A 113,271-nucleotide genomic window follows, 5' to 3' on the forward strand; every position below is an offset into this window, starting at 1 on the left:
GCCAGCACGTCTTTGATGTCCGGACGCTTTGGCTTGCTCAGGAACTGCGCCATCTGCTGCGTCCACGTCGCTTGTTTCTGGTTCGTGCTGCGCGCTTCGTAATAGTTCTGAACAGTGGCATCGTATGCCGGCAATAAGCTGCTGTATTTGGCTTCGTCGTAGTCATTTTCATGCAAAATCGCTTCCACTGGCAAACGCGGCTTTACTTCATTGGCTTCATTCGGCACACCGAGCGTCAGCCCGTAAACAGGAAAAACGCCTTCAGGCAAGCCGACCAAGTCGCTGATCGCTTCCATATTGTTGCGCACGCCGCCGATATAGCAGATGCCGTAGCCTTTCGATTCCGCTGCAAGCGCCAGATTTTGTGCCAACAGCCCGACGTCCGTCACGGCGACAATCAGGTTTTCCGCTTGGTCGAAGACAATCGATCCGCCCTGCAGTTCCGCAGCATGCTTCAAGCGGTTGTAATCAGCGCACATCAACAGCACTGCTCCAGCGCCTTCCATTTGCTTCGCATTTTTGGACAATTCGCCGAGCTTCTTGCGCTTGTGCCGGTCCGTCACCCAAACAATCGAATACGCTTGCACAAAATGAGAAGTTGCCGCATGCTGGGCAGCCTCGATCAATTCGCTTAGCTCCTCCCGGCTCAATTGCTTTTCTTTGTAATCACGCACTGACGCGTGGGATTTCATCAATTCAATAACCATCCTGCATTGCCCCTTTCCAGTCTTTCCTCTATCCTATCAAAAACTTTCAGCAGATACCCTCGCGACGATTTTTGGTACAATAAAAGAAGAGGGGTGAAACGATTGAAACAGCTTAAAACCGCTTTTTCCGTTCTTTTTTTATTGGTCCTTGGCGGTTTTTCATTTATATGGATTCAAAGGGAAATGGAGTTTCGCGAAGAATTAAAGCAACGCCCGATGCCTTCGGGCTTGCATCCCATAATCGAAGAAAAGCGCGACGAACTCATTCGCCTGGCTTCAGCAGCCGGCATCGACATCATCATCACCGATGGGTTCCGCTCGCGCGATGAACAAGACCGTCTGCATGCCCAGGGGCGGAGTGCTCCGGGCAATGTTGTGACACAAGTGCAAGGCGGCGGTTCGTATCATAATTACGGGCTTGCCATTGATTTTGCTTTGCGGGACGGCAACGGCGGCGTCGTTTGGGACATTGAGCGCGATGCGAATGGCAACGGCCGAAGCGACTGGTTCGAAGTGGCCGCAATCGGCAAGGAGCTCGGGTTTTCATGGGGAGGCGATTGGCGGCGATTCAAAGATTACCCGCATCTCGAAATGACGTTCGGCTTGTCAATCAATGAACTGCAAGACGGCTACCGACCAGAAGACGTCACCAACTAGTTCCCTTGTAACGCTCTCCCGGCTGCTTCGTCTTATACAGTAAAGGGGCGATGCCGAATGCGAAAAACACAGTTTCTTTTAATGATCGGCTTTATGTTATTGGCAGGATGCGGTGCGCAGGGAAACTCGGGCGCAAAGGTCGAGGACTCTAAGACAACGCCTGTTGCCGAAACCACGGAGGGCGAGTTCATCTATCGCCTTACCGCGGAGAGCGATACGTTCGAAGCGGGCGGTCCAATCAGCATGTATGCAGAATTGGAGTATACGGGAGAGCAGGAAAGCATCGACATTTATCACGCCGCTTCACCATTCTATTTTCTCCTGCACGAAAAAACACGAAATTTCGAAATCCCTTATCCCATGAACGAACCGCTAATCATGACGACACTCTTTAAAGGAGAGCCGCTTCGTGAAGACTACCGCGGAAGTGGCGGCTACTCGGAAGAAGACCCGAAGGAGTATCGGGAGTTTATCAAAAAAGTGATGGACGGCCAGTTTCCTGAAGGATTCTACGAAGTGGATGGGTCGGCCAATTTTTTTACCGGGAATCCAGAAGCGGACAAGACTGATTACGATATCCACGCCGCCATCAGTTTCAAAATTGTTGAATAGAATGAGAAACCCGACCGATTCCAAGGGAATCGGTCGGGTTTTTTTGGATGCAGCTGCATTGCTTTTGGGAAATTCTTAATTACTTATAGAATCTGCCACTTTACCTGCGACAAACCGGAATCACTTGCAGCAAATGGCTCGTAACATGCAACACAACTTGATTTATTTGCAGCAGCTGCATTTCCCGTCTGCAGCACCTACAATTCCTGGCGCAAGGCTTGAATCACATCGATTTGCGTCGCTTTGCGCGCCGGACGCCAGCCTGAAACCATAGCGACCCCGATGCTGATGGCGGCTGAAATAGCGACCAGCTGCCACGGAATAACGGAAATTAAGATGTTGAAATCCCCCGTCTCTTCTTCGCCAAGCGAGCTCATGACGATCATCGGCACTAGCCAGTTCGCTAGCATGCTAATGCCATAGGCAATGATGATTGCCAGGACGGTGCCAATGATGCCGATTGCGGCACTTTCCATAAGGAATAGGCGCTGAATCAATTTCGGTTGTGCGCCAATCGCTTTCATGACGCCAATTTCACGCGTGCGCTCTGTCACAGCCATCGTCATCGTATTGAAAATCCCGATCGAAGCGATCAAAATTGCAATTGTGCCGACAAAAATCAAACCTGCTTTCAATAGCGTGAAGAACATGTTCATCGAACCCAACTCTTCCGTAACGGAATAGACATAATAGCCGTCTCTTTTCAGCTTTTCAGTAATGCCTTCTACATACTGCAATTCGTCCGCATAAACGAGCACTTCACGCGGGGGCTCTTCGGTTCCCAAGCCTTCCGCAATGGTTTTGCTCCATGATTCATCTGCATAAATCGAGCTGTCCATCATCCAGTCTTTTGCCGGCTCTTCCGTAACTCCCGCTACCGTGAATTCCCAGACAACAGGCTCTCCTTCTCCTTCATACGGCTTCAGCTCAATTTCAAAAGTCTGGCCGATTAAGCTGCCGGCAAAACCAGCCAACTCTTCCCCTTCCGCAGCGTTGGCCTGTTCTTCCTGGATCAATAGTGAGCTTGCAAAATGATACCCTACAAGCACTTCCCCTTCCGTTGAAGGCATCGCGCCTTCCGATAAAGCGAGCCCTGCCTTTTCTTCGTTTCCAAATTGGACAAATACCAAATCAGCATATGCGCTGCGCTCACCCAAGCGGGCCTCCCCTTCAGCCTGCGGCCGGCTCCGTTCAGCTACTGCTTTGACGTGTGGAATTTCGCGCATCGCTTCAGCTTCTTGGGCCGTTATCGCGCTGTCCGACTCTTCTTTGCCGGGCACTTCAATTTTGGTCACTGTACGGTTTTGCAAGATATCATCCGACAAGGTTTTGTGAAGGCCGAATCCGACCGAAGCCAGGACAATCAGAAAAGCACAGCCCATTGTTGCCGCTAGTATGGTCATTGTTAACCGCAATTTATTGCGTTTCATGTGCTGCCCGATAAACCCGAGCTGATCTTTAAATTGCACGGCGCTGTCCCCCTTTCACCAATTTGCCATCATGCAGCTGATACTGGCGATGGGCAATTCCTGCCACTTCATCATCATGGGTGATGATCACGAATGTTACTCCTAGGTCGCGGTTAAGCGTACGGATCAAGTCCAGTATTTCCTGTTCTGTTTCAGAGTCGAGGCTTCCGGTAGGTTCATCCGCCAGAATAACCGGCGGATTGGTGATCAACGCGCGCGCAATGCTGACGCGCTGCTGCTGGCCGCCTGACAGCTCATTCGGGTAATGCCCGGCGACTTCTGACAAACCGACTTCCGCCACCAATTTTTCCACCGCCGCTCTCCGCTCCGGCGCTTTCATGCCTTTTATCTTCAACGGCAGTTCAATGTTCTCAAAGGCATTCAGCCCCGGCATCAATTGAAAGCTTTGAAAGACGAAGCCGAAATTCTTCAGCCGGAAATCTGCCATTTCTGTTTCTTTCAGCGAAGTGATTTCTTGCCCCCCGACTTCAACCGCTCCTGATTCAGGCGCCATGAAACCAGCTAGAATGTTCAACAGCGTCGACTTGCCGGAACCGCTTTTCCCCAAAATAGCGGCAATCTCCCCTTTTTTGACGTGAAGCGTAATCCCTTCCAGTACAGGAATTTTGCGTTCATCCCCTTTTTTGCCAATAGCAAAAGAATGGGATAGCATGTTAATTTCAATCATTTTTATGCCCCTTTCTACTTCCTGCCTTTAGTATAAGAGGAAAATCTTAACAAACAGTACTGCCTTTTCTGAAGAATTCCTTAAGAATAGAGTAAGAGCCACGGAATAAGGGTAATGGAGTACTAAGTATTTAGTCATATAAAACCTTATATATAGCGGAATCGCCGCAGCATATGCATATATTTCGCAAAGGGGGCCAAGCATATGGAACACATTGCTGTTGTGATTCCAGCATATAAACCAGGCAGCAATTGCCTCGACTTGATTCAGGACATCCTTGCTGCCGGTTTTCCGCACGTCATCGTCGTCGATGACGGCAGCGGTCCCGCATATGCCGGTTTTTTCGATTCCCTTCTTTACATTCCGCAAACCACTGTACTGCGGCATGCCGCAAACCAAGGGAAAGGGCGCGCCCTTAAAACCGCATTCCATTACATACTCAATGAACAATTGCCGTTCGACGCCATTATCACTGCTGATGCGGACGGCCAGCATCTAGTTTCGGATATGATTAAACTGAGCCGGGAAATGGCCGAAGAACCGAACCATGTCGTTCTTGGCGCAAGGGATTTCGACCATAAGGAAGTGCCTTTCCGGAGCCGTTTCGGCAATCGTTTCACCCGCCTGCTGTTCAGGCTGTCCACCGGAACCGTGCTGGCCGATACCCAGACCGGACTTCGGGGCATACCGGTCAAATACTTGCCCCGGCTGCTAGGCGTTCTCGGCGAGCGCTTTGAATACGAGATGAACGTCTTGGCCGCATTGAAGAAAAACTACATTCCGATTTCAGAAGTCAGCATCCAAACCGTCTACCTTGATGCCAATAAATCGTCGCATTTTAATCCACTCAGGGATTCATTCCATATTTATAAAGTGTTCCTGCTTTATGGCATTTCCGGTGCCGCTTCGTTCGTGCTGGATATCGGGCTTTACTGGATTTTCATCCAGCTGCTGCGCGACGAAGCTCCCGAGCTGTTCATCATTTTCGCGACCATCGCAGCACGTGTGCTGTCGTCGCTGTTCAATTATTACATCAACCGCAACAAAGTGTTCAAACAAGGCAGCCGCCAGTCATTTTACCGCTATTACATGCTGGCCGGTTTTATCATGCTTGTATCTGCCGCTTCTGTCCATCTACTCTATGCTGAATGGCTTGGCCGCGGAGAAATCATTCTGAAAGTGATGGTTGACACCGTGTTATTCGTTTTCGGATTTGTCGCCCAGCGTGCCTGGGTATTCCGCAAAGACTAAAAAAGACCGCTGCCCATAAGGGAACAGCGGTCTTTTGCTTATGCGAGCTCTAACAAGCGCTTGAGCTCTTCCTTATTTTCTTCAAATCCAATAAAATGGCGGTCCAGCCTGCGCTTTCCGAACAGGTCTTTTTTATAGAAAGCGAACAACGGTACGATGCGGCTGCCCGAAATCTCTTTCATGTCCTTCTCCAATTCCGGCTCCGCTCCGACATCCTTGTGTTCGTAGGAAATGCCATTGGACGCGAGATAGGACTTTGCATCCTGGCAGTCGCTGCAGGTTTGGCGCGTATACAGTACCATTTCCATTGCTTTGCCCATTTTCTATCCCCTCCATCAAATTCTGTTTAGGCGACCGCCGGTTTGAAGCCTTTAAGCCTCAAGGCATTGATCAATACCGAAACTGAACTGAAACTCATTGCAGCGCCGGCAATCATCGGGCTCAGCAGCGGGCCTCCGAACAGATAGAGGATTCCCATTGCCACTGGAATGCCAAGAATATTATAAGCGAAAGCCCAAAACAGATTTTGTTTTACGTTTTTGATCGTGGATTTGCTCAGATCCACCGCAGTCAAGACATCCATCAAATCACTTCTCATCAGCACGATATCCGCTGATTCCATTGCTACATCGGTACCGGAGCCGATCGCAATGCCAACATCCGCCTGTGCCAATGCCGGAGCATCGTTTATGCCGTCTCCGACCATCGCCACAATCTTGCCTTCCGCTTGAAGCTTTTTCACTTCATCCGCTTTATCCTCAGGCAGAACTTCACTGAGGACACGGTCCACTCCAACCTGTTTAGCAATTGCTTCAGCGGTAAGCTTATTATCTCCCGTAAGCATAGCGACTTCGATGCCCATCTTTTGCAGCTTGCGGATTGCCAATGTGCTCGATTCCTTAATCGTGTCCGCTACTGCAATCACGCCAGCTAGCTTCCCTTCTGAAGCGATGAACATCAACGATTTGCCTTCACCAGCCAAATTGTCGGCTGCCTCTGATAGGGCGCTGAGCGAAATGTTTTGCATGCCCATCAATTTCCGGTTGCCGATCGATACTTTACGCCCATCTATCTCGACTTCTAGGCCGTGGCCTGGAATCGCCTTGAATGACTCGCCTTTGGCAAGGACGAGCTCTTTTTCAACTGCTGCTTCAACAATTGCTTCCCCAATAGGATGTTCAGAACCTTTTTCAGCGGACGCCGCAAGCGCCAGCAATTGTTCTTCCGTTAATGTGCTGTCAGCCAACACGATATCAGTTACTTTCAATTTTCCTTCTGTGATGGTTCCTGTCTTGTCAAATACGATTGTTTGTACTTTATGGGTGGTTTCCAGCGCTTCACCGCTTTTGATCAACACGCCATGCTCTGCACCTTTCCCGGTGCCGACCATAATGGCTGTCGGCGTCGCGAGGCCAAGTGCGCATGGGCAGGCGATGACCAATACGGAAATCGTGATAGTCAGTGCAAAAACAGCCGTCTGTCCGCCGAAATACCAGACCAGACCTGAAATCAATGCCAAAACGATGACGACTGGCACAAAGTAAGCCGAGATGATGTCCGCCAATCGGGCAATCGGCGCTTTCGATCCCTGTGCATCTTCCACCAATTTAATAATCCGTGCGAGTACCGTATCTTTCCCGACTTTCGTCGCACGGTAGCGGATTGCACCATTCTTGTTAATACTCGCTCCGACGATGGCATCTCCCGGGGCTTTGTCGCTTGGCAAGCTTTCACCGGAAATCATCGATTCGTCGACGGAAGTGTGGCCTTCTGTAACGATTCCGTCCACCGGCATTCTTTCACCCGGCTTAACGAGGACGATGTCTCCCACTTCCACTTCATCGACAGAGATTTCGCGCTCTTCGCCGTCTCTGAAGACGACAGCGGATTTTGGCGCCATGCCCATCAATTTTTTGATAGCCTCTGACGTTTTGCCTTTTGACAAGGCTTCAAAATATTTCCCTAAGGTAATCAGTGTCAGAATGACTGCAGCTGATTCGTAGTACAGGTTATCGGCAGCGTGCTCGTCGCTTGCAAACATGAATGCCGTAACAACCAGGCTATAAATAAATGCTGCACTCGTTCCCAACGCGATAAGCGAGTCCATATTCGGATGTCCTTTAAATAACGTGCGGAATCCGACTGTGAAGAATTTCGCTCCTAGTATCATCACCGGAATGGTCAAAAGCAGCTGGATCATCGCAAAGTTCGTATGGTTGATCTCTGGATCGATGATTGCCGGCAACGGCATTCCGAACATATGCCCCATTGAGATGAGCAGCAGCGGTACGGTCAAAGCCGCGGACATCCAGAATCTTCTCCACATCTCTTTTATGTGCTGCTGCTTTTTTTCCCGGTCTTCATCAGCGGAATCGATTGCCGCTTCATCATCATGCGCTTCGTAGCCGGCGTCGCTGACCGCCGCTTTTATATCCGAGATGGCCAGGACTGATGGATCATAGCGGATCACCATTTTTTCGGTGGCCATATTGACGTTCGATTCGGCCACTCCCGGCAGTTTGCGTGTCGCTCTTTCAACGGCTTGCACACAGGAAGCACAGGTCATGCCTTCAATCACAAAACTTTTCACTACGCTGTCGGTGCTGGCTTTATACCCGGCTTTTTCGACAGCATCCCGGATATCCTGCACAGAAACAGCGGCTTCGTCATACACGACTTTCACTTTTTCAGTTGCTAAATTGACGTTCGATTCGTCTACTCCCGGCAATTTATTAACCGCTCTTTCAACGGCTTTTGCGCACGCCGCACAGGTCATGCCTTCTACATTCAATGTTTTTTCCATCACGCTCTCAACTCCTTACATTTTAATGGCAATTTATATTGTAGTCTTTTTTGCATTTGCATTGGCCAGGAATACAATTACACGGAACCGTATCTACGGCTTCGCCTTTTTTCGCGTCCAACGCTGACTGCAGCAGCCGGATATCTTCATGGCTGAGCAGTGCTTTTGAAATCATGTCGGCGATTGTCTTGCCGGCTGCACGGCTGCAAATTTGGCCGAATAACCGGTCTGTAGCGCTTTTCACACTGCCTTCTTCGCTGATGCCGGCTGAATAAATGAATTTATTGCCTTGCGATACTGCCAGCAGCATTCCTTTTTTTACAAGGCGTCCGATAAACGTTTTCGTCGTTGCCGGTTTCCAGTCTTTCTTTTCCTGGAGCACTTCAATGATTTCTTTGCTGGTTGCTTGCTCGAGTGTCCAGACGACGCGCATGATTTCCCATTCAGCGTCTGTAATTTCCACTTTCTCTTCTATCATCATGAAAATCCTCCTTCGTTTACATTTGTAATCGATTTATTTTAGTTTACATTTGTAATCATTTATTGTCAAGCACTTTTTCTAAAAAAAAAACTGCGTTTCCATTCTGGGATTTCAGAACGGACACGCAGTTTTTCATTTCAGCAAATCAAGCTGTGGATTCTCCCGTGGAGCGGCCGATCGGTACCATTGATAGCAAAGGATGATGATTAAAGCCAAGTCTATGGCATTTCCGCCATAGTACATCAATAGCGCACCCGCCTCACCATCCGCTTTTCCGACACCATCCGGCGGTGTAGCGTATATCAGTTTTGCCAGGATTTTATGCGCGGCCAACGCGAGAATCAAGACTGCCGAACGCAAGATGAAGCCAGAGCGGTGCGGGGCTACATCGACATAAATGATGGACATTGTGAACAGATAACCTGCTAAAAAAACGTGGAGATGGATGAATGCATACAGCCATTCCGACCCATGCATCGCTTCGAAAAGGCCCGTCAAGTAAAGCACGTATAATCCGCCGATGTTCAAGAAGGCCGCGGTCACCGGATGGCTGACAAGCTGTAACCGCCGGCTTTTCAATAACCGGGACAGCCTTCTAGCTGCAGGGATGCTCAGTGTCCTTAATAACAATGATATCGGCTTTGCGTAAAGCAGCAGCAGCGGTGCCAACATTCCAAGCAATAAATGTGCCGCCATATGCGCCCTGAAATTCGAATGTGCCAGTTCAGCAAGCGGCCCTAACAGCACGGCTGCAATCGCCGCTAGCCCAGCATCCCAAAAGACATACCGGTGAAGCGGCCATTTCTTATATTTTCTGCCTGTCATAAAAGCAGCTAACGGATACAAAACGAAAAGTGCGGCAAGCATCACAAATGCCGCCGCTTCAAACCCTCCGAAAATCGGCTCGGCATGGTCATGTACTGCCATTCTATCACCCTTCTTTCGCCGCGGATTTTTTCGACTGCTTCAAAAGGGCAATACCGATAACACTTAAAACCGCTCCAAAAAGATTCCACGCCAGATCATACGGCAGCAACTCAACACCATACCGAATTTGGTGTGTTTGTAAGACTTTGTGATCGATGATGCCGTCGAACAGCTGAAAGCCCCCTAATCCTAGGAAAACCGCAGCCACCCATCTTTTCATCCATACAGCGCTGCGCCTTCTGAGATCCGCAAACAGGAACAACCCGCCAATTGCCGCAAACCAGGCAAACGAATTCAACAATCCGTCGGCAAATATCCCAACGCGCGGAGTCGATAAATCGTAGAAATGATGCCATTGCAGCAATTGGTGGAAAATCACTTCATCCACGAACGCCATCCCTCCGATGCCGAACAGGAGCCCTGACAATAGATTACGAGAAGCGTATTCCGTGCGAAACTCTCCAGAATTATGCGCCTCTACTCGTTCCGACTGGACCTCCATCAAATCTCCTTCTTTCCTTTAGGATTTCTAAAAAATACCCTTCCGGAAAATCTTCAAACTCTTTCACTGGCCATGCGCCCAGGCAATGCGCGGGTCAATTTGGCGCGACATCCGCACCATGACCGGCTCGAACCCAAGACGCGGCCAGAAATAAGCAGCCAGGTGATTGGCCGTGCGCCAGTCGGCAAAAATATACTCGAAGCCGTCTTTCTGCAATTCCGCAAAGCAATGGTCGGCCATCGTCCTGCCCACTCCCCGCCCCCGCAGATTTGGGTTGGTCGATGCTGCTGGCAGCTCGATGCATTTTTCAGGAATGACCAGATTGTATGGATCGCCGTCTTTGTAATAAACATGGAATCCCGCTACCTGCTCTCCCTGTTCAGCAATCCAGACATAGGAATTCTCTTCTTCCGACAGTTCCTCATAACCCTTTTTCACTTCTTCCATCGTTTCTTTCGTGATGGGGTTCCAGGATGGCGCAGCCGTTTGGTGGATGCTGTTCCACAAAGCCATCTTCTTATACAACTGCACATCCTCCGGGGTGCCTCGACGGATCTTCAGCGGCGGTTGGGGCGCAATTTCTTTCGGTTCGTATTTATCCAGCGGCAGCAGCGCGTATTTTTGTTCAAAATAAAACGACTGATCGAGCCATTCATTCAGTAATTTTTGTTCCGCAAGCGGCACCATCAATGCATGATGGAAATAGCCATTTTTCACCCATTCCGCACCGGCATCAGCGTAAAGAAGCCTTACCAGCCGGGGATGCTCATTTTCACTGACTGCAATCGATTCGTAGCCCATCCACACGTAGCGCCCACGTTCAGCGCTTTCCTTGAACTCGTAAAGCAAATAACCGATAACATCGATGCCACGGACTGCGACAATGCCGCCGACATAAGGACGTTCCAGCATTTTGCGGATCACGCTTTCCGCTTCATCGATTTCTTCAAAACGCGCAGGCAGATAAGGGAAAGCCTTGCGTTCGCGTTCCTGCCTTTTCGCCAGCAGCACAGCCATTTGGCGAATATGTTTTTCTTCCATTCCCATAAACTGAATCATTGCCCTCACTCCTTGGTTTGAAGTTTCACATCAAGCATATGGTAATTTCCATTTATCACTTTATCGCCGAGTCTGACCGGCACCGCTTCGACAAAAATCGGTCCGTCGATGACCACCGTGTGAAATTCGCCTTCTTCGCCGCAAGGATCAATGCCGATCGCTTCCAGTTCACCGATCAGCTCTTCCGTGAATTCCCGGCCAAGAAATGCCCCATCCATCCGCGTCGTATCCACTACGGTAATGACTGCCTTAAAACCCGCTCTCACCAATTCCAGCAGCAAATCTTTGCGGGGCTCCTGCCACAGCGGATGGCTCGCTTCCATATTTGCTTCCGCGCTCACTTTCAGCACCCATTGCAAATGATCTTCCAAATCGATATCGCCATAGACGCCCATATCGATTCCTTGGGCCTTAAAGCTTTTTAGCTGGCGAATAAATTCTTCTTCGTATCCCGCCCAATCCGCTTTGCCGATGACAAGCGGCAATCCCATCCGTTCGGCCTGTGCTTCCATGACTTCCAACGGCAGGCCATGCGACCGCGACCGCACCCCGTCCGGTTCAAACATCGTAAACAGCGCCAGCGGCACATTGCCGGCCACCACTGCCCGGTAATACGCTAAAGCTGAATCTTTCCCGCCGCTCCACGACATCATAAATGTTTTTTGCATAATGCACCTCTTTTGTTCTGATTGTTCTTTCCGCTACCTACTTCGACGCCCGCCGAATAAAACCCTGCGCGGGAAACTCTGTTTTGAGACTGTTAAGAAGCTACTTATTGCCTTTTCACTGCGCTTCAACTCACTTTCATGTCTCAAAGCTAGCGCAGCGATGCAGAGACATGGACAGGAGCATGTGTTTTAGCGGAGCTATTTGCGAAATATCGGTATCCAAATCACCTTAACAAATGAAAAAGGCTATCGAGAATATCTCGACAGCCCTTTTCCTATATTCAGTTTCCAACCATGTTCTCCGGACGGACCCATTCATCGAATTGGTCAGCCGTCAAATGGCCGCTTTTCACTGCGGATTCTTTTAAAGTCGATCCATCGTTATGCGCTTGCTTCGCGATTGCAGCAGCTTTTTCATAGCCGATATGCGGATTCAATGCCGTTACCAGCATCAACGAGTTGCTTACGTGGTTCTGGATGACATCCAGGTTCGCCTCGATGCCAACTGCGCAATGATCGTTGAAGCTGATCAAGCTGTCTGTCAACAAGCGCACAGACTGCAGGAAGTTATAAGCGATAACCGGTTTGAAAACATTCAATTCAAAATTCCCTTGGCTTGCAGAGAATCCGATTGCCGCATCGTTGCCCATTACTTGCGCCGCTACCATCGTCAGTGCTTCGCTTTGTGTCGGGTTGACTTTCCCAGGCATGATCGAGCTTCCTGGCTCGTTGGCCGGGATTGTGATTTCGCCGATGCCGCTGCGAGGTCCGCTGGCAAGCCAACGGATATCGTTTGCGATTTTCATTGAGTCAGCCGCAAGCGCTTTAATGGCGCCGTGCGTATAAACCATTTCATCGTGGCTCGTCAATGCATGGAATTTGTTTTCTGCTGAAACGAATTTCGTGCCGACAGATTCGCTGATGAAGTCAGCGACCGATGGACCGAATGTCGGATCCGCGTTGATGCCCGTTCCTACAGCCGTTCCGCCAATGGCAAGCTCACGCATATGTTCTACGCTTTCACGCACCATACGTTCGCTCTTTTCAAGCATATGTCTCCAGCCGCTGATTTCCTGGCCCAATGTCAATGGCGTAGCATCTTGCAGATGCGTACGGCCGATTTTGATGACATCATTGAATTTCTGCGCTTTCTCATCAAGCGTCGCCTTCAATTTTTGGATTGCCGGGATCAGGTTTTCCGTTACCGCTAAGACACCCGCCACGTGCATTGCTGTCGGGTATGTATCATTCGAACTCTGTGACATGTTCACATCATCGTTGGGATGGAGTTTTTCCTCTGACGATTGTTCCTCCAGGATTTCGTTTCCACGGCGCGCCAATACTTCGTTCATGTTCATATTGGACTGCGTACCGCTTCCTGTCTGCCATACGACAAGCGGGAAATGGTCGTCCCATTTGCCTGCAATCACTTCATCCGCCGCTGCGCTGACCGCTTGCATCTTCGCTTCAGAAAGTTTGCCCAATTTATGGTTCGCTTTAGCAGCCGCTTTTTTCAGTTCCGCAAAGGCCATAACGACTTCATGCGGCATACGCTCTGTGCCGATTGCAAAGTTTTGGACGCTGCGCTGAGTCTGAGCTCCCCACATTTTGTCCGCTTCTACTTGAATTTCACCAATCGTGTCCTTCTCTGTACGATATTGCATTCCATTCACTCCAATTCAAAGTCGTTTATAAAGCTTCTCTTCTATATATAAACACAAGATGGCAGGAAAAAGTGATTTTCCGCAGTGAAATAAGCTATTTTAGCCCTTGGAAATAACTTTCGATAATCTCTTCATCTGAATGCGGCACAAACTCCCCGCGTATCTTCTGAGCCCCATTGATGCAGCCGCTCGACAAGAGGATAATGTCATCTGGGCCGCTCGCGCGCAATGCGGCCACTACCGCTTCACGGCGGGTAGGAACTGGCACAACTTGCTGTTTGTAAGGGACAGTGAATCCTTTAAGCACTTCATTGACGACGTCGTCCGGGTTGTTGAAGTCGGGATGGTCGACCGTGACGATAATGACGTCCGCCTTTCCTTCGGCCGCTTTTGCCATTTTCGGCATTTTCCCAAAATCACGGATGCCGATGCCTGCGATAAGCGTGATCAAACGCTTATGCGGCAACTTCTTCACTTCGCGCATGACCAAGTCCAGCGCGACTGGTGTATGCGCATAATCCAAAATGATTTTTCGGCCTTCCGGGCCTGCAATCATCTGGAATCTGCCTTCCACTTGCGGCATTCTTGGCAGCACTGAAATGATTTGTTCCATTGGAGCGCCGGACAATAGAGCTGCTCCGATAGCAGCCGTCAAATTGGCCGCATTGTATTCACCGAATAGCGGCACCTGCACATCAAAGACCTTTCCTTTGTAAATAAGGTCGAAGCGCATTCCCATTCCTGCGCCTTCAAGCCTCGTCCAGATCAGATCCGCACCTGAATCTTCAAAATGGCTGTAGGTCAGGCCAGGATAATTAACCACCGCTAAAATATCCTGCGCCATTCCTTTATCATCCAAATTGATGACGGCATTTTTCGCCTGGCTGAACAACAACAATTTGCTTTTCAGGTAATGTTCGAATGTTTTGTGGTATTCCAGGTGCTCTTCGGAAATATTGGTATGGATGGCTACATCGAAATTGATGCCTTCCACACGCTTTTGGTCCAGTGCAATCGACGAAACTTCCATTGAAACCGCTTGGTCGCCGTGAGAAGCCAATTGTGAAAAAATCTGATGGATATCCGAAGAAATCGGTGTTGTGGGGGTGCTTTTTTTATACGGGAATTTTCCATCGGAATTAAAGACGCCTGTCGTGCCGATGAACCCGCAAGCTATCCCGAGCAAATTAAATAGGTTATAAACATATGTGGCTGTTGTGGTTTTCCCATTAGTTCCAGTAACTCCGACTTTGATCAACCGGTCTTGAGATCTGCCGTGAAAAAGGATTGAAGCGTGTGCAAGCGCATGGCGCACATCTGCTACTGCGACAAACGAAACGTCTGGATAAAGCGGAACGTATTTTGACAACGCCGCCAAATCGGAGCCGATGATCGCCGATGCCCCTTTTTCCAATGCCTCTGGGATGTAAAGATGGCCGTCTGTATTTTCTCCAGTTACGCAAAAGAACGCCGCGCGTTCTGCCGCGTCTGCGGAATTATATACAATCGAACTGATCTCCTGCTTTTCAGGACCAAACTGATCAATGATTGAAAACTCCGGAATATGGTCGAATTGTATATTCATTGGACACCTCTTAGTATAGAATTAATGCGTTTTTTGAAATTCCCTCCAATATAGTCATGACATTATTCTATCATTTCCCTTCCCTACCGCAAACCGTTTCTTCCCTACTTCTATAATTATTTGTGATTCCATAGTCTTAATCAATTTCATTCAGACAAACTTACAAAAATACCCATTAGAAAACCAGCAAAAAAGCATTATCGCTTATTGCCGGCTTTGCATTAAAGAACAGGTTTTGCAAATTGAATTTCATAATAGCCTTTGGTGACCAGAAAGCCGATTCCTGCATAGCCTTCTTCGAGCAATAACTTCTGAGTCTCCAAGTCATCGATTTTGGCAGCCGTATGGTCCGTGTATTTAGGAGCAGGGTTTTCCAGGTCCTTAACCAGGATGTAACGCTGCATTCCATCATATTTCTCTTTAAAGGCGCCAATGTGCATATGCTGGGAAAACTTATCCTTGAGGCTCGGAATATTCATCGGGGCCACAGTGCAGCAAACATATCGGAACTGCTCTTCCATCTTCGGCAGTTCTTCCATGATCACTTCCGCCAATTTCTGTTGGAGCCTATTGCCGCGGTATTCGGGCAGCACCACCGAAATTTCCTGATAGATGACATGCGGCAATTCTTCCGCCGGCAGCCCGAGGTCATAGCCTAGATGCTCCTCATCGATTTCCGGAATGAGCAGCGCCCTGAAGCCGATCAATTGCCCTTCGGCGAATGCACCGACCAGCAACCCGCGTTCGTTCAATATGAAGAGGAATTCTTCTGTCGTCAGTGGCTGCAGCACCGCTTTATCCGGCAGCGAGTCAATGACCTTCTTTTGGACTTGTTCGATAATCGGCAAGTCCTCCAAATACAGCCGCTTCATATACATTGGCTGCTTTTCATGCAATTGCTGGTTTATGATAGTCCCTTCATATAGATGCGTCATGGCCATTCTCCTAATCGTCTAATTTATACCTTAAGAATAGCACGTCCCCGAAAAATCATCTTGCCTTTTTTCAAGCGGTTGGCTCCTTAATCTACTGTTTTCAGAAAACCCGCTATTTCTTTTTTGCCAGATAACAAGATCACCTTATTGCCATCGCGAGCTTCCAGGAAATTGCGCATTCTGCTGCGCATTTTCACTTTTCGCGCTGCATAGGTCGTCACGATAAACTTGAGAAATTCCCATTCCATCTTTTCCGGGCAGCCTTCCCCCATGTCAGGCCGGGTTTTCCCGATATTCGACAGCCAGCGCTTTAAGACACGGTACAGGCATACCCGAAGCGGCAACTCCAAATAAATGAAAGTATCAGCCTGAGCCATGCGAATATCGAAAGTTGAAGAATAATTGCCTTCAATGATCCAGCGCTCCCTTTTGACGATATTGTGCTGCACTAACCGAAACTCTTCCTTTTCCGCTTCTACCCAGCCCGGCTTCCAATGATAGGCATCGAGATGGTGGACAGGCAGTTCCAGTATTTCTCCAAGCTTTGCGGCAAAAGTTGACTTCCCAACTCCCGCAGATACACCAGCAACAATTATTTTTTTCATCTTTCAAGGCCTCCTTTTCGCGCTTTACCGCATATTCCGTGCGGTTTTCCGTACAGAATGTAAAGAGTAAATTATACAATTTCATCATTTGGCTTGCAATATGTAAAAACCCATGTTATTCTTAGGAAGAATTATTTTTGTTCGGATAACTTTTTATAAAGTGTCAGATGTCCATCTGCAAGATTTGAGCAAGGATAGTAATACAATGTATGCTCACGCATACGAGGAGGAAACACACATGGAACAAGGTAAAGTAAAATGGTTTAACTCAGAAAAAGGATTTGGCTTCATCGAACGCGAAGGCGGCGACGATGTATTCGTACATTTCTCAGCTATCCAAAGCGAAGGATTTAAATCTCTTGACGAAGGTCAAGAAGTAACTTTCGACATCGAGCAAGGCCAACGCGGTCTTCAAGCTACTAACGTACAAAAAGCTTAATTCTAAGCTACCTATTTCAGGCCCTTCTTCGGAAGAGCCTGTTTTTTGGTTCATCAAAAAAGCGCAGCCTAAGGGCTGCGCTTTTTTATTGCGTTGGATTCATTTGAAAATACCATTGGAACCCTAAAAAAATCAGAATAATCGCAAGCAATGTTCCACCAACGATAAAAATCGCTATTTTTTTCCCTTCCATGCCTTCACCCCATTTTAAATTAGATAACCGGTGTCATTTTTGTTCAATCAATGACCGTTCAACAAGTTTCCTCGCTTCATCTGCTCCTTCGCTGTGATTGGATAACACAGCAAGGATAGCTCCAGTTTCAGTATAATAGGCTGACTGGAAGCTGACGCCCGGATCCCCTCCAGTGACAAAGTATTTTCGCTTGCCGTCACGCGAAATCCAGACGCCGTAGCCATAATCATTGTAACGGCTCGATGCATGCGGCTTAAGCATCGTAGCAAGCATCTCCTCGGACACCAGCGACCCGTCCATTAAACGCTCCCAGAACAAAATCATGTCCCCCGCTGTTACGAAAGCGCCGCCATCCGGTCCGCCTTTAACTGGAACCGCATAATGGTTCGTCCGCCAGGAGTCGGCTTCACCAATGTAGCCATAAGCCGTTTCAGCAGGCAGTTGGTCAAGGCTGAAATACCCGGAGCCTGCCATGCCCGCCGGCCCAAAAATCCGTTGTTCTACAACCTCTGTAAACGGCTGCCCTGTCATTTTCTCAACTACCAGTCCTAGAGCGATAAAGCCGGCGTTATTATACTGGAATTGTTCGCCCGGTTGAAAAAGCATCTCTTTTTTATGGAAAAGGGGTATGAAATCCGAAGCAGATTTCATCAAATACATCGGATGTGTTTCCCAAAGCCCTTCAAAGCTGCCGTTTTGCTCTTCATCGAAATAATCCGGAATTCCAGATGTATGTGTCAGCAATTGATGCAGTGTCACATCGAAATGAGGAAATGCTTCCGGCAGCAATGACGACAGGCGGTCTTCAAAAGTAAGCTTCCCTTCTTCAACCAATTGGCATATCGCCACAGCCGTGAAGATTTTGCAGCCAGATGCGATGGCAAAACGGGTGCCCAGCGAATTCGGCCTTTCATTTGCGCGATCTGCAAAGCCTTTAGCAATCGTCCAAAGCTGATTTTTTTTCAGCAGAACAACACCCGAAAACCGTATGTTCTCAAGCTCTTCTTCAACAGGCTTGGACGGGCGCGTCTCCAAAAAATGCCCTTCTCCGTCAATTTCAATCTGGCGCCCATCCACCAGCTCAATTGCCAATGGATGAACCTCGCTTTTTTGCTTTGAAAAATACCATACACGCTTTGGAGCCACCAGCAGGATGAAAGCATCGCCTTGCCCGAGAAAATTCAATGCTTTCGCTTCAATCCCTTTATTGCCGCGCACCGGAATGTCCATATCCTCCAACTGCTCCCCGACCCTTTCAACGAACGGCGTCGTGATGCTCACTTCACTGATGTTGAGCAAGGAGTCTATCGTGAAGTCGCCCATCCGGTCAACGTTCCGACGGCCGATAAATTCAACGACATTGCCCCCGGGATCCTGGAAGTAGAAGGCGTCGGCATTAAAGTTGGCGTAGAAAACTTCGTCCATGCCTTCCTGCCGGTTCAGCGCAACCCTCGAAGCAGCCCAGCTTTTGGCTAACGTGAACTGGTTGCCGGGAATATTGAATGCAAAGTGGTAGACAGCTTTCCGCTCCGATTCTTTAAAGATCAAGGTGGAGCTGCCAATCGCCAATGTGAAGCTGCCATTGTCTTCTTCGACAATCCGGAATCCCATCTGGTATTCGTAAAATCCCTTCATTTCTTCTAATCGGTCTGTAAATAAGGTCACTTTCTTGAACATGAAATCACCTCTTGCTATTAGCATACCGAATGTTTATCCATTTTTCCTCTTTTTACATTAAACTATTCTGGCCATCCCGTTGTCGGACTCGCGCTAATCCCATCTTTCGGACAATAAAAAAAGGAGCATCATGCCCCTTTTAATGCTCCAGTATATTGCAGTTCTGACAAGTCTCGGCCGTCAGCCGCCCCAGCCAAAATCGCTTCCGCTCCAGCCAATGTTTCTTGCAGCGAAACCGATGCCGCTTTTTTCCCGCTGAACTCTTCTGCTACAAACAAAGGCTGGGTGAAATACGCTTCAAGCCGCTCGCCTCTGTGATAGATTTCCCTTTCGCTTTGTGGAATCCGCTCTATTCCATGGGCTGCCGCGATTGAACGCAATTCACGGTAACGGCGTAAAGTTTTTTGTACACGCTGACGAAGCTGCAGATGCCGTTCACTCACCTCTGCTTCTTCGAGAATTGAGGAAGCTGACTGCAGCGGACTTAAAGCAGGGTATTGATGCCGCGCCGCCAAATCCGCATCTAATTGCCACAGCGTTTCCAGCGGACCGAACGGAAAATCATCGTCAACCACTTCGCCGGAAAGATCTACCAATAGCGTCGTTACGGCTTGCCCTTGCAAGCCGTCCTGCAGCTCGAATAATTGTCCTGCATCGATGCGCCCTTTATCGGTGACGAGCACTGCATTGTCTCCGTATCGCTTTAAAAGATCCAAGGTTTCTGTGACCGAGCTGCTTGCATGGTCTGCCAGCTCCACGATGCCTTCAAGTTCCGGATGGAGGCTTTCAGGCATCCAATACACAGTTTTAAGCTCTGATCCTTTGAAGCGATGCAGCAATTCTGCGATGATGACGAGCTGCCCCATTCCGGGTCTTGCCACAATCCCCGTTGTACCGCCTTTGACTAGCGGTGCGAAAAAATCAAATGCTTTAATCTGCGTTTCAATCATTTTCATCTTCTCCCCTCGAATGATCAATTCATCAACTGTGCAATTCGCCAATTTTGCAAGGCCTACCAGCGTTTTGACTTCCGCTTTCCCCAAATCGATTTTACCGGTGCAAAGGTTTGATACAGTCGCAGATCGAATCCCGGCCTCTTTTGCAGCCGTTGTTAAATTGGGGACCCGTTTTCTCAATAAAGCACAATTCAATCTGATTTCCTCCATATTATCCCTCCTTCTATTACTTTTAATAGTAATTTAAATTACTTTAAAGCGCAAGTTTTATTTTAATAAAGCTAATTCTTCTTTTTCTGATGATGCAGCATTGCCATCAATACCTTGCCTCTTTTTATTTTTTTGCATAAAAAGAAACCCTTCCATATACGGAAGAGTTTCAAAGCCATTCGTATTCAAGCCGGACCATGTCCACGCATGGGATGCCGTTCTCGACAATCGGCTCCGGGTAATTTCTTAGAAAAAATCCGCGGTCTATGGACACCATCCGGAATCCGCATTTTTGGTATAGCACCAGCTGGCCAAGGCTTGAATTGCCAGTGCCGATCACAGCTTTGCGAAACCCCAGGCGTTTGGATTCTGCTAAAGCATGGAAGATCAATTTTTTTCCAAGCCCTTTGCCGCGAGCATTTTCAGCCACCGCAATGTTTTTGATCTCGATCACGGTGTCTTCCAACGGGAAGAGGACGAGCGCTCCGGTAACGCCTTCGCTATTTTCCAAGACGTAGACCCGGCTTTCAGCGCAATACGAACGGACCAATTTTTCTGAAGGATCCGCTTCAAGCAATAACTCCATTGGCAGCGGCTCTTCTTTTCCGAGCAGCCGGATGTCCATTATTTCGGTTCTTTGAACCCTTGTTCGAGCAGGTAGTCTTCTGCATCGCTAAACGTGCCGAAGGTTTCCTCGAGGTTCTTGCCCGTGTAAAGATTCCAGAACGGCTCTTCGTAGACCAGGTCCAATTTTTCATTTTCCCGGTTTGTCCATGCCTTGTCGTAAGGCGGCTCCGGTTCAAGCGACAGGTAATCGATTGAGTCAGCGACAATGCTGTGCAGCTCTTTTTCCGAGAAATCGCGGATGTTGACGAAACCTTTATTGTCCGCTTTGTATTGCGGCAAGTTGCCGACATAAACAAAGCCGTTGCCGGTTGGATGGAGATGGTAGACGACGATTTTCTTGTCGTACAGGCTATCTTCGTAATGGAAGTTCACGCGTTTCATCGACACGTCTTTGCGTGTCAGGTCTGGAAACGATTCAATGATTTTCAGTTTTTCTTCAAATGTAAGCACGTTGGAACCCCCGTTTCATTTAGTCAATATATTTTTAGTATACCACGGCATGGCCCATTCCCCCATTAAACAGAAAAATGCCGCCCGAAGGCAGCATCTCTCTTATTTTGTACGATTTTTCATGTTGAATGGCCACCAAACGCCGCGGTCGAATGAAACCGAAATTGCCGGTATCAGAAGCGGCAATACGATCAAGCCATATAAAAGCAGCCCGGTGATGACGATTGTCGCGATCTGGACAAGGCTGAGGACGCCTGAAGGCATCATAGCGCCGAAAGTCCCGGCGAGGATAATGGCTGCCGTGATGATGACCGTCCCCATCTTCGCCATGGAGATTTGCATGGCCTCCCGGACGCTGATGCCATTTTCCGACTCTTCACGGAAACGGTCCAGCAGGAAGATGGAATAGTCGACGCCAAGAGCTACCAGCATGACAAAACCGAAGAACGGGACAGCCCAACTGATGCCGTCATAGCCAAGGGCATTGACGAAGATCAGTTCAGCAATCGCGATTGACGTGTAATACGTCAAAAGCAATGAACCGATCATGTAAAGCGGCATGATCAGCGAACGGAACATCAACGCCAATACGACGAACAAGCTGACCAGCATGATGAGCACAGTCTTGCTGAAGTCACTCGACGATACATCCTGCAAGTCGCTGTTGATGCTAGCGATGCCACCGTATGCGATGTCTGCTTGTTCCAGTGGCGTATCGACAATACTGCGCTCCACAGCAGCTTTGATTGCAGCCGTTGTTTCAATGGCTTCCGGTGAATAAGGGTCATCCGCTAAGATAACTTCCATTTTAACGCCATTGCCATCCGCAAAGGTATAGCGTTCCAAGACTTGCTCAAAATCAGCATTATCCAAGGTGCCTTCCGGGATAAATAGCCCTGTAGCGCGGACAGATTCACTTTCACTCATATCCGCCATCATCGCCACAGCTTCTGTTAAGCCATCCTGGATTTGCAGCAAGCCTGCATTCGAAGCACCGACTCCATCTGCCAGCTGCGTCAAGCCGGAGCCGAGTTCGCCCGTTTGGCCTGCTGCATCTGACAGCCCTTGCTGGACTTGCACCAGCCCGGCGCTGATTTGCGTCAATGCCCCGACAGTCTGTGGAATATTGCTTGTCTGTTGCAGACCTTGTGAAACTTGGCCCAGCTGAGCGTTCACTTGCCCAAGCCCTGCTGCAGCTTCACCTAATCCGCTAGCGTCTCCCGCTTGCGCACTGATGCCGGACAAATTGGTTTCGATATCAGCCAGACCCGACTCCACCTCGCCCAAGCCGTCCCGCGCTTCTTCCAGGCCTTCCGCCAAGGAGCCGATTTGCTGATCGGCGTATAGGTCTTCAATAACCTCTCCGGTCGGGCGCGTGATTGCCCGGACCGCCTCAACGCCTTCAATTTTTTCTATTTCTGAACTCAGCGACTCGAAATATGGCACAATCGCTTCTTCAGCCAAAATTTCATCCGACTCGATAATCACTTCAACCGGCAGGGAATCCCCTTTTCCGAAGCCATTTTCTATGGCGCGCAAGCCTTTGACCGATTCGTATTCTGAACCGATTTCATCGACTGTATTGAAAGACAATGCATTGTCGTATGTGAATAATAACGGTACCGTAATGGCTGCTACAACAAGCATCGACAGCAATGGGCGGTTGATTGACAATTTGCCCATCCAGATCCATAATTTACTGTCTTTATGCGAAGCCGATTTTTTTGCCGGCCAGAATAATTTATGCTTGAGCAAAGCCATGAAGAATGGCACGACTGTGAACAGTACAATGAGCAGGACGAAAATCCCAACTGCTACTGCAACAGCAGATTTGAAAATCGGAAATTCCGCAAAACCGATGGCAAAGAACCCGATAAATACAGCTGCTCCGCTGATCAACAATGTACGGCCGGCAGTTTTGTAAGTATTGACAATTGATGTTTCCACGCTATGCCCCGCTGATAATTCTTCTTTATAGCGGCTCAAAAGAAGGATGCAATAATCCGTCCCGATTCCGAAAAGAATCGCCACGAGGAAAATCTGTGTGTAATTCGACACCGGAAACCCGAACCAGTCAATGAAGAACGCCACAATCGATTGGCTCAGCAGATAAGAGATGCCGACTGCCACGAGCGGTATAAACGGGGTGACGATAGACCGAAAAACCGCAAGCAATAAGCCGAAGATCAACACAACCGTGATGATTTCCGTGCGCTTCAAGCCTTCCTGCGCACTGATGTTCACGTCATTATTAATAATGGCTTCACCGGTAACATAAGCGGTCATGCCTTTCGGAACAATCAACTCGCGGATATCTGCAGCAACTGCATTAACTTCTTCATCCGTGCCGTCGACCGTTACCGGCATCAAAACTGTCTTACCGTCTTCCGATACCAATTGCCCTTCGAGTTCCGGGCTTTCAACCGGATTCAGCACACCTGTCACAGGATCGCCAAGCGCTTCGATATTCACAACCATACCCGATAGTGTTTCACGCATCAGGTCATCCAATTCGCCTTCAAGCGGCATGACCAGCGAAATTGTCTGAGCTGAAGCCCCTGCTTCCGCTAAAATGGTCGCTGCCTGCTGGGAAGAGGCTTGTTCTGAAAGCTGGAACGATCCCGCTTGTTCCGCCTGTTCCGTTAAATTCGGCGCCAACAGGAACAAAGCCACCGTTAAGACGATCAGACCGATCATGATTGGCCATTTCAATTTCAATATTGTATGCATCCTTTACACTCCATCCGTTTTGATAATATCTTTCAGCTTGCGGAACGTCGCCAGGAACTGGTCGATTTCTTCATCATCGATTTGTTGGCCGAATAGTTTTTCAATGTAATTCGTCAGCACGGTATCCGATGCCGACAGCACCTCTTCGCCTTTCGGGGTAAGTTCGAGCACCTTTTCCCTGCGGTTCGGCGTTTCAACAATCTGGATCAGCCCTTTTTCCAACAGCTTTTTGATGCGGCTTGAAATGGCGCTTTTATGTACTGCCTGGAGGACCGCCAACCTGCCTGACGTGATCCGCTGCTCCCTGTTGATCAGTTTGAGCATTTGCATTTGTTCAGGTGAATATTCTTTCCATAACGGATCGTCAATCGACTTTATGACACGTTCGGTGCCATAAACCATTACTTCCGTGAATAAATCCACCGCTTCTTTAATTCTAGTGTCCATAATAGTTTACCCCCTCAACTAAATAACAGTTTAGGGGGTAAACTATTTTACGTCAAGACAAAAGATCGAGAGGGACAAAAAAATTCACAGCCGACGAACTTCAGTTTTCTTTCGTCCTGATGAATAGAAAAAAGCCGCCGAAAGCTTATCGGCGGCTTGAAGAAAAACGATTCTCCCTCTTATGTTATGGACATAGGTCCATCTTGAGACCTTCGCGTTACACTTCTTTCGTAGCTGTATGCCTAATGTCTCTGCGGCGTGCGTAAATGTTCTTGGCAATGGTTTTCAGAACGGCGTAAACCGGAATCGCCAGAATGATCCCCCACAAGCCAGCAATATTCCCTGCAGCCAAAATTACTGTAATGACTGTCAACGGGTGAACGTCAAGCGCACTGCCCATCACTTTCGGCGTGATCAGGTTGCTTTCGACCTGCTGCGCGATAAGCATGATGATCATCACATAAACTGCCATGATCGGTTCTTGCACCAGTGCAATGATAATCGCCGGAATGACCGCGATGTATGGCCCAAGGAACGGGATGACGTTTGTTGCCATGCCGATGAGCGCGAGGAGCAGCGCGTATTCCAAACCGATGATCAAGTAGCCGATCAACAGCATGATGCCGACCAGGAAACTGACAAACAACTGGCCTTGGATATAGGCTTGCAGCGTTGCATCGATATCGCTCAAGGTTTTGCGAATCCATGTTTTGCGTTCGCCTTTGAAAAATCCGGCCATAAACGGCGCGAATTTATCGTGGTCGAGCAATAAGTAAATCAAGAAGAACGGGACCAGCACAAGCGTGAATACGCCGGAGATGAAACTTCCCAGGAATGCCAGCAGCCAAGATCCTATATTGCCTGCCCATTCCCCGATTTTCCCTTGCATGCCATTGATCTGTTCTTCGATTGAATCCGGCAGGCGATCGCGCTGGTTAAACCAGTACATGCCGTATTCTTCAACATCTGCAGCAATGCCAGGTGCGTTGTCGACCAGTGAATTCACCTGTTTGGAAACCATCGGGCCTACCATGGCGTAAAGCAGATAAAACACCAGGATGATCAACAGAAGAATGACGAGAACCCCAGACCAGCGGGGAAATTTCTTCTTCTCCAATAAGTGGAGAAGCGGACGGCTCAGATAAAACAGCACCCCTCCCAATAGCAAGGGCACAAAAATAGTTTGTGCAATGATGAATAATGGATCAAATAAGTCTTGGACCTCTATGAATAATCGAATAATGACTAAAGCAAGGATAATTCCAATTCCTACTTGAAACCAGAGTTTACTAGTCAAAAAAAGCTCACTCCCTTTCTTACATTTGAGTATACCCAATATATCACGAAATGCGTCCTTTTTAGCGAGCGAACTTTTATTGCTCATGAACGTCAAGAATAGTTGGCTCCAAAATCGCCATAACGGAGGAGGTATTCGATGGAACAATTATGGCTGACACTCAAATTTCTGCTGCTGGGTTTATTCCAAGGGCTGACGGAACCTATCCCGATTTCCTCCAGCGGGCATTTACTCATTGCACAATATTTTTTAGGTGTAGAAATCGAAGGAAGCACGTCAACATTCGCGTTGCTTGTCAACAGCGCCTCGCTTATAGCTGTGTTGATCATTTACAGCACTGATATCCGTCGGTTAGTCACCCACGGCTTCATGTATTTCACGGTCAAGAATGAAGAAAACAAAAGAGATTTTATGTTCCTGCTCTACCTGATTATTGCGACCATTCCAGCAGCCATCATCGGATTACTGTTCCAGGATGCCATCGATGAATTGCTGTCATCCGTCGCGACGGTCGGAACAACTTTGGTCATCACCGGAGTAGGGCTCTGGCTGATCCGCAATATGCGGGGGAAGCGGAAAGATGGAAGCTTGTCTGTAAAAGACGCTTTGATTATTGGGGGTGCGCAGGCTGTTGCGCTCATCCCCGGCATCAGCCGCAGCGGTGCGACCATCGTTGCGGCCATGGCCCGCGGCATCAACCAGGAAACCGCATTGCGCTTCTCGTTTTTGCTGTTCATCCCGATCAGCCTTGGCGGCGCTGTCCTAAGCATCAGCGACATTGTCAACGATCCAAATCTCAGCCAAATGGCTGTACCATACATAATGGCGTTTTTAGGATCGCTTGTCGCTTCCTATTTTTCTTTAAAGTGGTTCATGAATATTATGGCCAAAGGGCAATTGAAGTATTTTGCACTTTATTGCTTTATCGTAGGGCCGCTTGTCATCTTGGCATGGCTCGTATTGAACTGATGAAAAAAGCACGGCCATCTGGAATGATGGCCGTGCTTTTTTATCGATTAAAGAAGTTGGCTGTAAAATACGGCTGCTTGTCTGAGTTGAATGCTGCTCCGACTCCAAGATAGCCGAAATCCCGTTTGACGATGTTTTCCCGGTGTCCCAGCGAATTCATCAGTCCTTCATGCGCAAAGATACTGCTATACTGCCCATATGCTAAATTTTCGCCTGCAACAAAGAATGTGATTCCGTCATCGCCCATGCGATCGAATGGCGACTTGCCTTCCAAATTCGTGTGGCTGAAGTATTTATTGTCGGCCATGTCTTCGCTATGTTTGCGTGCAGTTTCTTTCGCCGCCTCATCCCATTTCAAGAGCGGCAGCTCTCGCTGGATGCGCGCCGAGTTTGTCAACTCAAATAACAGATATTCATATCCTTCACGCACTTCATCGTTCGGCTCCGCATAAATCTGTGGACGGTTTTCTTCAAGTCCGCCGTCGATCACTTGGATAGCCGTCACTGTATTCTCTTCATGAATATCGTAGAATACAGTGATATAGATGGAGTCGATTTTAAAAACGTCGTATTCTTCCCGTGTATCCAGAATGTACTGGACGTTCCCTTTTTGCAGGCTTTTAAGCGGAATGCCAAGTGCCGATCGAACTTCAGCTCTTTTCGACTGCATCGTTATCCCCCTCGTAGAGGAAATGAGCGCCTGATTGGTGAACATGCCGTTCACTTTGCCTTCCTGGTCATATGAAAGCAATACATAGTTTTGATAATCCTGGTGGTAGCTATGCCAATCAGTGCCATATTCATTGCGCATCAACCGAAGCGGCAGGCCCACTTTCACTTGCGCCTCTTCTTTCGTCATGCCAAGCGTAACGTTGTGGACAGCAAATAGCGATTGTGTTTCATCAAGAGCCGGTTTAGAAACCGCTATGGGCATTTCCGCGGAACTGCTTGCGACAAATGACTGCAGCTGGCCGCCTAGTTGTAGCGTGAATTGTTTAGCCTGAGTTAACGCGTTTTCAATCGCCGGACCCTCTTTGACCTGATCCACCGCCCGGTCAATCGGCGCCAAAAAACCAAGGTCTACATATTCACTTGCTTTGTCTTCCCATATGGGCCGCGCCATAAAAACAAGCACTAGCAGAATCAGCAGCCAAAATAATTTCCGCAAGCATATCCCCCCTTTTTCTTCAGTTTAAATGGAAACGCGATTTCCAGAAAGCATTAAGCTTTTTCGATACAGAAAAACCCTTTTACGTTATCGGCAAAAGGATTTTCCAAGGGCTGCAGCAGCAAGTCATTAATCTGTGATAGTGGTTTTTTTAGGTGAGCTGAACAACAACGTGAAGACCAAGCCGGCCGTGAAAGTGGCGGCGCTTAGCGCAAGTGTGCCGGGATCTGATGAAAAACCAGGGAACACGACAAACAACGACCCTACTATCAAGCCGATGATCGCAGCATACGTGACATATGTAAAATGCTCCAGCAAATACTGAATCGCTTTGCTGCTGACGATAAATCCGGCAATAACACCGGCGCCGATTGCCATGGCGATCGGAATGTTAAGCGTCGACAGCGCGTTAATGGCGGTCGAATAAACGCCGAGCAGCAACAGAATGAACGAGCCGCTGATTCCTGGAAGCAGCATCGCCATGCTGGCAAGCCAGCCGGAGAAAAACAGCAGGAAGAAAATCGGGACGCTCAAGCTGGTGATCGGTTCGACATTGTCATTCGTTTGAATAAAGGCAGTAGCGGCAAGCGCTGCGCCGATCGCAATCAAAATGAACAAATGGCGGCGGGTGAAATTCTTTTTAACTTCCGCCTGTTTCATGATGTAAGGGATGACTCCTAAGATCAATCCCATGAAAAAGAACTGGGTCGCTTCGTAATGCTGGTGAAGCAGATATTCGATGACCCGGCTGAAAGCCAGGAGCGTAATGCCGATTCCGAGGCCCAGTGGGACGAGAAAGCCCAATTGCTGTTTCCATTCGCGGCTGAAAAATCCGCTGATGGAAGACAATAACCGGTCATAGATTCCAAGTATAAATGCGATTGTACCTCCGCTGACACCAGGGATCAAATCACTGATGCCCATCAAAATGCCGCGGTATATATTTTTCCATTCCATTATTCAAATCTCCTTATCAAATAAAGTTTCCTTCCTTGATTATAGCGTTAGTCGAAGAGAAACTCACCCTAAAAATGGAACTAACCGGCAGTTTTCTCCACTCTATGTCCAAAACTGGAATTTAAGCTTCTACAGGGAACCTCGTAGCTGATGGTGCGTCCTTACTATCAGCAACTCTAAAAAGGCGGAGGTTATCTTTATGAAGGGCTTCCTTTCACTTCTGGGCATCACTTTGATCGTCGCGGCATTCGGCTTAATCCTTTTATCTTTCTCAGACAATCCTCTTGAAGAACTGAAAAAACAAGAGAGAATGTACGCATATATGGAAACGCGGCAAAACCATGCAGCAGATCCGGCACTCAGCTTGCCATCCTCAGCTTCATCGAGTGAGCGTCCGGAAATGCTTAAATTCGATTTCTCCCTGAACAACGGCAAGAGCTGTGAAAATCCGGCTTTTACGCAAAAAAAGGCTGGCTCTGATTGATAGAGCCAGCCTTTTCCTATATCGTCAATCGGATGATATTGCCCGATGGATCGGCAGTTTCAACATATCCGCCGCGTTCGTCAACTGTTGCGCCAAGTGCACGCAGCCGTTCCGCAATGCGCTGCCGCTTTTCTTCGTCTGCCAGTACCAGTGTGTAGTAGCCTAGTCCCGCTTTTTCCCTCGGAAGCGCCGGAATGCCGGTGCCGTTCCAGACGTTCAGCCCGATGTGATGGTGGTATTTGTGGTCAGCCAGGAACAGCGCCTGCCCCCCCAGTGATGACACCACTTCAAATTCCAGAGCATTGACATAAAAATCTTTCGCTTTTGCCAAATCCGCTACATGAAGATGAATATGGCCCATGACGGTTTCTGCAGGCATGCCTTGCCAAGCCGTTCCTGCGCTCTCTGCAGCCTGGACAAGGCCAGCCGCATCAATCGGATCAACCGTCATCGCCACTTCACTGCCGTTCCAATCCCACTCTTCGGGTTCGCGATCGCGGTAAATTTCAATTCCGTTGCCCTCCGGATCACTTAAATATAACGCTTCACTTACTAAATGGTCCGATGAACCCAAACGTGCGCCTTTATTGTGAAGATGAATCAGTATTCTACCCAAGTCTTCACGGCTTGGCAATAGAATGGCAAAATGATAAAGGCCTGCGTAGCGCTGGTCTTTCTCCTCTAGCCCATCCACTCCCTCAAGCCTTAACAAGCTTTTGCCTCCCGCTCCAAGAACCGCTGAATCCACTGAATGTTCGAGCACTTCAAACCCGATAATATCGCGGTAGAATTCGACCATTGCTTTTAGATCAAGAACCTTCAGACCGACTTCCCCTACATAAGTGATAGGTTTTTCATGAAAATGCATAATATTATAGCCTCCAATTTAGTTACTTTATGTAACCAATTATATTTTAGGAACCTTAATGTGTCAAGTAACTAAATTCCTTTAATCCACAAGGTAATTGTGTTATTATAAACGAAAGGGGTGACAAGGATGGATACAACTATTATTTGCCCGCGTTTCGAATCTGCGATTTCACTTCTCAGCCAACGATGGACAGGCTTGATCATATACCAACTATTAAATGGCCCTCAAAGATTCAGCCACTTGACCGAAGTAATCGGTATAAGCGGACGCCTATTGTCTGAGCGCCTGAAAAGCCTTGAAGCAGCCGGTGTCGTCACACGAAAAGTTTATCCGGAAACGCCCGTCCGGATTGAATACGAGCTAACTGAAAAAGGATTTTCCTTAAAACCGGTCATGGATGCCATTCAGGATTGGTCGCAGGAATGGGTGGAACCCGTTAACGCAAAATAAAACAGCTTATCCGCTAAAAGGATAAGCTGTTTTTTCTCGCCCATTATTTGTTCGAGCAGTTTTCTTTGATTTAAGCGTCCTTAAATGGAAATCCTGGATCAGAGAGCTTGCTGCTCCATGATGTGCTTTAGGCCGGCGTGCGCCGTGCTGAAGATCGGGGTGCCGCTTTCTAGTGCGACAATGGACATCGCGAGCTTCGGGCTGATTCCCACTAAGATGCATTGGGTTCCAATCAGTTTTAAACTATCAGTCATCATCTGAATCTGGTACCGAATTTCGTTTTCGAATTCCGTAATGCCACTCAAATCGAGCAGGACGTACTCAATATTTTTATTGGAACATTCCATAAGCACAGTCACCAGTAATTCATCGGAACGGTTCCTGTCGAACTCGCCGATCAGCGGCAATGCAATCGTCTTCTCCCATATGTTCAAAATCGGAATCGACAGGTCTTTGATCAGCTGTTCACTGCGTTTTAGTTCTTCAGCTTGCGTGGTTACGTCCATCAGCATGACGATGTATCCGGCAATTTCGTCGCTGGCTTTGATCGGAGTGATGACGATGTCCGTAACAACGGCATTGCGGATGTTGATGCGGGCACGATGCCCTTCCGTCAGCCCGTCCATCAACTTCCGCTGGCGGCCAGGCTGCAAATGGAAATCGTCCATATTCATGCCAATCAATTCTCGGCAATCCTCAATGCCATATAAAGGGACGACGCCCGACAACAGCCGATGCGCCTCCGTATTCATCCAGCGTATTGTATAAGTGTCGTCAGCGATTATAATCGTTTCCCCAATATGATCCAGTGCATTCAGCAAAGATATATTGTCTGGTATTGTCCCGATTGCGGTCATATATTCACCTTACCTATTCCTCTTTTTCCATCTCTATTCAGTATCCCATACCTTCCGGCGTATGCGCCACTTTTTGCGGCACTTTCATGTCACCGATGCGGCCTTCTTTTTTTCTTTAGCGAATGAATAATTGCCATCAAAGCGCTCGATCGATTGATGGCTGAGCCAATACGTGATTGGGAATAATTTATCCAGGAAATAACGGTCATGCGAAACCGCGATGATGGTTCCTGGAAATCCGCTGAGCGCCTCTTCCATCACTTCTTTCGCTTCCAAATCCAAATGGTTCGTCGGCTCATCCAAAATCAATAGATTGTGGTCCAAGTGCATAAGCTGTGCAAGACGGAGGCGCATGCGCTCTCCGCCGCTCAATTGGCGGACGGGCTGAAATACCATATTGCCGAAAAACAGGAATTTAGCGAGTATGGGCCTTGCATCATATTCAGAGACCGCCACTGCGTCACGGAATTCTTCAATGACGGTACGCCCATTATCCATTTCGAGCGTATGCTGCGATAGGTAGCCGACCGACAGCCCGCTTCCCAGCAGAATATTTCCGCAATCCGCCTCTTCACTTCCCAGAACCATATTCAGCAGCGTTGTTTTTCCTGTGCCGTTTGAGCCGACTACCGCCACACGTTCCCCGAAACGCACATGCAAATCCACTTCTTGAAACAACAGCCTGTCGCCGAACTCTTTCCAGACCCCTTCCAAGCGCACGACGTCTTTGCCGCTTCGTTCTGCCATCTGAAAATCGAGCGCCATCTGTTTTTTTGACAACACAGGGCGGTCCAGCATTTCAATACGCGCCAACGCTTTCTCGATGCTTTTCGCCTGCCGGTGCATGCCGGCATTTGGTGGATTGGCGCGGTTTGCCCATTCTTTCAAACGTTTGATGGTTTCTTTCATTTTTTTGATTTTTTTCTGCTGGTCCTGATATTGCTGGAACTCGATCAACAGGCGGGCATCCCGTTCTTTGACGTATGCCGAGTAATTGCCTTTGTAATGGATCAGGTCGCCTTGGTCCAGCTCCCAAATGCACGTTACTGCTTCATCCAGGAAATAGCGGTCATGGGAAACCATGACGATCGTCCCTTTGTAATGGGCAATGAACGAGCCGAGCCATTCGATCGCTTCCAGATCAAGGTGATTGGTCGGTTCATCAAGCAGCAGTAGATCCGGCTCCTGCAGCAGAAGTTTCGCCAAAGCGACCTTGGTCCGTTCGCCACCGCTCAGATGCCTCAATAATTCGTTTTTCAATTGCTTGATTTTTAGGCCGTTCAGCACTTGGTCGATCCGCATATCGATGTCATAGCCGCCATGCAGCATAAACTCTTCTTGCAATACGCCGTATTTGCCCAAAATGCGCTCCATCTCTTCCAACGATGCTGTTTCCATCCCCTTTTCCATTTCAGCCAAGCGTTCCCGTGTTTTTAACAATTCGGCAAACGCCGTTTGAAGGAGCTGCTCGACCGTCCAATCCGGTTCTTCATCCGGTGATTGCTTTAACAAACCGACGCTGCAGCCTTTCTTCCAAGTGACGGCACCTTCTGTGGGCTGGAGGATTCCTGCAAGCACGTTGAGCAAGGTGGTTTTGCCTTCACCGTTGCGTCCGACAAGGCCGATTCTCTGCCCTTCAGGGACTTCCCCTTTTATATGATTAAATAATTTCTGATTTGCAAAATGACACATGATTTGTTGGAATTGGCTAATTATCATCGTTCTCTTCCTTTCGGTTGAAGAGACGCGCGCAATACAAAAAGGCATGCAGGGACGCATGCCTTTTGCTTAAATCCGATTGCAGGCAGATGTCTCTTACTGGTTATTTTCACTCCATGCAGTTAGCTGAAAAAGGACAGACTTATCCTGTGCATGTTTTTTAGTGAAAGTAACGCCATGAAGAATGTAAAGATATTCCTGACATTCAGTCATGCGCTTACCAGTTCGAATCATCATACCCACCCCCTCGTTTCATTTCCTTAATCATAAGGGAAAGGGTTTTTTCCGTCAACGATTATTCAGAATTTTTATTTTTTGTCGAAAATAACCTTACCTTTTGACCTTTTACTTACAGAGCTCGTTCAAAACAGCTGGATAAAGGATTAAAATAAGGGCAACAAGGGAAATAACGATAATAAAAGGCGAAAGGCGGCGGATACCGTGTCCATGTATTCAAGAATTGCTTTTGACAACAACACACGAAAAGTGGAGAAAGCATTGAAGAAATACGAAGACAAGAAAACGGAAGCTCTCGTTTTGCTGGCGGAAATTGATTTGCTGGAAAAAATGGAAGATGTGAAAGAAGCTGAATTGTGGAAGCGCCAGTCAATGAAAGAAAAGCTGGTTGCTGTGGAACGCCTGCGGAAAGACTTAAAGAACCAAGTAGTTGATTATATTGAAAAACACGGAGATCAGGATCTCCAGCGCTATACCGAGCTTCTGGAAGAGCTTGAAAAAGATAAAGCGCATTATTAGTGGGGAGCTATTCCCCGCTTTTTTTCGGCTTACTCAATTCCGGATTTTTCGCTTTTAAAATATCGCCGGTCCACCCTCTTCTTTTGAAGAAAAGATAGAGTGCTCCTGTTGAAACGACTATGATGACGAGCGACACCAAGTAGCCGAAGGTCCAATAAAGTTCAGGCATATTCCTGAAATTCATGCCCCATATCGCTCCCCAAGCCATCGCCGGGGTAAAAAGGGTTGTTAAAACCGTCAGCGTTTTGATGATTTCGTTCCCACGGTAGTTGGCGACCACATTCTCCATGTCCACCATGTTCTTAATTTCGTCATGATAGGAATTCACTAAAATGACGCAGCGTTCAATCCCCTGCGACGTGCGATAAAACTCGATACCGTTATGGACATCTCGCCCGAATGTTTCCGGAATGGCCATTTTGATCTCCGCAAAACCTTGGATCAGATGTTTCCACAACAGGATTTCATGCCGCAGAACCGATATTTTATCCAAAGTTTTGCTTTCATTCTTTTCACTGATTTCCCACAATAGATTGCGTAATCGTTCTTCGAACTGGTCGATCTTATGGAGAATGGAGCTGACCATATGCCCAAGTAATACCATCATCAGTTCGATGGTGGTGGCGGACGCTTCCATCTGTTTCAGCAGGGCTTCTTTGTTCAAGTCGGCATCTCTCTCAAAATCCAATTGGTTCGTCACCAGGATATCCCTCGACAAATAGAAGTGGAATACATCCAGTTCCCCTTTATCATGCTGGCTTTGCCGGTAGATGAGCGATCCCCAAATGCCTTCGCGGCCTTGTTCAACTGTATCGTTGTGGAGGATATTCACCACTAAATCTTCGGAATCCTTGATCCACGAATGCATTTTGTAATGGTCAGGCAGGAATTTTAGGAAAGCCTCGTCGCCAATTGCCCCTTCTTCTTGCCATACCGCGTTTTTAAATTTGTATTGCGGCATATTCTCTCCCCCTTTGATGCTCCAAAATTCCATTCTTATCGAAAAAAACAAGCCGAAAACGGCTTGTTTTATTCTTTTCGAGGCTGCTGATCTTTATATTTTTCATTCGAATTTTCTTTGTATTCCAAGTCACGGTCAGGCATGGGATCTATTTCTTTCTTTTCAGGCATATCGCGGCGCGGTTCGACTTCTGGAATTAGTTCTTCCCCTTCATGCTCTTCCTTGCCTTTTTTCATATGCTCCCTCCTCAACTTTCGGTTAGCCTTAAAATACCCTTTCCGCTCATTTTTAATCCTTTTCAGTTTTCAGCAATGCCTCGATTAAAGCCCGGTCATCCGGGTAAGCCATGTTCACATCAGCCAGCTCAGCGACAGGTTTCCAGGCGACGTCCAATATCAACCCGAACGGATCTTCGACATTGATTTCTCCGCCCGTTACTTCCACACGGAAATAATGCACTTCGAATGATATAGCCGAATTTTCGTATTCCCCTTTTTTTACAGTCAATTCCTCTTTCACTTCGACAATCAAACCCGTCTCTTCAAAAAACTCCCGCTCACAGCACGCGCTCAAACTCTCCTCTGGTTCTGCCCCGCCTGCAGGGACGCCCCATTTCCTGTCATCGTCTTCAGGCATATTCTGCTGTACAAGCAATACCTCATTTTTATCATTAACGCATATTCCGGCTGCGCCTTGCCAATTGGACATTTCCATCATTATTCCTCCGTTGCTTCTTTATCGATCTAGAGAGATCTTCTTTTCCCTTTAACATACTAAAAAGCGACTCCTACTAGCAAGCCGCTTTTCATATCATTGCATTGTTTTCGAATATTGGCTATCCAATGTAAGACCGTGGGTCGCATCCGGAAGTCCAAGGTCTCCCGAGAAGCCATTGGCCCGGTAAAAAGCGTCAGCGTTCGCCGAATCTGTCCTCACAACAATTTCCTTGAAATGGCTGCGCGCGTGATCGACGATTTTTTTCAAGAGCTTCGTTCCAATCCCTTGCCTGCGCGCCCCCGGCGAAATGTAAAACCGCCGCAGCCGCCCAACACCGTTTTTATCTGAATAAGGATCCCGGTTTATGCCGCCAATTGCCACTAAGTGGCCATGCTGATCCCATGCCCCGTATAAGATTTCGCCTTCTTTATTGAATGTATTTGTCCCGTCTTCGTATTGGTCGACAAGCCGCCGTAAAAAGCGGTACCCTTCCGCTTCACTTTCTTCCACCAATTTTGAGACATCGACTGATTTTAAATCTGTGACTTCTTTCAATTCAAGTTTCATGCCGCTCCTCCTCATCCTGGTCTATGCTTGCTGCCGTTCCTCTTTCAGTGTATAGAAAATAATCGATGGGCGCCACTATAATATCAGAATTTTCTTGTTTTTCACCTTTTGTTCAAACTAAGTAAATCCCATACAAAAAACCTGCACAAAATTTTCTGTGCAGGCCCATGTTCATACAACGGATTAAACGGCGGAAGATTCCACGTTCGCCTTGCGCCCTTCCATTTTCCGAACGATGTAAATGCTCGTTTCGTATAGCACCGCCATTGGAATGAGCACCAAAAGCTGGCTGATAAAGTCCGGCGGCGTAATCAATGCTGAAACGATCGCCAGGACCAGATACGACCATCTCCTTACTTTTTTCATTGATTCTGACGTCAGCAACCCGATCGATGACAGGAACAACGCCACAATCGGCATTTCAAACAACAGGCCCAGCGGGATTGTTGTCATGATCAGGAAATGGATGTATTCGCTCGCTGAAATCATCACCGCAAAATTGGCTGCGCCGAGGCCGACCAAAAATTGATAGCTCAGCGGGTTGACGATAAAATAACCGAATCCAACTCCCAGTATAAAAAGCAATAACATTGCCGGAGAATACAGGCCGATGAATTTCGATTCTTCTTCTTTCAATCCGGGTTTGACAAACTGCCATAAGAAATGGCAAAGGAATGGAAGCGACAAGCCGAGTGCCAGCGTCAAAGAAATCGATGTATAGAACTTGATGACTTCAAGCGGACCCAGAATGACGAGGTCATGCCCTTTTACCACATAAGGAAACCAGAAATTCAACGTCGAGAAAACGACGATCAGGAAGAAGCCGAAAACCAGCAGGCTTTTGATCAGCTGTTTTCGCAAATCGCCCAAATGGTCAATCAGCGACTCTACATGGTCTTCTTGTGGAGGCGGTTCTGAAGTCGGCGGTTTCTGCGGCGGCTCATTGGAAAGCTGTTGGACGGTCGGCATCTCTTGTTCATGAGGCTTCTCAAGTTCCACATTCTTTTTCGACAACGGACTGATTAATTTGCGTTCTCCATACGGATCCATTTAACCACCTTCATAAGTTTTCGGATTTTTGCTCTTCTTTCTTCGCTACAGGCTCTTCGTCATCATCCATCAGCCCTTTAGTGGAGCGTTTGAATTCCGAAAAAGTCTTGCCGACAGCTCCGCCAATTTCCGGCAGCTTTTTCGGCCCAAATAAAATAAGGACAATGACCAGAATAATGATCAATCCTGGTACCCCAATTGAAGATAATCCACCCATATTGCTTTTCCTCCTTCATTTAAACGAGAGATCCCCCGTTTTTACTGTAATTGATGATTCCTTCTGCACAACGGTATGCCAATGCTCCGACAGTGCCTGTCGGGTTATAGCCGCCGTTATGCGCAAAATTCCCAGCACCGACAACAAATAAATTCTCCATGTCCCAATGCTGCAAATAGTTATTGACGACGCTGTTCGCCGGATCGGCTCCCATAATCGTGCCTCCGGTATTATGCGTTGTCTGGTAAGGAATAATATCGTAATCCGATATCGGATTGCCGCCTGCCACTGTTTTCGCGCCCATTTCCTGCATAATTTCGGTCGCTTTTTCCGTTAAATAGGAATGCAGTGCACGATCCTGGTCGGTGAAATTATAAGTCATCTGCAGCAACGGAACTCCGTAGATATCTTTATAAGTGCCATCTAGAGCCAAGTAATTCTCTTTATGCGGCATCGAAGCACCTTGTCCGCCTACCCCCAATGTCCGCGTGAAATTTTCGATGGAAGCTTTTTTGAATTCCGCTCCCCACGAAGGCGTGTCTGGCGGAAGCGGGTTGAAGAGAATCGGCCGGCTTCCAGTCTGAGTAATGGATAAACTGGCGCCGTGGATGAAATCCAAATCACTGTGATCGAAGTTGTCTCCGTTAAAATCATCGACGGTCATACCGAGCGCGCCCGCCCCCATGAACGTGTTCATCTGTTCATCAAAAAATCCACTCGCTCCTGGAAGAATCTGATAAGCGTAGTTTTTTCCGAGCGTCCCTCTCCCGGTGGCGGGGTCGTATTGCTCGCCAATTTGCGAGACCATCAGCAATTTGGCATTGTTGAGCATGTAGCTGGTTAACACGACCACTTCCGCCGGTTGGATGAATTCCTCAAAAGTGATGGTATCAATATAACGGACCCCCGTGACTTTATCGCCTTCTTTCATGACCTCTACAACATTCGCGTTGAACTTGATTTCATAATTTCCCGTTTCGCGCGCCGCAGGCACAACTGTGATTTCAGGTGAAGACTTGGCCCCGTATTCACAGCCGAATCGTTCGCAGAAACCGCAGTATTGGCAGGCATTAATCTGTTGTCCATCCGGATTTTCGTACGCCTCTGAAAGGTTGGCTGACGGAATCATGAATGGCGAGTATCCAAGATTCGTTGACGCTGTCTCAAACTTTTTCAGAATTGGTGTCTTTTTCATCGGCGGCGTCGGGTATTCGCTGGAACGCTTGCCCCAAAATGGATTTTTGTCCTCACCCGATATGCCAGCCGTTTTTTCAAAGCGATCAAAATAAGGTTCTAGTTCATCGTAAGTGATGCCCCAATCCTGCAAAAGGTAGTCAGCTGATAGTTTATTGCCATATTTTTGCTCGGTCATCGTCTTGATCTGGAAATCATAAGGCAGAAAACGCCAATTTTGCCCATTCCAATGGGTTCCTGCACCGCCAAGCCCCTCGCCCAGCAGGAAAGACCCCATCTGCCGCATCGGAAGCGCGCGCTGGTTGCGGTTGTTGCGGAACGTGACAGTTTCTTTTGATAGATCCTGCATCAGTTCATAGCGCACAGCATAGCGAAATTCATCGTGAACAATTGAAAAGTCTTCTGTGCTACGTTCTTTTCCGCGTTCAAGGCCTACTACTTTCAAGCCTTCCTTGGTGCATTCTGCAGCGATGATGCCGCCTGTCCAACCCACGCCAACTGTGACCACATCGACTTTATCCAAAGTTGTGACCATTGCAGTCCCCCCTTTAACTTAATTTTTCATCCCCAGTGAATGGGGTTCGATCTCGACGAAATCTTCGCTTTCAATATCATCGATATAGGCTGCCTGATGTCCCGGGAACCCTTTCATCTTCCAGCCTTCCATATTCTGATTCCCACCATAGATAGGGTCGGCATAAGCTCCTTCGAGCGTTGCCATCCGCAAGAGGCGGAAAAAGAACAGCGCGGAGACGCCGCTCATTTGAATCTCATCTTCCTGGAATGCCGTCAAGATTTCATCCATTTGCCCGGCTTCTATGTCCACGAAGTTGGCATTGAAACGCGATTGCGCCTCTTGTTGCATAATTTGCAAGCCTTGGCGGAACATTTCGTTCCGTTTCAGCCGGCTTTGATAGCCCTGGGTCATTTCGCCTTCCAGAAATGGCCCTTGCATGTATTCCTTGGAGTTTTCTCCGTACGCCCCGGCAAGCTGGCGATCGATAAAATATGGAACACCTAAGCCAATTGCGCCTGGACCTAAATCATCTTCCGGAAAAATACGTTCTGTCGCTTGCGCAAGGATTTGAAATTCCGTGTCATTCTTGAAGAACATCAACCCCCTTACGCCGCCCGCAGCCCCGCCTTCACCTGTCACTGGCGCTTGTCCCGGGGCGGCGGTGTCATTGACGTTCGCGCCAATCAGCCCTCCGATTATGCCGCCGCCGATCAAAGCGCCGGCTGCAATGCCAGAAGTCTTTAAAAAGTCACGCCTAGAATAGTTCTTTTGTTCTTTTGCCATTTCCAGACCCCCTTATCGATTGTAGATATACTATTCAGAATATTGCTTATTTAACCATATGTAAAGCATTAACCGGAATTAACATAAATTATTTGATATCTATATTAAAAAAATACCCCTTCACGCACTGCGATTCCGAAAGCAGATTTTCATCTAGCTTTCCGATGCGGTTCGTAAGGGGTATTTTTTGCATATAAAAAGCCAAGGGAAGATTCACCTCGGCTGTATAGCTATAAATATTAGTCTAGAACTTTGATTGTGATGTTTTTACGGCCCCAATCAAGTGCTGCGCTTTGAGATGGAATGAATACATCAATCTTATTGCCTTTAATCGCGCCGCCTGTGTCGCCTGCAATAGCAGTTCCGTATCCTTCAACCCAAACTTTAGAGCCTAGTGGGATAACAGTCGGGTCTACGGCAATCACTTTTTGGTTCGGATTAGAACGCAAGTCTTGCCCTGTAGCAGTTGTTCCTGAGCATCCTGCGCAATATGCAGTGTAAGCCGTAGCTGAAACTGTCATTTCTTTGCCGGCTTGCTGAGTTGCTGGAGCAGGTGCTGCTTGTGCTGCTGCCGGTGCAGATGCTTGCACTGGAGCTTTAGCTGGTGCTGCTGCTGGTGCAGATGCTTGTTTAGGCGCTGCATTACCCGCTTCTAATGTGAAATCTTGTCCTGGGAAGATTAAATCGGAAGACAGTCCGTTCCAACCCATTAATTGATCAACTGTTACGTTATTTTTCTGTGAGATACCCCAAAGAGTATCACCTGACTCTACTGTATACGATGAATGAGCGCTAGCTGTGCTTGCTGCGCCTACACTTAATACTGCGATTGCAGTTAGTGTAACGATTTGCTTCTTCATAAAATGAAATTCCTCCTTTTCACTAACAAATAGCATCATAACACCTGAGCATTTCAGAACGATGACAGAACGTCGGATATAAAATATCAATTGCGTTACGTAAAAGTGATATATATTACAGTCTGTAATGAAGCAGAAAATTCATTTTAGATAAAATATAGTTTAGGGGATGTAAGAGAGGGAACAATCTAATGTTTAAGATATTTATATGGATTGAACTAAAGATGGAACTTAGTGAACATCGATTTGGGCACGGCTCCGCTGGGTAAGTACTTGAAGAAATAAAAAAGCTTATTGGTGTCTGCTATTTTTACTCCGCATCCATAACCAAAATCTTTAGTTCAACTTATATACTTCAAGAATAAAGGGGGAAGAAAAATGAAAAAAGTGACAATCGTTTTCTGGGTTTCCCTTGCGCTTTGTCTAAGCTTTGTAGTTTGGGGGTTTATCACGCCTGAGGGCTTTAATGAAACAACTGGAAATCTGACAGCTGCTATTTCCGAAACGTTCGGCTGGTATTACCTGGTCACCGTGTTCCTAATATTGGCGTTCTGCATTTATATGATTTTTTCCCGCTACGCGAACATCAAGCTTGGCAAACCGGATGAGGAGCCTGAGTTTTCTTTGCCATCTTGGTTCGCCATGCTGTTCAGCGCGGGCATGGGAATGGGATTGGTGTTCTGGACTACTGCAGAGCCTATATCCCACGCTTTCATTAGCGCCCCGCGCTCTGAAGTCGGATCGCCAGAAGCCGTTTCAGAAGCGCTTCAGTTCTCTTTCTTCCACTGGGGCATCCACGCCTGGGCAGTATACGGAATCGTGGCATTGGTACTCGCCTATTTCAAATTCCACAATGGCGCTCCGGGGTTGATCAGCGCGACGTTGACACCTTTGTTCGGACACAAAGCGATGGCTGGCATCCCTGGCAAACTAGTGGATATCTTGGCGGTCTTTGCGACAGTCATTGGCGTCGCTTCTACGCTTGGGTTCGGGACAGCCCAATTGAATGAAGGCCTGTCGTTCCTTTTCGGTACGCCGAACACATTCGCTTTCCAGCTTCTCATCCTGGGAGTCTCGACAATCCTATTCATCGGATCCGCGTGGTCCGGAATCGGACGCGGCATCAAATACTTGAGTAACATTAATATGGTGCTGGCCATCATCCTGCTATTGCTGATGCTGTTTGCCGGACCGACCCTTTATATTCTCAACTCGTTCACAGCCGCACTCGGCGGCTACATGACCAATTTCTTCGACATGAGTTTCAACATAGAGCCAAACAATGAAGAAAGACGCGGATGGGTTAACGCCTGGACGGTCTTCTACTGGGCGTGGTGGATTTCATGGGCGCCATTTGTCGGCATTTTCATCGCCCGCATTTCTAGAGGACGCACCATCAAAGAATTCATGGTCGGCGTGCTGTTCGTGCCGTCGTTGGTCTGCTTTATCTTTTTCGCAGTATTCGGCGTATCGGCATTGAACCTTGAAGAAAATAATATTGCCAAAATTTCCGAGTACAGCCTTGAAACAGCGACATTCGGCATGCTACAGCATTATCCGCTTGGTACATTGATGGCGTTCATCACCTTATTCGTCATCGCCATCTTCTTCATTACTTCGGCAGATTCTGCTACATTCGTGCTCGGCATGCAGACAACCGGCGGCATGCTGAATCCGCCTAACCTTGTTAAAATCACATGGGGCCTCATCCAAGCGGCTGTTGCCGCAATCGTCCTTTACACAGGCGGTACGCAAGGATTGCAAAACGCTTTGATCATTGCGGCCCTGCCCTTCTCGATTGTCATCTTACTGATGGGCGCTTCATTCTTTAAAGTCATCCAAAAGGATCCGCTCATCAAAAAACGCAAACGGACATAAAAAAATCAGCCATCGCGGCTGATTTTTTTTTATTTAAATACGCTTGTGCTGTGGAGAGGCTGGATTTTCGATTTCGGATCCAGGTAGGCTTTCGCGTTGTTGATAGCTGTCGGCGCTTCTCCGAACCCTACTGCGATCAATTTCACTTTACCTTCATACGTGGCAATATCGCCGGCTGCATAAATTCCTGGAATACTCGTCTCCATTTTCGAATTTACTACGACAGAGTTCTTCTCCATCTCCATGCCCCATTCCTTGATTGGGCCGAGGGATGTAATATTGCCGTAATTGACGATAACATGATCAGCTTCGATGCGCTCTTCGTTGCCTTCTTTGTCGACAAGGACAAGTTCACGGAGATGGCCATTTTCGCCAACCAATTCTTTTACGCCATACGGTTTTTTGACTTCCACTTTGGAAGCGAGCAATGTGTCGATATTCGCTTCATGGGCAGTCATCTTTTCCCGTCGGTGGCTTAATGTAACATGTGACGCTACATCTTCCAGCATCATTGCCCAGTCGACCGCAGAATCGCCGCCGCCCAGAACTACGACTTTCTTGCCGCTGAACAATGTCAGATCTTTGACTCCGTAATGAAGGGTTTTTCCTTCAAAAGGTTCTGAACCATCCACGCCAATCTTGCGCGGCTGGAAAGCTCCGACTCCGGCAGTCAGCAATACTGCTTTTGTAAAATGGACATCTTTATCGGTCGAGATTTCAAAATAATCTTCTTCCAGACGTTCGACAGTGGAAACTGTCTCTTCCAGACAAATTGTAGGATCGCCATAATTCGCCTGGACCACCAAGCTATCCACAAGATCCTTGGCCAATACTTTCGGAAACCCGCCAACATCATAGATAAATTTATCAGGATACAGCTCTGTCAGCTGCCCGCCAAGCTGAGGTAAACTATCAATGATCTTCACTTTCATTTTGCGCATGCCGCCGTAAAAGGAAGCAAACAATCCGGTCGGACCGCCGCCGATAATCGTAATATCAAAAATTTCGCGTTCTGCCATGTATAACACTCCTAATCTGCTCAATAATTATATCCTATCATATTATGCCCTATTTCACGCAATCAGACTAATGATTGAAATTATGGCGATATGCGGATTTTATCACCAGCATTCCTGCTGTTTTTTCCTTATACTGGCCAATAATATGCTCGGCTCTGGCCGCGTTATACAACTCAATTAGCTTGCATCAAACAAGCAACATGCCGTGCCGGAAGAAATTGTGGAGAAAAGCGCGGCGAACCGGAGGAATTTGCAAAAGCGGTAGTTTTTCCCGCCTCTTCCGCATACACTTGCCTGACAGGCCAATCTCTCCTTATTGACGACAGCATGCTGAAATCCCTGAAATAGCCATATGATTATACAGACAGGAGAAAAATCGATATACTTGGGAATGTACAAATTGAAAAGGAGATGTTGTAAATGACGAAAAAAGGACATATCCACATGGAAAATGGCGAAGTAATCGAATTCGAACTTTTCCCGAACGAAGCACCAAACACAGTTAAAAACTTCGAGGATCTTGCAAACTCTGGTTTTTATAACGACGTAACTTTCCACCGCGTAATTCCTGGTTTCGTTTCCCAAGGCGGAGACCCTACTGGAACTGGCGCAGGCGGCAGCGGCAAGAACATCAAATGTGAAACTGAAGGAAACTCGCATAAGCACCAAGCAGGCAGCCTTTCAATGGCACATGCTGGTAAAGATACAGGTTCAAGCCAATTCTTCATCGTCCATGCACCACAACCGCATTTGGACGGAGTCCATACTGTTTTTGGCCAAGTGACTTCAGGCCTTGAAACAGCAAAAGCAATGAAAAACGGCGCTAAAATGACGAAAGTCCACGTCTTCGACGAAGAATAAAACAGGAAACCCGGTTTGGATATAAATCCAAACCGGGTTTTTTTGATCGCTCTTCACTTTTCTAAGTTCTTGATATATTTATTCACAATATCGTCGTACGTGCCGTCATCTTTCAATTGCTGCAGGCCTTCATTAATTTGTTCCAGCAGTTCGCCATTTTGCCCTTTTAAGACTGCAATGCCGTACTTTTCATCGTTCAAGCGTTCTCCGACCGTTTTCAGTTCAAGATCCCGTTTGGAAATTGCATAAGCAATCACAGGGTAATCTTCTACAAAAGCATCTGCATTCCCGTTTGCCAATTCCAGGAACATTGAAGGACTATCCTCAAAATAAGAAATTCGATAGCCGTACTTCTCACGGTTTTCACCAACAAATTTTGACCCAGTCGTCCCGCTCTTAACAGCAATGGTTTTCCCATCCAAATCTTCCAATGTTTCAATTTCGCTATTGTCCTGAGCCGTAACCAACGTTAATCCTGCATCAAAATAAGGCTCCGAGAAATCCAGAATCTCTTTTCGTTCGTCCGTAATGCTCATCCCTGCGATTGCCAAATCAATCGTGCCTTCTTCCATTGCCGGAATGATTCCTACAAAATCCATCGGACGGAATTGAATTTCAAACCCCTGGCTTTCCGCAATCGCTTTAATCAATTCGATGTCAATCCCTTGGTATTCCCCGCCAACTTGAAATTCGAAAGGCGGATAACTGGTATCAATGCCTACTGTATATACTCCTTGTTCTGCACTTCCGCTTTCTCCCTCACCTTCTCCTCCTTCTTCTTCAGATTCTCCGTTCTGCTGTGCGCACGCTCCTACGATAAGAATCAGTGTAAAAAAAAGCAGTAAAAAACTGATCTTTTTCATTTTTCTCACCTCTCATCGTACCATTATGTACCTTCTAAATTTAACACATTTATCTGATAATTAACACTTTTTTGATTAATTTACCTGGAAATTTATACTTGTGAAGCATGATGCATTATACGCTTTATTGTCAGTCAAATACGCTCTGTTTACGGATAAATACGCCCTATAAGAGCGAAAATACGCTTTTTGCGCTTTCCCAAATAAAAAAAGCATGCCCATGTTTGGGCATGCTTTTACAATACTTTGCTTAGGAACGCTTTAGTGCGTTCGTGTTGCGGGTTGCCGAACAATTCTGCTGGCACGTTCTCTTCCACGATATAGCCGCCGTCAATGAACATGACGCGATCGCCCACTTCACGGGCAAAACCCATTTCGTGCGTGACAATGACCATCGTCATCCCTTCGACCGCCAGTTGCTTCATAACGTCGAGGACATCGCCGACCATTTCCGGGTCAAGCGCCGATGTTGGTTCGTCAAAAAGCATTATTTTAGGGTCCATCGCAAGTGCGCGGGCAATTGCAACGCGCTGCTTTTGGCCGCCTGACAATTCGCCCGGGTAGGCATTCGCTTTTTCACGTAAACCGACTTTATCGAGTAGCTCATATGCTTTTTCGGTAATGGCTTTTTTGTCGTTTTTCTTCAGTTTCATCGGTGCGAGTGTAATATTTTCCAATACGCTCTTATGCGGGAACAAGTTGAATTGCTGGAACACCATGCCCACATCCTGCCGGACTTTATTGATGTCCACTTTCGGATCGGTAATATCGGTTCCTTCGATATAGACATGCCCGCCAGTAATTTCTTCAAGCCGGTTCAGACAGCGGAGAAACGTACTTTTTCCGGAGCCGGAAGGACCGATGACGCAGACCACTTCTTTTTCTTCAATCACTGTGCTCATGTCTTTCAGCACTTCAATTTTTCCGAAGGATTTTTTTAAGTTTTCCACTCTGATCATAGTCATCGCAATACAAACTTCCTTTCTGCAAAGCTTGCCAACATTGAGAGCAAGTAAATGACAATGAAGTAAATGACTCCAAGGGTCAAGTAAATCGTAAAGGCTTCAAAAGTCTGGCTTGCTTGAATGCGCCCTTCCTGCGTCAAATCGGCGATGCCGATAACCGACAGCAATGAGGTGTCCTTCAATGAAATGATTGCCTGGTTTGTAATGGTCGGCAGCATCCGGCGGAAAGCCTGCGGCAAGATGATGTAACGCATATTTTGAGTAGCGTTCAATCCAAGCGAGCGCGCTGCTTCTGTCTGCCCTCTGTCAATAGACTGGATGCCGGCACGGATAATTTCCGAGAAATAAGCACCAGCGTTGATGGCCACTGTGACAATCCCGGCCGTTGTATTGTCCATCGAGAAAAAGCCAAGTGAATTGAGACCAAAATAAATGAAGAATAACTGGACGATAAACGGCGTTCCACGTATCGCATCAACGAAGAACTTCGCAATCCAGTTTAGGATTTTGAACGGGGCCAAGCGAAGCAAAGCCACGATTAATCCAATAATAAAACCAAGAATGATTGCAATTATGAAAATATACAGCGTAACTTGCAATCCTTCCATCAAATACGGCATGGCATTCCTAATCGTATCCATTTCCACGTCTCCTTTATATACAGAGAAACTTTAATCGGCAGAAAGTAGATTCACCTCTGCAGATTTCCAGCTAATCCAATCAAATCTTGGCAACAGTTCGCCAATAAAACCGGATAAAAAAATGCAGCGCGCTGCTGCGCGCCACATGTAACCCATTTATTCGGCGATGTATTTATTAAGAATTTCATCGTATTCTCCGCTGTCGCGAAGTTCTTTAAGACCCGTATTGATTTTTTCAAGCAAATCAGCGTTTTCGCCTTTCAATACAGCAATTCCGTATTGATCGCCTGTCAAACGTTCTCCGGCAGTTTTAAGGTCTAAACCGCTTTCAGAAATCGCATAAGCGATAACCGGGTAATCTTCAAGAAGTACATCGGCATTGCCGTTTGAAACTTCTTGGAACATCGATGGACTGTCTTCGAATTGAGCTACAGTGTAGCCATATTTCGATTCGTTGTCCATAGCGAATTTAGAGCCTGTCGTACCGCTCTTCACCGCTACCGTTTTGCCTTCTAAATCTTCCAAAGACGTAATGTCGTTATTGTCTTTGCTGACTACCAATGACAATCCTGCGTCAAAGTATGGATCCGAGAAATCCACTACTTTTTTACGCTCATCCGTGATGCTCATGCCGGCAATCGCCACATCCAATTGGTTTGCTTGAAGAGCCGGGATGATGCCGCCGAAATCCATTGGTTCGAACTGGATTGCAAATCCTTGGCTTTCCGAGATGGCCTTAATCAAATCAATATCAATCCCCGTGTATTCTCCGCCTTCTTCAAATTCAAAAGGTGGATATGTTGTATCGATCCCTACTTTATAAGTCTTTTCTTCACTTGAGCCTTCCCCGCCGCCTGAGCCTTCAGATGAATCGTCTGAGCCGCAAGCTGCTATAACAAGCATCGTTGCCAGAAGAACAAGCAGTAAACTAAACTTCTTCATGTTGTTGGTGCCCCCTTTGTCTCATTTATTAAAATACTAGATGTAGTATATCATAAAGTCTTTCTTATCAGAACCTTCCAAAGAAATTAAACAATGCTATTTTTTTCCCTACTCGTTCCCTGCTACTTTCTGCGAGATTGCACGCTTTCTCCGCAGACGGTTGAACAGGCGGAAATTATGAACGAGCGTTTTCAAAACGGCGTACAGCGGAATTGCGATGAGGATGCCGATAAAACCATAAAGCGCCGCGGCAATAAGCAGCAAGAGAATAATGGTCAGCGGATGGATGTTCAGCCGGCTGCCCATGATGTTAGGCGTGATTAAGTTTCCTTCAATTTGCTGCACAGCAAGCAGGACCAAGATTACCTTGAATGCTGTGATTAATGGATCGCCGCTCATTAATGCGACAAACAGTGCCGGCACAACTCCAATGATCGGACCAAGAAACGGAACGATCGTCAGAAGCATTGCAAAAACCGCCAGCAACAGCGCATAATCCAGATCGATGATCAAATAACCGATGAACATGAGCGTACCGACTGCCGCCGCGACAATCGCCTGGCTCACAATGTAATTCGACAAAGTTTCATCCATATCCCGCAAAACTTTGCGCCCTTCCGGCTTATGGTCTTCTGACACGTATTTCATCAAATGCGGCACAAGCTTGTCATCGTCTTTCAATAGAAAGAATAAGATGAATGGCACCACAATCAGGACGATTGCAGCATTCATCAAAACGGTCAAGACATCCATAGCATTTTTCATTAAATTATCGGAATACTTTTCAGCGTAACCGAGCACGTTGCTTTTCAGCTCATACCCTGTAAAGCCTAAAAATTCGAAGTTGGATACTGCGTTGTCGGATTCCTCCGTCATTTCTTCAACTGTTTCCGGTGCGAGCTCTGCCAAGCTTGCCACTTGTTCTTTGATGGTTGGACCAAAAAAATACAAGACTGCAGATGTGATTAAAATGAATAGCGAAAATACCGTAATAATGGCTGCAATCTTAGGGATAAAACGCATCAATAAATGTAAAAAAGGGCGGATCAGGTAATACAGCAGCCCAGCGATAAGAATCGGGGCAAAAATAGTGGTAAGCACCACTTGGAATGGCCAAATAGCGTAGTCGATTTTTCCAAGGAAAAAAAGGATGACGACCACCAGCAATGTGCCAGTGGCATATTCAAAAAAAGGTTTCTTAATCCACATGCTTTCTGTTCCTCTCCCTCTAGCAACTTTTCCGCAGTACAGCGAATCGGTAAATATACTTTCTTTCCCATAATAGCATTGCTGCGGCTTCGGCGAATGCCTAAAAAAGAACATAAAAAAGAGCGAAAGCTTTACGTTTCCGCTTTCGCTCTTTGCGTTGTCATTTGTCTTCTTCTAACTCTTTCATTTCACGGTGAGTTTGAGGGAAAGCATTTGCCTGCCATTCTTCACGGTAAGCCGAATCCAATTGCGAAAGCCCTTTTTCAGCCGGGTCTGTATCGGCTATGACACTTTCGCGCTTATCAACTTCTGAACTATTTCTCATATCGATATCTTTTGGCACATTCAATTTATTTCGTTCCTGAAGTGCTCTAAAAGCGAAAATGCCGGCTCCGGCCGCAAGTGCGCTTCCAATAACTGAATTCAATGTTGATTTTCTCATAATAAATCCCTCCAAATAAAATGCTAAATAACGTTTCTTCTTGTTTGTATACCCTGAAAACAACTTTTTAACTGTTTTTGCGGAAGAAAAATTTTGGGGGCACATGGAGCGTACTTAGCAGCCAGCAGGGGGTATACTAATTTTAGATAAAAAAAAGGAGGGAAAATGCGTGAGCGAGTCGTTAAGATTTACCGATTACAATCAATTTCTTTATGCTCTTTATCATAAAAAGCACCCTTTCTTTGCGACTGCCCACCGCGGCATGTGGGGAAAAGCGCCAGAGAATTCGTTAATTGCTTTCGCCAACTGCATCCAGCACCATGTCTATTTGATCGAAATGGATCTGCAGCAGACAAAAGACGGACATGTGGTGATTATGCATGACGACACAGTCGACCGCACCACAAATGGCACCGGCAAGATTGCGGACCTCACTTTAACCGAAGCCCGCCAATTGCGTTTGAAAGAAGGAGCCGGGGGCAAGCATGCCGCGCTCACGGAATGCCAAATTCCGACCATTTATGAAGTGCTGTCACTCGTGAAAGGCAAAGCGATGATTAACGCAGACAAGTCTTGGGATGACCGTTTTGAACTTTACGAGGCGCTTGAACAGACGGATGCATTCGATCATGTGCTCCTTAAAAGCAGGCAGCCGGTCGATGAAGTCCTTGAGTTTTTCCATTCTTGTGAGAAAGCGGTGCATTATATGCACATCATCACTAACGAAAACCTTGATCAGCTGGATGAGCTATTTGAACGCTTTCCGCCCGTGGCCATCGAAATCCTTTTTCAACACGATTCGGATGTGGTGCTTTCTGAACCTGTCCTGTCAAAAATGAGAAACCGCGCTAATCTATGGGTCAACTCATTGGACGATGGCGAGAATGCTGGCCATAACGACGCCTTGTCATTGATAGATCCCGAGCGTGGGTGGGGATGGCTTTTAGACCGCGGCATTAATATGATCCAGACCGATTACCCTGAAAAAGCGCTCGCGTACGCGCAGCATCGATTGACCGGCAAAAGCTGATTCCAGCTTTTCCCTATCTTTTATTGAGCATTTATTAAATGTCAAATAATTATCAATAAATACATTTTAACGTTATAAATTTTCAGTTTTAATGATATAATTCACTTAAATAAGGGAGGGATTTTCATGAAAAACATCCTGTCTATTGCAGCGGCTGTCGTCCTTGCATTCAGTGTTTTTTCGGTTCCTGCCAAAGCGGTTGTAACATTCGATGACTTTTTCGCCACCGATCCATTTGCGTTCGAAGTCATCTATTTACACGAAATGGGGATTGTCACCGGCTATCCGGATGGAACGTTCCGGCCCAATAATCCTGTCACACGCGCTGAAGCCATCACAATGATCGGCCAAGCATTGAAGCTTGACGGAACCCAGCGAGCCACATCGTTCAAAGACGTGAGTGCCTCGCATTCAGCTTCCGGCTTTATTGTTTCCGGTGTTGAAGCAGGGATTGTCAAAGGCTTTCTTGATAAAACGTTCAAACCGGATGCGCCTGTGACGCGCGGCCAGGCGGCAGTAATGCTAGATCGGGCTTTTGAATTCGCCGATGCCCCGGACACCACGTTTAAAGATGTCAAACCGCGTAAAAATTATTTTGACGCGATTTCACGTCTGGAATTCGCTGGTGTAGTGGAAGGCTATCCGAATCATACTTTCAAGCCTGCCAAAAACATTAGCCGCGTTCACTTTGCCGCATTCCTGGCGCGCGCCTTCGAACCGTCTTTTGTTCCTGAGAAGCGCGAATTGCTGAATGATGCCAATGACATATTGGCGGATTTAAAAGCCAAGAACTTTGAAAACGTGTCTGATTATGTCAGCGCAGATGAAGGAATCGTTTTCTGCCCTTATAGCGGCGGCTGCATGGGTGACGACAGCGGTATATCCTTCACGAAAGCCGAAGTCGCGAATTTCATGGAAGATAAGGAAGAGTATTTATGGGGTTATCAGGATGGAAGCGGTTTTCCGATTGAATTGACACCGGCCCAATATTACGATGAGTATTTGATGGATGCCGCCTACACCGCAAAAGAACGCTACGGCATCACCAAACAGCCGATGACGATGGAACAGATCCATGAACGTTTCCCAGGGGCGACCATCGTCGAGTTCTATTACCCAGGCACCCAGCAATATGATTTCATGGATTGGCAGAACCTCAATATGGTCTTTGCCAAAGACTGCAGCGGCGAATGGCATTTAATCGCCATCGTCAATAATCGCTGGACCATTTAGCCAAATTCAAAAGCGGACACAGCGCATCAAGCTGTGTCCGCTTTTCTTATTCTCCCGCTCTTTTTTCGAGCAGCCCGGCCAATGCGTGTTCAAAATTATCATTATGTTCCTGCCGGCGCTTTTTAGGGCCCTTCATGCGACCGCCGCTCTGCCGGATTTTTTTTGCTATGTGGCGCCCATGGAGAAGTTGGTCTATATTTTCATCGGAATAAATGCGGCCGTTCTGGTCGATTGGCACTCCTCTTTTTGCAAGCACCATGGCCGCTAAGCCGTAATCCTGCGTCACGACGATATCACCTTTGTCGACTTTATTGACCAAAACGAAATCCACCGCATCTGCGCCTTTTGAAACAGTGACCGTTTCTGCTCCTTCTCGCTGCATGATGTGCGCCGTGTCGCAAATCAACAAAACCGGAAGCCCGAATCTCTTTGCTGCCGCTATTGTCAAATCCACGACTGGGCACCCGTCAGCGTCAATCAGCACTTTTGTCATTTCTGTTTCCTCCGCTCCGCCAATTCATCGACCATTTTTTCTGCTGCCCGACGGTAAAGGTTGCTGGTATGGACGAGTGATGCGATAAGCAATACCTCTTTAAGCTCATCCGCATCCTCCATGTCTCGGGCTTGGTGTTCCGCTTCTTCCGACTGTTTATGAAAAATGCCTTTGAAGATTTCCACATTGCTTTGCTGAAGCTCCAGGAAGCTGGCATAAAAGCTTTCCACATCCCATTCATTCTGCATGGCCTTTTCATTGACGCCATCCAACACTTTCTTAACATCGTTGATGGATAATACGCTTTTCATCTGATAAATCAAGCTGATTAACATAATATGGTTACGTGAATATTTTTTATTTTGAATCGGATAAAATAATTTTCCTTTGGCATAATTGTTGATCATCGTTTTTGTTAAGATTTTTTCTTCGCTATTCCGTTTAGCATCTGCGAAAATTTCTTCAAAAAGCTGGATCACTTGATCAATGTATAATTCGATTTTCGGTATATCATCGGCCAACACCTGTTTTTCTAAAGCCAGGCTGTTCAGCCATTCCCCATTTTCCTGCATCCGCATTCACCTTCGTTGCTTTATTTGATACCGTAATTTTACCCTATCATCTCAAATTCTCCAAACTTGACCTTATAAATAAATCAATGTATCATTATATGTAGTTTCAATAACTACTTTAGAAGAGGTGCATATTTACATGCGTACTTATATCCGTGAACCATTCAACGCATTATCCCATTTAGCAGGAGCCGTACTATCTTTCATCGCTCTTTTGATGATGGTCATTAAAGCTTCGTACAACCAAGCTCCTCCTATCCACTTAGCCGCAGTCCTGATTTTCGGCATCAGTCTGATATGCCTTTACTCGGCATCGGCGATTTACCATAGCGTCAAGGCGAGCCCGAGATTCATCGCATTTTTGAGAAAGCTGGACCATTCGATGATCTACGCCTTGATCGCAGGATCGTATGCGCCATTTTGCCTTATCGCTTTAGAAGGCACGCTTGGTGCCGTGTTATTCGCATTGGTCGCGGTTATCGGCTTGAGCGGCATTTTCTTTAAAATGGTGTGGTTCCATTCCCCGCGCTGGCTTTCAACCGTCCTCTACATCGCCATGGGTTGGATCATCGTTTTTGCAGTCGTGCCATTGGCTGGCCAATTGTCGCTTGTCGGCTTGCTGCTGCTGATAGCCGGCGGCGTCCTTTATACAATCGGCGGCGTTATCTATGCGCTGAAACCGGAAATATTTTCACATATGCGCCTCGGCTTTCATGAAATCTTCCACTTATTCATTTTAGCCGGCAGCTTGTGCCATTTTCTTGCCGTTTATTTTTATGTACTTTAATCACTCTCTCCCATGTTCCGAATACTGGAACATGGGCTTTTTTTACCGATTTGCGGAAGGCGGTTACACGATAATAAATTAAGTGTTATGATAATTCAAACGTTTCGGAAGGGGCAATAACAATGACAGACTTATCAGCAGCAGATGAAAAAACTGCCGAGAAATTATTTCAAGCCTATGTACATAAGCAGCAAATTGATAAAGAGCAAATACCTGGGGCATTGGACAAACAGCAGGCATACGGTATCCAGCATGCGCTGACGGCGAAGAAAATCCATTCCGCCGGTGAAGAGTTAAAAGGCTATAAAGTGAGTTTGACCAGCCCCGAAACACAAAAGCTGTTCAATTCGACCACTCCTCTATACGGTGCGTTGATGTCTTCTGCATTGTCTGGTGGCATTATCGACCTGGCAGGGATGTCTTCACCTTTGATTGAAATCGAATTGATCTTCATCGCCCAAGAAGATTTGTCCCCCACCGACAGCGTCGCTGACACCCTTCAAAAGACCGTTGTCTGCCCGGGAATCGAAGTGCCAGATTCACGTTTTAATGACTGGTTTCCCAAAATCACGCTTGGCCAAGTGATTGCGGACAGTGCTGTCGCCGGCAAAATCGTTTCTGGTGCGCCGGTCTCTTCTGTCACCTATGAGGGGTTGGCGGATATCCAAGGCGTGCTCCGTCTCAATGGCGAAGAAATTGCGTCCAATAGCTCAACTGCTGTACTGGGGCATCCGGCGTTGGCAGTGAAATGGCTCGTTGACGAGTTGGCTCTGCACGGCAATACATTGAAAAAAGGGATGTACGTGTCCTCCGGAACTTTTATCTCTCCAAAAAAATTGGAAAGAGGCTTTTATACAGCAAGCTATGAAGGCCTCGGTGAAGTAGCGTTAGAGGTTGTTTGATAAGAAAGGACGTTACGGCCGTTTGAAGATCAACATAAAAAAACCCTTTTCCTCGCCGAGGAAAAGGGTTTTTTGCTGCTTTAAATAAGGATGCCCTGCTTTTTGGCGTCAAACGTGAGTTCATCGCGGAAATCCGGATGCGCGATGCTGATCAGGCGTTTCGCCCGTTCGGAAATCGATACACCGTGCAGGCGCGCGATGCCGTGTTCGGTCACGATATTATCAACATCATTTTTCCCGGTCGTGACGACGGAGCCTGGTGCCAGCTGGAGTTTGATGCGGGAGATGGTATTGTTCTTAGCTGTCGATTGCATGCAGATATAGCCTTTGCCATTTTCCGCAAAACGCACGCCGCGAGCAAAATCGATTTGGCCGCCGCTTGACGAATAATACTTGCCGCCAACCGTTTCCGATGCACATTGGCCGAAAAGGTCCACTTCGGTTGTCGCATTGATGGAAACGATGTTCTTCTCTTTCGCGATTTCCCTCGGGTCGTTAACAACGCTGACCGGCAGGAATTCCACAACCGGATTATCATCGATGAAATCGTATAACTTTTTAGAGCCGTAAGCGAAAGTGGCAACAATTTTACCGGTATGAGTAAATTTCCGCGTGCCGTCGACCGCACCGGATTTAACGAGATCGACGATGCCGTCCGGCAGCATTTCCGTATGGATCCCCAGATGGCGATGGTCTTTCAGCATGCTGATGACCGCATTCGGCACCGATCCGATACCAATTTGCAGCGTATCGCCATTCTGGATATCTTCAATGACAGATGCTGCAATCAGCAGATCTTTGTCGCCGACCGCAGGAGTATTTTCTTCCGCAAGCGCTTCGTTGTGTTCGATGAAACCGGCAATTTGACTAATGTGGATTTGGTTGCGCCCGTAAGTTCTCGGCATGTGTTCGTTGACTTCCAAAACAAACGGGACCTTGCCGACAAATTCAGCGACGTAATCCGCCTGCGTACCGAACGTGAAGTAGCCGTGTTCATCCATTGGCGATGCCACTGTCATGATCATCGACATTTTCGTCACTTTTTGCAGCATGCGCGGAACTTCGTGGAAATTATTCGGTACAAGTTCCATTTTCGCTTGCTGGTACACTTTCCGGGTAGCGCCACTCAGGAAATACGACACATGCTTCAAGTGTTCAAACTCACCGTTGATATAGCGGCGGCTGCGCAAAGCAAGCATCTGATGAATTTTAACGCCTTGCAATTTTTCTGCATGGTCCTCCAGAATATCGAGCAGGCGGACCGGTTCGCCGTTGGCAATCGGCACGATGATGTCTGAGCCAGGTTCGATCAAACGGATCAGTTCTTCGGGGTTTAATTTTTTCGTCATGGTATTTTCACTCCTGCTTTTACAAATATCTTTTTACTTTACCACAGCTTCCGGCCCTTGCCCATGAAACTTTAGCGGCCCTTTCTAGCGATGCTGTAAACGAATCCGCCGATGCCGAATGCCGCCAGAAGCCCCCATACAATGAGAAGCATCCCTTCCCAAGTGCTTTGCCCTCCATTTTGATAACCATAAAATTGCAGAGCAAAAAAAGCGGCGCTGACCAACGCAATAACGCCAAAATAAATCAACCGCGTTTTCAAACTCCATTTTTTCATATCGCTCGCCCCTTCTTGTTCTTTTTATGGATGCCTTTATTTGATGACAAATTTCGTCCGGCTAAAGCCTTCTTTTGATTTATGCACTTCCAGGATGGCTGGAATGGCCGCTTTCAGTTCCTGGACATGGGAAATGACACCTATGATGCGGCCCGATTTTTGGAGGTCGATCAATGTGTCAATCGCTTTATTCAAAGATTCTTCATCAAGCGACCCGAATCCTTCATCGATGAACATCGTGTCAATCGAAACATTGCCTTGGAAACTCTGGATGACGTCTGCCATGCCGAGCGCCAAGCATAACGATGCGTTGAACTTCTCGCCGCCTGACAAAGTTTTTACGTCGCGCGTCTGGCCGGTATAAGCATCATAGACATCAAAGCCGAGACCGCTTTGTCTGCCGCGCGCTTCCTGCCGGTTGCTGCGCATCAGATAAAACTGGCCGTTTGACAGATTTTTCAAGCGCTCATTTGCGGATTGGATGATCTGCTCCAAATACTCAATCTGCAAATAGCGTTCAAACGAGATTTTTAGGCTGTTCTGGCCGCGGACCATGTCATGGAGGTCGGTGATGCGGTTCATTTGTTGTTCCATCTCCGCCGCTTTACCGGAAGCCTGAATGATTTTCGCCGTTAAACCGGCAGCTACCGATTTCAATTCCTTGCTATGGTTCCATTCGCCAAACGCCGCTTCGTATTCCGCTTTCAATTGGCTAATTTCAAGTTCCAAGAGGCTGAGATTCGATTTGGCCTTGCCTGAAAGTTCTTCCCGCAGCTCCTTGGCCTGCTGTTCTGCGGTATGGAACGCCTGCCTGAATTGCTGGTTCGAGCGCTGCAATTCCCCTCGTGCCGCTTCCGGCATTCTCGCCTGCTGGTATGCTTCTTCAGACTCAAACTCGGATTTTTGCAGCGCTTCACGGTATTGCTGCAGCGCCGTCTCTTTTTTAGACACGGCTTCCGCTGCCGCTTCGCTTCTATGCACAACCGCAACAGCAGCAGCGGCGACCCGTTCTTTCCCAAGCTGCAAGCCTTTTTGCGCATTTTCCCAACTGCGCTCCAGCTGTTCTTTCTTATCTTTTATGCGCCTGATTTTTTCGCTCAATACCGCCATGGTCCGGACTTCCTCAGGAATGGACAGCAGGCGCTGTTCAAAAACAGCCTGGGCTGTCTCGAAAGCGGAAACCTGCAGCTGCGTCTTACGGGCAAGCTCTGTTTTGCTGGTTTCCAATCCACTCGCTTTTTCGGTTTTCAACGCAAGCCGCTCTTTCAGCGTCCGCAGCTGCTGCTTATCCAAAAACAGTCCTTTGACTTCGCTATCCAACTCACGCCGATTTTGCTCCAGCTCTGTGTGCAGCTCTTGCGCTTTTTCAGCTGCCAAACCTAGATCCGTCACTGTACGACGTTTTTCGATCAGTTGCTCTTCTATGGAATTCGCTTTTGCCAGAGCGTCCCGGTATTGCCCGTCCACCAAATCCAGATTCGCCTTCGCTCCGTCCAAACGGGCTTTCGGCACTTCTTCATGGTGCCCGCCGTTTTCTTTGGCAGGATGCTCGGTGCTGCCGCATACCGGACAGGCTTCTCCGTCATGCAGTGCAGCAGCCAACACTTGCGCCTGATTACCGAACCAGCTCGCTTCAAGAGCCTTATATTCTTCTAAAGCCGCTTTGTAAGCAGCCTGTTTGCTGCTGTTTTCAGTGATGTGGCGCAGCTGCGCTTTTTCGAGCGCCGTTAATTCCATCAGCACGCGGCATTGCTCATTCAGCGCGGAAAGCACGGCCTGTTTGTCATCAAACGTTTCAAGCTTCGTTTCGAGCAAAGCGATGTCCGTTGCCAATTCTTTGCACGCTTCTCTTTCGGCCAACCATGCTGCTTCAGCTTTTTTCTCATCTACTGCTGATTTTTTTGCAGCAGCTTCCATTTCCGCCAGTTCTTTTTGCTTAGATGCAAGCTCCTGAACTGCTGGCAATAAACTCTCCAGATGCATCAGCTGCCGCCGCACTTCATGGCGCCCGTCTTCCTGCTCCAACTCATGCGCAAACACTGACTCGGCAGATGCCAAAGCATTCGCTGCCTGCTCTTCCGCTTTTTGCGCATCGGCAAATAGCCGTTTTTTTTCAACTTCGCTTTGCTGCAGCTCCTTGAACAGATTTTCCAGCCCTTCGATCAGGCTGGCCCGCTCCGCTTTTTGTACAGCGCGTTCTTGTTCTTCAATAGAAGCAAGCTGTCCATCCAGCTGCCCGAGACGCCGTTCTTTCTCTTCCAGCTCGCTAATCCGGTCATTCCACTTTTTCGCTTCGTAATAAGTGGCCTGTTTTTCGCCATGCTTACTAAACACCGCTCCATAGCGCTGCTCATCCCGAAGCTCTTTTTCGCTGTAATGAATTGTTTCGCTGTCCAATCCATCCAGCACTTGGTGGATGTTGATGTGATCGCGCTGAATCAGCTCGAACAACTCGCTTTCCCGAGCCGGCAGTGCTGAAGCGATGCTGCTGATATGGCTTTTGAGCATCCGCTCTTCAACGCCGTAGGCTTCTGACGCTGCGTCTTTTTTCTGTTTCAATCGCTCGCTGATCATTTTATACGGCTCGGTCTTGAAAATTTTGCGCAAAATCTCTTCTTTATTGTCCGTCTCGGAAGTCAATAGCTTCCTGAATTCCCCTTGCGGCAGCATGACAATCTGGCTGAATTGGTTTTGCGTCAAGCCCAGGAGGTCTTCCACTTTGCGGTCGATTTCAGAGACGATTTGGCGCTCCACGCATGGGACTTCCCCGTTCTCCGTAATTTCAAAAAACTCATAGCGGTCGCCTGTTGCGCTTTTATTGCCCGCTTTGACATGGCTCATCTGGCGCAGGATGCGATACGTTTTTCTATGTATCTCAAACTCCATTTCCACGCTTGTGTGGGTGTTGCCGTCAGCAAAATCACTGCGCAAATTACGTGGTTCAGCACGGTCGGAACCGCTCGCGGAACCGTAAAGCGCGAAACTGATTGCATCAAAAATCGTCGTCTTGCCGGAGCCGGTGCTGCCGGAAATGACGAATAGCTGATTGCCTTTCAAATCGGCAAAATCAATCGTTTCGCTCCCTTTATAAGGTCCAAATGCGGTCATTTTCAGTTTTAAGGGTTTCATTTTTTCACCTCCGCTTTGACGCCATCTTCTTCGTGAAGAAATTCTTCCAACACTTCTTTAAAAATCATTTCTGTCTCTTCAGCTGCTCGCTCGCCTTTCACTTCTTCGTAAAAAGCATGGAACAAGTTCAACGGATCCATCTCCCGGCGCGAACCGTTGTCGCTTTGGAATCCTGCGCCCCCAGCCAGCTTCCGTTCGACATGCATCGCATTCGGGTAAACCGACCGGATTTTTTCCATCGGATAAAGAATCGGCGTTTCATCCAGCAGCTTGACGAAAACATAGTCTTCGTTGACCTCATGGCGCAGCAAATCTTCTATAAAGGCTTCGACAGTCCGCATATCGCGCTTCGGCAGCAGCAATTGTTTTTCAGTGGTGACGTTTCCGTCGCCATCGATGTCGACCACGAGAAAACCTTTTTGATGGCGTTCTTCCGAAATCGAATATTTCAGCGGAGACCCCGCGTAGCGTATTGTTTCATTCAGCACATGATGTGCTTGGTGCAGATGGCCGAGTGCGGTGTAATGGAATGCCGCGAAGTGGCGTGCTTCCACATGCTCCGCTCCGCCGATCGACAGCGGGCGTTCAGAATCGCTGGTATTTTCCCGCTCCTCGCCGTGCGGTGTCACGAAGGCGTGGCCGACCGCAATATGTCGCGCGTCCGGATCAAGCGATTGTGCGATATTCAGCGTCAACGCTTCCGCCGCATCGTTGTGTGAACGAATTTCCGGATTTTCCAGCACGTAGCGCACTTGGGACGGATCGGCATAAGGCAGCAGATGGATGTGGACTTCCCCGAACTCGTCTGCAATCACTGCAGGCGCATGGTCTTTTGCGACATGGCCCGCGATGTGGATGCCGTTTTTGCGGAACACTCGGCTCCCGAAATTCAGGCGCCCCGGGCTGTCGTGGTTGCCGGCAACTGCAAAGACCGGCGTGTTCAATTCAAGGACAATTTTCGCAAGGGTTTCGTCGAGCAGGTTGACGGCTTCGGTCGGCGGCACTGCCCGGTCGTATAAATCACCTGCGATGATGACGCAATCCGGCCGCTGTTCTTCAACTGCAGCGATAAACTGGTCCAAGATAAAACGCTGGTCTTCTGTCATGTAAACCCCTTGGACCAGCTTGCCGAGATGCCAATCGGCGGTATGGAAAAATTTCATATTCAAGCTCCTCTCTTTTTCTGAAAAGAATATATGTTCGTTCCATTATACACGAAATCAAATTGCTTGTTTGCTCCGCATTTATACTCTATAATAAGAACAAACGTTCTATTAAGGGGTGAAAGCCAATGCGCGCGCAGATTTTAAAGGCATTCAAATATCAGCAGCTTGTGGACATCATGTACATGGCCAACGACGGAACCATCAGCAAACGACGCATCAAAATTTTCAAAGTCAGCAGCGAATCGTTTCAAGCTTATTGCTTCCTGCGGAATGAAAAACGGACGTTCAAAATAGACAACGTCTTGTCGCTGATTCCCGTAACGCGCAAGGAACGCTTAATCATTTGATGGATGCCAGCGCCGCCATTGCGAATATTTCCAACCCGTAAACCCCAGCTATCTCGTGATGGCCGGGGTTTTCCTATGATTTCGAAAATACCCTCTATTGCTGAAGAAATACGCTCTGCAACGGCCAATATATACTTTACTGAACTTGAAAAAAGCCCCATAGTTGGCGAAATACGCTTCTCACCGGATTTTATTCCAATAAAAAAAGCCCTCGAGGGGCTTTTTTCATTGATACCATGCTCCGACAATCGGATAATCGAATTTTTCGTTGTTCAATGCTTTGATAATGCCCATAACCGGCACGATGATTGTCATCAAGCCGAAAATGATCAGCATCGGAATGCCGATGATGACAAACATCAACAAACTTGAAATGAACAGCAACACGCCCATGGCGAGTTGGAACAGCAATGCCTGAATCGACAATTTCTTCACTTCTTGGTCGCTCGTAATCAGGAAAACGATAAACGGCACTAAAAATGGCGCAAAGAACGCGCTGGCGTGGACGAGCACTTTCAATCCTGTATTTTCCATCCTATTGACCTCCAGTCAATTTTCTTGCTTCTGGTTAATTATACGGATGGGCGGCTGAAAAGTTTCAAGAAGTTATTCACTGATGCGCAGAACGACTTTGCCGAATTGCTTTCCGGCAGCCAGGTAATCAAAAGCTTCCTGAGCTTCGTCCAAAGCAAAAGTCTTATCGACTATCGGAAGCGTCTCGTATTGTTCCATATGGGCGATCAAGTCGCGGAGTTCTTCGCGGCAGCCCATTGTCGAACCGAATAACTGGTATTGCCCGTAGAAAAAGCTGCGCAAATTGAAATCGACATTGTCTGAAGTCGTCGCGCCAAAGATGACGATGCGTCCGCCTTTTTTCAACGCTCCCAACGACCTGTTGAATGTCGCGCCTCCGACGCTATCGATGACCAGGTCAACTGTTTCATCCGCTAATTCTTCAACCCAGTCGCTGTCTGTGGCAATTGCGCGGTCCGCTCCGATGCGCAGCGCATGTTGGCGCTTTTCTTCGCTGCGCGACGTCACGACTACGCGGGCTCCAGCGTTTTTCGCGAACTGGATAAGGAATGTCGCCACTCCACTGCCCGCTCCCGGAATGAACAAAGTCTGCCCTTTTTCCAATTGTCCTTTTGTGAAAAGCGCTCGGTAGCCCGTCAGCGCGGGCAGCACTAAGCCCCCTGCTTCTTCCCAGCTCATATGCGCAGGTTTGCGTTCGATCTGCTCTGCGGAAATTGCGATTTTCTCCGCGAACGTTCCGTGATCCGGCATGCCGAGAATATCGAATTCTGCTGGCGGCGCGTCACTATTCTTAAACCAGCGCAATGCAGGATTGATGATAACTTCTTCCCCTTCGGAAAAATCCGCTACCCCTTTCCCCACCTTTTCAATGATGCCCGCTCCGTCAGAACCGATCACCAACGCTTCAGGATTGTCACCGTAGCGCTTCAAAAGGCCAAGGTCGCGGCGGTTGATGCCCGCTGTTTTCAAACGGACAACCACTTCGCCGCTTTTCGCTTCCGGCTCTTGCATGTCTTTCAATTTAAATTGCCCTGCTTCCATAACGAATGCTTTCAATTGCGTCACCCTTCCGTGAATTGTCGACTGAACAGCTCCAATTGCTCCATGCTGATGATATCCTGCGAGAACAACGGAATAAAAATCAATTCCTGCTTCGGAAATGTTTCGTTGATCAGCTCCAGATATTTTTGTTCGTGCTTTTTACGCTCCATCAAAAACTCGCCGTCTGCCTCTTCAGGCAGCACCTTGTTGATGATCAGCGTCTTTACGTGCAGATGGTATTTATGCAAAAGCTCCAAGGCTTTTTTCGTTTCCAGGATTGGCAGACGCTCGGGATTCAGCACAAAGATGAAGCCGGTCTCCTTTTCATTCAACAGAATGTCGCGTGCTTTTGAAAAGCGTTCCTGGCGTTCGCGCAGCACATCGTAAATCGGGTCTTCCCGCGGCTGGCCGTCATTCAATAACGCGGTGTAATTTTCATTGGTTTTACGCCGTTTTTCGAGCAGCCCTTCTATCCACACGCCCATCAATTCAGGCAGCGTCAGCAAACGGATAGTATGCCCGGTCGGCGCCGTATCAAAAACCAGCTTATCAAAATTTTGGCGCTCCTCCAAAATGATATGGATCAGTTTGTCGAACAGCGCCGCTTCATCAGCTCCCGGTGATGCTTTCGCCGTATCGAGCTGGCGGTTCACTTCCTCCATCATGCTCGTATGGACCGTGCCTTTGATATTGGCTTTAACCCCTTTGATGTAATTATCCGTTTCGATTTCCGGATCGATTTCAAGAGCAAAGAGGTTGTCAGCGATTTCAATGGTCTTGCCGCCGATTTCACGGTTAAAGATGTCGCCGACATTATGTGCCGGATCGGTCGAAATCAATAAGGTTTTATTGCCTTCCTTAGCCGATTTCCAGGCGATTGCGGCTGCCGAAGTTGATTTTCCGACCCCGCCCTTGCCGCCGACAAAGATGATGCTTTTTGTTAAGACATCCATTATTTCCCCTCACTTCCTCAATGTTCAACAGCAGCGGATGCCGCTTAAAGGAGACTTTTCCATTCCCATCCGCAAGTGCCAATCGTGAAATTCTTCGATCATATACGGATACAATTCAAGCGTGTAATAATAGACAGGATTCGGGATTCCGAGCATTTCCGAATACAGCATCAACAGGAACATGTCATCTTCAGCACGCAATTCGCGCGCGATTTCGGTACGGTGCGGCAATTCCAAGACTTCTTCGTAATAAGCGATCAGTTTTTTCAGCTTATCAAGCATGTCTGCACACCTCCTTCTTATGTATAAAGAGAAGGGACCACAGCGTGCATGATCCCTTCCGGCAGTCAAACCAGTTTATTCAATCTCTTCAAATCCCGGATCTTTTTTGCTGAGCAGCGCTTGTGCCGCTGTCAAGATGATCCACAGTGTAAAGACGAAAATGATAGCTCCGAAAACAAAGAGCAATGTATTAGGTGAATCTGCATACCAAGCCCACTGCAGGAATACCTGCTGGAACATCGCCCAAAGGGTCATGAACATAAGGAAAATCATCGGTATGATAGTGATCATATAATTTCGCCCGAGTTTTCTCAGCCAGATCGAGATCAGCAGCAAACTGATGCCGGCAAGCAGCTGATTGGCTGTACCGAACAGCGGCCACAGCAAGTATCCGCCTGAGCCGAAACCGTTCGGCCCTTCCGGAATCAACACAAGTGCTGCACTTGCCACAACAGCGATTGTTGTCGCTACGTGTTTTTTCTCCAATGAAGGAACATTGTACTCGACGCCCAGTTCCGAGATGATATAGCGCATCAAGCGGACAGAAGTATCGAGCGTCGTTGCAGCGAATGACACGACAATGATGGATACGATAGTCGCCGCGACATCACCAGGGATCAGCAGCCCTTCAGCCAATTTCGAAGCCCCTTGAATGAATGCCCCAAGGCCAGCTCCACTTGATGCCTGGAAGCTGCTGTAAGTCGCAAAGAATGTTTCGCGGTCCGGGAAGAAAGTAATAACAGCAATGATCGAGATCAGTGCCAGAACCCCTTCGCCTATGGCCCCTAGATAGCCGACAAAACGGGCATCGGTTTCTTTATCCAGCTGTTTTGATGAAGTCCCGGATGACACAAGTCCGTGAAAGCCGGAAATGGCGCCGCAGGCAATTGTGATGAATAACAGCGGGAACCAAGAGACATCTGCGTCAGGGTTTGACATTGGCGCTGTGATTTCCGGATTCGTGAACAATAGGCCAAGATATAGAATGGCCAATCCGACGATCAATTGATGCGAGTTGATAAAATCTCGCGGCTGGAGCAATTGCCAGACCGGCAACGTAGAAGCGATATAAACATAAATCATCAAGATGATGATCCAAATAAAGAACGCTGTCGAAATTGCGCCAAGGCCGAATAATCCTGCGCCTTCTTCCCCGCCCATATAGCGGACCAAGTCGATTTGCAAGAAATCTATCTGGCTCGAAATAACAGCAGTGAAGTACATGACCGCTAACGCGATAAGCGAAGGGACCAGCATTTTCTTGTTTTTCTTATAAACCGCATGGCCGATCCAAACTGCTAATGGAATTTGGATGAATACCGGCAATACGCTTGCCGGGAATGAAATGAATAAGTTCGCGATTACCCAAGCGAATACGGCATTGACCATAAGCACAAGGATGAGGATGATAAAAAGGAACAATATTTTTCCGCGCTGGCCGATTAGGCGATGTGCCAATGTTCCGACCGATTGCCCTTTATTGCGGACTGACAACACCAAAGTTCCAAAATCGTGGACTCCCGCTGCAAAAACTGTTCCCAGCACCACCCACAAAACGGCAGGCAGCCAGCCCCAATAGACAGCGATTGCCGGTCCAAGAATCGGCGCCGCTCCTGCCACAGATGTAAAATGATGTCCCCACAAGACAAATTTATTCGTCGGGACGAAATCCACGCCATCTTTGTACTTATGTGCCGGTGTCACGTAATTGGGATCCAATTTAAAAATCTTCTCCGCTACGAATTTCGAATAAAAACGGTAACCTAAAATGAATACAAAAATTCCGATTGCCGCTAACGCGATTGCATTCAAGCACCTCAACTCCTCGTCATTTTTTTCAAGCAAAGTGCACGCTTGTTCTTCAAGCATAAATAACTTTCAGAAAAATGTAAACGTTTTCAGAGTAATTAATCAATTATTCCGTAAATTCATTTCGTAAATTTTTAATTTCGTATAAATCGCATCAAGAACTGGCATGGCGATTTTTTGGGCCAATGCTTTTTCCAAAAGGTATCCTTGGAGGTGGTCGGCTTCAATTGCCTGTCCCTTTTCTATGTCCCGCTGCATCGATGATTTCATGCCAGGCTGCAACGAATTGATCTTAGCCAGCTGGTCTTCTGCAATCGTCTCTTTTACAGGTGCACCGATCGCTTTCATCACCGATACAAGCTCATGCAAGAGGGCGGAAATGGTGCGCTGGCCGGATTCCAAATCGCGGATGGGGCCAATCGGCGATTCCATTGCCGCAGTGATGCCGGACATCGCTGTGATGAATAAATATTTATGCCACATGTCCTGTTCGATATTCGCGCTCAAAGCAAAATCTGCTTTTGTGCCCTCGAACGCTCCTTGCACTTCGAGGATGCGGGCTGTCTCTTTTCCTGATCGCTCTCCGAAGACTAACTGATTCATCGGGCTCGTCTGGACGATTGTACCGTTTTCGTCGAGCGTAGTTTCGATAAAGCAAAGTCCCCCGAGCACCCGCTCTTCCCCGAACGCTTCCACTAAGTCATCGACATGTGAAATCCCGTTCAATAATGGAAGAATCATTCCTGTTTCTCCTACAAACGGGCGAATATCTTCGATTGCCGCTTCCAGCTGGTAGGCTTTCGTCGTCAAGATGACCAGATCAAAGGGCTCGCCTTGCTGCTGTGCAGTAATCAGTTTCGGAACCAGCTTCACATCGCCGTTCACACTATTGATATTCAAGCCTGTCTTTTCGAGCTGCTCTTTCCTGCGGCTGCGAACCAAGAAGGTGACATCCTGTCCAGCCTCCATCAGCCTCGCTCCAAAATAACCGCCGATTCCTCCGGCGCCCACTATTAAAATTTTCATCTTTATCCTCTCCCTTCGCTATATTGTCTCATTATTCTTGCAAATACCCAAAAGGTTTTTTCAACAGGCCCATTCAAAAAAGACAGAACGCCTATGCGCCTGCCCTTTCCGTGTGTCAATTTTCTAATCCGTTCCAATTGATTTCGCCTCAACAGTTTCTATCTTTGCAAAAACCGGCCGCTCCTTCTGCCCCTTTTAAGGCTTGAGTATGAGTTTGCCGATCGTCTTCCGGCCCTGGAGCATTTGATGGGCGTGCGCCGCTTCTTCAAGCGGATAACTCCCACCTATTGTCAATGTCAGTTGCCCGCTCGCCATATAGCCGAGCAGCTCTTTGAAGCTCTGGTGGAACAACTTCTGGTTGCGCATGATCTGCGGCAGGAAAAATCCGATGACGGATTGGTTCTTGCGCATCAATTGGCCTGGATTGAACGTGGCTTGCTGGCCGCTCGCCGCTCCAAAAATCACCAGACGGCCGAACGGGGCGAGGCATTTCACCGTTTGGTTGAAGACATCGCCGCCGACCATTTCCAAGGCGACATCAACACCTTTTCCTTCGGTAATCTCTTTTACTTTCTCCACCCAGCCGTCTTCCGAATAATTCACCACATGCGTAGCGCCCATCTTTTTCGCGTGCGCCAACTTTTCATCGGTGCTTGCCGTAGCGATGATTTTGCCTGCTCCGAAGATTTTTGCCAATTGTACAGCAATTGCGCCCACTCCGCCAGCCGCCGCGTGGATCAACACGCTTTCGCCCGGCTCCAGGCGGCCCATTGTTTTCAGGATATGATAGGCACTCAGCCCTTGCAGCGGCAGGGCAACCGCTTGATCAAAGCCGACATTATCCGGTATCGGCGTCAACACTCGTTCGTCGACCGCAGCATATTGCGAATAGCCGCCGGATTCGATGAGCGCCACCACGCGCTGGCCTTTGCTGAAATTCCGGACTTCGCTTCCCGTTTCCACAATAACGCCTGCCACTTCCGAACCCGGCACATAAGGAAGCGTCGTCGGAACGACATACTGCCCTTCGCGCCTCGCCGTATCTGCATAATTGATGCCGCTCGATTTCACTTCAATCAAGACTTCGCCGCTCTTTGGCTGCGGTTTTTCCGCGTCGCTCCATTTAAGGACATCCGGTCCGCCGAATTCTTCAAATTTGATGACTTTCATTCCGTTCCTCCTTATGACGTGTATTGTTCCGCCGATAGTATTTTCTGTGCAATGCTGCGTTTCGCTGCTTTGGCTCCTGCACGCTGAAGCCTGCTCAACTCTTTCGTTATGACAGGAACATAATCATGCAGTTCTCTTTCAGAAGCCGTGCCTTGAAGAAGCTTGCGGGCGTTGATTTCAGTTTCGAGCAATGCTTCATCTACCAGCGCGTTTGCCAGCTTAACCTTCAAAGCCTCCTGCTGTTCGCCATTAGCCTCCATCGCTTTTACTGTTCTCAAGACAGCCGATTCAACAGCGAACAAGGTAATGGCAATATCCGCCAATTTCATCAGTGTTTCCTGTTCATCCGCTAATTGGGGGCCATACGTCCGAGATGCGATGCCTGCACATAGCAGAAAGACGCGGCGAATCGCTTGTACCGCTTCTATTTCCCGGGAAATAACACTGATTGATCCGACTTTAGGCGACTGAATTTCTTCAATAGCCTTGGCTGCAGCGGCTTCAAGCGGCACTTGCCCTTTTGCAGCCGCTTTAAAAAGATTCCCTGGAATGAGCAGCCTATTCACTTCATTGGTGCCTTCAAATATACGGTTGATGCGCGAATCGCGATAAATCTGCTCAATTTTATATTCTTTTATAAAACCGTAGCCCCCGTGCAATTGAAGCGCTTCGTCGGCCACAAAATCCAAAGTTTCTGAACCGTACACCTTGCAGATGGCGCATTCTGTTGCGTATTCCATCATCCGTCTGGCGGTAAGTCCATGGTCCCCTGAATCATACAGCCCTTCCAATGCATCTTCGAGATGCCCTCCTGTTCGGTATTGCACCGATTCCGCCGCATAAATCCGCATCGCCATGTCCGCGATTTTTTCTTGCGTTGCAGTGAAATCCGCAATCGCTTTGCCGAATTGACGGCGTTCTTTCGTGTATTTCACAGCTAGCTCCAAAGCGTATTTGGCTGCCCCCATCGTAGCCGAACCTAGGTTATAACGCCCCAGATTCAAGACATTCAAAGCGATGACATGGCCTTTTCCGACTTCGCCCAGCAAATTTTCAACCGGCACTTCGCAATCTTCGAAAATCACAGCACGGGTGGAAGACCCCTTAATACCCATTTTCTGTTCTTCGGCCCCAAGCGCCAATCCTGGAAAATCCTTTTCTACGATAAAAGCCGTAAAGGCGCTATTGTCCACTTTTGCGTAGACGATGAACGTATCGGAAAATGCCGCATTCGTGATGAATATTTTTGTGCCGTTCAGCACATAATGGGTCCCCTCGCTATTCAGCGTTGCCGTCGTATGGGCTGCCAAGGCATCCGATCCCGCATTTGGCTCTGTCAGGCAATACGCTCCGATAAATTCACCGGAGGCAAGCTTCGGCAAATACCGTGCCTTCTGATCAGCAGTACCGAAATAAGTGATCGGCAATGTTGCGATACATGTATGATTCGAATGCGCGACGCCATAGCTGCCGGCTGGGCCCAACGCCTCTCCGACGATGCCTTTGCTGATTTTATCCAAACCGAGTCCGCCGTACTGTTCTGGCACACTATGCCCCAGCAAACCAAGTACCCCTGCTTTATCTAATAAAGACTTGACCAACGTAAAATCCTGCAGCTCGATTCTCTCGTTATGCGGCCGCACTTCGCTTTCCAAAAAACGTTTCGCCGTCTTGTAAATCATTAGGTGTTCTTCTGTAAAATCTTCGGGAGTGAACACCTGCTTAGCAGCCGACGCTTCATATAAGAAGCTGCCGCCCCGGTATGCCAAAGTTTTATCACTGAACATTTCCGTCTGCCTCCTTTTTCTTCGCCGTCTTAAGGGCGTGGTGAATGAGGATTTTTACGAACGGGGCAAGCTGCGCAAACCGTTTGTCAGCGGTTTGCCCTTTTTTATACCGGTAATAAATTTGCTGGCAGATAGCTGCCAATTTGAAAGTTGCGAACGTCACATAGAAATCGATATTCGATACGTCACGTCCGCTTTTTTCCGCATAACGCTCGATAAATTCCTGTCTCGTATAAAACCCTTCCGTAACTGTCACTGGCGCTTTCCCAAAGCCTTTCTTCAATGCTTCCGGATCATCCGCTTCCATCCAATAACTCATTGCCGCGCCAAGATCGGCTAGCGGATCGCCGACAGTCGTCATTTCCCAGTCGAACAAGCCGGTAATTTCGCTGAAGTCTTCGGAAAACATGGTATTGTTCAATTTGAAGTCGTAATGGATGATAGCGGGTTCCGGCGATTCCGGAATATGCGCAAGCAGCCAACTGGCCAACTCTTCCGCTTCCGGTATGTCGTCCGTTTTTGCGCGTTCATAGCGGCTGATCCAGCCTTCCACTTGCCGTTCCATAAAGCCCTCGGGTTTGGCCATCTCAGCGAGTGGCGTTTCTGTGTAATCTATGGCATGCAGCTTCACTAGCTGCTCCACCATCAACTCTGAAATCCGGCGCCCCAAGTCAGCGGACGGCTCAACGCCTTCCGGAAAATCCGTATCGAGCACGAAGCCGTACCGCCTCTCCATGACAAAGAAAGGGCTTCCGATGATTTCCGGATCATGCGAAAAAACATAAGGCCGAGGTGCAGCCGGAAACAAAGGATGCAGCGCCGAAAGAATGGTGAATTCGCGTTCCATATCATGGGCTCTTGGCGCTACAGGTCCAAGCGGCGGCCGCCTCAATACCGCTTCCCAGTTGCCAATAGCTAATGCATAAGTCAAATTCGAGTGCCCTGCGCCGAATTGCCGGATTTCCAATTCACCTTCTGGCAACCCTTTAATCGATTTTTTCAGAAATTGATGCAGTTTGGCGTTGTCCAATTCCTCACCTGTCCGCACCGCAATCGTACCGTTCGAAGTTCCTGCCATTTCTTACACCTCTTCCACAAACTTTTCAAGTTGGCTGCGGATTGCTCTTGGAAGGCGTTCACTTTTCTGCTTTTTAAAATCAAAGCAAACAGCCCCTGCCTCGCCTTCCGCAATCAATTGGCCCGTTTCAGCATCCTCAATCCGGTGGCCGATCATGAAACTCGAATTACCGATTTTGGTGATAAATGAACTGACTTTCAACTTCTGGTCAAAAAATGCCTGATTGTTGAACGTACAGGCCGCAGACAGCAAGATGACATTCCACTTTTCAAGCTCCATCTCGAACCCCAGTGCTCTGAACAATTCAATCCGGGCTTCTTCCAAATAAATGAAATAACTGATATTGCTGACATGCCCGAGGGCATCTGTTTCGCTGAAGCGGACCTTTACCGTGATTTCATGTGCTGCCATCTCTGCTGCACCCCTTTACCTGTTTTTGAATTGCGGTGTTCTTTTTTCGATAAAAGCCTGTACGCCTTCCCGGACATCGGCAGTCTGAAACACCTCTTCGAATAATCCGGCTTCGAGTTCCACCCCTTGTCCGACTGTCAATTCCATCCCTTCGCCAACCGCTTTTTTGATGCGGGACAAAGCGGGAAGAGAAAAGCCGCCGATGCGTGCCGCCATTTTTCTGGCAGCTTCCATGCCTTGGCCTTTAGGGGCTACTTTGTTGACCAGGCCGATTTTTTCCGCTTCTACTGCAGAAACAGCTTGCCCTGTAAACATCAATTCCTTGGCTTTCGATTCTCCGACAAGGCGCGGCAGACGCTGGGTTCCCCCTCCGCCCGGAAACAGCCCAAGCGTTATTTCAGGGAGTCCAATTTGGGCATGTTCCTCGGCAATCCGAATATCGCAGCAAAGCGCCACTTCGCATCCCCCGCCGAATGTCAGTCCGTTCAGCATGGCAATCACCGGTTTTTCAAAGCGTTCAATCCGATTTAAAATCTCATGCGTTTCCATGAACTTGCCCTTCAGTGCAGGCTGCCCGATCAGGTTCGGGAACTCTTTTATATCTGCGCCTGCGGCGAATACGTTTTCCCCTTGGCCGGTAAGAATAACCGCATTGACACCCGCGTCTTCTCCCAACTCGCGGAAAGCTTCATCCAGCTCTTTGAACACTTGGCTGCTGATAACGTTCATCGGCGGATTCGCGATTTTGACCACCGCATAGCCTTCCCGTTTTTCTATATGTACAATTTCCGCCATTTTGCTTACACCTCAACTTTCTGATAATCGTAAAATCCTTTGCCCGTTTTCCGGCCCAGCTCTCCAATATCCACTTTTTCTTTGATGAATCCTGCTGGTTTGTCCGCAGGGTCGCCAGTTTCCGCGTATTGTTGCTGCATGACGTCGTAGACGATATCGATGCCCGATAAATCCATCAATTCAAACGGACCGATGGGATGGCGCAACGCTTTTTTGACAATTAAATCGATTTCCTTGAAATCCGCTATGCCGCCTTCATATAAATGGAGTGCTTCTTTTTGAAGCGCCCCCAGCAAGCGGTTCGCTACAAAGCCTGAAATTTCTTTACGCAATAAAACGCCAGTCCTGTTTATGCGTCTGCAAAGCTCCAGTGAAGCTTGGGCTGTCGTTTCCGATGTTTCATCGCTCATGACGACTTCCACGCAGTCCATGACAAGCGGCGGGAAAAAGAAATGCAGGTTGCAGACCCTATCCGGCCGCTCTGTCGCTTCAGCAATCAGCGAATTGACGATAGTCGAACTATTGGATGCCAAAATGGCGTGAGGCGGTGCAAGCTGATCTAAGCGTTCGAAAATCCCGCGCTTTACATCCAATTTCTCAACAACTGCTTCGATGACATAATCTGCGTCCCCAGCTGCGGTCTCCAGACTTTCAGTAAACGACAAATTACTGAATGCTGTGTTTTTTTCTTCTTCCGTCAACTTCTTTTTGGCGACCCATTGATCCATTATCTTACGGAGCGCGCCTTCCGCTTTGGCCAATGCTTTAGCATTGACGTCGTTCAATGCTGTTTGGAATCCGCCCAACGCACAAAGCATTGCGATCTGTTGGCCCATCTGCCCTGCTCCGACGACGCATACTTTAGTGATTTGAAATTCTGACATGCCCTTTTTCCCCCTCGCTCATAATGCCATTCAAAATCATATCGCTGAAAATTTCAGCGAGCTTTCCAGCTGGAATGCTGCCGCCCGGATTGAACCATTGGTAGCTCCAATTGGTCGCGCCAAGAATCGCGAATGCCGCCATGTCTGGCTGGATTTGGCGCCTGAATTCTCCGGACGCCACGCCTTCACGCAGCAGCTCTTCAATATTCATGCGGAACTGTTCCCGCTTTCTTTTCACAGCCTCTGCATTGGCCTGTTTCAGGTGGCGCATTTCCCGGAAAAACACCCGTCCGCTTGGGCCATGCTGCTCAATATCGCCAATCAGCAAGCCAATGATGCCGGTAATCTTTTCGCGGCTACTTGCCTCCGACTGCTGGATAGCCTCCTGCCGCATAAGCAAGTCGCCGATATAATCCGAGTGGATGTCCATCAGCAATTGCTCTTTGCTTTGAAAATAATAATAGAACGTTCCTTTCGTCACGCCAGCAGCTTCGACAATGTCTTGCACTGATGTCTCGCTAAATCCCTTTTCTTCAAACAACCGGATGCTTCCCTCTTTCAGTTTCGTTTTCATCCCAAGCCCCCGCATTCTAGATGGCGTGCATGCCGCCGTCGACAATGATGACATCACCTGTCACGTAATCCGAAGCTTTAGATGCCAAGAACAGTGCGGCTCCTTTCAAGTCTTCTTCTGTCCCGAAACGATTGAGCGGCGTCAGGTCCAATAGCCCGCTGCCTCCTTTTTCAATGAGCCCTTTCGACATCTTTGTCGGAAAAAATCCAGGCGCAATCGCATTGACGTTGATATTGTGCTGGCCCCATTTAGCAGCCAAGTCTTTCGTAAACGTGATGACTGCTCCTTTGCTGGTATTGTAGCCGATGGTGTCCATCAAACGCGGATCAATGCCGCCAAGACCCGCGACAGATGCGATATTAATGATTTTCCCGCTGCCTTGCTTGACCATCGCTTCGCCCGCTGCCTGGCTCATCAGAAATGTCCCGGTGATATTGACATCGAGCACTTTGCGCCAAGCGTCAAGCGGCATCTCCAGCACAGGAGCTCCCCATGTCGCGCCTGAATTATTAACGAGAATATCAATCGTTCCAAACTCTTCCAGCGTTTTCCTTACGACGTTCTCCACATCTTCCGGTTTGGTGACGTCGCATTCCAGCGCCAATGCCCTTACACCTTTTGCTTTCAGTTTTTCTGCCATTTCTTCGCAAGCTTCCACTTTCCTTGAGCACAGCACCACGTTTGCTCCAGCCTCTGCAAAGCCTTCGGCAATTTGCGCACCGAGCCCTCGCCCGCCCCCTGTCACGATAGCCGTCTTGCCATTCAATTTAAAAAGATCCATTACGTTCATTGGCCATTCCCCCATCCAAATTAACCGTTTTCCACATACTAACTAGTTGGTATGTTCAGAATACTTAATTTAATGGTACCGTTTTCATTTGATGATTGCAAGACCGGCGGAATTTATACGGTCATATAGAAAAAAGGGCTGTCCAATAAGTCGAATAACAGACTTATTGGACAGCCCTTTTTTCTACCGTAGGGTAAGGGAATACTATTGCTCCTGTCTCTGTCTCTGCATCGCTGCGCTAGCTTCGAGACATGAAAGTGCGTTGCATCGCTGCGCTAGCTTCGAGACATGAAAAACGTTGCATCGCTGCGCTAGCTTCGTCGCAAAGGAGGTCCCCCGAATCACTTTTGGGGCACTTCCTTTATTCCGGCAAAAATGCTTGCAGCCCTTTCAAGTCAACGTTGCCGCCAGACAGCACCACCGCAGCTTTCAGATTCGCGCCTTTCAATTCCCCAAACAGCAGTGGGGCTGCCGCCACTGCACTTGACGGCTCCACGAGCTGCTTGGTTCTTTCCGCTAAAAATTGGAACGTTTTTTTAATGTCGGCTTCAGACACTAATAGAAGGTCGTCTAGGTATTGCTGCAAAATCGGGAAGGTCATGGCTCCGGGTTGAGTTGTCCGCAGCCCGTCCGCAATGGTAAAGCTTTCCGGAATCGATGTGATGCGGCCGTTTTGGAGCGACAGCCACGTATCATTCGCCTCCTTAGGTTCTACGCCGATTACCTTGATGCCGGGATTCACGTTTTTCACAGCTGCCAGAATGCCGCTTATCAATCCGCCCCCTCCAACTGGCACCAGCAACACATCGAGTCCCTCCACTTGCTCGAGCAGTTCGAGCCCGATCGTTCCTTGTCCCGAAATGATGTCTTCATGGTCGTATGGCGGAATATAAATGCCGCCTTTTTGCGCAGCCAATTGCTGCGCTTTCGGGATCCTGTGAGCTGAAGTCGAGCCGCAATAGACGACTTCAGCGCCGTACGATTCAATGGCTTCCACTTTAACCCGGCTGGCATTTTCCGGTACGACGATGACAGCCGGAACGCCAAGCTGTTTTGCTACATAGGCTACCGCTTGTCCGTGATTGCCTGAAGAAGCAGCAGTAATCGACGCCGCTCCACCCCGCACCGCGTTTTTGACAGCGTTAGCAGCTCCCCTGATTTTAAAAGAACCGGTTTTCTGCAAATGCTCCGCTTTAAAATAAGTCCTGTTGCCGCTTGCCAGATCGAATTGTTCAGAAGTCAAAATCGGTGTGCGGTGGATAATATCCGCAATGTTCACTTGAGCCCTTTTTACACTTTCGAGGTCCACCATGGTTAACGCCTCCTTTTATGCCCTCATTTTAACACAACGCAAAAAAAGAGTAATCGATGTGTATTGAATCTAAGTTGTTTCGCAATTTAGCTTTATTATTGTTGCCCAGTGGGTAGTATATACTGATAGAAGAATGCGGAAAGGAAGGTTACAATGATTAAACGTTTAGTGGTGACCGGCTATAAGCAGCATGAGCTCGGCATCTTTGACGACAAAAACCCCGGCATACGCATCATTAAAAAAACCCTTGAAGACCGGCTTCGGGTGTTTCTGGACGAAGGCCTTGAATGGGTGATTTTAAGCGGCCAGCTCGGCGTAGAGACATGGGCAGCGGAAGTCGTGCTTGATTTGAAAGAAGAGTTTCCTCACTTGCAATACGCCATCCTCACCCCTTTTGTCGATCAGGAAAAGAAATGGAATGAATCTAAGCAAGAAAAATACCAAATGATCTTAGAGCTGGCGGATTTCCATCGCAGCCTCACCAACCGCCCATATGAGGCGCCATGGCAATTTATCGAGAAAAGTAAGTTTTTCCTCCGCAACTCGGATGCCATGCTCATTGTCTACGATGAGGAAACGGACGGTTCCCCAAAATTCACAAAACGGGATGCCGAAACTTATGCGGAAACCCATGACTACAAAGTGTTCACCATAACGGCGGATGATTTGCGCATTGCCGCTGAAGAAGAACAAATGAACGAATGGGACTGATCGACCCGACCTTATTGTTTGACCTGATGTTGGTTTATCGTTACGTTTACAAGTCATCTAGAAAATATCCACAGAAGGAGAAACTATGAAAAAAGCTTCGAAAGTCTTTTACATCGCATTCACTTTAGTCATCTTGACCGTCGCATTCGGCGTCATCGCACCCCAAGCCTTTGAAAAAATTACAGGCGATATCCGTTCTTTCATCGATACAGGATTCGGCTGGTATTATTTAATGCTTATGGCTTTGATTTTAATCTTCACATTCATCATCATCATCAGCCCTTACGGCAAAATCCGGCTCGGCAAAGATTCAGACCGCCCGGAATTCTCGACCATTTCCTGGATTTCCATGCTGTTCTCGGCAGGAATGGGGATCGGCCTCGTCTTCTACGGAGCGTCAGAACCTCTTAGCCATTTCGCCGTACAGCCGGCCACTGCTGAACCAGGCACTGACGCTGCATTCAAGGAATCCTTGCAGCGCACCTATTACCATTGGGGAATCCACGTCTGGGCAATGTACGGCATCGTGGCATTGGCACTCGCCTTCTTCCAATTCCGTAAAGGAGAGCCTGCGTTAATTTCATCAACACTGAAGCCGATTTTCGGCAAAAAAATGGACGGTCCGCTTGGCACCCTCGTAGACGTACTCGCTGTTTTCGCAACCGTCTTCGGCGTGGCCACTTCACTCGGCTTTGGCGCTGCTCAAATTAACGGTGGGCTTGCCTACCTATTCGATGTACCGCAGTCTTCAACCGTGCAATTCATCATTATCGCTGTCGTAACCGTGCTGTTCATCAGCTCTGCATGGTCCGGGCTCAACAAAGGCATCAAATACCTGTCCAACATCAATATGATACTGGCTGTTATTCTACTGATCTTGATGCTTGTCCTCGGTCCGACATTGCTGATTTTGAATATGTTCACCGAGACTTTCGGCAATTACGCACAGAATTTAATCAGCCTGAGTTTCCAGTCAGCGCCGCTTGATGCAGAAAACCGTCAATGGCTCAACAACTGGACAATTTTCTACTGGGCTTGGTGGATTTCCTGGGCGCCGTTTGTCAGCATGTTCATCGCCCGTATCTCGAAGGGTCGTACGATTCGCGAGTTCCTGATCGGCGTCGTCTTGACACCGACTATTTTCGGAGCATTTTGGTTTGCAGCTTTCGGCACAACCGCCATCGACTTGCAAAAAAGCGGAACTGATCTGGCCGGATTCCCGCCGGAACAAACTTTGTTTGCGATGTTCAATGAAATGCCTCTCGGATTCGCTATGTCGATCGTCGCTATATTGCTGGTCAGCACGTTCTTCATCACGTCAGCTGACTCCGCAACATTTGTTCTTGGCATGCAGTCGACAAAAGGGTCGCTGCACCCAAGCAACCAGATTAAGATCCTTTGGGGCATTGCGCAATCCGCGATCGCGGCCATTTTACTCGCTGTCGGCGGATTAGCCGCTGTGCAAAACACCATCATCGCAGCAGCTCTGCCGTTCTCGCTGGTCATGATCTTAATAATTGTGTCCTTGTTCAAGGCTTTGAATACTGAGATGAAAACAAACAGGACCCGTAAATAAAAAGAGCTGTCGAGAAATTCTCGACAGCTCTTTTTTACGTTCCTTCCGTCCGCCTTCCATGGGAAATAGAATATGCCAGTGAACGGAATGCGAGAATCCGGTCTTCCGAACATGCTATTCCAGGGACCATCACTGTTGGATCAAAAAGAATGTGGTCATCCCTCAGCTGATTGCGGCTTATTTCCAAATGCCCCGCGACGATTTTCCGCCGTTCTTTCGGCCATTCTTTTGTCGGGTCTCCCGTCGGATCTTCCGGCTCGCCGATGATGACGTTCAGCCTGAAACCGGCCGGCCCGTTTTTCAGACGGCTTTCAAGCTCTTGTTCAAAATGCCCCCGTCCCATTGCTTTTGCATCTTTCGGCGATAATGTCGCCACTCCGGCGTCTGGCTCCCACTCGTATTTGACAGGTGTGCGGCGCCCTTCCTGGTCGATGAAATAAAATGCATGCATAGAATAATAACGCCCTTTGGCAAAGCTTGCCGGTGCATGCATTTTCCGCAATACTTTAATAGCCGCGCGGCTGTCCGGGTATTTGATCAGCAATTTTGCTATTGCAAACAGCCGCAGCCTGCCTTTTTTGAGCGATTTCGCAATGCCGAGCATTTCGGTGAAGGTTTCCGGTGTCTTGGCGAAAAAAACCGGCGCATTGACGCCGACAATATTCGTCAGCTCTCCACCGGGCAGCTGAAACTGCACCGCCATTCCTTTGACCGGCGACATGGCGTCGGTCCATACCGGATCCGGTGAACTGTGCGAAAAGCGTACGGCCGCCTTCGTTTCCTCTCTTGCTTGCAGATGCGCCGCTGTTGTCAAATGAGCCACATCTCCTGTAGCTGTGAACACTGCTTCATAAATGACACCGCGCGCATGCGCCCGCCGATAGCCATTATGCTTGCCGAAAACTTTCTCAATGCGGTCGATGGCCATTCCAGCCAATTGCTTTTTCTCCATGCTATCACCTCTTTATTAAAAGCTATACCCGCTCATGAATAATTTTAAGTATTTCGGGAATACTAAAGAAGGCATATTTTTCAGAGGAGGAAATCACATGGATATCAAACATAGCGAAAACAAGTTCACGATTGTAAAAGACGGCGAAGAACTCGGCGTGTTGTCATATGTTCCAAGCGGCAACGTTCTGACGGTTGACCACACGGAAGTCTCGCCTCATCTTGAAGGCCAGGGAATGGGCAAAAAGCTGGTCGAGCATGTTGTAAATTATGCGCGCCAAGAAGGCAAATGTATTGACCCACAATGCCCGTTCGCCAATGGCGTTATCGAAAAGACTCCGGAATTCCAGGACGTCTTGCAATAAATCATCGGACATCCGCCAAGAGCGGATGTTTTTTTATGCCCTTTGCCGGACGTCGTTTCAATTGCGGCTATACGGGAAAACCAAGAGTAATAGCGGAATAGAAAGGGGTTTTAGTTGTGGATATGTCGCTTGAAGAAGCCATAAAGAAACACGCCCTGCCTTATCGATCTTCCGAAGACTTGAACCGGATCGTTGATGCCATCGGCAATTCCAAAATCGTTTTGCTCGGAGAAGCGACCCACGGCACTTCCGAGTTTTATACAATCCGTGCCGAATTATCCAAAAGGCTCATCCAAGAGCGGGGTTTTTCCATCATTGCCATTGAAGGCGATTGGCCGCCTTCCTATGTAGTCAACCGCCATGCCAAAGCGGATAGCGATGCGGACCAAGAAGGCCGTGAAGTGCTCCAGGCTTTTAATCGCTGGCCGACCTGGATGTGGGCCAATGAAGAAGTAGCCGATTTCATTGAATGGCTGCGGCTGCACAATGGTCAAAGCGCACAGAAGACGGGGTTTTACGGCATCGATCTATATAGTTTATGGGAATCGATGGAGGAGATTATCCGGCACCTCTCCGCAGCCGGCCCTTCCGGAAGCCATCTGGAACTGGCAAAAAAAGCCTTCGCCTGCTTTGAGCCGTTTAGCCGCGACCCGGAAAAGTATGCGAGGTCTTCCATCCATCCATTTAACCGGTGCATCGATGAAGTCGACAAGCTATTGTCAGCGCTGCGACAAGACGAAGCACTTTATAAAGATGAACCCGAAACCGCGCTCAGCTTGAAAATCAATGCACTCGTCGCCAGAAATGCGGAAGATTATTACAGCGCGATGGTGCGGGACGACACCTTGTCGTGGAATGTCCGTGATGGGCATATGGCTGCAGCCATAAACGAAATTAGGGATTCCCATGGCAAGGATGCGAAAATCATCATCTGGGAACACAATACCCATATTGGAGATGCCCGCGCCACTGATATGCACAGAGAAGGCATGGTCAATGTAGGGCAGTTGATGCGTGAACAGCAGCATGCCGAGGGTGTTTTCGCGGTCGGCTTCGGCACTTATATGGGCTCAGTTATTGCAGCAAAATCCTGGGGTGCGCCTTTCCAGAAGATGCGCGTTCCTCCCGCGCGCCTCAATTCGTGGGAGGAATTGCTTAACCGCACTGGCGCCCACGACAAGCTGCTGCTTTTCGGCGATGACAATCACGCCCTATTCGACCGCTGGGTCGGACACCGTGCCATCGGCGTCGTTTACCATCCGGAATATGAAGCGCATGGCAATTACGTACCATCGAAAATATCCCAGCGCTACGATGCCTTTATTTTCATCAATGAAACAACAGCGTTGACTCCGATTCCGATTGAAGAACCGAATTTATGACAAGTATCTCTTTGGGAGGAGAATACGATGGACAAAAGACGAGGTCTTATGCTGATTACTGCCACCGTCCTGCTGATTGGTCTGGCTTTGCTGCTTATTACGGGAACTGGGTTTCTTGATAAGCCCCAAGGCTCCAGTGCACCAGAGAAAGAATCAGAGCCGCCTGCTACAGGGGAAGTTTCCGAACCTGTAGAGGAACCCACCCTTCCAATTGAAGAGCGCTTCCCTGCTGAAAAGGAAATGGTGGTCCAAGTGGAAGGTACCGAAGAAAAAATCACCGGTCGCCTGAATATCGGAAAGAATGAATCTTATATCATATACATTGATGAAGAACGCTATAAAATGGTGGCCGGGCAAGAAGCGGATCCCGACATGATCATTCCCAAAGAAGCGCTCCCGGAAGGCTATCCTGAAGTGTCGATGGCAATCCTGCATACCCCTGACACTGCCCCGGCTGAACAAACCGCGGAGCTTGCCGAACAATTAAAAGCTTCTTTTCCAGACTTGAAAGAGGCTGAAAGAGTCGAGGAACCTGTCCAAGGCTTTCTCCTTCATGGCATCGCAGATGGCGGCCAGGAATGGGATGATCCAGTCATCCACGCTTACGTTGTCAGTGACGGGCAGCAAGGCAGCTTTACCCTGACGGAAAAGTATTTCCTGGAAGCCGCTGAAGGCCACGGTGCCCGATTCTACTCGATCGCCAAGGAATTCATGGTAGTTGCAACTGAATAATGGCGGAATAGCTTATGAGGGACCCCTTCCATTTCCGGGTTAGGGCAAAAAAAATGCGGACCGCTTTGGTCCGCATTTTTTCATTATACTAACTCATCCGCTCCTGAATTGAGGGAATAAAGGAAACTCCAATTATCCGCTTTGTATAATTGGCTGAATGTCATCTTATCGCCTGTACCCATTGTGGCTACATCTTGTTCAATCGCCACGACCATAGTGGTTGCGCCATTTTCAAGATTCAGGTAGACATCCCCTATAGAAGGTTTGATGGCATTCTTTTCTTTCAATTCCTCTTCCAGCCCTGCATCTTTTTCAAGTTGCTCTGCTGGCACTTTGGATTTGTCATAATAAGCGATATCGTTGCTTCCAGACACTTGGCCTGGCGCCATGACGAAAAATTCTTTCGCTTTAACCGTATTCTGGCGAGTCGTGATAACGTCTCTGCCTTCCACCAATTCAACTCTCTCGAATTCATTTAGCGCATAATGATCGGTATAATCCGGATCCGGCTTCGAGATGAAAATATAGCCGCCCTGCTCTGCTTCAAGGTCTTCACGCAATGTATAGCGCGTCCCCATCAGCATGAACGAATCCATGTGTTTCGGCTTATAGAAGGTCACATCTTCCGCTTTGCTTTCAAACTGCTCCATGTCTTTGATCCGGTACATCAGCACCGACTTTTTAGCCAATGGCTTTACCGAATACACTTTATGCAGCTCGTTGTTGAAGTAGACGAATTGTCCCTTCCTGACTTGCAATAATTTCATGTTATGCCCTCCGATCTCAGCTTTGCTCTCGCGTTTATTCTAGAGTAAATGAACATAGAAGTCCATGCATGTACTCGAATTGGCTGTTTTGTTATAGTAGGACAAGGAAACAAATTGCAAAGGATGTGATGAAAATGGAATTCGAAAATCGTGAAGAATACATTATCAAAAAATACCAGCAAGATGAAAACACCATGATCCAGCTGTTTGTCCACTGGTGCGCAGCCCGCCAATTGGACCCTATTGCACTTTATCAAAAAGCCTACCCCCATCAGGAAAAGAACCCGGCTTTGCTTCTCGCTGTAGAAGAATCCGCTGCCGAAATGGAAGAAATCGAGGTCGGTGATGACACGATGCTGGAAATCCTTCAGATGTTCGGCAACGACGATCTGGCCTTCGCTGTTTCCGAGGAAATCAGTAAAACGCCGCGCAAAAAATAAAGATCCAATGCGTTTCGCATTGGATCTTTATTTATGTTTTTTCCGCAATGCCTTCGCTTTGTTTTCAATGGAGCTTGTCCGCAAATTCTCATAGCGATTCGACGCTATATTGCTATAAATTTTATCGAGATAAGAATCATCATTTTTGGTTTCTTCCTCTGTTTCTTCTTCTACCTCTTCTACTTCTTCCACTTCTTCTGTTCCCTCCGGTTCAACCAATTCTTCTTCCTCTCGCTTCTTGTCCATTTTCAACGCCCTTTCTTGTTATTCACTTTATTACTGGGTTTTTCCCGGATAAAGCAGGCCTTAAACAAAAATGAGAAGGCACCATCTCAAAGAAACGGTACCTCCTCCATTAAACAACAGCCTTTGCGCCTTTCAGTTCTTTGCCAAGAAAATTCGCCAATTCCAGCATGCCGTACTTGCCGTATGCTGCTTCAGCATCTGCATTGTAATTTGTATTGGTGTTCACATCATAGGTGAAAATATCCCCCGCGCTATTACGAATAAATTCGATTCCTGCTACCGCAATATTATTTTGGCGCAGAAACTCTTCATATTTAGCGATGATCGGGTCATTGAATCCTTCAACCACTTGGAATTTCGGTTTTTCTCCTACTTCTTCGCCAACCGGGCAGAACAAGTCATCAATTCGGCATGCATCTGCCGGACAGAGTTCGAAGCCTTCTGATGTATCCACTTGCACCGCATAGACAAACTTGCCGCCGACAAATTCACAGCGGGTGATAAACGGTTCAGGCGCCTGAATGTATTGCTGGACTAGTGTGATGCCATCAATCGACGGTTCGAATCCGCCGCCGTCCAAGTATTCATGCAAAGCTTCCATTGAATGGAATAATTGCACGCCGAGTCCTTTTCCGGCACGGTTGTGTTTAATAATGAATGACGCTTCGCCCAACTTTTCCGCCGCTTTCACGATTTGCTCCTTGCCGTTTGCCGCAATTGTTTTCGGCGTATGGATGCCGGCAGCGTTAAGTGCCATGTATTGATTCACTTTGCTGACTTCCAGACGCAGCGCGCGGCTGCCGTTGAACACTTTGCGCCCGTGGTGCTCGAGCCAGACAAGCACGGATTCCGTCAATTCCGGCGCATAGCGGTGGCCCCGCGTATGCGATGAAGCACTCATACGGCTGTAAAATACACCTTCTGGCGGCGTTTCGTTCAAATCCACCAAGCCTTCATCGATAAACCAGTTCTCGTAAGGCAATTCCAGTTCATCAAGCCGCTTGAATAAATGCGTGGTCCATTCTTCGTTTTCATGAATGACGTATATTTTTTCAGTCATCGTCTTCCTCCTAATTCGAAAGCGCTTGTAGCGCTTTGCGTTTTTCTTCCACCAGCGGCATCACTTTTTGGGAAAAGCGCTCCATCTCTTCCAATTGCGGAGAGAATTGCAGCAGCAATAAACCAAGCCCCGCTTCTTCATAAGCAAGGATGCGATCGGCAATTTGCTCCGGCGTACCGATCAAGTTCGGCCGCAGCCCTCGGTTTGAAACGGAATAGTCTTCCAGTTTCACTTGCTGCTCCAATTGTGATTTGCTGACAAAATCATTATACCCGACATAACCGCTGGCATCTTTCATGTCTACGATACGGGCATATTCTTCTTGCACTTCTTCTTCCGTATCGCGGCATACCACGTAAGCTGCCATGCCGAACGATTGCAGCGGCTCTTTCCCTGCCGCTTGGCGCAGGCTTTTCATATCTTGGATTTTCATATCGATTTCTTCCACGGTACCGCCATGCATAACATAGGCGTCGCAAGACTCGACAATCGATTTTTTGCCGCGCGGGCTTTCGCCTCCTGCATACAAAATCGGATTCGGACGCTGAACAGGTTTCGGCTCAAGACGTGCATTCTGGATGTCGTAGTATTTCCCTTTGAACGAAAACTCTTTTTCGCTCCACATGCCTTTGACAACTTGCAGGAATTCATCGGTTCGGTCGTAGCGTTCGTCATGTTCAGTAAAGTCGCCGCCGTATTGGCGCGCTTCTTCTGCCCACCAAGCTGAAACCACATTCAATGTAAAACGGCCATTGGAAATACGATCAATATTGGCAGCCATTTTCGCTGCAATGGCCGGGTTATGGAAAGCCGGCCGAATCGCAGTCATGATTTCGATTTTTTCCGTTACCGCCGCCAAGGCTGCTGCAGTCGACCAAGCTTCAAGGGAATCGGCTTCCATTCCTTTTATATCATTCAAATTCAATTCAGCAATTAATGTTGTGTCATAGCCCCATTGTTCAGCCCTCTGCACTACTTGTTTCGCATACTCAAAAGTTGCTGGCATGTTTTCATCTTCCACATTGCGCAGCCATCCGCCAAAAATCGGTAACCAAAAACCATACTTCATCTATGATCGCATCCTTCCGCATCTTACTATCAAAATCGTGAAAACATTCACTTTATTTAACAGAATAAATTGATTATATAGCAAACCTACTATTCTTACTAGTAAACTAGGTTATTAATGCAAAAAAAGCCCATCCTATCAAGATGGACTTTTTGCGCTGTTAAAATCGGTTCAATAAGATTCACTGATTCGCAAAAGAAGCCGGCATAACTACTGCTACTACTTCCCCTTTCGCACAGAGCACTTCTCCCACAAACACTTCGACAGCCACTTTGAATTTCTTCGGATGGATTTCTTCCACTATCCCAACCGCTTTCAGCACTTGCCCATCAGGTGTCGGCTTCAAGAAATCTACATGCAGCGAAGCAGTCACAAAGCGTGGAGGCTCTTTACCGCTTCCGGGTTCAAAGCCATTTTTGCGGTGCAGCGCAAGTGACGCGGAACCCGTGCCGTGGCAATCGATCAATGACGCAATCAGGCCGCCGTACACGAATCCGGGAATCGCCTTATGTTGCGGACCGGGTTTATAGTAGGTCACTGTCTCGTTGCCGTCCCATCCCGTGCGGAAATGATGCCCTTCCGTATTCAGCCGGCCGCAGCCGTAACACCAGGCAAAATCTTCTGGATAGTCGTCTTGAATAGCATGTACGATTTCTTCTATCATCGGTCTCCCTCATTTCTGCGGAATCCGTTTATGTATGCATGTTGTTCCGCTTATTTCAACATTTTACCACAGCAACCCGAAATCATCTGATTACTCTGACTAGCATCCATTAATTTAAGGCAAAGGAAAAAGCATGACCCTTTTCATCAGGCCATGCCCTTCCTTTTACCGCCCCTCGAATTGTTCCCTGGAGGGGATCGCACGCGGAAAATTTCTATTCAATTCTTCTACAATGTTGATGCCTGACGAAATTTGGTAACCCTCGCCAATGCATTGTGTTGCGCTAACTGTCATTTGCCATTAAGGCTTTTGCTTCGCATGTACCTCTCAGCGAAATTGGTGTTTCTGCAGTTAGACGTACTAGATGCACTTCCACAAAAAACTTACTGTTTACTGATTTGACACTGTCTGGATAGAAACCTTGTGTTGCAGTTGGTCCCTGACAAGAGTTGCATATCGCCAGTAAAGCAAAATTTTCCGCCAAGGCTGTGCAAGTCATCGTCTGGATGCGTTCATAAACTTACTTCGTTTATACGCGTTTCCCTACGTTATTCCGCCTTGTACTTGATGTATTCCACGTAAACATTTTGTTAAACCTATTTTTTAGAATTTTTTAATAGATTCTAAAAATATTTTTACAATCGCCTTGACGCTCTATATACTGATAGATAGTTCGATATCCGTAATATGTAGAGGAGAGATAATATGGTTAAAAGTTTGCCCCTGCGCTCAGAGGTACCAACAGAAGAAAAATGGGATTTAGCTAGTTTGTTTGCATCCAGCGAGGAATTCGAGCCTGTGCCAGAAGCGCTTGAAAAAGAAGCTGAAGCTTTCAGCGCACAATTCAAAGGAACGTTGGCAGAGCCAGCTCTCATCGTTGAAATGCTGGAAGCCTATGCTGTTTTATATGAAAAGATTACGCAGGCAGGCGCTTATGCAAGCCTATCGCTTAGCACTGACCAATCGAACGATGAAGCCCAGATGCGCGCGAGCCGGTTCGGTTCGGCAGCCGCGAAAATCGGCAGTCAGCTGTCATTCGTCGCAAGCGAGCTATTGGAACTTCCAGAAGCCACATTGGAAGCGGCTATCGCACAAGCACCGCCTTTTGAAAACTACTTGAAAAAATTGCTGCGGCGGAAACCGCATCAATTGCATCCTGAAGCTGAAAAAGCCTTAGCAGCTTATTCGGCCACTTTTAATGCTCCTTATGGGCTTTACAACACAACAAAGATGCTCGACGTGTCGTTTGATGATTTCGAAGCAGGAGGGCAGAAATATCCGCTTAGCTACGTGTCTTTCGAAGGGGATTGGGAGGCCGAAACCCGTACCGATCTTCGCCGTGCGGCATTCACCGCCTTTTCGGACAAACTTGAGGAATATCAGCACACGGCAGCCAAGACTTACGATATGGAGCTTCAAACCGAGAAGACAACGTCCGATTTGCGCGGCTACGACTCCATCTTCGACTATTTGCTGTTCGACCAGGAAGTCGACCGCTCGCTTTACAATCGCCAAATCGATTTGATCATGAAGGAATTGGCGCCGCATATGCGCAAATACGCCAAATTGCTACAGCAAGTGCACGGCCTCGACAAGATGACTTTCGCCGATTTGAAGATTTCGCTCGACGCTTCATATGAACCTGAAATCACTGTCGAAGAATCAAAAAAATACATTAACGAAGCCTTGGCTGTCATGGGTCCGGATTACTTGGAAATGGTGGAGCGCTCCTACTCGGAACGCTGGATCGATTTTGCTCAGAACACAGGAAAATCGACAGGCGCCTTCTGCTCGAGCCCGTATGGAAGCCATCCTTACATCCTAATTTCCTGGACCGGACGCATGAACGAAGTTTTCGTGCTTGCACATGAGCTTGGCCATGCCGGCCATTTCCATAACGCCAACCGTGAACAGAACATCTTCAACGCCCGCCCTTCGCTTTACTTTATCGAAGCGCCTTCCACAATGAACGAAATGCTGGTCGCAAACCACCTGCTCGCCAACTCGGACGACCCGAAATTCAAACGCTGGGTCATTTCTTCAATTGTCGCCCGGACCTATTACCATAACTTCGTCACCCATTTGCTTGAAGCAGCCTACCAACGGAAAGTATACGAACGAATAGATGCTGGCGAAAGCGTCAATGCGGGGATTCTCAATACAATCAAACGCGGCGTTCTTGAAGAGTTCTGGGGTGACGCGATTGAAATCACAAGCGGCGCTGAACTGACATGGATGCGCCAGCCCCATTATTACATGGGCTTGTACCCGTATACTTACAGCGCAGGGCTGACGATTTCAACCCAGGTTTCCAAACGCATTCTCAGCGAAGGCCAACCGGCGGTCGACGAATGGCTGGACGTCTTGAAAGCCGGTGGCACGAAAACCCCAACTGAACTCGCCCAAATGGCCGGAGTGGACATCACCACCGAACAGCCGTTGCGCGACACGATCGCTTACATCGGTGGACTGATCGATGAACTCGCTTCACTGACAGAAGAAATAGAAAAAGCATGACACATTAAACGCTGCCGGAAAGCTGATTGACGAGCTTTTCGGCAAATTTTTTGAACAAGCAAAAAAGCCCTGAGCAATCAGGGCTTTTTGTCTAGGCGGTTTTCGGCAACGCCGGCATCCGCTTTATGCTGTTCGGTTGTTGTATCTTCGACTTGCTGCTTCTTGGCAGGTTCCTCAGCTTCGTTATAAAACGCAGGATAGCCCTGTTGTTCCAATTTCTTCACTTCTTTTCTCGACGCTCGGATCAGCAGCCGGACAATGAGTATAGATAATAGGAAAATCACCAAAATTGAAATGATCCCCGGGATGTACTCTGACTTATCTTCAGGAAAATATAGAAATTCCATGTTTTCGTTTCCCGCCTTTAATGAGTGAATTTCTTTTCATTATACAGGATTGGCTTTTCCTGCTGGGCGTTGAACGTGAACATTTAGTGGCAAGCTGCCTCAATGCCCTTCCGACACGACCGTGAACCGCTTGTTCAAGTGGCGCGGATGCTCGATTTCATCTACTAGCGCCACCGCGTAATCCGGGTAACTGACATAGCTTTTGCCTTTGGAATTGAACGTGATGCTGTCTTCGCCGATCTCATAGCGTCCTGTCCGGCCTCCTGTTGGGTCGAAGAAAGCCGCCGGACTCAGAAATGTCCATTTGACGCCTTCAGAAGCCTCCAAATCAGAGAGGTTCTGCGACTGCCCCGCGGCAATAGCTTTAAAGGCTTCCGGGAACTCGGGCGTATCGATCAGCCGCGTCGTCCGTGCCTCATCGACAAACAAACTGCCGGCGCCGCCAACGACGATCAAACGGGTACCGGGAGCCCCTTTCATCGAATCAATCAAACTTTTCCCTGCTACAACATGTAGCCGGGCTTTTTCCGGGGGAACGCCGAACGCATTGACGACCACATCAAACTCCCGTAAATCTTCAGTAGTCAGCTCATCAATGTCTTTTTCTAAAACTGCTGCTCTTTTTTCAACCAGCTTCGAGGCGTCACGCACTATCGCTGTGACGTCATGCCCCCGCAGGAGCGCTTCTTTCATAATAAACCCGCCCGCTTTTCCTGTTGCTCCGATAATCCCGATTTTCATGTCTACCGCCTCCATTAATTAGAGTTGATCTACAGCTTCTTTCAAGATTTCAAACGAACGCTTTCTCTTGTCTTGATCATAAATATACGATACTGCCATCAATTCATCAATCTGCAATTCTTCAATAAACGGTGCTAACTGGCGCGCAATCGTTTCTTTGCTTCCGCTGAATGTATACTGGGCCATGCCTTGCACCATATTTTCTTCAGGGAAGGTCCATCGGCCGTCCATTGTTTGGACTGGCGGCTGCAAGGGATTCTTAGTGCCGCGGATGACATTCAAGTAAAACATTTTGCTGGAAGTCCCGAGCATTTCCGCTTCTTCATCCGTTTCAGCGGCCACTGCGTTGACGCAAACCATTACGTAAGGGTTTGCCAGATATTCAGAAGGTTGGAATTGGCTGCGGTAAATCTGCAGCGCCTGCTTCAGCTGCTGTGGCGCAAAATGCGCTGCAAACACATACGGCAAGCCGAGGCGTGCGGCAAGCTCTGCGCTTGAAGTGCTTGAGCCCAAAATGAAAATCGGCACTTCTGTCCCCACTCCCGGATAGGCATGGACCATTCCTTGGTGTTCAAGCGGCTTCAAGTAATTCTGCAACTCCACTACGTCTTGCGGAAAAGCGTACGCAGTTTCCTGTGAAGTGCGGCGCAGCGCGCGGGCAGTCTGCATATCGGTTCCAGGTGCGCGGCCCAGCCCTAAATTGACGCGGCCCGGATGCATCGTTTCCAATGTGCCGAATTGTTCGGCTACGACGAGCGGCGTATGGTTCGGCAGCATGATGCCGCCTGAGCCGGCTTCAATCGAGTTCGTGCTGCCCAATACTTTGGAAATCAAAATCGATGTAGCTGAACTTGCAAGCGTTGGTGTATTGTGGTGCTCGGACAGCCAAAATCGGCGGTATCCAAGTTGTTCGACATGCTGTGCCAAGTCCACCATGCTGTCAATTGCCTCTTTTGCTGTTTGTCCTTGTGAAATGGCAACCAGATCCAAGACGGATACTGGCAATGTTTTTATATTTTGGTCCATTGTTAAACTTCCTTTCAACGAAATCTAGTTTAACAATAAGACTAATATATCTCGAAGACAAACTATCTGCTTGCCTTGCTTCTTGCGAAAGCTTTTACAGATTTTTGCTTTCGCCAATTGCGGCAAATTGCGCAGTGCCACTGTAAAAAGAGCGGGCCGCTTCCAAAATTTCGTTGCAGTCGCCGTATTGCGGCAGATGCGTGAGCCACAATTCGCGGGCTCCTGCACGTTCAGCAAGCTCTCCGGCCTGTTTCCCGCTCAGATGGCCTTTGATGATGCCGACGTATTTTTCATACAGGTTCGCTTCAGAGACCAGGAGATCCACGCCTTCCGAAAACGCCACCAATTCTTCTTTCCACTCTGTATCCGCTGTAAAAACGACCGATTTCCCTTCAGCAGTGAATTTCAACGCCAGGCAATACACCGGATGAATCGTTTCACAGAACGATACTTGCCAGGGTCCGATTTCGATTGTTTGTTCGGCCTGAAGAGCCACCCCTTGCGTCACTCCTTTATAGGACAGGCTATCGAACAGGGCTTTATCCCGGTCGTGCGCATAAATTGGGAAAGGCGTCCGCCATTCTTTCAATTGCATGCCGACCATTGCCGCGTGTTGAAGCACACCAATGTCCGCTACGTGATCCGGATGATAGTGGCTGATGACCGCCGCATCAAGATCTTTCAGTTCCGTATAATTTTGGACAGCCGCGAGCACACCGCTGCCGCAGTCGACCAAACAGCGAAAACCATCCTGTTCAAGTAGAAACGACGAGGTCGCTTCATTTTTATTGGGGTAGCCTCCCCATATGCCGATTGTGGTGATTTTCAAAAAATCATTCCTTTCTGCCAACGCATTTTTTCCATTATAACGGATTCCACCGATTCCCACCTGTTTACAGCTAAGGGCAATGGGTATATAAAGTATGTATTTAAAACCCATTGGAGGGATTACTATGATAGTAAAACTGACGGTTGAAAACGCATTGCAAGCAAAAAAGGAAATTGAAAAGTTGGAGAGCCAAGGATACGATGATGACAATATCTATCTTTTTGCTCACGACCCTAAGCGCCAACACGATATCGCTGACGCATTGGACGCGGAAGATCCGGATTCCGGCTTTATGAACAAACTGAAAAACCTCACCACTTCACGCGGCGATCAATTGCGTTCTGAAATGCAATCTGTCGGATTGACTAAACAGGAAGCCGACCAGTATGAAGAAGAATTGGACAAAGGCAAACTTCTCATTGTCGCTAAAAAAGAATAACAGCAATACCAGCCACTCCTTTGGGAGATGGCTTTTTTTATGAAATAGTTTAAAGCGATTATTAAATGCTATTCAATTCTAACTATTGCAACACTTTACTTTTGAATAACATAAGAAAAACCCACTAGTAAGATTGACACACCAACGATTTATGCCATCCTCATCATTGTGCCTCGTACACATTTTTGCTATATTTGAATAAGGTTAATTTTCCAAATTATTTTATAAGGGGACATTCGATGAAGAAGAGTTTAAAAATGGCAAGCGCTTTCATTGGCATCATTGTAGGAGCGGGCTTTGCATCAGGACAGGAAATTATGCAGTACTTCACAAGTTTTGGCATCCTCGGAATTGTAGCAGCACTTATCTCGACTGCGCTGTTTGCTTACTTAGGCATGAATTTAACACGTTTAGGAAGCCGGATGCAGAAAGCATCCCATAAAGAAGTGGTCTATGGCATCAGCGGCAACATCGTAGGCCGCCTTGTCGATTACATAATTATTTTAACTTTGTTCGGTGTAGGTGTAGTTATGATTGCCGGAGCGGGTTCAATCTTCTCCCAGCAATTCGGCTGGTCGCCGGTACTCGGAAGCACCATCATGACAACTCTTATTCTCATGACAATCATGCTGAACGTGGATAAAGTTATCGCCATCATTGGCAGCATTACCCCATTTCTTATACTGATGGTAGTAGGCTTGACGATATATAGCCTTTTGACAATGGATCAGTCGTTCACGGCATTGGATCCGATTGCTAAAGAACAGCTATCGGCTATTCCAAACTGGTTCCTGTCTGCCATCAATTACGCGTCGTTCAATATCGCCGTGGGAGCTTCGATGTCCATAGTCATGGGCAGCACGGAAAAAGATGAAAAAGTAGCAGCGCGAGGCGGTTTGCTTGGCGGACTTGGACTGGGTGTTTTAATTCTCCTCAGCCATTTGGCCATATTCTCGAAAATCGATGTTGTCGGCAATTCCGAAATGCCGATGCTGCAAATTGCCAATGACATCTCCCCTGCATTAGGGATATTCATGTCTATCATTTTGTTCGGCATGATCTTCAATACCGGTGTCAGCATGCTGTATGCATTTGCTGCACGATTCTTTCAATCGGGCACATCGAAATTCAAGATTTTCGTCATCGTCATTTGCGTAGCAGCGTTCGGCCTAAGCTTTGTCGGCTTTACCGAACTCGTCAATATGTTCTACCCGGTTGTGGGCTATCTCGGATTTTTCCTGGTCGCCGCTTTAATCTGGTCAGACATCAAAAAAACGGGCAAACCCGAATTAGCAGCCGAATAAACCAAACCAAGCCGCCAAAGCATGCTATACATGCTTTGGCGGCTTTTCATGTTATGGTTTTAGAAACACTTGCCGGAAGGAGCTTTTTATGGACTCGTTTATAAAAACACCTCAGCAGCAAAAAATAATTGAGGAAATCCATTCCTTGCAAGGAGCGTTCGAAATGCGGGAACCCCAGCTGGATGCCATCGGTTCATTTCCTCACCAAAATATACAGGATTTGAAAAAAATCGATTACCATACGCTAACGCTGCCTGCGGAATACGGCGGCCAGGGCTTCGGCATATACGAATACATATTGGCCCAGGAAGCGATCTCCGAAGCTTCTGGCCCCACCGGTCTGGCAATCGGCTGGCATAATGGCATTGTTCTCGAATTTGCCGAGAACCGCCATTGGCATGCCGAACCAGCCAAATGGCTGCTTGAAGCAGTAAAAGGAGGCGCTCTCGTTAATACGGCAGCTACAGAAAGTAATGCAGGAAGCCCCACCCGCGGTGCATTGCCGAAAACCACAGCGGTTCGCGACGGCGATTACTTTATCGTCAATGGCGAAAAAATCAACACTTCGATGGCCCCGGCGCTCGATTATATATTCGTCACGGCCAAAGCTGAAAGGGACATGGTGCTGACGGTGGCTATACCCAAAGATACTCCCGGCGTCTCGATTGAAGAAACTTGGGATATGCTGGCCATGCGGGGAACAGCAAGCCAGACTTTGGTGCTCGAAAACGTCCGGATTCCTGCTTCCTACGTTTTAAAAACTGCAGCCGCGAAAGCTCCTGCCAAAGGCTGGCTTCTGCATATTCCGGCCTGTTACATCGGGATCGCCGCTGCCGCACGGAATTACGCGCTCCAATTTGCTGCATCTTATATACCGGCTTCACTCGGCAAGCCGATTTCAGAAACGCCAAGCATCCAAGGCCTTATCGGAGAAATGGAACTGGAGCTCGCAACAGCCAGGCACCTTTTATATGGCACAGTTGAGCGCTATGAACATGCAAAGGACAAGGGTGCCATGCAGTGCGCACTTGATGCAACCAAAATAGCGGTTACACAAGCAGCCATCGGCGTGGTCGACAAAGCCATGAAGATTGTCGGTTCCCGCGCCCTTTCCGAATCCAACCCCATGCACCGATATTATTTGAACGTTCGCGCAGGCCTTTACAATCCCCCGATGGAAGATATGGTCAAAGCGCAGCTGGCACAAAAAGCGCTAACCATTTTTCATCACACTGATAAGGAGTGAACAATTATGGGAATACAGATCCATTTGAATGATCATATTTTCGATGCGCTGAATTTTTCAGAGGAGTCGACCATTGATCCCACCAGCCAAAAATTTCGCCGTAAAATCATTTTTGATTTCAAGGTTACAAGCGAAAGTTACCATGATGTTGCCGTGCTGCTCTATGAAATGGAGTTTCATGTGTGCATACCGGAAAAAGACTTGGATTTCCAAGCAACCATCTCAAATTATTCAACATCGGTCACGAACCTTTACTTGGATGGCCAAGTGGCTGACTATCATCTGGAATTGATTGAAAAGCCATAGCAGTCAGTCTTTAGAAAACGACAGAAAAAAAAACAGGAAGCGGGCAGATTTCACATGCCGCTTACCTGTCTTTTTTCATTCACTTCTCTTAAAGCGGCTTTTACCGCGTTTCGCTTTCAGCCTTCTCATCAACGCTTCCGCCTTGTCCTCTTTTGCCGCTGCAGTCTCCGCATCCAGCGCAATCGATCTGATTTCTTGGCCTTCCAATTCAATGTCGAACCAGGAATGGACCTGGCTCCCCTCAGGCAGCCAGGCTGCGGGCAGGACGATTTCCCTCTGCAGCTCTTCTATCAAAATGACTGCCAAGCAGCCGTCTTCAATCCGATCGAGCATCCCTTTCATCCCATCATCCCCCTATGCATGCCAATCCTTGTTCTTCTATCGCGTCAATCTTCCCTTGCCCAATGCCTTTGATGCTATCCAACTCTTCAATCGTGTCAAACGGCCGTGCTTCTATAATGGCTTCTGCCAGCGCAGTGCCAATCCCTTCGATTTCCTGTAGCTCAGCGGACGAAGCGATATTGATATCAATGCAGCGGTTTTTCCCTTCCACAGTGATGCCGTCTTTTTCGGTCAATACTTCATAGGAAACGCCATCCGTTTCAATGCGAACAGTTCCGTTGACATCAGTGCCATACACTTTGGCTCCAGCATTTTCAGCGGCAGCAATCACTTCTGCGTGTGGATGGCCGTATGAATTGTCGATGCCTGCACTGTAAATAGCTACTTCAGGACTGACAGCTTTCAAAAACGCAGTTCCGCTCGATGTATTCGAACCGTGATGGCCCAAATGCAAAATTTCCGCGTTCAGCTCAGCACCGCTATCGATCATTTCCTCCTCTTCTTTGACGCCAGCATCGCCTGTCATGATAAAGCTTACGTCTTTATAAGTGAGTTTCAAGGAAATGGATTCCTCATTGCCTTTGCCTGTCACTTCAGCAGGGTGCAGCACTTCGATTTCCATGCCGCCGACATCAAACGTTTCCCCGGTGCGCGGTTCATAATAATCGATGCCATTCGCTTCGATGGCTTCCAGTGCACGGATAAAGGTATCTGACGTTCCGACATTGCCCGACAGCCACACTTCGCTGACTTCGAATTGTTCAATTATCTTATCCAGCTGCCCGATATGATCCGAATCGGGATGCGTGCCGACAACGATATCGATTTTGGACACACCCAGCTTTTCCAGGTAATCGACGGCATCGGTATCATTCCAGTTTCCTGTATCGATCAATATCGCGTAATCTTCAGTTTCGAACAAGGTAGCATCCCCTTGGCCGACATCAATGAAATGCACGGTCAATTCGCCGGCGCTCTTTTCCTGGAACGACGGCTTTTCCGTACCGCTATCGGCCGGTGCCTTTACACGTTCAAGGCATCCCGCCAATAACAGCGCCATGACAAGTATACCGAATAAAAATAGCCATTTTTTCTTCACAATCGCTCTCCTCTTTCCTTATGGAAATTTTACCATATCAGCCCTTTTGCATTCTCGCACAAACACTTTTATGGCAGAAAGAAAAGTGGACACAGCAAAAGGGAGGATGGTTCTGAATTTCTCCAAAACCGTCCTCCCTTCTTTTAAGATGACATATAATCTCCACCGTTGATATGCAGAAATTGTCCGGTCATATAGGAATTTTGCGGATCCGCCAAGAACACGAATGCTTTCGCAAGTTCATACGGCTGTCCTGGCCGTCCGGCAGGAACATCCTGTCCGAATCCCTCCCCGATATCGTCGTATAAAGCTCCGAAGGTTTCCGGGATCAACGGTGTCCAAATAGGTCCCGGCGCAATGCCATTCACCGCAATTTCCTCGCGCACGAGCCGTCGCGCAAGAGCACGGGTCATCGACACAATCGCGCCGTTTGCGCCCGAGTAGTCGATCAAATCCGAATGTCCACGGTACGCATTGATGGAGGCGGTATTGATGATGCGCGACCCTTTTTTCATATGGGGCAGCACGGCCCTTGTGAGATAGAGCATGGCGAACGCTTTAATTTCAAAGGTTTTCAGTATATTTTCGTCTTTCAAGTCAAGCGGTGACGTTTCCGGGTATTGGTATCCAGCATTATTGACCAGAATATCAATTTGGCCAAACGAGTCCAACGCAAACTGGACCAGCCGGCTGCTGTTTGCCGCTTCCCGCAAGTCGCCGCTTTGCGCCACCGCTTTGCCCCCGTAACTTTCTATGAGTTGGATAGTTTTCAGCGCACCTTCCTCATCGCCCAAAAAGCCGATGACTACTTTTGCGCCTTCTTTGGCGAAGGCAATAGCAGCCGCCTGGCCGATGCCGCTGCTGCCTCCGGTAACAATCGCTACTTTCCCCTCAAGAATACCGCCAGCCTTATAATCTCTCAAATCGGTGTTATCAAATTCTAAATCCGCCATACTTAACCTCCTTCCCGCTATAAAAGGTTGCTTGACACCCTGCTGAGTTGCCATACTTCATCCGAGTATTCCTGTATAGTGCGGTCGCTTGAAAAAATTCCGGATTGCGCAATATTGACTACAGACATCTCCTGCCAAGCCTGGCTGTTTTCAAAGGTACTGAGCAATCGCTCATGGGCTTTTTCGTACTGCAGGATATCTTTCAGTACGAAGAACGGATCATTACAGTCGACCAGCTGGTTTCGGATTGCGGATATATTTTCCGCACCGTCCGAGAGGCCGCCGTCCAATAATTGTGCCATTACTAGCTGCAAGTCCTGCTCGTGCTGGATGATATCCGGCGGATAATAGCTTTGTTCTTTTTCAAATTGCATCACTTGCCGGGCAGTCAATCCGAAAATGAATGCATTATCTTCCCCGACTTGTTCCACAATCTCTAAATTTGCGCCATCAAAGGTTCCTAAAGTTATGGCGCCGTTCATCATAAATTTCATATTGCCGGTGCCTGACGCCTCTTTCGAAGCAGTCGATATCTGTTCACTGACATCCGATGCCGGAAAGATTTTTTCCGCCTTGCTGACGCTATAGTCTTCAATAAATACGATGTGGAGGTGCTTTTTCGCCAACGGATCGTTATTGACTTGTTTTGCAATGGTGTTGATGAGTTTTACCACTTGTTTGGCGTAATGATAGCTAGGGGCTGCTTTGCCCCCAAAAATGAATGTCCGAGGGTAAGGACGGAATGACTGATCCCTTAAGATGCGGTTATAAAGCATCTGAATATGGAGGATGTTCATCAATTGGCGTTTATAGCCATGGATTCGCTTGATCTGAGCATCAAATACTGATTCAGGATCCACAATAATATCCTGATGCGTTTTAATGTAATCTGCCAGCTGCCGCTTTTTGGCAAGCTTTACCGCTTGAAGATCCTGGAGGAATGCCGGATCCTGGCTGAAACGATTGAGTTTATGCAATTTGATCGGCTCACGGATCCACTCATCCCCGATAGCCGACGTGATTAATCCGGACAACTCCGGATTCGCTTTCAAGAGCCAGCGTCGATGGGCAATGCCATTCGTGATGTTATGGAATTTGTGGGGAAAATGATCGTTCAGTTCTTTCATTTCACGCATTTTCAGAATTTCGGTGTGCAGTTTAGCGACGCCATTTACTTTATAACTGCCTACCACAGCGAGCGTCGCCATATGAACGACGCCATTTTCAATGATGGCAAGCTTTTTGCGCCGCCACTCATCTAACGGCTCCTGCTGGGTTTTTTCTTTGAAGCGGCGGTCTATTTCCTGGATAATCATATACACTCTCGGCAATAGCCGTTCCAGCAAAGAGCTGCTCCATTTCTCCAAAGCCTCTTCAAGGATTGTATGGTTCGTATAGGAAAACGTATGGGTCACAATCCCCCATGCTTCTTCCCATTGCAAGCCTTCTTCATCCATTAAGATGCGCATCAACTCCGGAATCGCCAGTGCTGGATGCGTGTCATTGATTTGAATGGCGACATGTCGCGCTAAATCACTTAGTGGGCAATCGCGATTTTTGACGATTGTCTGGAGCGAGGCGCTGCATAGAAAATATTGCTGCTTGAGGCGCAGTATTTTTCCCGCATCTAAGGAAGCATCAGGATATAGCCGGTCGGTCACCGCAGCGATTTCCTGCTCATACAGCGATCGCTGTTTGCCTTTAGGCAAAGGGCGGCTAGACACTTCCGCTTGCCACAGACGCAATGTGTTTACAGTCTTTCCCGCAGCTCCGACAACCGGATAATCATACGGCACCGCTTTGATCCATTCCGCGTCCTTCAAAACAGGTTGTAACAGATTGCTTTCAAGGCCGGGTTCAATGAAACCGAAAAAAGGGATGTCCAACGACAATTCTTCTCTTCTGATGCCCCAACCCTCTTTTTCCTCAATCCAGACAGTCGGCTGTTCTGTTTGAAACCCGTCGTGGAAAATCTGCGTGAACAAACCGCCCTTATAGCGCAGGCCGCAGCCATGCCCCGGCAGTTGGAGAGAAGCCAATGAATCCATAAAGCAAGCAGCCAGGCGGCCAAGACCCCCATTACCCAAACCGGGTTCAGGCTCCAGCTCTTCGATGGCATGCAAGTCGAAGCCAAGTTCTTTCAGACCTTCCCCTACGAATCCATGCACATCCAAATTCATCAGGTTCTGTCCTAAAATCCGCCCCACTAAAAATTCAATGGAAAAATAATATAATTGCTTGCGCTTCTGATCTTTGTATTGTTGATTCGTCTTCTCCCAGTCATCATACGTCCACTCTTTCACCATAGCCGTTAGAACCGAATAAACAGTTTGCAGGGACTCTTTGTCTTCCCGTTGTTCGAGGCGCGCCACAAAACTCTCTTTGAACCGCTCTTTTGAACTGAACATCCCCATCCTCACCTTTCGGCAATCACATTATAGGCCTCAGCATAGATTTCCGCAGAACGCTTCCATGAAGAATCGCGCTGCATGCCATTTTTTTTGATGACTTCCCAATGTTCCGGGTTCTGATACAACTCCAACGCCCGCTCCAAAGCTTCTTCAAAGCTTTCATTCGCAGAAAAATCACTTAAAAATCCATTGCCAGTTTGTGCTGCGACGTCGTATTCGACTACCGTGTCTTTTAATCCACCGGTTTTATTGGCGACGGGGACAGTGCCGTAACGCATCGAAATGAGCTGGCTCAGCCCGCACGGTTCAAAATGAGATGGCATCAGGAATATATCGGCTCCCGCGTAGAGGAGATGGGCGAGGTCCTCATCAAAGCCGATGTATATAGCCACTTTTTCAGGAAACTCTGTGGCTAGGCTTTTGAAAAGCTGAGCAACTTCTTCATCACCAGATCCCAGCAAGATGAATTGCACATCCCTTTCCTTCAACAGCTTCGGCAGCAGCTCCTGCAACACGTCCATCCCTTTTTGTTTTGTGAGCCGGGAAACGATAGCCAATAACGGAATATCCCCCCGTACCGGAAGCTTGAATCTTTTTTGGACGGCGCGCTTATTGATCGCTTTTCCTTCCATCGAAGTTTCGTCGTATTCCATTTCAATCACCAAATCGGTAGCCGGATTGTAGAACTCGGTGTCCAGCCCGTTCAAAATGCCAACGAGGCTTTCGCCCTTCTCCTGCAGCAAAGTTTCAAGCCCTTCGCCGTAGCGGGCAGTCAAAATTTCATCTCGATAAGTCGGACTGACAGTCGTCACTTGATCAGCAAACAAAATTCCCGTCTTCAGGATATTAAAATATCCTTTCCACTCGGCGGTCCCGTCCTCGTAATACGCGCCATCCATTTCATATTCCTCGGTCAATACGCTTTTCGGCGAATTTCCTTGGAATTGCAAGTTGTGGATGGTCAATATGGTTTTTATTTTTTTGTTCATCGCCTTGTAGCACGAATCTTTCTCCATCAGGAATGGGATAAGGGCCGTGTGCCAATCGTGCAAGTGCAAAATGTCCGTTTGCTCTCTCTGGTTTTCTACGATTGCCAGTACTGCGCGGCTGAAGAACGCGAAACGCGTATGGTCGTCCGGTTGGCGGTAAATCAGATCCCTATCAAAATAGGCGTCGTTTTCAACGAAGATGTAGTCGACTCCTTTCAGCTCATAGCTGAAGGTCCGGCAACGGTGATTCTGCCCTTTGAAAGGCACTTCCACTTCTTCTCCCAACGTGAATTCCTTTTGGTATTCTTGTGGGATCAAACTGTATTTCGGCAAGACGACCGTCACTTCACAGCCAATTTCCACCAGCGCTTTCGGCAAGGCACCCAATACATCTGCCAAGCCCCCCGCTTTTACAAAAGGCACACATTCTGCGGCCGCCATTACAATTTTCATCTGACTTCCTCCTTCAAAATCCGTTCCCCTTTGCGCAGCACAATCGGCTCTTCCGCTGTGCCTTTAAGTACTGTCCCCGCTTCAATAAAGACATTTTTATCAGCGATGACATAGGCCAAATCGCAATTTTCTTCAATCGTGCATTTCTGCATGATGATACAATGGTCAGCCTTCGTATTTTCCTTGATAACGACAGCCCGGCTGATGATGCTGTCGACGACAGTCCCTCTGATCGTCGACCCATTTGCCATTAACGCGCGCTTCACTGAAGAACCTTTCATATAACGCGTAGGTGGTTCGTCTTTCACTTTTGTGTAAATCGGACGTTCCGGCAGAAACAGTGCATTGCGTTTTTCCGGCTCCAATAAATCCATGGATGCTTTGAAATAACTGTCGATAGAATCAATGACAGCGCAATAGCCCTTGTATTCATAGACACCGAATCTATAGCTGCTTTTCTTCCTTCTGACACAATCTTCCACACTGAACACCTGGTTTTGGCGGTAGTTCTTCAAAAACTCAATGAGCAGGCTTCTCTTCAGGATATAGCTTCTAAGCGGCTGGCCATTGCTCACCGCTTCCGTCACATCCGCACCGGACTCGATATGCGATTCCAACATGTCTTCATAATCTATTTGGGAAACCGTAAAACAGTTTGTGATCACTGCGTATTCCTGGCGGCTTCTTTCGAAAAAGACCATATGCTCTTCCAGCGCTGCAAATCCCCCTACGCTCATTTGGCCACTGTCTTTAGTGGACACAGGCAAGAAGAATAGACCGTCTTTCCGGCGATCAAGGTCCCAGCTTTTCCCTCTTCCGATATGGTCCATCAACGAAACAAACGGATAAGAAGGGAAAACGCCTACGGATGTGATGCCCGAATTGACGATGTTGGATAAAGTGAAATCGATGAGCCGGTATCGCCCAGCGAACGGGATGGACGCAGCTGACCGGTATAAGGTCAAATCTTCCAGACCCGGCAATTTTACAGTGGCATCAATGATTGCAACTAATTTCATACTTCCGCACTCTCCTTCCATTCATCGATTATCTCTTGCGTCAAAAGGATGATTTCTCCTTCTGGATCGCCAATTTCAAAGTTTTCCGGGATCATCAGGCCAGGCGGGATAATCGTTCTTGCTAATTTCGCACCAGAACCGATGACTACACGGTTCATGACAACGCACTCGTAAAGGGATGCGCCTTGTTCAATGTGGACTTCCTGGAAAATGATCGATTTTTCGGCTTTGCCTTCAATGACGCAGCCTTCGTTGACAAAGACTTCCTGCAATTCTCCTGTTTCCGTCACAACTTGAGGCGGCAATTGCCGATTGGAGGAAAAGATTCGCCAGCCCGGATCATGCAAATTTAAACCTGAATGGGCGTCCAGCAAATCCATATTCGCCTCCCACAGGCTTTCAACAGTCCCGACATCTTTCCAATAGCCCTTAAATGGATACGCGACTAATTTTTCGCCTGCTTCGAGCATCAACGGAATGATGTTTTTTCCGAAGTCATGGGAAGAGTTTTCATTGGCATCATCTATAGTCAAATATTTTTTCAACTTTTGCCAATTAAAAATATACACGCCCATCGAAGCCAAATTGCTTTCTGGCTCTTTTGGTTTTTCAACAAATTCCGTGACATTCAAGTCAGCATCTGTATTCATGATGCCAAACCGGCTTGCTTCATTCCATGGTACTTCAATGACCGAAATAGTGGCATCCGCTTTATGTGATTTATGGAAATCCAGCATTTTTTGGTAATCCATTTTGTAAATATGATCACCGGACAGGATGAGGACGTATTCAGGGTCTTGTTCCATTAAATAAGTAAAGTTCTGGTAAATGGCATTGGCGGTGCCGTTATACCATTTGATGCCGTCCATTTCCGCATATGGAGTCAGCATGGTTACGCCGCCGCTTCTTCTGTCCAAATCCCAAGGTGTTCCAAGCCCTATGTAGCGGTGCAGTACATGGGGCTGGTACTGGGTAAGCACACCGACCGTGTGGATCTCCGAGTTGACGCAATTCGATAAAGGAAAATCGATAATCCGGTATTTTCCGCCAAATGGAATCGCCGGCTTCGCGATATTATAAGTCAATGATTTCAAACGGCTTCCCTGGCCGCCAGCCAGCAGCATGGCAACTACTTTGTTTTTCAAGTTCATCCACTCCTATCTTTTTTTGTTTTCCAAACACTCATTGTATAAGCGGGCAAGTCGATGGCTATGGAATAATCCTGTCCATCCCAAGGCTTTTCGCGGGCATTATGGACAGTTCCGAGCCGCGGTTCCTTGCCGCCATAAGCGGTGTCATTCGTCGTAAAAATTTGTTCGTACGGGAAATCAGCAGGGACCCCCACTTCAAATTTGCTATAGCTGCGGTCCGAGAAATTACAGACGATGATACATTCATCTGCCGGAGCCCGCCCCCTGCGGATAAACGCAAGAACGCTTTGCTCATGATTATGCGGATCCAACCACAAGAATCCATCCCGGACATCATCAAGCTCATGCATCGCTTTTTCCGTCCGGTAGAAAATCAGCAACTCTTTGGTGAACAGCGCTATCTGGCGGTGGGCTTTATAGTCGAATAAAAACCAATTCAACTCAGGCTGGAATGTCCATTCTTCGTCATGCCCGAATTCCTGTCCCATGAAAAGCAATTTCTTTCCGGGATGAACTGCCCAAAAACCAAGCAGTAAACGCAATTGCTGAAACTTCTCTTCCAAATCTCCTGGAAACTTATGGAGCAAAGATTTTTGGCCATCCACCACTTGGTCGTGCGAAAAGATTGAGATATAGCGTTCCTCGTAATAATAGGTCAATGCGAAACTCAACATATGGTGGATATCTCTCCGTTCAGTGGATGGGGTCTGCATATAGCCTAGCGTGTCGTGCATCCAGCCGAAGTTCCATTTATAGTGGAAGCCGATCCCGCCATCTTCGACTTCGCCGGTTACCTTCGGATAATGCCAGGCATCTTCGGCAATGAGAAGCGCTGCGGGATGCTGCTGGCGCAAGCGGGTCGTCAATCTCTTCAAAAAAGATACCCCTTCTTCGTTGGGAACCCGGCCCTCGTCATTCGGCACATACAGCAGCTTCATTAGCGCATCCATCCTGAACCCGTCAAACTTGAATTCTTCCAGCCAATAATTTGCGCTTGATAACAGGAAGCTTACAACTTCCCCACGCCGAACATCGAAGTTCAATGTGCCCCATTCCGGGTTGAACCGCCGCCCCTCGCGAGAATCCTCGTAGAGAGCAGTGCCGTTGAACAATGCGAGTCCGTGAATATCTTGACAAAAATGCCCTGGCACCCAGTCCAGAAAAAGACCGACTCCATTTTCCGCACATTTAGAAACGAAAAATTTCAAGTCATCCCTTGATCCGTATCGGCTTGTCGGCGCAAAATAGCCGGTTGTCTGATAGCCCCACGATTCATCGAGCGGATGCTCGGTGATCGGCAAGATTTCAATGTGGGTGAATCCCTGCCTTTTAATATAAGGAATCAATTCACCTGCCAATTCACGGTAAGTCAGGAATTTTCCGTCTTTTGCTTTTTTCCATGTGCCGATGTGCAGTTCGTAAATCGCCATAGGTTTTTCAAAATGCCCTTTGGACTGGATCGTCTTGTAATTCAACGCCGATTTGGACCATTCGTGCTTGGAACTTCCAGCAACTACGGAACGATTAGCCGGCCTGATTTCCCCGGCGCGGGCAAAAGGATCGGATTTCGTCAAGATTTCCCCCTGAAGGGTTTCGATTTCATATACGTAAACGGCATCTGCCATTCTCCGGGGTATCCGGACCTGCCAAATGCTGACATCTTTCGGATGATGTTCCATCGGGTATCGATCGTCCAGTTCCCCTGCAACAGAGCTACAAAGAACCGAGACACGCTTTACGCCCGGTACCCAAACGACGAAAACTGTTTCATCTTGATAAGCATGAGACCCAAAATATAAATAAGCGTCCATCATGTGCCCATTGTGGAAATCTGCTAATTTTTCATCCGTTAGCTCTGTTTTGCCATTGCCCAAAAAAACACCTCCCAAAACTGGCGCATATTATCCGCATCGTCATCCCATATTCCGGACTCTGTTCATTCGCTTTCGATTCCATTTTTAAGCGCCGCTGCGCCCCCTAATCTGACTGCTGCGGGTATACATGTCTATACCCTGATTGCACCTTAAATGCACCCCAGAATACAGCAAATATATAGATAATAGTATTCTGCACAATAGGCAATAAATCCTTGTAAAAAATCGGAATTTAAAAAAGTATTGAAATTATAGGAAGCAAGGAGCAGATTCTTCTTCACTTTGCGTTCTTAATATTTACACATAAAAAGCATTTCAAGGTCTTGTCCGATGGCGGATATTGTTCTACCCTTAAGGCATGCGTGTTTAATAATAGAAAGGATCTGGATCAATTGAGCAAAAAATTCTGGATTATTGCGTTCTTGCTGCTGCCCCTTGTGCTCGCCGGATGCGGCAATGGCATTGAAGACCCCCTTAATTGGGAAATAGAAGATTTCACTTATACGAATCAGGAAAACGAAGAATTCGGCCTCGCAGATTTAGAAGGCGAAGTCTGGTTGGCTGATTTCATCTTCACGAATTGCACGACTGTGTGTTTGCCCATGACTTCGAATATGGTCGAGCTGCAAAAGCAATTCAAAGAAGAGGGCCTCGACATTAACATCGTATCTTTCAGTGTAGATCCGCTTGTCGACAAACCGGAAGAATTGAAATCCTACGCTGAAAATTACGGTGCCGACTTAGCATCGTGGAATTTACTGACTGGCTACACCCCACAGTCCATCGACAAATTCGCTATGGAAAATTTCCGCACTATCGCTAGAAAACCGGAAGATTCCGACCAAGTGCTCCACGGCACGGAATTCTATCTCGTGGATAAAAACGGAGTCGTCATGAAAAGCTATAACGGCGTCAATCCTGTTGTCGAAGATATTATCTCTGACGCAAAAATCCTGCTGGCGGAGGAATAGGCCTTGAACAAGAAAACTGTATGGGGTGCCGCTATTATCCTGGTGTCCGCAGCCTTGATTGCTTTGCTTTTCTTGCCGCGGGAAAATAATCCGTCACCTAATGAGCGTGTGGTATTGGAACACACATACCGCACATACATCGCTCCTTCATGCTTTGAAGAATCAGATCCCACTAATTTCATCGAAGACAGTACACTCCAACAAGCGCGTGAACTCGGCTACCCGCCTGACACCGCTTGTACAGAAAAGGCATTTCAAGGCAATCATGACAGCTTCTTCATCGATTTCCTGAAAGAGCTGGAAATTCTGAAAGATGGCACGCCTGATTGGTAAGAACAAAAGCGGACAGCGAAACGGCTGTCCGCTTTTTTCCGCTGTCGGCAAGCATCCAATCCCAATATTCAGTCCAGCCCTTCACCACTTTTTTCAGCGTGTTCCCGCATACCTTATACAAACCGGCGCTTTCGTATGGACCGGTTTGCCATGAAGCTGCGGCATTCCCGCATCGTCAATCTTCAGCACCGTCAGAGACCCGGATTTTTCATTGGCGGCGATAAGCCATTCATTGCCAGGGGCCAAGGCGAAATGGCGCGGCCCTTTACCCCCGGTTTCTGCGAATCCCAATGCATTCAATGTTCCATCTTCTTCGATCGAGAAAGCGGCAATGCTGTCATGCCCGCGGTTTGAAGCATACAGGAATCTGCCGTTTTCCGAGACCACCAGTTCTGCGCTAGTATTCTGCCCTTGCCAGCGTTTGGGCACGAGCGATAGGGCCTGCAGCTTGTCGATGCCCGCCCCTTCCCTGATTCCATAAACCGCAAGCGTCGAGCTCAGTTCTTCCAACGCGTAAAAAACCTTCAGAGATGGATGGAAAGCCACATGGCGGGGCCCTGCACCGGGCGCCGTTTCAATAATACGCTGATGTTCCAGCTTGCCGTTTTGGCGGTCCATTTTATAAATGTGAATTTTGTCCATGCCTAGATCCGGTACTAGAAACAGCTGTGTCCCCGGAATTTGGGAAACGGAATGTGGGTGGGCTGCATCCTGCCGCAGTTCATTCGGCCCCGCTCCTTCATGTTTGGCTGAATCTGCCAAAGCGCCGATCACTCCATCCTCATCCAGCGGAAAGACATTTACATTGCCTCCGGAATAATTAACAGACAGCAGCCATTTGCCTGATTCATCAACAGCGGCATGTGCCGGATGGGCACCATTAGACGGCTGTCGGCTGATTTCCGTTAACGTTTCGGCTACTAATCCGAAACGCCACGACACAAGTTCCCCGCTATCCGTTTCGCTGCAGGTAATGAATATTTCACCAGCTGGGTGGAACGCCAAGTATGAGGGCCGCTCCACTCCCCCTGCCCCTGTCTTTTCTGTCAAACTCCCGTCCGCCGGATCGAACTGCCATAGCTTGACTCCTGGCTCATCAGCTCTGGAATATGACCCCGTCAAAAAATATTGCATCCATCCGCCCCCTCAAGCTGTATTTCATTTAGAATATTCCGTCTTCTCCCAGTATACGGGAACCGTCCATATCTTTCAATTTCATCCGGGGCGATTTAAAGTTAGGAGGAAGAGCACCCATCGACTATAATAAGAAGTGGGATTCTGTAAACGTTTTCCCTTTCCGACAACGCTGTAAAACGATTCTTCGCCGGCGTTTCGCCTAATGGACGAAGAGCAAAACAGCAGATTACCAAACTCATGTATTAAATAAGAAATCATGGCGGCAGCTGCGTCTTTTATTTCGGGAGGCTTCAGGCATCCGAAAAGTATAGGAGGAAAAAAAGTGGGGTTAACTAAAGACTTTTTTATTGCTTTGTCAAAGAACCAGGTTTTGAATAGCGGGGCAAAAAAATGGGGGCTCAAATTGGGCGCCAGCAAAGTGGTAGCAGGCACGGATATCGACAGCATGCTGAAATCGGTCAAAGAATTGAATGCGGACGGAATCAGCGCCACAATAGATAATTTGGGCGAATTCGTCTATAGCAGAGAAGAAGCGCTGGAAGCGAAGACCAATATCCTGGCCACCTTGGAAGCCATCCAGCAACATGGTGTTTCCGCGCATATGTCTGTTAAGCTAACTCAGATCGGGTTAGATGTCGATCACAAGTTTTGCTTGGAAAATATGCGTGAAATTGCCGAAGCGGCAGCGCGTTACGCAATTTTCATCAATATTGACATGGAAGATTACAGCCATCTTCAACCGACACTCGATATCCTCCACGCACTGGTAAAGGAATTCGATAACGTCGGCACTGTCATCCAAGCTTATCTGTATCGTTCTGAAAAAGATTTAGAGCTTCTGAAAAATGTCCGTTTGCGCTTGGTTAAAGGCGCCTATAAGGAAATCTCAGAAGTGTCTTTCCAAAGCGCGCAGGACATTGACAGCAATTATTTGAAGCTGATCAAAATCCGCTTGCAGCAGCCGGGCTTTACGTCGATCGCAACCCACGACCACGTGATCATCGATGAAGTAAAACGCTACGTCAAAGAACACAATATCCCGCTTGACCGTTTCGAGTTCCAGATGCTTTACGGTTTCCGTACTGAACTTCAAAAGCAATTGGCACAGGAAGGATACACATTCACCGTTTATGTACCGTTCGGAGAAGACTGGTATGGCTACTACATGCGTCGCCTGGCAGAGCGTCCACAAAACATCAACCTTGCGTTGAAAAGCCTCGTCTCAAAATAAAAAAGCGCATTTCGGAAGCCAAGCTTCCGAAATGCGCTTTTTCTTTTATTCCACTTCTCTGATCACGAGCGGAGCAAGATCCTGCTTCAGCCGATTGCGGTATTGTTCGTATTGAGGCGGCAGCATCAGGTCTTGCCCCATTGCCTCCTGTGTTTCATCCACTGCGAAACCTGGCGGATCTGTCGCGATTTCAAATAACAAATCGCCGTATTCACGGAAATAGATGGCATTAAAATAATTCCGGTCTTGTACAGGTGTTACACCGAGACCATAAGCTTCAATATGATGCTTCCAGTCCAGCTGGTCTTTATCATCTTTTGCCCGCCAAGCAATATGATGGACTGTTCCGACACCAATCTGCCCGATTCCGACAGATGCCAATTTTACATCGACTGTATTCCCGAGTTCAGCCGGAGAGCGGAAACGCAGCACGCCGCCGTCTTCGCCAATTTTTTGGAGGCCCATTGCCGTTTGGAGAAGCTCAGCAGTCTTTTCAGCGTTGGACGTGTACAAAACAGCGCCGGCAAAGCCTTTGATTGCTGTTTCCGGCGTCACTTCACCGAACTTCCAGTCGTTCGCCTTCCCTTCTGCGCGTTCAACCAGCTCCAGTTGCAGACCGTGCGGATCATTGAAAGCCAAATAATGTTCGCCAAAGCGCTCAACTTTTTCAACCGCTACTTCGAACTTAGCCAATCTCTTTTCCCAAAATTCCAAGGCACCTGATGGAACAGCATAGGATGTCACGCCGACTTGCCCGTCGCCGATTTTCCCTTTGTAGGCATTTCCCCAAGGGAAAAATGTGATGATGGTCCCCGGCTCGCCTAAAGAATTCCCGAAATAAAGATGATACGTTCCGGGATCGTCAAAATTAATGGTCTTCTTAACTAAACGCAACCCCAACACACCTGCATAGAAATCAGCATTTTCCTGCGCATCTCCTACAATGGCGGTGATATGGTGAATGCCTTCTATTTGTTTTGCCATAAACAATCAGCTCCCTTACTTTTGCTATAGATTTATTTTATCATCATGATATCTCGAATTCAAGATAGTGAACAACCACCCAGTACCCCGAATTTTTGGGCAAGACCGGTAACCTTCTTACACATTCTTTCCTTCTTTCTTTAATGCTTCTTTCAGCTCTTTAATTTCTTCTTCCTTCTCTTCCTGTTCTTCCATTTCACGTTCTTTAATCTCTTCTACTTTCTCCATTTCTTGCTGGTATTCTTCTTCCACCTCTGATGTCGATGGCAAAAACGGTTCATCGTTGTAATCGGTACGTCTTCCGTAACGCAGCATTTCGTAAATGATCATGCCGTTATTGGGCTTACCATTGGCGGTTTTCATCGGCACTATATCAAATAGCACAAAATAAAAGGCGTAGAAGATGAACCGGCTCCAGAATGTTGCATAATCTTGCAACATGTCGTTTGCGAGCATGGCGTTAATAATGACAGCTACTATGACATTAATCAGTATTGGACTGGCGTATAATGCTACATATGCAAAACGGCTTGTTCTTTTCAGCGAATCGTATGAGTACCAGCTATATAAATGATAGTACTTTCTAATATCGAATATCCAAAACCTCATAATTCGCGGCCCTGAGCCGATTGTGAGGCGCGGATTCTGTACACCGACAATTGGGCTGATGACCAAATATCCCAATTCTCTTATGAAAACAACTACCGGTAAAATAATGAATGCTGATATGACCAAAGCCACCAAATCTGTTAATCCGAACATTTTTCCCACTTCCTCTTTTTGCGTTCAACTCACAATACCCGGCATCTGCAGAATTGAATCTTATCAAAATTATCAAATAAATTATTTGTATCACTTAAATTAGTTCAATAGACCCTATCTTCCCTCCTATACTCCTAGATAAGATAGGATAAATATTTAAAAGTAATTTTACCTAGTAAAGGAAGTGGACTATGGCCAGCCTGCATAAAAACTTAAGCCTCCATAAACGGATAATCTCTTTCTCTTTTATCGCTGTGATGCTGGTAATGGTCATTTCGGAATTATTCATAACTTCTTTTGACGCATCCGCTTCCCAAAAAACAGCCAGCTCTTCTGTCTACACCGCTCCGCCAAATCTTGCAGCTATTGAAGATAAGGTCTTAGCAGCAGAAAACCTGGTTTACAGCCCCCTTGAAGACAGTGTCATGGACATTTATTATCCGGAAACAATTGATGAAGCGCTTCCTGTCGTCCTGTGGATCCACGGAGGCGGATATATTGGCGGCACGAAAAACATGCGCAAGCATTACGGCATGGCATTAGCTGACGCTGGCTATGTAGTGGCCAACATCGATTATGCCCTTGCACCCAAGCAATTGTATCCCGGACCAATCATCCAAGCGAACGCAGCCCTTGAATACCTGCAAGTGCATGCAGCCAAGTATGGCGGCGACATGTCCCGCATTTTTATCGGCGGTGATTCCGCTGGTGCGCAGATTTCCAGCCAGATGGCGGCAACCATAACCAATCCAGCCTTGGCCGCTGCAGTTGGCATAAACCCGGCCATTGATCCTGAGACACTGCGCGGCACGATTCTTTTCTGTGGTTTATACAATATGGAAACAGTCAGAGCCACCGCTTACCCGCGCATTGACCTGTTTTTGAACACTTATACGGGTACCGAGCGCTTTGAAGCCTTCAGCCGCATCAATGAGTTATCGACGGTCGATCATGTGACTGAGGCTTACCCGCCTACATTTATCAGTGCTGGCGATGCTGACCGCCTGGCTTCCCAGTCGGTTGAGCTTGCCGAGACTTTGAAAGCAACAGGCATTGCCGTTGACGATGTGTTTTTCGAGGGCAGCGGCAAAGGACTAGGCCACCAATATCAATTCACACTCCATACCGAAGAAGCACAGGCGACTTTCGATAAGACATTGTCATTCCTAGCCTCGCATTCTACGCCTCAGTAAATAGCAAAGGAATCCCTGAAAGCGCATAAACAAGCTTTCAGGGATTCCTTTTTTAGAGATGCTTCGAGACTGCATTAATGCTGCTCTTCGTATCGATGGCTTTCCAATTCCTTGCGGAGGCTGTCAGGAATGCTTTCAGATTTTTGCCTTTCCAAATCATAATTTACATAGACCACTGTATTTTTTGCGCATAACTCATTCTTTTGATACAGCTCTTCGTAAAGCTCTAGACTGCTATTGCCGATGTTTTTGACCCAGGTTCGGATTTCCACATCTTCCCCGAAATATATTTGCCCAACAAATTCCAAAGTCGTTTTAACAATGACCAGTTTCCATTTGGCAAAATCATGGTCTGGAGTGAACAGACGGAACAGCGGATTTCTCGCAGCCTCGAACCAGACCGGGAGAGCGGTGTTGTTGATATGGCCCACTGCATCTGTTTCTGATACCCTTGGCGTCAAAATTGTACGATACATGAACATCCTCCTTATAACTGATTATGCTTCTAGTCTACCATTTGCAGACGCCAATTAGGTTTCTTCTCATTTCATAAGGGATGGATGCGTGCTCTCTTCAATTTTCAAATCTGCATTTTTCGCTTTAGGCTACCACGCTGAAAATCAGGCATTGATTTACAGGATGGAAAGTCATATATTTAGATAAGCGAAATATTTACGTACCGAAATGGGTGAACCTTAATGATTCTTTGGGCAAACGAATGGAAAATGAAAATCTTGTCCTTCAACCGCAATATTAAATTGTTTATGCTGGCGAATGTCCTGCTACAAAGCGGTTTGGGTGTCTTCATGGTCATGTATAATCTCTACATAAAAGAGCTGGGCATGCCCGAAACGGTGAACGGCAACGTCATTTCCATGACTGCCGCAGCCGCAGCGATCATGCTGATTCCAGCCGGATTCCTAAGCGATAAATTCGGCCGCAAATGGATGCTTCTCGGCGGGGGCGCGGCCGGTGCTGCAACATTGTTCTACCGCAGCTTTGCAGTTGGCGAAACACAATTGGTGGCTGCTGCTTTCTTCACAGGATTATTCATGGCATTCGTACAGGTATCCGGGATCCCGTTCCTCGCCGAGCATTCCAAATCCTCAGAGCGCGTCCATCTGTTCAGCGTCTATTTTGCCTTGATGACGTTGGCAAATGTAGCAGGAAGCCTGTTGGGCGGCGCAGTGTCAGATATTTTCCAGTGGCTTTTGGCAATGAATGCGGTAGATGCCATCCGCTGGTCGTTGTTTGTCGGCGCCCTTCTTTACACGGCCGGGCTTATTCCTTTGCTGCGGTTGGACAACAAGCCACCACCTTTGAAAGAAAAAGTGAATACGCGCATCGACATTGACATCGACGATGCCGGCTTAAAGAAAAACCTGGTGGCTATTTTCCACTTCTCTTTTGCCAGCCTGCTGATCGGGCTGGGCTCAGGTTTGGTCGTGCCTTATTTGAATCTCTATTTCGCCAATCGCTTTGATGCTTCGAATTCATATATTGGCCTTATACTGGCTTTCGGCTCCGCGATGACCGTCGTGGCGATGCTGATCGGGCCGCTGCTGGTTGCGAAAGTGGGAAAAGTGAAAGCGATGCTCCTATTTCAGTTGCTGTCGATTCCGTTTCTCATTTTAACGGCTTATACAACTTCGCTGTTGCTGGCGTCCCTCGGCTTTCTGCTGCGCCAAGCATTGATGAATGCCGGGAATCCTATCCAAAGCGCCATTGCGATGGAAGTCGTCCATGATAAATACAAAGGGCTCGCCAACTCCGCCAACCAAGTAGTGTTCAATATCGGCTGGGCTACAATGGGGCCAATCGCGGCTGGCCTGGTGATTGCATTTGGATCCTACTGGGGATATGCCTACGCTTTCACCATCACTTCCGGCCTCTACCTGATTTCCGCAAGCTATTTTTATTTCGTTTTTGGCAAACGAAAACTCCAAGAATAACAAAAAAAGGATGGCCCGGTTTATGGGCCATCCTTTTCCTTATCTTCTTTTTTTGCTTTTTTTCGTCATGCGGCCGAGCAGGAATGCTCCCGCAACCAGGCCAATCGCCTTGTTGGTGCGTTTGGTGAACACTTGTTTAACAACAAGATTCAAGTTTTGCGGGCGCTCTGCCAAGCGGCGCATGAAATAGCCGTACCAGTCGTCGCCGAATGGCACATAGACACAGAAATGATAGCCTTTATTCGCTAAGTCCAATTGCATGTCTTTACGGAATCCGTAAAGCATCTGGAATTCGAATTTGTCGCGCGAAATGCTGTTCTTTTCCACGAAGTCGATAACGTGGTTGATGATGTTGTGATCGTGCGTCGCGATGGACGTGAATTTCCCATGAAGCAAATGATATTCAATCAGCTT

117 protein-coding genes (2 of these 117 running past the window's edge) are annotated in these 113,271 nt (G+C 47.8%); 31 read left to right on the forward strand and 86 right to left on the reverse strand.

The genetic code is table 11. The features are described from left to right. Positions 1-707, reverse strand: the 5' portion of a protein-coding gene (gene nfsA / locus AC4EHJ_RS13425; RefSeq protein ID WP_490976133.1) for an oxygen-insensitive NADPH nitroreductase. 25 nt of this gene lie to the left of the window's left edge; only the first 707 of its 732 coding nucleotides appear in the window; the start codon lies at positions 705-707; its stop codon lies off the left edge, out of view. Between the two features lie 102 nt (positions 708-809). Here nfsA and AC4EHJ_RS13430 point away from each other — a divergent pair, with 102 nt between their 5' ends. Beyond that, positions 810-1,364, forward strand: a complete 555-nt coding sequence (locus AC4EHJ_RS13430; protein ID WP_490976134.1) for a M15 family metallopeptidase — start codon at positions 810-812, stop codon at positions 1,362-1,364. Between the two features lie 57 nt (positions 1,365-1,421). Continuing rightward, positions 1,422-1,976, forward strand: coding sequence for a hypothetical protein (locus AC4EHJ_RS13435; RefSeq protein ID WP_490976135.1), 555 nt, complete (start codon positions 1,422-1,424; stop codon positions 1,974-1,976). A gap of 197 nt (positions 1,977-2,173) precedes the next feature. Here AC4EHJ_RS13435 and AC4EHJ_RS13440 read toward each other — a convergent pair whose 3' ends face one another. Further along, complete coding sequence (locus AC4EHJ_RS13440) at positions 2,174-3,445, reverse strand: ABC transporter permease (RefSeq protein ID WP_490976136.1); 1,272 nt, start codon at positions 3,443-3,445, stop codon at positions 2,174-2,176. Beyond that, on the reverse strand, positions 3,435-4,133 hold the full coding sequence (locus AC4EHJ_RS13445; RefSeq protein ID WP_490976137.1) for an ABC transporter ATP-binding protein: 699 nt from the start codon (positions 4,131-4,133) through the stop codon (positions 3,435-3,437). The genes AC4EHJ_RS13440 and AC4EHJ_RS13445 overlap by 11 nt, the downstream gene beginning before the upstream one ends. Before the next feature lie 204 nt (positions 4,134-4,337). Here AC4EHJ_RS13445 and AC4EHJ_RS13450 point away from each other — a divergent pair, with 204 nt between their 5' ends. After that, positions 4,338-5,384 carry a glycosyltransferase gene (locus AC4EHJ_RS13450; protein ID WP_490976138.1) on the forward strand — a complete coding sequence of 349 codons (1,047 nt, stop codon included), beginning with the start codon at positions 4,338-4,340 and terminating at the stop codon, positions 5,382-5,384. A gap of 38 nt (positions 5,385-5,422) precedes the next feature. Here AC4EHJ_RS13450 and AC4EHJ_RS13455 read toward each other — a convergent pair whose 3' ends face one another. The 11 genes from AC4EHJ_RS13455 to AC4EHJ_RS13505 all read right to left on the reverse strand — a co-directional run bounded on the left by AC4EHJ_RS13455 (position 5,423) and on the right by AC4EHJ_RS13505 (position 16,613). Continuing rightward, positions 5,423-5,704 (reverse strand): glutaredoxin family protein, encoded by a 282-nt coding sequence (locus AC4EHJ_RS13455; RefSeq protein WP_490976139.1) that lies wholly within the window; start codon positions 5,702-5,704, stop codon positions 5,423-5,425. Positions 5,705-5,730: 26 nt separating this feature from the next. Then, the gene (locus AC4EHJ_RS13460) at positions 5,731-8,190 is read right to left on the reverse strand and encodes a heavy metal translocating P-type ATPase (protein WP_490976140.1); all 2,460 of its coding nucleotides are present in this window, start codon (positions 8,188-8,190) and stop codon (positions 5,731-5,733) included. Between the two features lie 19 nt (positions 8,191-8,209). Then, positions 8,210-8,668: a CopY/TcrY family copper transport repressor gene (locus AC4EHJ_RS13465; RefSeq protein ID WP_490976141.1), complete on the reverse strand. Its 459-nt coding sequence runs from the start codon at positions 8,666-8,668 to the stop codon at positions 8,210-8,212. 132 nt (positions 8,669-8,800) lie between these two features. Next, on the reverse strand, positions 8,801-9,595 hold the full coding sequence (locus tag AC4EHJ_RS13470; RefSeq protein ID WP_490976142.1) for a cytochrome c oxidase assembly protein: 795 nt from the start codon (positions 9,593-9,595) through the stop codon (positions 8,801-8,803). A gap of 4 nt (positions 9,596-9,599) precedes the next feature. After that, entirely contained in the window at positions 9,600-10,097 is a 498-nt protein-coding gene (locus AC4EHJ_RS13475) for a DUF2243 domain-containing protein (RefSeq protein WP_490976143.1), read from the reverse strand. A 63-nt stretch (positions 10,098-10,160) separates the two neighbouring features. Next, the gene (locus tag AC4EHJ_RS13480; RefSeq protein ID WP_490976144.1) at positions 10,161-11,156 is read right to left on the reverse strand and encodes a GNAT family N-acetyltransferase; all 996 of its coding nucleotides are present in this window, start codon (positions 11,154-11,156) and stop codon (positions 10,161-10,163) included. Positions 11,157-11,161: 5 nt separating this feature from the next. Next, positions 11,162-11,824, reverse strand: a complete 663-nt coding sequence (locus AC4EHJ_RS13485; protein ID WP_490976145.1) for a Dph6-related ATP pyrophosphatase — start codon at positions 11,822-11,824, stop codon at positions 11,162-11,164. Positions 11,825-12,105: 281 nt separating this feature from the next. Beyond that, a complete protein-coding gene (gene fumC, locus AC4EHJ_RS13490; RefSeq protein WP_490976146.1) occupies positions 12,106-13,488 on the reverse strand; it encodes a class II fumarate hydratase in 1,383 nt (460 codons plus the stop codon). 94 nt (positions 13,489-13,582) lie between these two features. After that, on the reverse strand, positions 13,583-15,073 hold the full coding sequence (locus AC4EHJ_RS13495) for a UDP-N-acetylmuramoyl-L-alanyl-D-glutamate--2,6-diaminopimelate ligase (protein WP_490976147.1): 1,491 nt from the start codon (positions 15,071-15,073) through the stop codon (positions 13,583-13,585). A 221-nt stretch (positions 15,074-15,294) separates the two neighbouring features. After that, complete coding sequence (locus AC4EHJ_RS13500; RefSeq protein ID WP_490976148.1) at positions 15,295-16,008, reverse strand: hypothetical protein; 714 nt, start codon at positions 16,006-16,008, stop codon at positions 15,295-15,297. Between the two features lie 86 nt (positions 16,009-16,094). Then, positions 16,095-16,613: a P-loop NTPase family protein gene (locus AC4EHJ_RS13505; RefSeq protein ID WP_490976149.1), complete on the reverse strand. Its 519-nt coding sequence runs from the start codon at positions 16,611-16,613 to the stop codon at positions 16,095-16,097. A 238-nt stretch (positions 16,614-16,851) separates the two neighbouring features. Here AC4EHJ_RS13505 and AC4EHJ_RS13510 point away from each other — a divergent pair, with 238 nt between their 5' ends. After that, positions 16,852-17,052 carry a cold-shock protein gene (locus tag AC4EHJ_RS13510; RefSeq protein ID WP_006830093.1) on the forward strand — a complete coding sequence of 67 codons (201 nt, stop codon included), beginning with the start codon at positions 16,852-16,854 and terminating at the stop codon, positions 17,050-17,052. Between the two features lie 226 nt (positions 17,053-17,278). Here AC4EHJ_RS13510 and AC4EHJ_RS13515 read toward each other — a convergent pair whose 3' ends face one another. From AC4EHJ_RS13515 to AC4EHJ_RS13545, 7 genes are all read right to left on the reverse strand, one after another. Then, positions 17,279-18,922: a serine hydrolase gene (locus AC4EHJ_RS13515; RefSeq protein WP_490976150.1), complete on the reverse strand. Its 1,644-nt coding sequence runs from the start codon at positions 18,920-18,922 to the stop codon at positions 17,279-17,281. A 128-nt stretch (positions 18,923-19,050) separates the two neighbouring features. Then, positions 19,051-20,088 (reverse strand): hypothetical protein, encoded by a 1,038-nt coding sequence (locus tag AC4EHJ_RS13520; RefSeq protein WP_490976151.1) that lies wholly within the window; start codon positions 20,086-20,088, stop codon positions 19,051-19,053. 169 nt (positions 20,089-20,257) lie between these two features. Further along, positions 20,258-20,713, reverse strand: coding sequence for a GNAT family N-acetyltransferase (locus AC4EHJ_RS13525; RefSeq protein WP_490976152.1), 456 nt, complete (start codon positions 20,711-20,713; stop codon positions 20,258-20,260). Further along, the gene (locus AC4EHJ_RS13530) at positions 20,713-21,165 is read right to left on the reverse strand and encodes a hypothetical protein (protein ID WP_490976153.1); all 453 of its coding nucleotides are present in this window, start codon (positions 21,163-21,165) and stop codon (positions 20,713-20,715) included. The genes AC4EHJ_RS13525 and AC4EHJ_RS13530 overlap by 1 nt, the downstream gene beginning before the upstream one ends. A gap of 102 nt (positions 21,166-21,267) precedes the next feature. Continuing rightward, on the reverse strand, positions 21,268-23,895 hold the full coding sequence (locus tag AC4EHJ_RS13535; RefSeq protein ID WP_490976154.1) for an MMPL family transporter: 2,628 nt from the start codon (positions 23,893-23,895) through the stop codon (positions 21,268-21,270). Between the two features lie 3 nt (positions 23,896-23,898). Then, positions 23,899-24,342 carry a MarR family winged helix-turn-helix transcriptional regulator gene (locus AC4EHJ_RS13540; RefSeq protein ID WP_490976155.1) on the reverse strand — a complete coding sequence of 148 codons (444 nt, stop codon included), beginning with the start codon at positions 24,340-24,342 and terminating at the stop codon, positions 23,899-23,901. Between the two features lie 217 nt (positions 24,343-24,559). After that, positions 24,560-25,639: an AI-2E family transporter gene (locus tag AC4EHJ_RS13545; RefSeq protein ID WP_490976156.1), complete on the reverse strand. Its 1,080-nt coding sequence runs from the start codon at positions 25,637-25,639 to the stop codon at positions 24,560-24,562. 138 nt (positions 25,640-25,777) lie between these two features. Here AC4EHJ_RS13545 and AC4EHJ_RS13550 point away from each other — a divergent pair, with 138 nt between their 5' ends. Beyond that, a complete protein-coding gene (locus AC4EHJ_RS13550) occupies positions 25,778-26,608 on the forward strand; it encodes an undecaprenyl-diphosphate phosphatase (RefSeq protein WP_490976157.1) in 831 nt (276 codons plus the stop codon). A gap of 40 nt (positions 26,609-26,648) precedes the next feature. Here the strand turns inward: AC4EHJ_RS13550 and AC4EHJ_RS13555 are convergent, their stop codons facing one another. Both AC4EHJ_RS13555 and AC4EHJ_RS13560 read right to left on the reverse strand, forming a co-directional pair. Then, on the reverse strand, positions 26,649-27,776 hold the full coding sequence (locus AC4EHJ_RS13555; protein ID WP_490976158.1) for a CAP domain-containing protein: 1,128 nt from the start codon (positions 27,774-27,776) through the stop codon (positions 26,649-26,651). Positions 27,777-27,905: 129 nt separating this feature from the next. After that, the gene (locus AC4EHJ_RS13560; RefSeq protein ID WP_490976159.1) at positions 27,906-28,733 is read right to left on the reverse strand and encodes a DUF368 domain-containing protein; all 828 of its coding nucleotides are present in this window, start codon (positions 28,731-28,733) and stop codon (positions 27,906-27,908) included. A 199-nt stretch (positions 28,734-28,932) separates the two neighbouring features. On the opposite strand from AC4EHJ_RS13560, the gene AC4EHJ_RS13565 reads away from it, so the two are divergent. Beyond that, on the forward strand, positions 28,933-29,217 hold the full coding sequence (locus AC4EHJ_RS13565; protein WP_490976160.1) for a hypothetical protein: 285 nt from the start codon (positions 28,933-28,935) through the stop codon (positions 29,215-29,217). 16 nt (positions 29,218-29,233) lie between these two features. Here the strand turns inward: AC4EHJ_RS13565 and AC4EHJ_RS13570 are convergent, their stop codons facing one another. Beyond that, positions 29,234-30,085, reverse strand: a complete 852-nt coding sequence (locus AC4EHJ_RS13570; RefSeq protein WP_490976161.1) for a VOC family protein — start codon at positions 30,083-30,085, stop codon at positions 29,234-29,236. A gap of 129 nt (positions 30,086-30,214) precedes the next feature. Here AC4EHJ_RS13570 and AC4EHJ_RS13575 point away from each other — a divergent pair, with 129 nt between their 5' ends. Then, positions 30,215-30,538: a winged helix-turn-helix transcriptional regulator gene (locus AC4EHJ_RS13575; protein ID WP_490976162.1), complete on the forward strand. Its 324-nt coding sequence runs from the start codon at positions 30,215-30,217 to the stop codon at positions 30,536-30,538. Between the two features lie 98 nt (positions 30,539-30,636). On the opposite strand, the gene AC4EHJ_RS13580 is transcribed toward AC4EHJ_RS13575, so the two are convergent. Together AC4EHJ_RS13580 and abc-f are read right to left on the reverse strand one after the other, a co-directional pair. Continuing rightward, positions 30,637-31,395 (reverse strand): STAS domain-containing protein, encoded by a 759-nt coding sequence (locus AC4EHJ_RS13580; protein ID WP_490976163.1) that lies wholly within the window; start codon positions 31,393-31,395, stop codon positions 30,637-30,639. A gap of 84 nt (positions 31,396-31,479) precedes the next feature. Then, positions 31,480-33,114: a ribosomal protection-like ABC-F family protein gene (abc-f, locus tag AC4EHJ_RS13585; protein ID WP_490976164.1), complete on the reverse strand. Its 1,635-nt coding sequence runs from the start codon at positions 33,112-33,114 to the stop codon at positions 31,480-31,482. Positions 33,115-33,561: 447 nt separating this feature from the next. Between abc-f and AC4EHJ_RS13590 the strand changes: the two genes are divergently transcribed. Beyond that, positions 33,562-33,870, forward strand: coding sequence for a hypothetical protein (locus AC4EHJ_RS13590; protein WP_490976363.1), 309 nt, complete (start codon positions 33,562-33,564; stop codon positions 33,868-33,870). A 7-nt stretch (positions 33,871-33,877) separates the two neighbouring features. Here the strand turns inward: AC4EHJ_RS13590 and AC4EHJ_RS13595 are convergent, their stop codons facing one another. The 9 genes from AC4EHJ_RS13595 to AC4EHJ_RS13635 all read right to left on the reverse strand — a co-directional run bounded on the left by AC4EHJ_RS13595 (position 33,878) and on the right by AC4EHJ_RS13635 (position 40,736). Further along, positions 33,878-34,831 carry a magnesium transporter CorA family protein gene (locus AC4EHJ_RS13595; RefSeq protein ID WP_490976165.1) on the reverse strand — a complete coding sequence of 318 codons (954 nt, stop codon included), beginning with the start codon at positions 34,829-34,831 and terminating at the stop codon, positions 33,878-33,880. Between the two features lie 68 nt (positions 34,832-34,899). After that, positions 34,900-35,067: a hypothetical protein gene (locus tag AC4EHJ_RS13600; RefSeq protein ID WP_490976166.1), complete on the reverse strand. Its 168-nt coding sequence runs from the start codon at positions 35,065-35,067 to the stop codon at positions 34,900-34,902. Between the two features lie 52 nt (positions 35,068-35,119). Then, complete coding sequence (locus tag AC4EHJ_RS13605; protein ID WP_490976167.1) at positions 35,120-35,545, reverse strand: NUDIX hydrolase; 426 nt, start codon at positions 35,543-35,545, stop codon at positions 35,120-35,122. 96 nt (positions 35,546-35,641) lie between these two features. Next, positions 35,642-36,115, reverse strand: a complete 474-nt coding sequence (locus tag AC4EHJ_RS13610; RefSeq protein WP_490976168.1) for a GNAT family N-acetyltransferase — start codon at positions 36,113-36,115, stop codon at positions 35,642-35,644. 183 nt (positions 36,116-36,298) lie between these two features. After that, on the reverse strand, positions 36,299-37,165 hold the full coding sequence (tatC, locus tag AC4EHJ_RS13615) for a twin-arginine translocase subunit TatC (protein ID WP_490976169.1): 867 nt from the start codon (positions 37,163-37,165) through the stop codon (positions 36,299-36,301). Between the two features lie 10 nt (positions 37,166-37,175). Further along, a complete protein-coding gene (gene tatA / locus AC4EHJ_RS13620) occupies positions 37,176-37,382 on the reverse strand; it encodes a twin-arginine translocase TatA/TatE family subunit (RefSeq protein WP_490976170.1) in 207 nt (68 codons plus the stop codon). Positions 37,383-37,401: 19 nt separating this feature from the next. After that, a complete protein-coding gene (locus AC4EHJ_RS13625) occupies positions 37,402-39,111 on the reverse strand; it encodes a GMC family oxidoreductase (RefSeq protein WP_490976171.1) in 1,710 nt (569 codons plus the stop codon). Between the two features lie 18 nt (positions 39,112-39,129). Continuing rightward, complete coding sequence (locus AC4EHJ_RS13630; protein ID WP_490976172.1) at positions 39,130-39,876, reverse strand: gluconate 2-dehydrogenase subunit 3 family protein; 747 nt, start codon at positions 39,874-39,876, stop codon at positions 39,130-39,132. A gap of 239 nt (positions 39,877-40,115) precedes the next feature. Then, the gene (locus AC4EHJ_RS13635; RefSeq protein WP_490976173.1) at positions 40,116-40,736 is read right to left on the reverse strand and encodes a 3D domain-containing protein; all 621 of its coding nucleotides are present in this window, start codon (positions 40,734-40,736) and stop codon (positions 40,116-40,118) included. 378 nt (positions 40,737-41,114) lie between these two features. On the opposite strand from AC4EHJ_RS13635, the gene AC4EHJ_RS13640 reads away from it, so the two are divergent. Beyond that, positions 41,115-42,614, forward strand: a complete 1,500-nt coding sequence (locus AC4EHJ_RS13640; protein ID WP_490976174.1) for a BCCT family transporter — start codon at positions 41,115-41,117, stop codon at positions 42,612-42,614. A 29-nt stretch (positions 42,615-42,643) separates the two neighbouring features. Here AC4EHJ_RS13640 and AC4EHJ_RS13645 read toward each other — a convergent pair whose 3' ends face one another. Beyond that, positions 42,644-43,633 (reverse strand): NAD(P)/FAD-dependent oxidoreductase, encoded by a 990-nt coding sequence (locus AC4EHJ_RS13645; protein ID WP_490976175.1) that lies wholly within the window; start codon positions 43,631-43,633, stop codon positions 42,644-42,646. A 420-nt stretch (positions 43,634-44,053) separates the two neighbouring features. Here AC4EHJ_RS13645 and AC4EHJ_RS13650 point away from each other — a divergent pair, with 420 nt between their 5' ends. Continuing rightward, positions 44,054-44,494, forward strand: coding sequence for a peptidylprolyl isomerase (locus tag AC4EHJ_RS13650; protein ID WP_490976176.1), 441 nt, complete (start codon positions 44,054-44,056; stop codon positions 44,492-44,494). A gap of 53 nt (positions 44,495-44,547) precedes the next feature. Here AC4EHJ_RS13650 and AC4EHJ_RS13655 read toward each other — a convergent pair whose 3' ends face one another. The 6 genes from AC4EHJ_RS13655 to AC4EHJ_RS13680 all read right to left on the reverse strand — a co-directional run bounded on the left by AC4EHJ_RS13655 (position 44,548) and on the right by AC4EHJ_RS13680 (position 49,556). Then, positions 44,548-45,357, reverse strand: coding sequence for a transporter substrate-binding domain-containing protein (locus tag AC4EHJ_RS13655; protein WP_490976177.1), 810 nt, complete (start codon positions 45,355-45,357; stop codon positions 44,548-44,550). 236 nt (positions 45,358-45,593) lie between these two features. Then, positions 45,594-46,322, reverse strand: a complete 729-nt coding sequence (locus AC4EHJ_RS13660; protein WP_490976178.1) for an amino acid ABC transporter ATP-binding protein — start codon at positions 46,320-46,322, stop codon at positions 45,594-45,596. Then, a complete protein-coding gene (locus tag AC4EHJ_RS13665; protein ID WP_490976179.1) occupies positions 46,319-46,963 on the reverse strand; it encodes an amino acid ABC transporter permease in 645 nt (214 codons plus the stop codon). Before AC4EHJ_RS13665 ends, AC4EHJ_RS13660 begins: the two co-directional genes overlap by 4 nt. 156 nt (positions 46,964-47,119) lie before the next feature. Further along, positions 47,120-47,905 carry a transporter substrate-binding domain-containing protein gene (locus tag AC4EHJ_RS13670; RefSeq protein ID WP_490976180.1) on the reverse strand — a complete coding sequence of 262 codons (786 nt, stop codon included), beginning with the start codon at positions 47,903-47,905 and terminating at the stop codon, positions 47,120-47,122. A 108-nt stretch (positions 47,906-48,013) separates the two neighbouring features. Beyond that, positions 48,014-49,114: an AI-2E family transporter gene (locus tag AC4EHJ_RS13675; protein ID WP_490976181.1), complete on the reverse strand. Its 1,101-nt coding sequence runs from the start codon at positions 49,112-49,114 to the stop codon at positions 48,014-48,016. A gap of 160 nt (positions 49,115-49,274) precedes the next feature. Further along, positions 49,275-49,556 (reverse strand): hypothetical protein, encoded by a 282-nt coding sequence (locus AC4EHJ_RS13680; RefSeq protein WP_490976182.1) that lies wholly within the window; start codon positions 49,554-49,556, stop codon positions 49,275-49,277. Positions 49,557-49,725: 169 nt separating this feature from the next. Here AC4EHJ_RS13680 and AC4EHJ_RS13685 point away from each other — a divergent pair, with 169 nt between their 5' ends. Further along, positions 49,726-50,586: a glycerophosphodiester phosphodiesterase family protein gene (locus tag AC4EHJ_RS13685; protein ID WP_490976183.1), complete on the forward strand. Its 861-nt coding sequence runs from the start codon at positions 49,726-49,728 to the stop codon at positions 50,584-50,586. Between the two features lie 126 nt (positions 50,587-50,712). Next, a complete protein-coding gene (locus tag AC4EHJ_RS13690; RefSeq protein WP_490976184.1) occupies positions 50,713-51,819 on the forward strand; it encodes an S-layer homology domain-containing protein in 1,107 nt (368 codons plus the stop codon). Between the two features lie 46 nt (positions 51,820-51,865). Here the strand turns inward: AC4EHJ_RS13690 and AC4EHJ_RS13695 are convergent, their stop codons facing one another. Both AC4EHJ_RS13695 and AC4EHJ_RS13700 read right to left on the reverse strand, forming a co-directional pair. Next, positions 51,866-52,312 carry a YaiI/YqxD family protein gene (locus AC4EHJ_RS13695; protein ID WP_490976185.1) on the reverse strand — a complete coding sequence of 149 codons (447 nt, stop codon included), beginning with the start codon at positions 52,310-52,312 and terminating at the stop codon, positions 51,866-51,868. Then, the gene (locus tag AC4EHJ_RS13700; protein WP_490976186.1) at positions 52,309-52,884 is read right to left on the reverse strand and encodes a DUF1836 domain-containing protein; all 576 of its coding nucleotides are present in this window, start codon (positions 52,882-52,884) and stop codon (positions 52,309-52,311) included. Before AC4EHJ_RS13700 ends, AC4EHJ_RS13695 begins: the two co-directional genes overlap by 4 nt. Positions 52,885-53,023: 139 nt before the next feature. Here AC4EHJ_RS13700 and trhA point away from each other — a divergent pair, with 139 nt between their 5' ends. Both trhA and AC4EHJ_RS13710 read left to right on the forward strand, forming a co-directional pair. Further along, complete coding sequence (gene trhA, locus AC4EHJ_RS13705) at positions 53,024-53,671, forward strand: PAQR family membrane homeostasis protein TrhA (protein WP_490976187.1); 648 nt, start codon at positions 53,024-53,026, stop codon at positions 53,669-53,671. 122 nt (positions 53,672-53,793) lie between these two features. Next, complete coding sequence (locus AC4EHJ_RS13710; protein ID WP_490976188.1) at positions 53,794-54,573, forward strand: 2-keto-4-pentenoate hydratase; 780 nt, start codon at positions 53,794-53,796, stop codon at positions 54,571-54,573. 80 nt (positions 54,574-54,653) lie between these two features. Here the strand turns inward: AC4EHJ_RS13710 and AC4EHJ_RS13715 are convergent, their stop codons facing one another. From AC4EHJ_RS13715 to AC4EHJ_RS13730, 4 genes are all read right to left on the reverse strand, one after another. Then, entirely contained in the window at positions 54,654-55,922 is a 1,269-nt protein-coding gene (locus tag AC4EHJ_RS13715; RefSeq protein WP_490976189.1) for an acetyl-CoA hydrolase/transferase family protein, read from the reverse strand. A 71-nt stretch (positions 55,923-55,993) separates the two neighbouring features. Beyond that, positions 55,994-56,197 (reverse strand): hypothetical protein, encoded by a 204-nt coding sequence (locus tag AC4EHJ_RS13720; protein ID WP_490976190.1) that lies wholly within the window; start codon positions 56,195-56,197, stop codon positions 55,994-55,996. A gap of 36 nt (positions 56,198-56,233) precedes the next feature. Next, a complete protein-coding gene (locus AC4EHJ_RS13725; protein ID WP_490976191.1) occupies positions 56,234-59,326 on the reverse strand; it encodes an AAA family ATPase in 3,093 nt (1,030 codons plus the stop codon). Then, positions 59,323-60,489, reverse strand: coding sequence for an exonuclease SbcCD subunit D (locus tag AC4EHJ_RS13730; protein ID WP_490976192.1), 1,167 nt, complete (start codon positions 60,487-60,489; stop codon positions 59,323-59,325). The genes AC4EHJ_RS13725 and AC4EHJ_RS13730 overlap by 4 nt, the downstream gene beginning before the upstream one ends. Positions 60,490-60,617: 128 nt before the next feature. On the opposite strand from AC4EHJ_RS13730, the gene AC4EHJ_RS13735 reads away from it, so the two are divergent. Next, positions 60,618-60,839 carry a transcriptional regulator gene (locus AC4EHJ_RS13735; protein WP_490976193.1) on the forward strand — a complete coding sequence of 74 codons (222 nt, stop codon included), beginning with the start codon at positions 60,618-60,620 and terminating at the stop codon, positions 60,837-60,839. Positions 60,840-61,064: 225 nt separating this feature from the next. Here AC4EHJ_RS13735 and AC4EHJ_RS13740 read toward each other — a convergent pair whose 3' ends face one another. The 15 genes from AC4EHJ_RS13740 to AC4EHJ_RS13810 all read right to left on the reverse strand — a co-directional run bounded on the left by AC4EHJ_RS13740 (position 61,065) and on the right by AC4EHJ_RS13810 (position 75,285). Further along, the gene (locus AC4EHJ_RS13740) at positions 61,065-61,373 is read right to left on the reverse strand and encodes a magnetosome magnetite crystal formation protein family (RefSeq protein WP_490976194.1); all 309 of its coding nucleotides are present in this window, start codon (positions 61,371-61,373) and stop codon (positions 61,065-61,067) included. Between the two features lie 72 nt (positions 61,374-61,445). Further along, positions 61,446-62,429 carry a zinc-binding dehydrogenase gene (locus AC4EHJ_RS13745; RefSeq protein WP_490976195.1) on the reverse strand — a complete coding sequence of 328 codons (984 nt, stop codon included), beginning with the start codon at positions 62,427-62,429 and terminating at the stop codon, positions 61,446-61,448. A 5-nt stretch (positions 62,430-62,434) separates the two neighbouring features. Beyond that, the gene (locus tag AC4EHJ_RS13750) at positions 62,435-63,367 is read right to left on the reverse strand and encodes an ArsA family ATPase (protein ID WP_490976196.1); all 933 of its coding nucleotides are present in this window, start codon (positions 63,365-63,367) and stop codon (positions 62,435-62,437) included. A 24-nt stretch (positions 63,368-63,391) separates the two neighbouring features. Further along, positions 63,392-63,670 carry a cory-CC-star protein gene (locus tag AC4EHJ_RS13755; protein WP_490976364.1) on the reverse strand — a complete coding sequence of 93 codons (279 nt, stop codon included), beginning with the start codon at positions 63,668-63,670 and terminating at the stop codon, positions 63,392-63,394. 54 nt (positions 63,671-63,724) lie between these two features. Next, positions 63,725-65,461, reverse strand: a complete 1,737-nt coding sequence (locus AC4EHJ_RS13760) for a carbon starvation CstA family protein (RefSeq protein ID WP_490976197.1) — start codon at positions 65,459-65,461, stop codon at positions 63,725-63,727. A 99-nt stretch (positions 65,462-65,560) separates the two neighbouring features. After that, positions 65,561-66,484, reverse strand: coding sequence for a ketopantoate reductase family protein (locus AC4EHJ_RS13765; protein ID WP_490976198.1), 924 nt, complete (start codon positions 66,482-66,484; stop codon positions 65,561-65,563). Between the two features lie 195 nt (positions 66,485-66,679). Beyond that, positions 66,680-67,654 carry a quinone oxidoreductase family protein gene (locus AC4EHJ_RS13770; RefSeq protein WP_490976199.1) on the reverse strand — a complete coding sequence of 325 codons (975 nt, stop codon included), beginning with the start codon at positions 67,652-67,654 and terminating at the stop codon, positions 66,680-66,682. A gap of 11 nt (positions 67,655-67,665) precedes the next feature. Continuing rightward, the gene (locus AC4EHJ_RS13775) at positions 67,666-69,441 is read right to left on the reverse strand and encodes an acyl-CoA dehydrogenase FadE (RefSeq protein ID WP_490976200.1); all 1,776 of its coding nucleotides are present in this window, start codon (positions 69,439-69,441) and stop codon (positions 67,666-67,668) included. Then, entirely contained in the window at positions 69,431-70,519 is a 1,089-nt protein-coding gene (locus AC4EHJ_RS13780; RefSeq protein WP_490976201.1) for a phosphotransferase family protein, read from the reverse strand. The genes AC4EHJ_RS13775 and AC4EHJ_RS13780 overlap by 11 nt, the downstream gene beginning before the upstream one ends. Positions 70,520-70,522: 3 nt before the next feature. Continuing rightward, entirely contained in the window at positions 70,523-70,930 is a 408-nt protein-coding gene (locus AC4EHJ_RS13785) for an acyl-CoA thioesterase (RefSeq protein WP_490976202.1), read from the reverse strand. 15 nt (positions 70,931-70,945) lie between these two features. Continuing rightward, positions 70,946-71,725 carry an enoyl-CoA hydratase/isomerase family protein gene (locus tag AC4EHJ_RS13790; protein ID WP_490976203.1) on the reverse strand — a complete coding sequence of 260 codons (780 nt, stop codon included), beginning with the start codon at positions 71,723-71,725 and terminating at the stop codon, positions 70,946-70,948. Between the two features lie 5 nt (positions 71,726-71,730). Continuing rightward, a complete protein-coding gene (locus AC4EHJ_RS13795) occupies positions 71,731-72,609 on the reverse strand; it encodes a 3-hydroxyacyl-CoA dehydrogenase family protein (protein ID WP_490976204.1) in 879 nt (292 codons plus the stop codon). Continuing rightward, on the reverse strand, positions 72,587-73,183 hold the full coding sequence (locus AC4EHJ_RS13800; protein WP_490976205.1) for a TetR/AcrR family transcriptional regulator: 597 nt from the start codon (positions 73,181-73,183) through the stop codon (positions 72,587-72,589). The genes AC4EHJ_RS13795 and AC4EHJ_RS13800 overlap by 23 nt, the downstream gene beginning before the upstream one ends. 16 nt (positions 73,184-73,199) lie before the next feature. Beyond that, the gene (locus AC4EHJ_RS13805; protein ID WP_490976206.1) at positions 73,200-73,973 is read right to left on the reverse strand and encodes an SDR family oxidoreductase; all 774 of its coding nucleotides are present in this window, start codon (positions 73,971-73,973) and stop codon (positions 73,200-73,202) included. Positions 73,974-74,334: 361 nt separating this feature from the next. Next, positions 74,335-75,285: a threonine/serine dehydratase family protein gene (locus AC4EHJ_RS13810; RefSeq protein WP_490976207.1), complete on the reverse strand. Its 951-nt coding sequence runs from the start codon at positions 75,283-75,285 to the stop codon at positions 74,335-74,337. Positions 75,286-75,438: 153 nt separating this feature from the next. Between AC4EHJ_RS13810 and AC4EHJ_RS13815 the strand changes: the two genes are divergently transcribed. Both AC4EHJ_RS13815 and AC4EHJ_RS13820 read left to right on the forward strand, forming a co-directional pair. After that, positions 75,439-75,996, forward strand: a complete 558-nt coding sequence (locus tag AC4EHJ_RS13815) for an SLOG family protein (RefSeq protein WP_490976208.1) — start codon at positions 75,439-75,441, stop codon at positions 75,994-75,996. An 85-nt stretch (positions 75,997-76,081) separates the two neighbouring features. Further along, positions 76,082-77,572 (forward strand): glycine betaine uptake BCCT transporter, encoded by a 1,491-nt coding sequence (locus AC4EHJ_RS13820; protein ID WP_490976209.1) that lies wholly within the window; start codon positions 76,082-76,084, stop codon positions 77,570-77,572. 34 nt (positions 77,573-77,606) lie between these two features. On the opposite strand, the gene AC4EHJ_RS13825 is transcribed toward AC4EHJ_RS13820, so the two are convergent. Next, positions 77,607-78,524, reverse strand: coding sequence for a catalase family peroxidase (locus tag AC4EHJ_RS13825; protein ID WP_490976210.1), 918 nt, complete (start codon positions 78,522-78,524; stop codon positions 77,607-77,609). Between the two features lie 97 nt (positions 78,525-78,621). Between AC4EHJ_RS13825 and AC4EHJ_RS13830 the strand changes: the two genes are divergently transcribed. From AC4EHJ_RS13830 to AC4EHJ_RS13840, 3 genes are all read left to right on the forward strand, one after another. Beyond that, the gene (locus AC4EHJ_RS13830; RefSeq protein WP_490976211.1) at positions 78,622-78,888 is read left to right on the forward strand and encodes a GNAT family N-acetyltransferase; all 267 of its coding nucleotides are present in this window, start codon (positions 78,622-78,624) and stop codon (positions 78,886-78,888) included. 122 nt (positions 78,889-79,010) lie between these two features. Further along, entirely contained in the window at positions 79,011-80,270 is a 1,260-nt protein-coding gene (locus tag AC4EHJ_RS13835; RefSeq protein ID WP_490976365.1) for an erythromycin esterase family protein, read from the forward strand. Positions 80,271-80,297: 27 nt separating this feature from the next. After that, the gene (locus AC4EHJ_RS13840) at positions 80,298-81,002 is read left to right on the forward strand and encodes a hypothetical protein (RefSeq protein WP_490976212.1); all 705 of its coding nucleotides are present in this window, start codon (positions 80,298-80,300) and stop codon (positions 81,000-81,002) included. 83 nt (positions 81,003-81,085) lie between these two features. Here the strand turns inward: AC4EHJ_RS13840 and AC4EHJ_RS13845 are convergent, their stop codons facing one another. Beyond that, a complete protein-coding gene (locus AC4EHJ_RS13845; RefSeq protein ID WP_490976213.1) occupies positions 81,086-81,769 on the reverse strand; it encodes a hypothetical protein in 684 nt (227 codons plus the stop codon). 134 nt (positions 81,770-81,903) lie between these two features. Between AC4EHJ_RS13845 and yxiS the strand changes: the two genes are divergently transcribed. Beyond that, positions 81,904-82,209 carry a protein YxiS gene (gene yxiS, locus AC4EHJ_RS13850; protein ID WP_490976214.1) on the forward strand — a complete coding sequence of 102 codons (306 nt, stop codon included), beginning with the start codon at positions 81,904-81,906 and terminating at the stop codon, positions 82,207-82,209. A gap of 27 nt (positions 82,210-82,236) precedes the next feature. Here the strand turns inward: yxiS and AC4EHJ_RS13855 are convergent, their stop codons facing one another. The 4 genes from AC4EHJ_RS13855 to AC4EHJ_RS13870 all read right to left on the reverse strand — a co-directional run bounded on the left by AC4EHJ_RS13855 (position 82,237) and on the right by AC4EHJ_RS13870 (position 85,248). After that, positions 82,237-82,455, reverse strand: coding sequence for a hypothetical protein (locus tag AC4EHJ_RS13855; RefSeq protein WP_490976215.1), 219 nt, complete (start codon positions 82,453-82,455; stop codon positions 82,237-82,239). A 109-nt stretch (positions 82,456-82,564) separates the two neighbouring features. Next, positions 82,565-83,515: an ATP-grasp domain-containing protein gene (locus tag AC4EHJ_RS13860; RefSeq protein WP_490976216.1), complete on the reverse strand. Its 951-nt coding sequence runs from the start codon at positions 83,513-83,515 to the stop codon at positions 82,565-82,567. 10 nt (positions 83,516-83,525) lie between these two features. Continuing rightward, positions 83,526-84,584 carry an LLM class flavin-dependent oxidoreductase gene (locus AC4EHJ_RS13865; protein WP_490976217.1) on the reverse strand — a complete coding sequence of 353 codons (1,059 nt, stop codon included), beginning with the start codon at positions 84,582-84,584 and terminating at the stop codon, positions 83,526-83,528. Positions 84,585-84,765: 181 nt separating this feature from the next. Continuing rightward, positions 84,766-85,248, reverse strand: a complete 483-nt coding sequence (locus AC4EHJ_RS13870) for a PaaI family thioesterase (RefSeq protein ID WP_490976218.1) — start codon at positions 85,246-85,248, stop codon at positions 84,766-84,768. A 705-nt stretch (positions 85,249-85,953) separates the two neighbouring features. Between AC4EHJ_RS13870 and pepF the strand changes: the two genes are divergently transcribed. Further along, positions 85,954-87,765 (forward strand): oligoendopeptidase F, encoded by a 1,812-nt coding sequence (gene pepF / locus AC4EHJ_RS13875; RefSeq protein WP_490976219.1) that lies wholly within the window; start codon positions 85,954-85,956, stop codon positions 87,763-87,765. Positions 87,766-87,842: 77 nt separating this feature from the next. Here the strand turns inward: pepF and AC4EHJ_RS13880 are convergent, their stop codons facing one another. From AC4EHJ_RS13880 to AC4EHJ_RS13895, 4 genes are all read right to left on the reverse strand, one after another. Continuing rightward, entirely contained in the window at positions 87,843-88,112 is a 270-nt protein-coding gene (locus AC4EHJ_RS13880; protein WP_490976220.1) for a hypothetical protein, read from the reverse strand. A 99-nt stretch (positions 88,113-88,211) separates the two neighbouring features. After that, positions 88,212-88,853 carry an NAD(P)-dependent oxidoreductase gene (locus AC4EHJ_RS13885; protein ID WP_490976221.1) on the reverse strand — a complete coding sequence of 214 codons (642 nt, stop codon included), beginning with the start codon at positions 88,851-88,853 and terminating at the stop codon, positions 88,212-88,214. An 18-nt stretch (positions 88,854-88,871) separates the two neighbouring features. Then, on the reverse strand, positions 88,872-89,879 hold the full coding sequence (locus AC4EHJ_RS13890) for an LLM class flavin-dependent oxidoreductase (protein ID WP_490976222.1): 1,008 nt from the start codon (positions 89,877-89,879) through the stop codon (positions 88,872-88,874). Positions 89,880-89,973: 94 nt separating this feature from the next. Next, positions 89,974-90,708 carry an MBL fold metallo-hydrolase gene (locus AC4EHJ_RS13895; protein WP_490976223.1) on the reverse strand — a complete coding sequence of 245 codons (735 nt, stop codon included), beginning with the start codon at positions 90,706-90,708 and terminating at the stop codon, positions 89,974-89,976. Positions 90,709-90,832: 124 nt separating this feature from the next. Between AC4EHJ_RS13895 and AC4EHJ_RS13900 the strand changes: the two genes are divergently transcribed. From AC4EHJ_RS13900 to AC4EHJ_RS13915, 4 genes are all read left to right on the forward strand, one after another. Next, entirely contained in the window at positions 90,833-91,147 is a 315-nt protein-coding gene (locus AC4EHJ_RS13900) for a YflT domain-containing protein (RefSeq protein ID WP_490976224.1), read from the forward strand. A gap of 239 nt (positions 91,148-91,386) precedes the next feature. Beyond that, on the forward strand, positions 91,387-92,451 hold the full coding sequence (locus tag AC4EHJ_RS13905) for a YkvI family membrane protein (RefSeq protein WP_490976225.1): 1,065 nt from the start codon (positions 91,387-91,389) through the stop codon (positions 92,449-92,451). An 88-nt stretch (positions 92,452-92,539) separates the two neighbouring features. Further along, positions 92,540-93,697, forward strand: a complete 1,158-nt coding sequence (locus AC4EHJ_RS13910; RefSeq protein ID WP_490976226.1) for an acyl-CoA dehydrogenase family protein — start codon at positions 92,540-92,542, stop codon at positions 93,695-93,697. Positions 93,698-93,703: 6 nt separating this feature from the next. Next, positions 93,704-94,003, forward strand: a complete 300-nt coding sequence (locus tag AC4EHJ_RS13915) for a DUF3219 family protein (protein ID WP_490976227.1) — start codon at positions 93,704-93,706, stop codon at positions 94,001-94,003. Positions 94,004-94,078: 75 nt separating this feature from the next. On the opposite strand, the gene AC4EHJ_RS13920 is transcribed toward AC4EHJ_RS13915, so the two are convergent. The 8 genes from AC4EHJ_RS13920 to glgB all read right to left on the reverse strand — a co-directional run bounded on the left by AC4EHJ_RS13920 (position 94,079) and on the right by glgB (position 104,294). Then, the gene (locus AC4EHJ_RS13920) at positions 94,079-94,345 is read right to left on the reverse strand and encodes a DUF3006 family protein (protein ID WP_490976228.1); all 267 of its coding nucleotides are present in this window, start codon (positions 94,343-94,345) and stop codon (positions 94,079-94,081) included. A 4-nt stretch (positions 94,346-94,349) separates the two neighbouring features. Beyond that, positions 94,350-95,444, reverse strand: coding sequence for an MBL fold metallo-hydrolase (locus AC4EHJ_RS13925; protein ID WP_490976229.1), 1,095 nt, complete (start codon positions 95,442-95,444; stop codon positions 94,350-94,352). 143 nt (positions 95,445-95,587) lie between these two features. After that, the gene (locus AC4EHJ_RS13930) at positions 95,588-96,397 is read right to left on the reverse strand and encodes an SDR family oxidoreductase (protein WP_490976230.1); all 810 of its coding nucleotides are present in this window, start codon (positions 96,395-96,397) and stop codon (positions 95,588-95,590) included. Positions 96,398-96,414: 17 nt separating this feature from the next. Continuing rightward, a complete protein-coding gene (locus tag AC4EHJ_RS13935) occupies positions 96,415-98,805 on the reverse strand; it encodes a glycogen/starch/alpha-glucan phosphorylase (RefSeq protein WP_490976231.1) in 2,391 nt (796 codons plus the stop codon). An 8-nt stretch (positions 98,806-98,813) separates the two neighbouring features. After that, complete coding sequence (glgA, locus tag AC4EHJ_RS13940; RefSeq protein WP_490976232.1) at positions 98,814-100,250, reverse strand: glycogen synthase GlgA; 1,437 nt, start codon at positions 100,248-100,250, stop codon at positions 98,814-98,816. Continuing rightward, positions 100,247-101,269 (reverse strand): GlgC family sugar phosphate nucleotidyltransferase, encoded by a 1,023-nt coding sequence (locus AC4EHJ_RS13945; protein ID WP_490976233.1) that lies wholly within the window; start codon positions 101,267-101,269, stop codon positions 100,247-100,249. Before AC4EHJ_RS13945 ends, glgA begins: the two co-directional genes overlap by 4 nt. Continuing rightward, positions 101,266-102,414: a glucose-1-phosphate adenylyltransferase gene (locus tag AC4EHJ_RS13950; RefSeq protein ID WP_490976234.1), complete on the reverse strand. Its 1,149-nt coding sequence runs from the start codon at positions 102,412-102,414 to the stop codon at positions 101,266-101,268. The genes AC4EHJ_RS13945 and AC4EHJ_RS13950 overlap by 4 nt, the downstream gene beginning before the upstream one ends. Before the next feature lie 2 nt (positions 102,415-102,416). Next, complete coding sequence (gene glgB, locus AC4EHJ_RS13955) at positions 102,417-104,294, reverse strand: 1,4-alpha-glucan branching protein GlgB (RefSeq protein WP_490976235.1); 1,878 nt, start codon at positions 104,292-104,294, stop codon at positions 102,417-102,419. A 392-nt stretch (positions 104,295-104,686) separates the two neighbouring features. On the opposite strand from glgB, the gene AC4EHJ_RS13960 reads away from it, so the two are divergent. Then, complete coding sequence (locus tag AC4EHJ_RS13960) at positions 104,687-105,265, forward strand: SCO family protein (protein ID WP_490976236.1); 579 nt, start codon at positions 104,687-104,689, stop codon at positions 105,263-105,265. 3 nt (positions 105,266-105,268) lie between these two features. Further along, on the forward strand, positions 105,269-105,598 hold the full coding sequence (locus tag AC4EHJ_RS13965) for a hypothetical protein (protein ID WP_490976237.1): 330 nt from the start codon (positions 105,269-105,271) through the stop codon (positions 105,596-105,598). A 93-nt stretch (positions 105,599-105,691) separates the two neighbouring features. Here the strand turns inward: AC4EHJ_RS13965 and AC4EHJ_RS13970 are convergent, their stop codons facing one another. Beyond that, entirely contained in the window at positions 105,692-106,732 is a 1,041-nt protein-coding gene (locus AC4EHJ_RS13970) for a lactonase family protein (RefSeq protein WP_490976238.1), read from the reverse strand. Between the two features lie 325 nt (positions 106,733-107,057). Here AC4EHJ_RS13970 and AC4EHJ_RS13975 point away from each other — a divergent pair, with 325 nt between their 5' ends. Next, entirely contained in the window at positions 107,058-107,966 is a 909-nt protein-coding gene (locus AC4EHJ_RS13975) for a proline dehydrogenase family protein (protein ID WP_490976239.1), read from the forward strand. A 45-nt stretch (positions 107,967-108,011) separates the two neighbouring features. Here the strand turns inward: AC4EHJ_RS13975 and AC4EHJ_RS13980 are convergent, their stop codons facing one another. Together AC4EHJ_RS13980 and AC4EHJ_RS13985 are read right to left on the reverse strand one after the other, a co-directional pair. Beyond that, complete coding sequence (locus AC4EHJ_RS13980) at positions 108,012-108,950, reverse strand: ring-cleaving dioxygenase (RefSeq protein WP_490976240.1); 939 nt, start codon at positions 108,948-108,950, stop codon at positions 108,012-108,014. Between the two features lie 117 nt (positions 108,951-109,067). After that, complete coding sequence (locus AC4EHJ_RS13985; RefSeq protein ID WP_490976241.1) at positions 109,068-109,712, reverse strand: hypothetical protein; 645 nt, start codon at positions 109,710-109,712, stop codon at positions 109,068-109,070. 191 nt (positions 109,713-109,903) lie between these two features. Between AC4EHJ_RS13985 and AC4EHJ_RS13990 the strand changes: the two genes are divergently transcribed. After that, the gene (locus AC4EHJ_RS13990; RefSeq protein WP_490976242.1) at positions 109,904-110,905 is read left to right on the forward strand and encodes an alpha/beta hydrolase; all 1,002 of its coding nucleotides are present in this window, start codon (positions 109,904-109,906) and stop codon (positions 110,903-110,905) included. 74 nt (positions 110,906-110,979) lie between these two features. On the opposite strand, the gene AC4EHJ_RS13995 is transcribed toward AC4EHJ_RS13990, so the two are convergent. Further along, on the reverse strand, positions 110,980-111,381 hold the full coding sequence (locus AC4EHJ_RS13995; RefSeq protein ID WP_490976243.1) for an acyl-CoA thioesterase: 402 nt from the start codon (positions 111,379-111,381) through the stop codon (positions 110,980-110,982). A gap of 222 nt (positions 111,382-111,603) precedes the next feature. On the opposite strand from AC4EHJ_RS13995, the gene AC4EHJ_RS14000 reads away from it, so the two are divergent. Continuing rightward, a complete protein-coding gene (locus tag AC4EHJ_RS14000) occupies positions 111,604-112,857 on the forward strand; it encodes an MFS transporter (protein ID WP_490976244.1) in 1,254 nt (417 codons plus the stop codon). 39 nt (positions 112,858-112,896) lie between these two features. On the opposite strand, the gene AC4EHJ_RS14005 is transcribed toward AC4EHJ_RS14000, so the two are convergent. Beyond that, positions 112,897-113,271: the 3' end of a proline dehydrogenase family protein gene (locus tag AC4EHJ_RS14005; RefSeq protein ID WP_490976245.1), read on the reverse strand. 606 nt of this gene lie beyond the right edge of the window; only the last 375 of its 981 coding nucleotides appear in the window; its start codon lies off the right edge, out of view — the gene reads right to left on this strand; its stop codon occupies positions 112,897-112,899.

This window comes from Planococcus sp. TJ-301 (assembly GCF_058268475.1).

Bases quoted from the DNA above. Each gene is read 5' to 3' on its own strand.
- AC4EHJ_RS13435 (WP_490976135.1), top strand. From the start codon at position 1,422: ATGCGAAAAACACAGTTTCTTTTAATGATCGGCTTTATGTTATTGGCA.
- AC4EHJ_RS13445 (WP_490976137.1), bottom strand. From the start codon at position 4,133: ATGATTGAAATTAACATGCTATCCCATTCTTTTGCTATTGGCAAAAAA.
- AC4EHJ_RS13450 (WP_490976138.1), top strand. From the start codon at position 4,338: ATGGAACACATTGCTGTTGTGATTCCAGCATATAAACCAGGCAGCAAT.
- AC4EHJ_RS13455 (WP_490976139.1), bottom strand. From the start codon at position 5,704: ATGGGCAAAGCAATGGAAATGGTACTGTATACGCGCCAAACCTGCAGC.
- AC4EHJ_RS13465 (WP_490976141.1), bottom strand. From the start codon at position 8,668: ATGATGATAGAAGAGAAAGTGGAAATTACAGACGCTGAATGGGAAATC.
- AC4EHJ_RS13470 (WP_490976142.1), bottom strand. From the start codon at position 9,595: ATGGCAGTACATGACCATGCCGAGCCGATTTTCGGAGGGTTTGAAGCG.
- AC4EHJ_RS13475 (WP_490976143.1), bottom strand. From the start codon at position 10,097: ATGGAGGTCCAGTCGGAACGAGTAGAGGCGCATAATTCTGGAGAGTTT.
- AC4EHJ_RS13480 (WP_490976144.1), bottom strand. From the start codon at position 11,156: ATGATTCAGTTTATGGGAATGGAAGAAAAACATATTCGCCAAATGGCT.
- AC4EHJ_RS13485 (WP_490976145.1), bottom strand. From the start codon at position 11,824: ATGCAAAAAACATTTATGATGTCGTGGAGCGGCGGGAAAGATTCAGCT.
- fumC (WP_490976146.1), bottom strand. From the start codon at position 13,488: ATGCAATATCGTACAGAGAAGGACACGATTGGTGAAATTCAAGTAGAA.
- AC4EHJ_RS13495 (WP_490976147.1), bottom strand. From the start codon at position 15,073: ATGAATATACAATTCGACCATATTCCGGAGTTTTCAATCATTGATCAG.
- AC4EHJ_RS13500 (WP_490976148.1), bottom strand. From the start codon at position 16,008: ATGACGCATCTATATGAAGGGACTATCATAAACCAGCAATTGCATGAA.
- AC4EHJ_RS13505 (WP_490976149.1), bottom strand. From the start codon at position 16,613: ATGAAAAAAATAATTGTTGCTGGTGTATCTGCGGGAGTTGGGAAGTCA.
- AC4EHJ_RS13510 (WP_006830093.1), top strand. From the start codon at position 16,852: ATGGAACAAGGTAAAGTAAAATGGTTTAACTCAGAAAAAGGATTTGGC.
- AC4EHJ_RS13515 (WP_490976150.1), bottom strand. From the start codon at position 18,922: ATGTTCAAGAAAGTGACCTTATTTACAGACCGATTAGAAGAAATGAAG.
- AC4EHJ_RS13520 (WP_490976151.1), bottom strand. From the start codon at position 20,088: ATGGAGGAAATCAGATTGAATTGTGCTTTATTGAGAAAACGGGTCCCC.
- AC4EHJ_RS13525 (WP_490976152.1), bottom strand. From the start codon at position 20,713: ATGGACATCCGGCTGCTCGGAAAAGAAGAGCCGCTGCCAATGGAGTTA.
- AC4EHJ_RS13535 (WP_490976154.1), bottom strand. From the start codon at position 23,895: ATGCATACAATATTGAAATTGAAATGGCCAATCATGATCGGTCTGATC.
- AC4EHJ_RS13540 (WP_490976155.1), bottom strand. From the start codon at position 24,342: ATGGACACTAGAATTAAAGAAGCGGTGGATTTATTCACGGAAGTAATG.
- AC4EHJ_RS13550 (WP_490976157.1), top strand. From the start codon at position 25,778: ATGGAACAATTATGGCTGACACTCAAATTTCTGCTGCTGGGTTTATTC.
- AC4EHJ_RS13560 (WP_490976159.1), bottom strand. From the start codon at position 28,733: ATGGAATGGAAAAATATATACCGCGGCATTTTGATGGGCATCAGTGAT.
- AC4EHJ_RS13565 (WP_490976160.1), top strand. From the start codon at position 28,933: ATGAAGGGCTTCCTTTCACTTCTGGGCATCACTTTGATCGTCGCGGCA.
- AC4EHJ_RS13570 (WP_490976161.1), bottom strand. From the start codon at position 30,085: ATGCATTTTCATGAAAAACCTATCACTTATGTAGGGGAAGTCGGTCTG.
- AC4EHJ_RS13575 (WP_490976162.1), top strand. From the start codon at position 30,215: ATGGATACAACTATTATTTGCCCGCGTTTCGAATCTGCGATTTCACTT.
- AC4EHJ_RS13580 (WP_490976163.1), bottom strand. From the start codon at position 31,395: ATGACCGCAATCGGGACAATACCAGACAATATATCTTTGCTGAATGCA.
- abc-f (WP_490976164.1), bottom strand. From the start codon at position 33,114: ATGATAATTAGCCAATTCCAACAAATCATGTGTCATTTTGCAAATCAG.
- AC4EHJ_RS13590 (WP_490976363.1), top strand. From the start codon at position 33,562: ATGTATTCAAGAATTGCTTTTGACAACAACACACGAAAAGTGGAGAAA.
- AC4EHJ_RS13595 (WP_490976165.1), bottom strand. From the start codon at position 34,831: ATGCCGCAATACAAATTTAAAAACGCGGTATGGCAAGAAGAAGGGGCA.
- AC4EHJ_RS13600 (WP_490976166.1), bottom strand. From the start codon at position 35,067: ATGAAAAAAGGCAAGGAAGAGCATGAAGGGGAAGAACTAATTCCAGAA.
- AC4EHJ_RS13605 (WP_490976167.1), bottom strand. From the start codon at position 35,545: ATGGAAATGTCCAATTGGCAAGGCGCAGCCGGAATATGCGTTAATGAT.
- AC4EHJ_RS13610 (WP_490976168.1), bottom strand. From the start codon at position 36,115: ATGAAACTTGAATTGAAAGAAGTCACAGATTTAAAATCAGTCGATGTC.
- tatC (WP_490976169.1), bottom strand. From the start codon at position 37,165: ATGGATCCGTATGGAGAACGCAAATTAATCAGTCCGTTGTCGAAAAAG.
- tatA (WP_490976170.1), bottom strand. From the start codon at position 37,382: ATGGGTGGATTATCTTCAATTGGGGTACCAGGATTGATCATTATTCTG.
- AC4EHJ_RS13625 (WP_490976171.1), bottom strand. From the start codon at position 39,111: ATGGTCACAACTTTGGATAAAGTCGATGTGGTCACAGTTGGCGTGGGT.
- AC4EHJ_RS13630 (WP_490976172.1), bottom strand. From the start codon at position 39,876: ATGGCAAAAGAACAAAAGAACTATTCTAGGCGTGACTTTTTAAAGACT.
- AC4EHJ_RS13635 (WP_490976173.1), bottom strand. From the start codon at position 40,736: ATGAAGAAGCAAATCGTTACACTAACTGCAATCGCAGTATTAAGTGTA.
- AC4EHJ_RS13640 (WP_490976174.1), top strand. From the start codon at position 41,115: ATGAAAAAAGTGACAATCGTTTTCTGGGTTTCCCTTGCGCTTTGTCTA.
- AC4EHJ_RS13645 (WP_490976175.1), bottom strand. From the start codon at position 43,633: ATGGCAGAACGCGAAATTTTTGATATTACGATTATCGGCGGCGGTCCG.
- AC4EHJ_RS13650 (WP_490976176.1), top strand. From the start codon at position 44,054: ATGACGAAAAAAGGACATATCCACATGGAAAATGGCGAAGTAATCGAA.
- AC4EHJ_RS13655 (WP_490976177.1), bottom strand. From the start codon at position 45,357: ATGAAAAAGATCAGTTTTTTACTGCTTTTTTTTACACTGATTCTTATC.
- AC4EHJ_RS13660 (WP_490976178.1), bottom strand. From the start codon at position 46,322: ATGACTATGATCAGAGTGGAAAACTTAAAAAAATCCTTCGGAAAAATT.
- AC4EHJ_RS13665 (WP_490976179.1), bottom strand. From the start codon at position 46,963: ATGGATACGATTAGGAATGCCATGCCGTATTTGATGGAAGGATTGCAA.
- AC4EHJ_RS13670 (WP_490976180.1), bottom strand. From the start codon at position 47,905: ATGAAGAAGTTTAGTTTACTGCTTGTTCTTCTGGCAACGATGCTTGTT.
- AC4EHJ_RS13675 (WP_490976181.1), bottom strand. From the start codon at position 49,114: ATGTGGATTAAGAAACCTTTTTTTGAATATGCCACTGGCACATTGCTG.
- AC4EHJ_RS13680 (WP_490976182.1), bottom strand. From the start codon at position 49,556: ATGAGAAAATCAACATTGAATTCAGTTATTGGAAGCGCACTTGCGGCC.
- AC4EHJ_RS13690 (WP_490976184.1), top strand. From the start codon at position 50,713: ATGAAAAACATCCTGTCTATTGCAGCGGCTGTCGTCCTTGCATTCAGT.
- AC4EHJ_RS13695 (WP_490976185.1), bottom strand. From the start codon at position 52,312: ATGACAAAAGTGCTGATTGACGCTGACGGGTGCCCAGTCGTGGATTTG.
- AC4EHJ_RS13700 (WP_490976186.1), bottom strand. From the start codon at position 52,884: ATGCAGGAAAATGGGGAATGGCTGAACAGCCTGGCTTTAGAAAAACAG.
- trhA (WP_490976187.1), top strand. From the start codon at position 53,024: ATGCGTACTTATATCCGTGAACCATTCAACGCATTATCCCATTTAGCA.
- AC4EHJ_RS13710 (WP_490976188.1), top strand. From the start codon at position 53,794: ATGACAGACTTATCAGCAGCAGATGAAAAAACTGCCGAGAAATTATTT.
- AC4EHJ_RS13715 (WP_490976189.1), bottom strand. From the start codon at position 55,922: ATGACGAAAAAATTAAACCCCGAAGAACTGATCCGTTTGATCGAACCT.
- AC4EHJ_RS13720 (WP_490976190.1), bottom strand. From the start codon at position 56,197: ATGAAAAAATGGAGTTTGAAAACGCGGTTGATTTATTTTGGCGTTATT.
- AC4EHJ_RS13725 (WP_490976191.1), bottom strand. From the start codon at position 59,326: ATGAAACCCTTAAAACTGAAAATGACCGCATTTGGACCTTATAAAGGG.
- AC4EHJ_RS13730 (WP_490976192.1), bottom strand. From the start codon at position 60,489: ATGAAATTTTTCCATACCGCCGATTGGCATCTCGGCAAGCTGGTCCAA.
- AC4EHJ_RS13735 (WP_490976193.1), top strand. From the start codon at position 60,618: ATGCGCGCGCAGATTTTAAAGGCATTCAAATATCAGCAGCTTGTGGAC.
- AC4EHJ_RS13740 (WP_490976194.1), bottom strand. From the start codon at position 61,373: ATGGAAAATACAGGATTGAAAGTGCTCGTCCACGCCAGCGCGTTCTTT.
- AC4EHJ_RS13750 (WP_490976196.1), bottom strand. From the start codon at position 63,367: ATGGATGTCTTAACAAAAAGCATCATCTTTGTCGGCGGCAAGGGCGGG.
- AC4EHJ_RS13765 (WP_490976198.1), bottom strand. From the start codon at position 66,484: ATGAAAATTTTAATAGTGGGCGCCGGAGGAATCGGCGGTTATTTTGGA.
- AC4EHJ_RS13770 (WP_490976199.1), bottom strand. From the start codon at position 67,654: ATGAAAGTCATCAAATTTGAAGAATTCGGCGGACCGGATGTCCTTAAA.
- AC4EHJ_RS13775 (WP_490976200.1), bottom strand. From the start codon at position 69,441: ATGTTCAGTGATAAAACTTTGGCATACCGGGGCGGCAGCTTCTTATAT.
- AC4EHJ_RS13780 (WP_490976201.1), bottom strand. From the start codon at position 70,519: ATGGCAGGAACTTCGAACGGTACGATTGCGGTGCGGACAGGTGAGGAA.
- AC4EHJ_RS13785 (WP_490976202.1), bottom strand. From the start codon at position 70,930: ATGGCAGCACATGAAATCACGGTAAAGGTCCGCTTCAGCGAAACAGAT.
- AC4EHJ_RS13790 (WP_490976203.1), bottom strand. From the start codon at position 71,725: ATGGCGGAAATTGTACATATAGAAAAACGGGAAGGCTATGCGGTGGTC.
- AC4EHJ_RS13795 (WP_490976204.1), bottom strand. From the start codon at position 72,609: ATGTCAGAATTTCAAATCACTAAAGTATGCGTCGTCGGAGCAGGGCAG.
- AC4EHJ_RS13800 (WP_490976205.1), bottom strand. From the start codon at position 73,183: ATGAAAACGAAACTGAAAGAGGGAAGCATCCGGTTGTTTGAAGAAAAG.
- AC4EHJ_RS13805 (WP_490976206.1), bottom strand. From the start codon at position 73,973: ATGAACGTAATGGATCTTTTTAAATTGAATGGCAAGACGGCTATCGTG.
- AC4EHJ_RS13810 (WP_490976207.1), bottom strand. From the start codon at position 75,285: ATGGTGGACCTCGAAAGTGTAAAAAGGGCTCAAGTGAACATTGCGGAT.
- AC4EHJ_RS13815 (WP_490976208.1), top strand. From the start codon at position 75,439: ATGATTAAACGTTTAGTGGTGACCGGCTATAAGCAGCATGAGCTCGGC.
- AC4EHJ_RS13820 (WP_490976209.1), top strand. From the start codon at position 76,082: ATGAAAAAAGCTTCGAAAGTCTTTTACATCGCATTCACTTTAGTCATC.
- AC4EHJ_RS13825 (WP_490976210.1), bottom strand. From the start codon at position 78,524: ATGGAGAAAAAGCAATTGGCTGGAATGGCCATCGACCGCATTGAGAAA.
- AC4EHJ_RS13830 (WP_490976211.1), top strand. From the start codon at position 78,622: ATGGATATCAAACATAGCGAAAACAAGTTCACGATTGTAAAAGACGGC.
- AC4EHJ_RS13835 (WP_490976365.1), top strand. From the start codon at position 79,011: ATGTCGCTTGAAGAAGCCATAAAGAAACACGCCCTGCCTTATCGATCT.
- AC4EHJ_RS13840 (WP_490976212.1), top strand. From the start codon at position 80,298: ATGGACAAAAGACGAGGTCTTATGCTGATTACTGCCACCGTCCTGCTG.
- AC4EHJ_RS13845 (WP_490976213.1), bottom strand. From the start codon at position 81,769: ATGAAATTATTGCAAGTCAGGAAGGGACAATTCGTCTACTTCAACAAC.
- yxiS (WP_490976214.1), top strand. From the start codon at position 81,904: ATGGAATTCGAAAATCGTGAAGAATACATTATCAAAAAATACCAGCAA.
- AC4EHJ_RS13855 (WP_490976215.1), bottom strand. From the start codon at position 82,455: ATGGACAAGAAGCGAGAGGAAGAAGAATTGGTTGAACCGGAGGGAACA.
- AC4EHJ_RS13860 (WP_490976216.1), bottom strand. From the start codon at position 83,515: ATGACTGAAAAAATATACGTCATTCATGAAAACGAAGAATGGACCACG.
- AC4EHJ_RS13865 (WP_490976217.1), bottom strand. From the start codon at position 84,584: ATGAAGTATGGTTTTTGGTTACCGATTTTTGGCGGATGGCTGCGCAAT.
- AC4EHJ_RS13870 (WP_490976218.1), bottom strand. From the start codon at position 85,248: ATGATAGAAGAAATCGTACATGCTATTCAAGACGACTATCCAGAAGAT.
- pepF (WP_490976219.1), top strand. From the start codon at position 85,954: ATGGTTAAAAGTTTGCCCCTGCGCTCAGAGGTACCAACAGAAGAAAAA.
- AC4EHJ_RS13880 (WP_490976220.1), bottom strand. From the start codon at position 88,112: ATGGAATTTCTATATTTTCCTGAAGATAAGTCAGAGTACATCCCGGGG.
- AC4EHJ_RS13885 (WP_490976221.1), bottom strand. From the start codon at position 88,853: ATGAAAATCGGGATTATCGGAGCAACAGGAAAAGCGGGCGGGTTTATT.
- AC4EHJ_RS13890 (WP_490976222.1), bottom strand. From the start codon at position 89,879: ATGGACCAAAATATAAAAACATTGCCAGTATCCGTCTTGGATCTGGTT.
- AC4EHJ_RS13900 (WP_490976224.1), top strand. From the start codon at position 90,833: ATGATAGTAAAACTGACGGTTGAAAACGCATTGCAAGCAAAAAAGGAA.
- AC4EHJ_RS13905 (WP_490976225.1), top strand. From the start codon at position 91,387: ATGAAGAAGAGTTTAAAAATGGCAAGCGCTTTCATTGGCATCATTGTA.
- AC4EHJ_RS13910 (WP_490976226.1), top strand. From the start codon at position 92,540: ATGGACTCGTTTATAAAAACACCTCAGCAGCAAAAAATAATTGAGGAA.
- AC4EHJ_RS13915 (WP_490976227.1), top strand. From the start codon at position 93,704: ATGGGAATACAGATCCATTTGAATGATCATATTTTCGATGCGCTGAAT.
- AC4EHJ_RS13920 (WP_490976228.1), bottom strand. From the start codon at position 94,345: ATGAAAGGGATGCTCGATCGGATTGAAGACGGCTGCTTGGCAGTCATT.
- AC4EHJ_RS13930 (WP_490976230.1), bottom strand. From the start codon at position 96,397: ATGGCGGATTTAGAATTTGATAACACCGATTTGAGAGATTATAAGGCT.
- AC4EHJ_RS13935 (WP_490976231.1), bottom strand. From the start codon at position 98,805: ATGTTCAGTTCAAAAGAGCGGTTCAAAGAGAGTTTTGTGGCGCGCCTC.
- glgA (WP_490976232.1), bottom strand. From the start codon at position 100,250: ATGAAAATTGTAATGGCGGCCGCAGAATGTGTGCCTTTTGTAAAAGCG.
- AC4EHJ_RS13945 (WP_490976233.1), bottom strand. From the start codon at position 101,269: ATGAAATTAGTTGCAATCATTGATGCCACTGTAAAATTGCCGGGTCTG.
- AC4EHJ_RS13970 (WP_490976238.1), bottom strand. From the start codon at position 106,732: ATGCAATATTTTTTGACGGGGTCATATTCCAGAGCTGATGAGCCAGGA.
- AC4EHJ_RS13980 (WP_490976240.1), bottom strand. From the start codon at position 108,950: ATGGCAAAACAAATAGAAGGCATTCACCATATCACCGCCATTGTAGGA.
- AC4EHJ_RS13985 (WP_490976241.1), bottom strand. From the start codon at position 109,712: ATGTTCGGATTAACAGATTTGGTGGCTTTGGTCATATCAGCATTCATT.
- AC4EHJ_RS13990 (WP_490976242.1), top strand. From the start codon at position 109,904: ATGGCCAGCCTGCATAAAAACTTAAGCCTCCATAAACGGATAATCTCT.
- AC4EHJ_RS13995 (WP_490976243.1), bottom strand. From the start codon at position 111,381: ATGTATCGTACAATTTTGACGCCAAGGGTATCAGAAACAGATGCAGTG.
- AC4EHJ_RS14000 (WP_490976244.1), top strand. From the start codon at position 111,604: ATGATTCTTTGGGCAAACGAATGGAAAATGAAAATCTTGTCCTTCAAC.